This window comes from Pseudomonas putida (assembly GCF_025905425.1).
Lineage (GTDB): Bacteria > Pseudomonadota > Gammaproteobacteria > Pseudomonadales > Pseudomonadaceae > Aquipseudomonas > Aquipseudomonas putida_AF.
In genome coordinates this window covers 5,350,263-5,462,821 of the sequence record NZ_CP109603.1, presented here as the reverse complement: position 1 = coordinate 5,462,821, position 112,559 = coordinate 5,350,263, and the positions used below count along the sequence as shown (strand labels likewise).

Here is a 112,559-nt window from a genome sequence, read left to right as displayed (position 1 = left end):
CCCGAGGTCACCACCCGCACGGCGGAGCGGGTCAAGCGCCTGTACCCGCACCTGAAAGTGCTGGCCCGGGCACGTAACCGCCAGCATGTGCACAAGCTGGTGGACGTGGGTGCCGAGCCGATTCGCGAGACGTTTTACTCAAGCCTGGAACTGACCCGCCGTGCGCTGGTGGGGTTGGGGCTGAGTGACGCACAGGCGGCGGACCGTATTGCGCGGTTTACCCAGCATGACGAAGAAGTGCTGGAGGCCCAGGGGCAGGTGCGCGATGACCGGGCCAAGGTGATGCAGACGGCCAAGGAAGCGCGGGTGGAGTTGGAGCGGCTGTTTGATTCGGATGCGGATTGAGGCAGGTACGTGGAAACAACAGGAGGGCTTAGGCCCTCTTTTTTGGGCCTCGAAACGCCGAGGACTGCCCACCTCAATTGAGGAAACACCCTACACAAAGGGTCCCCCCTCGTCTGATAGCCCGCAGAAACCCTTCTCCATAGGCTCACTTGGTCGCTACCGCTTCAGCGGCTCTGATCGCAGACAACGGCAAGATGTTGTGGAATTTCATGCAGTGCGATGCAAAGGCATTACTTACCAGCAGTCAGCGCGTTATAGCTGGTCATCAAGTTCCGATAATCCGGAATGTGGTTGGAGCACAGCGCCGCCAGCCCTTCAACATCGTTGCGCCAGTCGCGGTGCAGCTCACAGGCCACGCCGAACCAGGTCATCAATTGCGCACCGGCCTGGCTCATGCGGTCATGAGCGGCATCGCGGGTCATCGCGTTGAAGGTGCCGGAAGCATCGGTCACCACGAACACCTCGAACTCTTCTTCCAGGGCCGCCAGCGCCGGGAACGCCACGCACACCTCGGTGACCACACCAGCGATGATCAGCTGCTTCTTGCCAGTCGCCTTCACCGCCTTGACGAAATCTTCGTTGTCCCAGGCGTTGATCTGGCCTGGGCGGGCGATGTAGGGCGCGTCCGGGAACAGCGCTTTCAACTCGGGTACCAACGGACCGTTGGGGCCTTGCTCGAAGCTGGTGGTAAGGATCGTCGGCAAGTTGAAGAACTTGGCAAGGTCAGCCAGGGCCAGCACGTTGTTCTTGAACTTATCCGGTTCGATGTCGCGCACCAGGGACAGCAAGCCAGCCTGGTGGTCAACCAGCAGCACAGCGGCATCGTCTTTGTTCAGGCGGTTGTAGGTGAATTTGCTCATGGTCTGTGCTCCTAAGGTTTATGAATTTTTCAGCAATTTGGGGTGTTTCGCGTTGATGAGCACAGATTAAAATCATCACCTTTGCTGCGGTAGACTGCGAAAACTGCCCTTAGCGTTCCACCTGGAGAACGATCATTGGAAGACCTCAACTCCCTCTACTACTTCACCCAAGTCGTGGAGCACGGTGGCTTCGCCCCGGCCGGGCGGGCGCTGGACATGCCCAAGTCGAAGCTCAGCCGGCGCGTCGCCGACCTTGAGGACCGCCTGGGCGTGCGCCTGCTGCACCGCACCAGCCGGCACTGCTCGCTGACCGAAATCGGCCAGGCCTACTACAACCGTTGCCTGGCCATGCGCGTAGAGGCCGAGGGCGCGGCGGAGATCATCGAACGCAACCGCAGCGAGCCTCGCGGCCTGGTGCGCATCAGTTGCCCGACCACCCTGCTCAACGCCTGGGTCGGGCCGATGCTGACCCGCTACATGCTCAAGTACCCGCAGGTGGAGCTGTTCATCGAAAGCACCAACCGCCGCGTCGATCTGCTGCATGAGGGCTTCGACTTGGCGCTGCGCGTACGCTTTCCGCCACTGGAAAACACCGACATGGTGATGAAAGTGCTGAGCAACAGCACCCAGTGCCTGGTGGGGCATCCGCAGTATCTGCAACAACTGCCCAAAGGCTTCGACCCGCAGCTGCTCGGTACGCTGCCCAGCGTGCACTGGGGCAGTGCCCAGCGTGAGTACCAGTGGGAGCTGTTCCAAGGCGAGGACATGAGCCGTAGCATCGTGATTCCGCACAAGCCACGCATGGTCACCGATGACCTGTTTGCCCTGCGGCATTTCGTGGTGGCTGGGGTGGGCATCGCGCATTTACCACGGGTCGCGGTGCGCGAGGATTTAGCCGAGGGTAGGTTGGTGGAGCTGCTACCGGAGTGGCACCCGCGTTGCGGCATCGTCCATGCCATCTTCCCGTCACGACGCGGGTTGTTGCCGTCGGTGCGGTCGCTGATCGATCACCTGGCCGAGGCGTTCGCTATCAGCGACATGGCCTGAATCAGTTGCTGTTAGTACGGGCCCTTTCGCGGGGCAAGCCTGCTCCCACACTGTGGACTGCCCCCAAGAAGTTGGACACCAATCCAACCCTTGGGGGCAGTCCACTGGGCTCAATTTAAATACATCAGTGAATCTGTGGGAGCGGGCTTGCCCCGCGAAAGGGCCAGCACAGGCACAGCAATACCTCCACCCAGCACACCCTTACAAGACCCTGCCCTATCCCCCGGATCATCCACCCCGGAGCCCCCATGATCCGCGCCACTCACGGACCAGGCCGCGCCCTGCTCGCCAGCCTCGCTCTCTGCCCTGCACTCAGCCAGGCAGAAGAGCCCGGCTGGTCGCTGCTCGCCGAATACCCACTCAACGGCAGTTTTTGAAATAGGCGGATAACCCGCTGCGCTCAAATACCGTGCTGGCGGCGCAAAAAAAGGGGCCGCTGCAGGCCCCTTTCTTCACATCAGCTTAAAACGCAAAGCACGAGCAACCCAACGCCCCCCAGAACCCTTGGAAGTCGTTCACGGGCACGCTGGAATGCCGCGCCTTCTCATGGCTGTGCGCATGCACTCCACACGGCCCGCTGCACTGGTGCACCGCTGCAGCCAGCGATGGCGTACCCACACGCCAGTGCCCAGGCACCTTGGCCACTGGCGACCACTCCGGCAGGACCGGCACCTGAGGCGGGCCGAGTTTGTCGAACTCGCCGGCGGCATACACGACCTTGCCGTCGACAACGGTCAGCACCGACTCGATGCCCTTGATCGCGTCTTCATCGACACTGAAGAAGTCCAGCGACAACGCCGCCAGGTCCGCCAACTGGCCAACCTTGATCTGGCCCTTCTTGCCCTGCTCGCTAGAGAACCAGGCGCTGCCTTGGGTGAACAACTGCAGCGCGGTGTCGCGGCTCAGGCCCTCGGGGTACAGTTCCATCCCCCCGACGGTCTTGCCGCTGACCAGCCAATACAGCGAAGTCCACGGGTTGTAGCTAGAGACGCGGGTCGCGTCGGTACCGGCCCCGACAGGCACACCCATGTCGAGCATGCGCTTGATCGGCGGGGTCTGTTCGGCCGCCTTGGCGCCGTAGCGATCGACGAAGTATTCACCCTGGAAGGCCATGCGGTCCTGGATCGCGATACCGCCGCCCAGGGCACGCACGCGCTCGATGTTTTGCGGGGTGATGGTTTCGGCGTGGTCGAAAAACCACGGCAGGCCATTGAACGGGATGTCGCGATTGACCTTCTCGAACACATCGAGCATGCGCGTGATGGATTCGTTATAGGTGGCGTGCAAGCGGAACGGCCAGCGCTGCTCGACGAGGTGGCGCACCACCGGCTCCAGCTCTTCTTCCATGGTTTGCGGCAGGTCCGGGCGCGGCTCCAGGAAGTCCTCGAAGTCGGCAGCGGAGAACACCAGCATCTCGCCAGCGCCGTTATGGCGCAGGAAATCGGTGCCGCTGTGCAGCTTGACGCTGGAGGTCCACTTCTTGAAGTCGTCCAGCTCTTCCTTGGGCTTCTGAGTGAACAGGTTGTAGGCGATGCGCACGGTCAGCTGGTTGTTGTCTGCCAGCTCCTGGATCACCGAGTAATCGTCGGGGAAGTTCTGGTAGCCACCGCCGGCATCGATAGCGCTGGTCAGGCCCAGGCGGTTGAGCTCGCGCATGAACTGGCGGGTCGAGTTGACCTGGTATTCCAGCGGCAGCTTCGGCCCTTTGGCCAGGGTGGCGTAAAGGATCATCGCGTTAGGGCGGGCGATAAGCATACCGGTCGGCTCGCCGAACTTGTTGCGCTGGATCTCGCCCCCGGGCGGGTTCGGCGTGTCCTTGGTGTAACCGACAGCTTTGAGCGCGGCGCGGTTGAGCAACGCGCGGTCGTACAGGTGCAGCAGGAACACCGGGGTATCAGGCGCGGCCTGGTTGATTTCCTCCAGGGTCGGCATGCGCTTTTCAGCGAACTGGAATTCGTTCCAGCCACCGACCACACGCACCCACTGCGGGGTTGGGGTACGGGCGGCCTGGTCCTTGAGCATGCGCAGGGCATCGGCCACCGACGGCACGCCTTCCCAGCGCAGCTCCAGGTTGTAGTTCAGGCCACCGCGGATCAGATGCAGGTGGGAGTCGTTCAGGCCTGGGATGACGGTGCGCTGCTTGAGGTCAATGATCTGCGTGGCGGCGCTTTTGTGGGCCATGGCTTCGGCGTCGCTGCCAACGGCTATGAAGCGGCCGTCCTTGATGGCGACGGCGGTGGCCGTGGGCTTCTCACGGTCGACGGTGTGCAGTTTGCCGTTGAACAGAATGAGGTCGGCGGTCATGGGGCCTCCTTGGGTGGATGCATGGGCGGAACCGGCGGTGCCGGCGAAGGGCAATGCGGACCAGAGCGCGCCGGCGGCACCGAGCACGGTGCTGGTGGCGAGGAACTGGCGACGGCTCTTGTCGTTGGGGTCCTGGGACATGGTCTTCTCCGTCTGGGTGCGGCAGCGGCAGGCGCAACTGCGGAGCATGCCGGTTCGTGCAGGGCTGAGGATTGGATGGATGTGCGGTGGGTGGGTGAAGGTTAGCCTTGATCAGCTTTTGTGCAGCCTCGGCCGACCCCCGCTTTTCATCGGCCCAAGAACGCCAACAGGTCTTCATTCAGCTGCTGCGCATGCGTCACAGCAAACCCATGCGGCGCACCTTCATACACTTTCAGCTCGGCCCCACGAATCAACTCGGCGGCCTTCTTGCCCGTGGTCTCGAACGGCACGATCTGGTCCGCGTCACCGTGGATCACCAAGGTCGGCACCTCGATCTTGGCCATGTCCGGGCGGAAGTCGGTCTGGGAGAACGCAGTGACGCAATCCAGCGTGCCCTTGATCGAGGCCAGCAGCGCGATGTTCAGGGTCTGCGTCTGCACCCCCTGGGACACCTGCTGCCCTTGGTTCAACCCATAGAACGGCGTGGCGAAATCGGCGATGAACTGCGCCCGGTCGGCACGCAGGCCCGCCTGAATACCCTCGAACACAGCTGCATCGACCCCCTCGGGGTTGTCATCCCGCTTGCCGAACACCGGCGTCACCGCACCCAACAACACAAGCCCGGCGACCCGCTCGTTACCATGGCGCGCGATATAACGGCTGACATCGCCGCCGCCCATGGAGAAGCCCACCAAGGTCACCTCACGCAGATCGAGATGCTCGATCAACTGGGCGATATCATCGGCAAAGGTGTCGTAGTCATAACCGCTCCACGGCTGGCTCGACCGGCCGAAGCCACGGCGGTCGAAGGCGATGGCGCGGTAGCCACGACTGGCCAGAAACTCCATCTGCGCATCCCACATGTCGGCATCCAGCGGCCAACCGTGGCTGAACAGCACGGGCTTGCCGCTGCCCCAGTCCTTGAAATAGATCGAAGTGCCGTCGCGGGTTACGAAAGTGCTCATGTCGGTATCTCCTTGAAAGTCTATGGGGAAGAGGCTGGATCAGCCACGCAGCCAGTTGGCACAGCGGCGGGTTACCCACGGCATGATGTAGAACACCACGGGCAGGATGACAAACAGGTTGCCGATCAGGTTGCCGGTGATCGCCCCGCCCAACTGCGGGAAACGCGCGAACAACGGTGCCAGCAATTGCGGGATGACCAGAGTCATCGGGCAGATCACCAGGTAAGTCAGCAATGCCTGCTTCCAGCGCGGCGGTGGTGCCGCGGTGGTGCTCGGCGGGGTGAACCAGAATTCCGGGTCGTCGTGCACCTGGGTGTTGTCACCCTCCTCCAGCAGTGGCAGCACCTGGCTGACCAGCGTCTGGCGCTCGGTGGAGTTGACCCAGGCCTGCAGCAGGCCGGCGTCGCTGAAACGCACCACGGTGGTGAAGTGGCGGCCGCCGTCTTCCGGGCGGATCACGTTGACGTCGAGGTGGCCGGGTTGACGGCGCGCGGCGCTGACTGTGTGCTTGAGCCACGCTTCGTAGCCTGCCAGCGACTCGGCGCGAACCTTGTGCTGGATGACCAGGGTGACCACGTTGCGGTTGTCTTGGGATGCGGTGTTCATCGGCGTTCCTTGGGATGAGCTGGCCCGCATCCACTGTGCAACGGCGAACGGGCGGAAGATTGAATGAGTGTGCTGCCCTAACCGGGCACCGACTGCCGGTGCCCGGTGCGCGGCGGGTTACTTGCCGGCGTTGAACGCGTTGTAGCTGGTCATCAGGTTGCGGTAGTCCGGGATGTGGTTGGAGCACAGCGCCGCCAGGCCTTCGATGTCGTTGCGCCAGTCGCGGTGCAGCTCACAGGCCACGCCGAACCAGGTCATCAGCTGCGCACCGGCACGGCTCATGCGGTCATGGGCAGCGTCGCGGGTCATCGCGTTGAAGGTGCCAGAAGCGTCGGTCACCACGAACACCTCGAATTCTTCTTCCAGGGCCGCCAGCGCCGGGAAGGCAACGCAGACCTCGGTGACCACACCAGCGATGATCAGCTGTTTCTTGCCAGTGGCCTTCACGGCCTTCACGAAATCTTCGTTGTCCCAGGCGTTGATCTGGCCTGGGCGGGCGATGTACGGGGCATCTGGGAACAGGGCTTTCAATTCCGGCACCAGCGGGCCGTTGGGGCCTTGCTCGAAGCTGGTGGTGAGGATGGTCGGCAGGTTGAAGAACTTGGCCAGGTCGGCCAGGGCCAGCACGTTGTTCTTGAAGGCGTCCGGCTCGATATCGCGTACCAGCGACAGCAGGCCAGCCTGGTGGTCGACCAGCAGCACGGCAGCGTCGTCTTTGTTCAGGCGGTTGTATTTGAATGGGGCCATGGTCGTTGCTCCTAAAGGGTTTTGATGTTCAGTCAGTGGGGTGTTTCGCGTTGATGGGAGAAGATTAAAACCATCACCTTTGGAGCGGTAGATAGCGGTTTTTGGCTTTACCGTTCTGTTTTGTGAACGATGGAGTGGCAAACGATTTGCTAGCCCCATTGCCTGCCTGAGCAACCTGCTCTATTACTACCCGAAGCCCTCCCCCACCCCGAGACCACCATGCTGGCCTTCATCCAGTCGTCCCCGTTGTTGCTCGGCACTTCACTGATCCTGCTCGACCTGGTTCTCTGGCAACTTATCCCCATTCAGCGCCGGGCCTGGCGTATCGGCGCGCGGCTGACGATCTTCCTGCTGTTCAGCTGGGTGCTGCTGGCCGCCGGCATGAGCCCGCTGCAACCGCCGCCGTGGCCCGACGACGTGTCGCGCAACCTGATGGCAACAGTGCTGACGATTGGCTGGTGGCTGTTCGGTGCGCGCACGGTGACCGTGGTGTTCGGGCAACTGCTGGTGGCCCGCGGCAGCCACGGCGGCCGGTTACTGCAGGATGTGCTGGGGGCGCTGATTTTCCTGGCGGCTGTGGTGGCCGCTGCGGGCTACGTAATGCAACTGCCGGTGAAGGGGCTGCTGGCCACCTCCGGGGTCATGGCTATCGTCATCGGCCTGGCATTGCAAAGCACCTTGGCCGACGTGTTCAGCGGCATCGTGCTGAACACGACGCGGCCTTATCAGATCGGTGATGCGATCTCCATCGATGGCACGGAAGGCAAGGTGCTGGACATCGACTGGCGCGCCACCCGCCTGCTGACCAGCGCAGGCAGCCTGGCGGTAATCCCCAACTCGGTGGCGGCCAAGGCCAAGCTGCTTAACCACAGCCGCCCGCCTGACGTGCATGGGGTGTCGATCAGCGTGGTGGTGCCGGCCAAAGTGCGCCCCAAGCGGGTGTTCGATGCACTGGAAAAGGCCCTGCAGGGCACGCGCGCGATACTCGCCTCGCCCAAACCGAAAGTCACAGTGAAGGCCTCGACCCTGGAGTCGGTGGAATACGAGGCCAGCGGCTTCGTTGCCGACATGGGCGGCAAGGGCGACGCACGCAATCAGCTGTTCGACCTGGCCCATCGGCACCTTGAGGCCAGTGGCGTGATGTGGAACGTCGACCTGGCCATGCCACCGCGCAGCCGCCAGCGCGAAGTGTTGGACGAAGTGCGGGTGTTCCGCTCGCTGAGCGATGAAGAGCGCGATGCGCTAAGCCAGCGCATGACGGCCGTGGAATACCTGGCCGACCAGGTGATCCTGGGGGTGGGCGAGCGTTCGGATCACTTGCTGGTGATTGGCAGCGGGGTGGTTTCGGCGTCAGTTCGCGATGGCGACAAGCTGCTGGAGGCCGGGCGCATGGGGCCAGGGGAGGTGCTGGGGATCGAGGGCATCATTGACGAGGACGATGCTTTTGCCGAGTTCCGCACGCTGACCAGTTGCGTGCTATACCGCATCGACAAGGAACAGGTGAAAAGCTGCCTGGTGCAGCGCGGCGAGGTGCAGACGGCGTTGAGCAAGTTGCAGCGGTTCCGGCGGCAGAGCCGGGAATCGTTGTTGCTGCAGAAGCCGACCCTGATCAAGAAAGGCGGCTTCCTCAGTTGGTTGCACAAGTAAACATGCACCGGCCTCTTCGCGGGCAAGCCCGCTCCCACAGGTAATCCACAGTTGCTGAAGGCTGTGAAAACCCTGTGGGCGCGGGCTTGCCCGCGAAGGGGCCAGTCATTACAACACCACCCTCAAGCACTGCCCAGCGTGGTACAGCGAGAACCCGGACTCGTAGAACGCCGTACGCAGCGACGGCGCGCTCACCCCGGTCATCGGCGAGAACGGAATCGGCAGGCTGTCCGCTTCACCCTTGAGCAAGAACTCGGCAAAGGCTCGCCCGATCACGGTTCCGGTGGTATTGCCGCGGCCGTTGTAACCGGTCACCGCCACCAGCCCCGGCGCCGGCTCGAACAGGCGCATCAGGTGATCGGGGGTGAAGTCGATGCAGCCCGTCCAGTGCATCTCCCACTCGACCTTGCCCAGCTCGGGGTAGTAATGGCTCTGGATACGGTCAGCCCAGCTGCGCACGAACCAGGCCGGCTTGTTGTCGACCCGGCCCAGGCTGCCCAGCAGCAGGCGGCCCTGGTCGTCGCGGCGAATGCTGCTGAGCACCGTGCGGGTGTCCCAGGAGCCCTGGCCATGCGGCAGCACCTTATCGGCGGCGGCGCCGTGTAGCGGTTTGGAGGCGACCTGGTAGTAGTAACCGCGGAAGAACTGCTTCTGCAGGTTGCTCCAGTCGCCTTCGGTGTAGGCGCCGGTGGAGATCACCACCTTGTCGGCGCGCACCGAGCCGCGTGCTGTCTTCACGCGCCAGCCATCGCCCTCGCGCTCCAGGCCCTCGACCGAGGACTGCTGGAACACTTTGCCACCCAGGCGCGAGACCGCAGCGGCCAGGCCTTGGGTGTATCCCATGGGGTTGATGGTGCCGGCGCGGCGGTCGAGCAGCGCAGCGGAAATCTTGTCGGTACCACAGTATTCCTGGCACTGGGCGCCGGTCAGCAGCTCTACGTCAGCGCCACGGCGGCTCCACTGTTCATGGCGTGCTTCAAGGTCGGCGATGCCAGTGGCGTTGTGCGCCATGTGCAGCGTGCCTTTGTGCTGGGCCTGGCAGTCGATGCCCAGGCGCTCGATCATGGCGAAGACCTCGCCCGGCGCCTCGCCAAGCACCTTGTTCAGGCGGCTGCCCTGCTTCTGGCCGAGGGTCGCCTCGACGTCGTCGGGGCGGATCCAGGTGCCGGCATTGACCAGGCCGACGTTACGTCCGGAGCCACCGTGGCCGATCTTCCAGGCTTCCAGCAAGATCACCGACTTGCCCTGTTCGAGCAGGTGGATCGCTGCGGACAGGCCGGTGATGCCGCCGCCGATCACACAGACATCGGCCTTGTGCTCACCGGCCAGGGCCTGGGAGGCGACGGTCGGTTTGCTGACGAATTCCCACAAGCATTGTTGACGCAGTTCGGACATGGCCGGCTCCAGCAGTGTTGTTCTTATTGCGGGTGCATCTGGTGTGTTGGGGCCGCTTTCGGCCCATTCGCAGGGCAAGCCCGCTCCCACAAGTACCTCGCTAAACTGCCGATTGCGGGGAACCTGTGGGAGCGGGCTTGCCCCGCGAACCGGGGGCGAAGCCCCCGGCCATGCAGCATCAGTCGAACACGATACCCTGCGCCAGCGGCAGCTCGCGCGAGTAGTTGACGGTGTTGGTCTGGCGACGCATGTAGCCTTTCCAGGCATCCGAACCGGACTCACGGCCACCGCCGGTTTCCTTCTCGCCGCCAAACGCCCCGCCGATCTCGGCGCCGCTGGTGCCGATGTTGACGTTGGCGATGCCGCAGTCGCTGCCCGAGGCGCTCTGGAAGCGCTCGGCTTCACGGATGTCGGTGGTGAAGATGCACGAGGACAGGCCTTGTGGCACTTCGTTGTTCAGGCGCAGGGCCTCTTCGAAGTCGTCGTAGGCCAGCACGTAGAGGATCGGCGCGAAGGTTTCGTGGCGAACCACGTCGCTTTGGGCCGGCATCTCGGCAATGGCTGGGGATACGTAGTAGGCATTCGGGTACTGGTCAGCCAGCTGACGCTCACCGCCAAACACCTGGCCACCTTCGTCGCGGGCCTTGGCCAGCGAGCCCTGCATGGCGTCGAAGGACAGCTTGTCGATCAGCGGGCCAACCAGGTTGTCTTTGCGTGGGTCACCGATACGCACCTTGGCGTAGGCAGCTTTCACGCGGGCAACCACTTCGTCCTTGATCGAGCGGTGCACGATCAGGCGACGTAGGGTGGTGCAGCGCTGGCCAGCAGTGCCGACGGCCGAGAACAGGATGCCACGCACAGCCAGGTCCAGGTCCGCGCTCGGGGCCAGGATCATGGCGTTGTTGCCGCCCAGTTCCAGGATGCTGCGGCCAAAGCGGGCAGCGACACGTGGGCCGACTTCACGGCCCATGCGGGTGCTGCCCGTGGCGCTGACCAGCGGCACACGCGGGTCATCGACCATCGCTTCGCCCGCTTCACGGCCACCGATGACCAGCTGCGCCAGGCCAGCCGGCGCATCGCCAAAGGCTTTCAGGGCTTTTTCGAACAGCGCCTGGCAAGCCAGGGCGGTCAGTGGGGTTTTTTCCGACGGCTTCCACACCACCGAGTTACCGGCCACCAGGGCCAGGGCGGTGTTCCAGGCCCAGACGGCAACCGGGAAGTTGAAGGCGCTGATCACGCCAACCACGCCCAGCGGGTGCCAGGATTCACGCATGTGGTGGCCAGGGCGCTCGGAGGCGATGGTCAGGCCGTACAGCTGACGCGACAGGCCGACGGCGAAGTCGCAGATGTCGATCATTTCCTGCACTTCGCCCAGGCCTTCCTGGGTAATCTTGCCGGCTTCGATCGAAACCAGCTCGCCGAGGTCGGCCTTGTGCTCACGCAGCACTTCGCCGAACAGACGGACCAGCTCGCCACGGCGCGGAGCCGGCACGCTGCGCCAGGCTTCGAAAGCGCTCTGGGCCTGATCGATGCGGGCGATGGTCTCGGCCTTGCCGAGCAATTTCACCGAGGCGATCTGGCTGCCGTCGATCGGCGTGTGAACAGGGTAGTCGCCCTGGGTGTAAGCCTCGGCGGCAACGCCAAGGCGCTCGAGCAATCCAGCAACCATTTGTGCATCTCCTACATCGGTGATGGGGTGGAAAAATGATGTGGATCAGTATTAATCCGATCACACCGGTGCAACAAACGACCTTTATTCCGCATATCATTCCGTCAGGTAATGATTTGAGCCACAGAGACCGCTATGTCCAAACGCCTGGTGCCCTCCATGACCGCCCTGCAGTGCTTTGAAGCCGCAGCCCGTCATTTAAGTTTCACCCGTGCCGCCGAAGAGCTGCACCTGACCCAGAGCGCCGTCAGCAAGCAAGTGGCGCAACTCGAAGACATGCTGCGCCACCACCTGTTCCTGCGCATTCGCCGCCGTCTGCAGCTGACGCCAGCGGGCAGCCTGTACCTGGCCGAGGTCAACAAGATCCTCACCCAGGTGGACATGTCCAGCCGCTACGTACTGACCTATGGCGAGCAGACCGAGATACTCAAGGTAGCCACTCAACCGAGTTTTGGCGTGCGCTGGTTGATTCCTCACCTCAAAGGGTTTGGCAAGCGCCACACCAATATCCACCTGGACATCCGCAACGAGATGGAGCCGTTCGCCTTGCTGCAAGGCTCGGCGGACGTGGTGTTCTTCTATGGGCAGGGCACCTGGCCGGGGGCGACCTGCGTGGAGCTGTTCCGCGAAGAGGTGGTGCCGGTCTGCGCGCCAGAGCTGTTGGCCGGGCGCACGCTGGCCGATGCCGGTGAGCTGGCCGAGCTGGTGCTGTTGCAGAGCACGTCGCGGCCTGAGGCGTGGCATGAGTGGTTCCTTGAGCTGGGGCTGCAGAGTGTCAGCGCCTACCATGGGCCGCGTTTCGATACCTTCTACATGGCCTTGAGCGCGGCGCAGGCCGGGTGTGGTGTGGCGCTGGTGCCGCGCTACCTGGTGGCCAAGGAGCTGAATGACGGGAGCTTGGTCATTGCCTGGAACCACGCGATGAAGAGTACCGGGGCGCATTACCTGGCGTATGCCGAGCATGCGGCGGAGGTGCCGAAGGTGCGGGCGTTGGTGGAGTGGATTCGCGAGCAGTTGCAGGCTTGAGAGTGCTGGGGCCGCTTTGCGGCCCATGGCCCTAAGGTCGATCAAAAAAGGAATGATACACTCACTTTTTTTCGCTTGTGAGCCATGTGCATTCCCAGCTTTCATGTAAGCGTCCGAACCCAACCAGGAAGCTAGCGATGCCCGCCCACGATTTCGTCAGCCCAGACAGCATCCGCGCGCAGTTCTCTGCCGCCATGTCGCTCATGTACAAACAGGAAGTGCCGCTATATGGCACGCTGCTGGAGCTGGTGAGCGAAATCAACCAGCAGGTGATGACCCAGCAACCTCAGGTGGCCGAAGCGCTACGCTGGACCGGCGAGATCGAGCGCCTGGACCAGGAACGCCACGGCGCCATCCGCGTCGGCACCGCCGAAGAATTGGCCACCATCGCCAAACTGTTCGCAGTGATGGGCATGGAGCCCGTCGGCTACTACGACCTCAGCTCGGCGGGCGTACCGGTGCATTCCACCGCCTTCCGCGCCGTGCACGAACAATCCCTGCATGTCAGCCCGTTCCGGGTATTCACCTCGCTGTTGCGCCTGGAACTGATCGACAACCCGCAGTTGCGTGAACTGGCACAGAGCATCCTGGCCAAACGCAAGATCTTCACCCCGCGCGTGCTTGAACTGATCGCCCAGTGCGAGCGGGACGGTGGCTTGAGCGCGGCCGATGCCGAGGCCTTCGTACAGGAAGCGCTGCACACCTTCCGCTGGCACCACGACGCCACGGTAACCGCCGAGCAGTACCAGCAACTGCACGACCAACACCGTTTGATCGCCGACGTGGTGGCCTTCAAAGGCCCGCACATCAACCACCTGACCCCACGCACCCTGGACATCGACGCCATCCAGGTCGGCATGCCGGCCAAGGGCATCCCGCCAAAGGCCGTGGTCGAAGGCCCGCCCACGCGTCGTCATCCGATCCTGCTGCGCCAGACCAGCTTCAAGGCGCTGCAAGAGAAAGTCGCCTTCAGCGGCCAGCAAGGCAGCGAGGGCAGCCACACCGCGCGCTTTGGCGAGATCGAACAGCGCGGTGCAGCGCTGACGCCGAAGGGCCGCCAGCTGTACGACAAACTGCTCGACGCAACCCGCGCAGCCCTCGGCGGCGCCCCGGCGGAGGCCAATGCCGAACGCTACATGAGCTTGCTCAAAGCGCAGTTTGCCGAGTTCCCCGACGACCTGGCGCAGATGCGTGAGCAGGGCCTGGCCTACTTCCGTTACTTCGCCACCGAAAAAGGCCTGGCCGCACGCGATCACAGCGACCGCCCGACCACCCTGCAAGGGCTGATCGACGCCGGGCATGTGCACTTCGAGGCATTGGTGTACGAAGACTTCCTGCCGGTGAGCGCGGCGGGGATCTTCCAGTCCAACCTGGGCGATGATGCGCAGGCGGAATACGGCAGCAACGCCAACCGTGAAGCCTTCGAGGCCGCGCTGCAGCTGAAGGTGCAGGATGAACTGGCCTTGTATGCACAGAGCGAGCGCCGTTCGCTGCAGGCGTGTGCACAGGCGTTGAACCTGGGGTCGATGTAAGGCTCAGGGGCGCATTGGGTCGCGCTGCGGCCCAATCGCCGGCAGGATCTGCACATCCGGCAGGTCCATTGCCGCCACCTCATCGTGCAAAAACGCACTCAAGCGCCGCAACCGCTCACCCCCCGGCCGGGTGCGCGGCCACACCAGGTAGTAGTCCATGCCGCTGGGCACTGCGGTCGGCCATGGCAGGCTCAAACGCCCTTGTGCCACATCCTCGGCGACCATCAGCAAGTCACCCATCGATATCCCGTAGCCACGCGCTGCCGCAATCATGCCCAACTCCAGGGTATCGAACACCTGGCCGCCCTTGAGCGATACCTTGTCGCTAAGCCCCATGCGTTCCAGCCATTCCCGCCAGTCGCGCTTGTCCACCGTCGGGTGCAGCAGTTCGATGCACGCCAGCCGGCGTTCGTCCCAGGGTGCTTCATCGAGCAGGTCCGGCGCGCCCACCGGGATCAGCAGTTCAGGAAACAACCGACGCACCTCCCAATGCGCCGGGAACACACCATCGCTGAGCAACACCGCGCAATCGAAGGGCTCCTGGTTGAAATCGACATGGTCAACGTCCATCCAGGCGCTGGTCAGCTGCACTTCGTTACCCGGCTGCAGGTGACGAAAGCGGCTCAGGCGCGCCAGCAACCAGCGCATGGTCAGGGTAGAGGGCGCTTTCATGCGCAGGATGTCATCTTCGCCGCGCAAGGTGTCGCAGGCCCGTTCCAGCGCGGTGAAACCTTCGCGCACACCCGGCAGCAACACCCTCGCCGCTTCGGTCAGTTGCAGGCTGCGGCCGCTGCGCACGAACAGGCGGCAGGCAAAGTGTTGTTCAAGGGTGCGAATATGGCGGCTGACGGCACTCTGGGTAATCGAAAGCTCTTCGCCGGCACGGGTGAACGAGCTTAGTCGCGCAGCAGCTTCGAATGCGCGCAAGGCATACAACGGGGGGAGCTGACGAGACATTGGGCACCTGCCATGCGGGCTGGGGAACGGTTCGATGACAGCATAAACACATGAGTCAAACTCATGCCAATGATCGTTTTTATCCTTTTGTGCAAAGTTGACCAAAGCCCCAGAATCGTTCTCCGCTCACGGAAACAGGAAAAAGGACCCCGCTCATGCATGTAGCGCCCACCACCGAACTCAAGGCCTTGCTGCGCCTGGCCGGGCCGCTGATCGCCTCGCAGTTGGCGCACATGCTGATGGTGCTGACCGACACCCTGATGATGGCCCGTATCAGCCCGCAGGCCTTGGCGGGCGGTGGCCTGGGCGCTGCAACCTACTCGTTCGTGTCGATTTTCTGCCTGGGCGTGATCGCCGCAGTCGGCACGCTGGTGGCCATCCGCAAGGGTGCCAATGACATCGAAGGCGTCACCCGCCTGGCGCAGAGCGGCTTGTGGCTGGCCTGGGGCCTGGCGCTGGTGGCGGCGCTGGTGTTGTGGAACCTGCAACCGGTGTTGTTGATGTTCGGCCAGCAACCCGAGAACGTCGCCTCTGCAGCCGAGTTCCTCACCCTGCTGCCGCTGGCCCTGCCCAGCTACCTGACCTTCATGGCCTTGCGCGGCTTCACCAGCGCCCTGGGCCGCTCGACGCCGGTGATGGTCATCAGCGTGATTGGCACAGTGCTCAACTACCTGCTCAACGTCGCGCTGATCGAAGGCATGTTCGGCCTACCCAAGCTGGGCCTGATGGGTATCGGCCTGGTCACCGCAGTGGTGTCGCTGGGCATGGCCATTGCCCTGGCCCTGTACATTCGCTGGCATTCGGCCTATGCCCCTTACCCGCTGCGCAAGGGCCTGTCACGCCCTTCGCTGCCGGCGTTGCGCGAGCTGTGGCGGTTGGGCCTGCCGATTGGCGGCACGTACATGGTGGAGGTCGGCCTGTTCGCCTTTGCTGCGCTGTGCATGGGCGTGCTCGGCAGTACCGAACTGGCGGCGCACCAGATCGCGCTGCAGATTGTTTCCACGGCATTCATGGTGCCCACCGGGCTGTCCTATGCCGTGACCATGCGCGTGGGCTTGTACTACGGCGGCGGCAACCTGCTCGCCGCCCGCAGCGCAGGCCGGGTGGGGATCGGTTTCGGGGGGATGATCATGTTCGCCTTCGCGGCGCTGTTCTGGCTGTTGCCGGATGCGCTGGTGGGTCTGTTCATCGACCGCAACGACCCCGCGTTCGCGGCCATCTATCTGTTGGCCGTACAGCTGGTGATGGTGGCAGCGTGGTTCGAATTGTTCGACGGCATGCAAACCATCGCCATGGGTTCGATCCGCGGGTTGAAGGATGCCAAGACCACCTTCCTGATCGGGCTTTGCTGTTATTGGTTGGTGGGCGCACCCAGCGCCTGGCTGTTCGCCTTCACCCTGGGTGGCGGTGCGGTCGGGATCTGGTGGGGGCTGGCGTTGGGGCTGGCCTGTGCGGCAGTGGCACTGACCTTTGGCTTTGAATGGCGGATGAAGCGGCTTCTGGGCAAGGCGGGGCTGGCTGGCAAAAAGGCGGTGTCGGCCTGACGGCCGGGGGGGCGCTTTGCGCCCCTGCAGTGTTACAAGCTAACCAGGTGCGGCCTGTCACTTTCCTGCAAAAACGTCATCAGTTCCCCCACCGGTAGCGGCTTGCTGACCAAAAAACCCTGTACCTGGTCACAGCCGAACTCACGCAGCAGGGCCATCTGTGCCTCGTTCTCCACGCCCTCGGCGACCACTTCGAGGTTGAGGTTGTGCGCCAGGTTGATCATGGCGTGCACCAGCTTGCGGTTCTCTTCGCGCATTTCCATCTCGGCGACAAAGCTGCGATCAACCTTGAGCAAGGCAATCGGCAGGCTGTTCAGGTGCACGAACGACGAGAACCCGGTACCAAAGTCATCGAGGGAAAAACGCACGCCCAGGCGCCCCAGGGCATCCATGGTCTGGCGCACCAGCTCGTTGCGGCGCATGACCGCCGTCTCGGTCAGCTCGAACTCCAACCAGCGGGCATCGACACCGTGCTCGATGATCAACCGGCTCAGGGTCGTCAGTAGCTGGCTGTCCTGAAACTGGCGAAAGCTAAGGTTCACCGCCATGTGCAGCGGCGCGAAGCCTTGTTCGCACAGCGCCTGCATGTCGCGCAGCGCGCGCGATATCACCCAGTAGCCCAGCGGCACGATCAACCCGCTCTGCTCGGCCAGCGGCACGAACTCGCTCGGTGGCAACAGGCCGCGCTCGGCATGGCGCCAGCGCACCAGCGCCTCAAGGCCCACGATGCGCCCGTCGGCCAGGTTCAGCCGTGGCTGGTAGTGAAGCTCCAGCTCGTCACGGCGTAGCGCCCGGCGCAGCTCGCTTTCCAGGTCGGCGAGGCTGCGTGCGTTGCGGTTGATCCGTTCATTGAACACATGAAAGGTACAGCCCTGGCTGCCCTTGGCCTGGCGCATGGCGATGTGCGCATGCCACATCAGCGGGTCAGCGCCGCTCTGCGCGCGGGCATGCGCCAGGCCCAGGCTGCAGCCGAGCAGCAGGCTTTCGCCGTCGATCCAGTAGGGTTCGGCCAAGGCCTCGATAATGCGTTCGGCCATCCACTCGGCACGGTTTGGGTCACGGCGGGTATCGATCAGCAGGGCAAACTCGTCACTGCCCAGGCGCGCCAGCTGGTCACCGGCTTCCAACTGCTGCTTGAGCCGAGCCACCACCTGCAGGATAAGGCGGTCGCCACTCTGGTGGCCGAGGGCATCGTTGACGTGGCGGAAGTTGTCCAGGTCCAGGTGGCCGAGGGCCAGGCCACGGCCGTCACTTTCGGCCAGACGCGCCGTCAGCAAGGCCTGAAAACCCTGGCGGTTGGCAATGCCGGTCAGCGGGTCCTGCTCGGCCAGGCGCTGCAAGGTGGCGACCAGCACGCCGCGCTCGCGCACATGGCGCAATGACCGGCGCAAGGCATCGACATTCAGATGGTCGCGCACCAGCCAGTCGCTGACCCCGCTGGGCGCGACCTCTGGCTCGTGGTCGAGCAGCAAGATGGTGGGCAACTCGCAGCGCCCAGGGGCCGGCTGCAAGGCCGGGGTGGCCAGGATCACGGCCTGACGCTCATGGCTGAACAGGCTGTCGACCGACTCCCAGTCAGGTGCGGTCAGCAGCACTGCGCTGCCGCCCAGTGCCTGCACGCACTCACGCAACAGCACCGCCCATTGCGGCTCATCAGCCAACAGCAGCAAACGCAAAGGTTCGACAGGCGTGGACAAGCGGGCTCCTTAGGGCTTGGGCGGGGTACAACGGCAGAAGCAAAGTATGCCACTGCATGAATGGAAATGATTTACGTTTTTATACAGGTAGGCAACGACGTATTCCGTCGTGCATCCTGCGCGAAACCAAGCAAAGCGGCAAATACGATTTTTTAAGGGAATAGCATGAGCCTGACTAATGCTTATGCGCAGACAAAAGTCTGACTCAGACGTCAGACGGTCGCGCCACAACCGGCCCATGCCTGTTAGAATGCGCGGCTATTTTCTGGCGACCCCCGGTTTCTAGCATGTCCCGACTCAATCCCAGGCAACAGGAAGCCCGTGACTACGTCGGCGGCCCTCTTTTGGTGCTCGCCGGTGCAGGTTCCGGCAAGACCAGCGTCATTACCCGCAAGATTGCCCACCTGATCCAGAACTGCGGCATCCGTGCCCAGTACATCGTGGCGATGACCTTCACCAACAAGGCCGCGCGCGAGATGAAGGAGCGGGTCGCCACCCTGCTGCGACCGGGGGAAGGCCGTGGCCTGACGGTATGCACCTTCCACAACCTGGGTTTGAACATCATCCGCAAGGAGCACGACAAGCTGGGCTACAAGCCAGGCTTCTCGATCTTCGACGAGTCCGACATCAAGGCGTTGCTGTCGGACATCATGCAGAAAGAGTATTCCGGCGACGACGGCATCGACGAGATCAAGAACATGATCGGTGCCTGGAAGAACGACCTGATCCTCCCTCCCGAGGCGCTGGAAAAGGCCCGCAACCCGCGCGAGCAGACCGCCGCCATTGTCTATACCCACTACCAGCGCACGCTCAAGGCGTTCAACGCAGTGGACTTCGACGACCTGATCTTGCAGCCGGTCAAGCTGTTCCAGGAGCACCCCGAGGTGCTGGAGCGCTGGCAGAACCGCGTGCGCTACCTGCTGGTGGACGAGTACCAGGACACCAACGCCAGCCAGTACCTGCTGGTGAAGATGCTGATCGGCATGCGCAACCAATTCACCGTGGTGGGCGACGACGACCAGTCGATCTACGCCTGGCGTGGCGCGCGCCCCGAGAACCTGATGCTGCTCAAGGAGGATTACCCCTCCCTGAAAATCGTCATGCTGGAGCAGAACTACCGCTCCACCAGCCGCATCCTGCGCTGCGCCAACGTGCTGATCGCCAACAACCCGCACGCGTTCGAAAAGCAGTTGTGGAGCGAGATGGGCGTGGGCGACGAGATCCGTGTGATTCGCTGCAAGAACGAGGAAGCCGAGGCCGAACGCGTGGCCATGGAAATCCTCACCCTGCACCTGCGCACCAACCGCCCGTACAGCGACTTTGCCATCCTCTACCGTGGCAACTACCAGGCCAAGCTGATCGAACTGAAGCTTCAGCACCACCAGGTGCCGTACCGCCTTTCGGGCGGCAACAGCTTCTTCGGCCGCCAGGAGGTCAAGGACCTCATGGCCTACCTGCGCCTGCTGGTGAACCCGGACGACGACAACGCCTACCTGCGAGTCATCAACGTGCCGCGCCGGGAAATCGGTTCCACGACCCTGGAAAAGCTCGGCAACTACTCGACCGAACGCGGTATCTCGATGTACGCCGCCAGTGAAGAACTGGGCCTGGGCGAGCACCTGGACGCCCGTTACACCGAGCGCCTGCAGCGCTTCAAACACTGGCTGGACGGGGTGCGCCACAAGGTGGCGCTGGATGACCCAATCGCCGCGCTGCACGAGATGATCCGCGACATCGACTACGAGAACTGGATCCGCCAGCAAACCGCCAGCGACAAGGCCGCGGAGTTTCGCATCAGCAACGTCTGGTTCCTGGTCGAAGCGCTGAAAAACACCCTCGAGAAGGACGAAGAGGGTGACATGACCATCGAAGACGCCATCGGCAAGTTGGTGCTGCGCGACATGCTCGAACGCCAGCAGGAAGAGGAAGAAAACGCCGAAGGTGTGCAGATGATGACCCTGCATGCCTCCAAGGGCCTGGAATTCCCTTACGTGTTCATCATGGGCATGGAAGAAGAGATCCTTCCGCACCGCTCCAGCATCGAAGCCGACACCATCGAAGAAGAACGCCGCCTGGCCTACGTGGGCATTACCCGCGCACGCCAGACCCTGGCCTTCACCTTTGCGGCCAAGCGCAAGCAGTACGGCGAGATCATCGACTGCACTCCGAGCCGGTTCCTCGACGAACTGCCGCCGGACGACCTGGCCTGGGAAGGCCTGGACGATGCGCCAGTCGAAGTCAAAGCCGCGCGTGGCAACAACGCACTGGCCGATATTCGGGCAATGCTCAAACGCTGATCAACCCTTACTCTTTAACCGTTGCCGCTGTTGCGGCCACCTTTGCTACATCGAGGAAAACCACAGTGGAAGCACTGCATCAGAAGATTCGCGAAGAAGGCATCGTGCTTTCCGATCAGGTACTTAAAGTCGACGCGTTTCTCAACCACCAGATCGACCCTGCGCTGATGCAGTTGATCGGTGACGAGTTCGCCCGCCTTTACGCCGATGCCGGCGTGACCAAGATCGTCACCATCGAAGCCTCGGGCATTGCCCCTGCGGTGATGACTGGCCTGAAGCTGGGCGTGCCGGTGATCTTCGCACGCAAGCACCAGTCGCTGACCCTGACCGAAAACCTGCTGACCGCCTCGGTGTATTCCTTCACCAAGCAGACCGAGAACACCGTGGCCATCTCGCCGCGCCATCTCAACAGCAGCGACCGCGTGCTGGTAATCGATGACTTCCTGGCCAACGGCAAGGCGTCGCAGGCACTGATCTCGATCATCAAGCAGGCCGGCGCCACTGTGGCTGGCCTGGGTATCGTCATCGAGAAGTCGTTCCAGGGCGGCCGTGCCGAGCTGGACAGCCAGGGCTACCGCGTTGAATCGCTGGCTCGGGTGAAATCGCTGGAAGGTGGTGTGGTCAGCTTCATCGAGTAAGCCTGTACCGGCCCCATCGCCGGCAAGCCAGCTCCCACAGGTACTGCACAAGGCTCGGCCTCGTGAAGTTCCTGTGGGAGCTGGCTTGCCGGCGATGGGCTGCAAAGCAGCCCCGGCTATCTTCAGGACGCCGCCAACCCTGCCAGCAAAAGCCGCTGATACAACTCTTCCTTCAATCCCTGCGGAGCGTCCAGCCCCATCCGCTTCAGGTGCCCCTCATAGCCCTCCGGCCCCGGCGCATCCAGCGCGGCCTTGCCCAGCTCCAGCACCTCGCTCAACTTGAACTTGCTCTTCAACCAGTTCAGCGCCCGCAGCAAATCCCGCTCCTCTGCCGTGAAATCAGTCCCCAGCGGATACTCCGGAAACAACCCTGCATGCCGTGCCCGGATGGCCTCAAGGCGCTCCGGCGTGTTGCCTGTAAAGCGTGCATCCAGCTCGAAATCCTTGGCCAGCTTGCCGGCCTTCTTGGCCTGCTTGATCAGCTCGCCCTGGAACCTGGCATCACTGACCGCCAGCAATCGCGCAATCACTTCGCTGTCGGTCTGCCCGCGCAAGTCGGCGATGCCGTACTCGGTCACCACGATATCGCGCAGGTGCCGGGGAATGGTGCAGTGCCCATAGGTCCAGAACAGGTTTGAGGTCACCTCCCCACCTGCCTCGCGCCAGCTGCGCAATAGCAGGATAGAGCGCCCGCCTTCCAGCGCATGGCCTTGGGCGACGAAGTTGTACTGCCCGCCCACGCCGCTGAGCACGCGGCCGTCTTCCAGCTGGTCGGCCACCCCGGCGCCGAGCAACGTCATGCCGAACGCCGTGTTGATGAAGCGCGCATCGCGGCGCTGGCGGCGCTTCAGCTCTTCCTGCCCGTACAGCTCGTTGATGAAGCTGATGCGGGTCATGGCAAAACGTGCGCGCTGTTCGAGTGGCATCTCCCTCAACCGCTGATAGAACGCCTGCGGGCCGAGGAAAAAGCCGCCATGCACGACCGGCCCATGGTCCTCGGCCGGGCGTCGCAGCAGGCCCGCTTCGGCCAGCACCAGCAGGCCATTGACGAACATCTCGCTGCAGCCATACAGGCCTTGGGCAAACGTGCCCAGCCCCCCTTCGCGCTCGATCAGGGCCTGCCAAGGGCCGACATCCAGCTCGTCGAGCAAGGCACGGAAACCCGCATTATCACCCTGGCGCGCCAGCAACGCGGCGGCGACTGCATCGCCCATGGCACCGATGCCGATCTGCAGGGTACCGCCGTCGCGTACCAGCGTGCTGGCGTGCAGGCCGATGCAGTGGTCCTGGGTGTTGACTGGCATGTTCGGCGTGGAGAACAGCCGGCGTTGCTCCACCTGGTCGATCAGCAGGTCGAAGGCGTCGATGCTCAGCTCCGAATCGCCCGGCATGTAGGGCAGTTCGGCATGAACCTGCCCGAGCATGAGAATGGTCTCACCGGCCGCACGGCGCTTGGCGATCATCGGCAACAGGTCGAGGGTGATGTCGGGGTTGCAGGCCAGGCTCAGGTGCACGGGCTTTTCTGGCGTGGCAGCCACCAGCTGGGCAATCAGGTTCAAGCCCTTGGCGTTGATGTCGCGGGCGGCATGGCTGTAGTTGCTGCTGATGTAGTCCTGTTGGGCGGCCTCGCTGTGCAGCAGGCTGCCAGGCTGCATGAAGAACTGCTCGACGCGGATGTTCGGTGGCAGCTGGTCGTGGCGCAGGTCGGCGAGGTAGGTGAGCTCTTCGTAGTCAGCGAACACACGTTCGACGAAAGGCTCGAGGAAGCGCCGCTGCAGGCCATCGCCCAAGGGAGGACGGCCAAGGGACAAGGCGGTGTAGATCGTCAGGCGCCGCTCGGGCAGTTCGCGCACTCGGGCGTACAAGGCGTTGACGAAGGCGTTGGGTTTGCCAAGGCCCAGTGGCAGGCCCATGTGGATATGGGCCGGCAGGCGCGACAGGACTTGCTCGACGGCCTGATCGATGGCGCAGAGGTGCATCTTGGCCTCCTGAGTCTTCCGTGGGTTCAGGGGTTGGACATGGGGTATGGCGGGTTGGTTGCCTGTGCGGGCCCCTTCGCGGGCAAGCCCGCTCCCACAGGTACAGCGCAGCATTCAAAGACTGTGAGGTCCGTGTGGGAGCGGGCTTGCCCGCGAAGAGGCCGGTACAGGCAGCACAAATACAAAGCCCGCCATCAACGGCGGGCCTCGTGCGATTCAGCTGTGTCTTACAGCCCGGACATTTTCTTGATCGCCCCTTTCAGGTCGTCATCCGAGCAGTCCGCGCAGGTGCCTTTGGGCGGCATGGCGTTGATGCCGGTAATGGCCTTGGCCAGGATGCCATCCAGGCCGCCCTGGTGGTCGGCGCGTTCTTTCCACGCGGCGGTGTCGCCCACTTTAGGCGCACCAAGCAGCCCGGTGCCATGGCAGGCATTGCAGTGCTTGGCGATGATCTCATCGGGCGTCTTGGCACCCCCGCCTCCTGCTGCAACAGCCACTTCCATGCCCTTGCACTCCTGGCCCTGGACGCACACCTGGCCAACCGGCTCGAGGCGCTTGGCGATATCGTCATTGGTCGCAGCGGTTGCGCTCATTGCCCAGAGGGCGAATACGGCTGCTGGTACGGCCAGCATCTTCTTGATTTGGTTCACGCGTACACCCTCATGGTGGCTAATCACGCTCGCGGCCACGGGTCGGCGAGCGTTGAAAAGTATAGCGGGAACCCAGAGACCGTGAAACGACCCCACACAGGAAAGGGGTATTGCCGAATCAATGCACTGCGCTGGATCAAAAGTTTGAAGGTGTTGCAGCGCTGATCAGCCGGGCGGGTTCATCGAAGGGGTTGCGAAAGCGGTGCGGGCGGGTGCTTTCGAAGTAGTAGCTGTCGCCTTCCTCAAGGATGAAGATCTCGTTGCCGACCACCAGCTCAAGCCGGCCTTCGAGCAGGATGCCGGTCTCTTCGCCGTCGTGGGTGAGCATCTCGGCGCCAGTGTCGGCACCCGGTGGGTAGACCTCGGTGAGAAACGCGATGGCGCGGTTGGGGTGCGACTTGCCCACCAGCTTCATGGTCACCGCACCGTCCGAGATATCGATCAGCTCGTGGGCCTTGTAGACGACCTGCGTTGGGCTTTCAGCGGCCAATTCGACCGAAAAGAATTCCACCATGGACATCGGAATGCCACTCAACACCTTGCGCAGCGAACTGATCGAAGGGCTGACGCTGTTCTTCTCGATCATCGAGATGGTGCTGTTGGTTACGCCCGCGCGCTTGGCGAGTTCACGTTGTGACAGGCCCTTGAGCTTGCGGATGGCTTGCAGTCGTTCGCCGACGTCCAAAGCTGGAGCCTCCTGAAACGGGTAGAAATGGGGGGTGGATGTGAACGATATCATGGCAATGCCGTTCAGTATTTACAACACACCACCCCTCACGCTGTCCGCTTCAGCGTCTTATTCGTCGCACTTACTCACCGCAGTAGTCCTTCGGCACCCGCTTCAGGTTGCAGAAGATCTGATAGGGAATGGTACCGGCATGCGCAGCCACTTCGCTGGCCAGCACCTGCTTGCCCCACAGCTCCACCGGGCTGCCGACGGTAGCCTCAGGGACATCGGTCAGGTCGATGCAGAGCATGTCCATCGACACCCGGCCAATCAGCTGGGTGCGCTTGCCGGCAACCATCACCGGGGTGCCGTTGGGCGCCTGGCGCGGGTAGCCATCGGCATAGCCCATGGCAACCACACCGACCCGGGTCGGCCGCGGGCTGATGAACTTGGCGCCATAGCCCACCGGCTCGCCGGCCGGCAGTTCGCGCACGCTGATGACCCGCGATTGCAGGGTCATCACCGGTTGCAGGCGTTGCGCCTCGGCCTGGGCCACTTCAAACGGCGTAGCGCCATACAGCATCAGGCCTGGGCGCACCCAGTCGCCGCCGGCCTGCGGCCATGCCAGCACTGCGGGCGAATTGCGCAGGCTGCACTCGGCGGCCAGGCCCTGGCGCGCGGCCTCGAACACCGCGATCTGCTCGGCGGTGGCGTCGGCGTCCAGTTCGTCGGCACGGGCGAAGTGGCTCATCAAGACAATGCGCGCAACCTTGCCAGTGGCCAGCAGGCGCTCATACGCCGCGTGGTAATCCTTGGGGTGCAAGCCGACGCGGTGCATGCCGCTGTCGAGTTTCAGCCAGAGGGTCAGTGGCTTGTGCACGTGGGTCTTTTCGATCGCTTCGAGTTGCCACAGCGAATGCACCACGCACCAGAGGTCGTGCTCGGCCATCAGCGCCAGCTCGCTGGCCTCGAAAAAGCCTTCGAGCAGCAGCACCGGGGCTTTGATGCCTGCGGCGCGCAGTTCCAGCGCTTCTTCGATGCAGGCCACGGCAAAGCCATCGGCTTCGGCCTCCAGCGCCAGGGCGCAACGCACCGCGCCGTGGCCGTAGGCATCGGCCTTGATCACGGCAAGGGCTTTGGCGCCGGTCAGTTCACGGGCGAGGCGGTAGTTGTGGCGCAGGGCCTGGAGGTCGATCAGGGCGCGGGCGGGACGCATAGCGGCATGCCTTATGGTGGTTCAGTTTAAGAACAGTGTTTGCTTCTTCGCGGGGCAAGCCCGCTCCCACAAGGTCAGCACAGCTATCGAACACTGTGCAGTACCTGTGGGAGCGGGCTTGCCCGCGAAGAGGCCGGTACAGGTGAACTTACTGCTGGTGGACCGGCGCGGTCTGGCCTTGCTTGGCCACTTCCCGGCTGTTGCCATACCGGGAAATATCCAGCCCTTCGGCACTGATCTGCGGCTTTTTGCGCGCAATCAGGTCGGCCAGCAGGCGACCGGAGCCGCACGCCATGGTCCAGCCCAAGGTCCCGTGACCGGTGTTGAGGAACAGGTTACGGAACGCAGTGGCACCCACGATCGGCGTACCGTCCGGGGTGGCCGGGCGCAGGCCGGTCCAGAAACTGGCTTGGCTCAGGTCACCGCCGCGAGGATAAAGGTCGTTGACGATCATCTCCAGCGTTTCGCGTCGACGTGGGTTGAGCGACAGGTCAAAACCGGCGATCTCAGCCATGCCGCCAACGCGGATGCGGTTGTCGAAACGGGTGATGGCGACCTTGTAGGTCTCGTCGAGAATGGTCGACGTCGGCGCCATCTCGGCGTTGGTGATCGGCACGGTCAGCGAGTAACCCTTGAGCGGGTAGACCGGCGCCTTGATGCCCAGTGGCTTGAGCATCTGCGGCGAGTAGCTGCCCAGGGCCAGCACGTAGCGGTCGGCGGTTTCCAGCTTGCCGTCGATCCACACGCCATTGATGCGATCGCCGGCAAAGTCCAGGCGCTGGATGTCCTGGCCGAAGCGGAACTCCACGCCCAGCTTCTGCGCCATGTCGGCAAGCTTGGTGGTGAACAGCTGGCAGTCGCCGGTCTGGTCGTTGGGCAGGCGCAGTGCACCGGCGAGAATGTCTTTCACCCCGGCCAGGGCCGGCTCGACGCGGGCAATGCCATCGCGGTCGAGCAGCTCATAGGGCACACCGGACTGCTCAAGCACGGCGATGTCCTTGGCAGCGGCATCGACCTGAGCCTGGGTGCGGAACAACTGGGTAGTGCCCAGGGTGCGGGCTTCGTAAGCGATGCCGGTTTCAGCACGCAGCTCGTCGAGGCAATCGCGGCTGTACTCGGACAGACGCACCATGCGCTCCTTGTTCACCGCATACCGGTTGGCGGTGCAGTTGCGCAGCATCTGTGCCATCCACAGGTACTGGTCGACGTCGCCGGTGAGCTTGATGGCCAGCGGCGCGTGGCGTTCGAGCAGCCACTTGATCGCTTTGAGCGGCACGCCCGGGGCAGCCCAGGGTGAGGCATAGCCGGGCGAGATCTGGCCTGCGTTGGCGAAGCTGGTTTCCATGGCTGCCGCCGGCTGGCGGTCGACCACCGTCACTTCGAAACCTTGCCGGGCCAGATAATAGGCACTGGCGGTTCCGATTACACCGCTACCAAGTACCAGAACTCGCATTGTTGATCCCTCGCACGCGGCGCACCGCAGTCTTTTGTTGAATTGGCATGGATGCGCGCAGTATAAAAATTACAGACCAGTGCAATTCACTATATAAAAGCCTATATTTGGCGAGAATTCTCGGCAATATCGCCTTTCACGGAGGGGCATCCCCTATGAGAACCCAGCACCAGAGCAAGCGTGAACTGGACAAGATCGACCGCAACATACTGCGGATCCTGCAGAATGACGGGCGTATTTCCTTCACCGAACTGGGCGAGAAAGTTGGGCTTTCCACCACCCCGTGCACCGAGCGCGTCCGCCGCCTGGAGCGCGAGGGCATCATCATGGGCTACAACGCCCGGCTCAACCCACAGCACTTGAAGGGCAGCCTGCTGGTGTTCGTCGAAATCAGCCTTGACTACAAGTCTGGCGACACCTTCGAGGAGTTTCGCCGCGCGGTGCTCAAGCTGCCCCATGTGCTGGAGTGCCACCTGGTTTCGGGCGATTTCGACTACCTGGTCAAAGCGCGTATTTCGGAAATGGCCTCGTACCGCAAGCTGCTGGGCGACATCCTGCTGAAGCTGCCGCATGTGCGCGAGTCGAAGAGCTACATCGTCATGGAAGAGGTGAAGGAGAGCCTCTGCCTGCCGATTCCGGACTGAGGCTAGACCAGCACCTGGCGGGTGGTGGCAATGAACTGGTGAACGAGCTGCTCGGCCTCGGGCTCGATCATCTGTTCCGGGCCACGACCGCGCGGGCAGGCCATGCGCGGGGTGGTACCGAACAGACGGCAGATCATCGGCCGCTCTTCATACACCGTGCAACCGTTGGGCCCCAGGTGCACGCAGTCCAGGTGCTCCAGCGCAGCGGCCTGCTCGGCCTCGGACTTGCGCGGCAGGCGGGCCATTTCTTCGGCTGACGTAGTGACCGGGCCGCAGCAGTCGTGGCAGCCGGGCTCGCACTCGAAGGCAGGGATGAGCTCACGCAGGAAGTGGATTTTGTGGCGGTTGCAGGACATGGCGGGGTACAGGGCAAGAATTCAGGTTGGATTATAGGCCTATTCACAGCTGAACCCGCAGCCCTCGCCATGTTGCCCGCCTCCCGGCCCCGGCTTATCCTCGCCCTTTCGTCTCAATGCCAGGACACAACCGATGATCCACAGCGCGCAGCACGCCGCCTCCTACTACGCCGCCAGCAGCGCGCCCCACCCCGACCACGCGTTCCTGCAAGGCGAGCACAGCGCCGACGTGTGCATCGTCGGGGGTGGCTATTCGGGCATTAACACCGCCATCGAACTGGCCGAGCGTGGCCTCTCGGTCATCCTGCTGGAAGCCCGTAAGCTCGGCTGGGGCGCCAGCGGGCGCAACGGTGGGCAACTCATCCGTGGTGTCGGCCATGGCCTGGATCAGTTCCTCCCGGTCATCGGCGAAGAAGGCGTGCGCAGCATGAAGCTGATGGGCCTGGAAGCCGTGGAGATCGTCCGCGAGCGGGTTGAGCGCCACGCCATCGCCTGCGACCTGACCTGGGGCTATTGCGACCTGGCCAATAAACCTGCTGAGCTGCTGGGCTTTGCCGAGGACGCTGAAGAACTGCGCAGCCTGGGCTACGAACATGAGCTGCGCCTGGTCGGCAAAGACGATATCCACAGCGTGGTCGGCGCCGATTGCTATGTGGGCGGCCTGATCGACATGGGCTCTGGCCATCTGCACCCGCTCAACCTGGCCCTTGGCGAGGCGGCCGTAGCCAGCCGCCTTGGCGTGCGCCTGTATGAGCAGTCGGAAGTCACCCGCATCGAGTATGGCCCTGAGGTCAAGGTGCACACCGCTCAGGGCCGGGTCCGCGCCAAGACCCTCGTGCTGTGCTGCAATGCCTACCACAACGACCTCAACCGCGAGCTGGGCGGCAAGGTGCTGCCCGCCGGCAGCTACATCATCGCCACCGAGCCACTGGGTGAAGAACGCGCGCGCTCGCTGTTGCCGCAGAACATGGCCGTGTGCGACCAGCGCGTAGCGCTGGACTACTATCGCCTGTCTGCGGACCACCGGCTGCTGTTCGGCGGTGCTTGCCACTATTCCGGCCGCGACCCGCAAGACATCGCCGCCTACATGCGGCCGAAAATGCTCAAGGTTTTCCCGCACCTGGCCGATGTGCGCATCGAATTCCAGTGGGGCGGCATGATCGGCATCGGTGCCAACCGTCTGCCACAGATTGGGCGTTTGGCCAGCCAGCCGAACGTCTATTACGCCCAGGCGTACTCTGGCCATGGGCTCAACGCTACCCACCTGGCCGGGCGCCTGCTGGGCGAGGCCATCAGCGGCCAGCAGAGCGGGCGCTTCGACCTGTTCGCCAAGGTGCCACACATCACCTTCCCCGGCGGCAAGCACCTGCGCTCGCCGCTGCTGGCATTGGGGATGCTCTGGCACCGACTCAAAGAGCTGACCTAAAAGCTTACACCGCCCTCCTTGTGGGAGCGGCGTCAGTCTTTCCAAAATGGCTTACGCCCTTCTTCACGGGCCTGCTCCCAGCTCAGTCCGACATCGCGCAACTCATCGTCTGTCAGCTGCAGCAGCGCCCTGCGGGTATGCCAGCGATGCACCATCAGCCCCCAACGGTTCAGGCCTGCCGGCGCGTTGAAGACCTTGGCCTGCTGCCCGGTTTCCAGCTCCTTGGCCATCAGTTGCAAGCGCACATCGCTCATGCCACCCATCGCTGCGTTCTCCCATTCAGTTGATACCGTGGAGAAAGCATGCGCGTCGGCAATGGTGACAATACAGATCCACTCACCGCTTATTATTCCCATACAGAATTGGCGAATCGACGGGTGAATGCTGTATTTTCAGCGCAACTGTACTGGTCGCCGCAGGCCGGCGACGCTGGAGTATGCCGTGACGCTTTACCTCAATCTTGCCGAGTTGCTCGGCGCTCGTATCGAACAAGGCCTGTATCGCCCCGGCCAGCGCCTGCCCTCGGTGCGCGCCCTGAGCGTGGAGCACGGCGTCAGCCTGAGCACCGTGCAACAGGCCTACCGCACGCTCGAAGACAGCGGCATGGTCTCGCCCCGGCCAAAATCCGGCTATTTTGTCAGCGAACACCGCCACCTCCCTGCCCTGCCCGCCGTCAGCCGCCCAGCCCAGCGCCCGGTAGACATATCCCAGTGGGAACAGGTGCTGGAACTGGTCCGCAGTACCCCGCGCCAGGATGTGATGCAGCTAGGGCGCGGCATGCCCGACGTCAACAGCCCGACCCTCAAACCGCTGCTGCGCAGCCTCGCCCAGCTAAGCCGGCGCCAGGACATGCCAGGCCTGTACTACGACAACATCCATGGCAACCTCGCCCTGCGTGAACAGATCGCCCGCTTGATGCTGGACTCCGGCTGCCGCCTGGGCCCGGCCGACCTGGTGGTGACCACCGGCTGCCATGAGGCGCTGTCCTGCAGCATCCGCGCCGTGTGCGAGCCGGGCGATATCGTCGCGGTCGATTCCCCAAGCTTTCATGGCGCCATGCAAACCCTCAAGGGCCTGGGCATGAAGGCGCTGGAAATTCCCACCGACCCGGTCACCGGCATCAGCCTCGAAGCGCTTGAGCTGGCCCTGGAGCAGTGGCCGATCAAGCTCATTCAAATCACCCCAAGCTGCAACAACCCGCTGGGCTACATCATGCCCGAGGCGCGCAAGAAGGCTTTGCTGAGCCTGGCCCAGCGCTATGACGTGGCCATACTCGAAGACGATGTGTACGGCGACCTGGCCTACACCTACCCGCGACCGCGCACCCTCAAGTCGTTCGACGACGACGGCCGCGTGTTGCTGTGCAGCTCGTTCTCCAAAACCTTGGCACCCGGCTTGCGCATCGGCTGGGTCGCGCCGGGCCGTTACCTGGAGCGGGTGCTGCACATGAAATACATCAGCACTGGCAGTACCGCCAGCCAACCCCAGCTGGCCATTGCCGACTTCATCAAAGCCGGCCATTACCAGCCCCACGTGCGGCGCATGCGCAGCCAATACCAACGCAGCCGCGACCTGATGAGTGACTGGGTGACCCGTTACTTCCCGCCGGGCACCCGCGTCAGCCGGCCCCAGGGCGGCTTCATGCTGTGGGTGGAACTGCCTGAACATTTCGACACGCTGCGGCTGAACCGCGCTTTACTGGAGCAGGGGGTGCAAGTCGCCGTGGGCAGCATTTTTTCGGCTTCGGGCAAGTTCCGACACTGCCTGCGCATGAACTTCGCCGCCCAGCCTACGCCGGCAATCGAGGCAGCCGTGCGCAACGTGGGTGAAACCGCCCTTCGTCTACTGGATCAGGACGAAGCCTGCGCGTAACTTTGCGCCGCCCCCCACGGTCCAACTCCATAGGCCTTTGCTGTACAGGACACGCTTACCTTGAGATTGCAGCGAGCTCTGCCGCTTCTGCTGACGCTACTGCTCGGCCTCGCAGGCTGTGCCAGCGTCGGCACTCCCCGAGAAGTCAGCCAGGCACTGCCGGCCAACGACTCCGCCTTCGGCCGCTCGGTGCTGCGCCAGGCAGCGCCCTACGAGGGCCGCTCGGGCTTTCGCCTGTTACCCAACAGCAACGAGGCATTTCGCGCCCGGGCCGAGCTGATCCGCAACGCCCAGGCCAGCATCGACCTGCAGTACTACATCGTCCACGACGGCCTCAGCACCCGCGCGCTGGTCCATGAGCTGTTGCGCGCCGCCGACCGTGGCGTGCGCGTGCGCATCCTGCTCGACGACACCACCAGCGATGGCCTGGACACCATCATGGGCACCCTCGATGCCCACCCGAACATCCACATCCGCGTCTTCAACCCACTGCACCTGGGCCGCAGTACCGGCGTGACGCGCGCGGTGGGCCGCCTGTTCAACCTGTCGCGCCAGCACCGGCGCATGCACAACAAGCTGTTTCTGGTGGACAACAGCATGGCCATCGTCGGCGGGCGCAACCTGGGCGACGAATACTTCGACGCGGAGCCCAACCTCAACTTCACCGACATCGACCTGCTGGGCGTGGGCCCGGTGGCCGAACAACTGGGTCACAGTTTCGACCAGTACTGGAACAGCGCCCTGAGCCGGCCCATCGGCGACTTCCTCTGGCGCCTGCCGGATGCCGCTGACCTGCGCGCCAGCCGCCATCGCCTGGAGGTGTCCCTGGCCGAGGCGCGGACGCGGCGCAAGGCCTTGTATGACCGCTTGATGGCCTATCAGTCTCAGCCGCGCCTGGATGTCTGGCGCAACGAGCTGATCTGGGCGCACAGCCAGGCCCTGTGGGATGCGCCGAGCAAAGTCCTGGCCCATGACGAGCCGGACCCTCAACTGCTGCTGACCCAGCAATTGGCCCCTGACCTGAACAACGTGCACCACGAACTGATCCTGGTGTCGGCGTACTTCGTGCCCGGCGAATCCGGCCTTGTGTACTTGACCCACAGCGCCGATGCCGGCATCTCGGTCAAACTGTTGACCAACTCGCTGGAGGCCACCGACGTGCCCGCGGTGCACGGCGGCTATGCGCCGTATCGACGGGCGCTGCTCGAACATGGCGTGCAACTGTTCGAGCTGCGCCGCCAGCCTGGCGCCCCCAGTGCCCGGCATGGGCTGAGCTTCCACGGCAGTTCGGATTCAAGCCTGCACAGCAAGGCGATCGTGTTCGACCGGCGCAAGACGTTCATTGGCTCGTTCAACTTCGACCCGCGTTCGGTGCTGTGGAATACCGAAGTCGGGGTACTAGTGGATAGCCCGGAACTGGCTGAATACACGCGCGATCTGGCGGTCCAGGGCATGGCGCCGGCGCTGAGTTACCAGCCGAAACTGGTGGGCGACAAGCTGGTGTGGGTGACCGAGGATGATGGCAAGCGGCGGATGCTGACGTCCGAGCCTGGCGGCATGTGGCGGCGGTTCAATGCCTGGGTCAGCAAAGCGGTCGGGCTGGAAAAGATGCTGTGATCTCTAGGGGCCGGCGCTGAGCGCTGTACCTGTAGGAGCGGCCTTGCGTCGCGAAAGGGCCGCAAAGCGGCCCAAACTCTCTTAGGCAGAAGCCGGCTCGAAAGCCCCGCGCCGCCTGATCAGCACCACCAGCCCCGCGGCCCCGAGAGCCATCAGCAACGGCAATGCATGCCCACTGATCCACTGGCTCCCTGCCCCGGCCAGCAGCGGCCCAAGCAGGCAACCAATGCCCCACAGCTGCGCCACGTGAGCATTGGCCCGCACCAGCGCATCATCCCGATAACGCTCGCCAATCAATACCAGCGACAGGGTGAACAACCCCCCAGCACTGGCCCCGAACAGCACCCACAGCGGCCATATCACCGGCGTGTGCAGCAACAGCGGTATCGCCAGGCTTGAACACATCAAGGTCACCGCACAGCCACTGAACAAGGTGCGCCGCGACATGTGGTCGGCCAGCGCACCGATGGGCAGTTGCAGCACCGCATCGCCCACCACCACCGTGCTGACCATGAACAGCGCAATCTCGGTGCTGAACCCTTGCTGCAAGCTGTAAACCGGCAGCAAGGTCAGGATCATCGCTTCGAACGAGGCGAACAAGGCGATCGCCCAAGCGATCACCGGCAGGCGTCGGCAGAAGGCGATCAGGTCACGGAAGGTGACACTGTAAGCTTCAGTGGTCGGCGCCCCGCCACGTCCCAACAGCACCAGCGGTGCCAGCAGCAGCAAGCCAGTCGCGGCCCAGAACCCGAAGTCGTCGTCCGAGCCGAGAAAGCCCAATACCAATGGCCCGGCCAGCTGGCTCAAGGCGTAACTGCTGCCATACAGCGCCACCAGCCGGCCACGCCATTGCTCGACCACCAGTTGGTTGATCCAGCTTTCGCCAAGGATGAACACCACGGTCAGGGACATGCCGATCAGCAGGCGCAGGGCCAGCCATAGCGGGTAGCTGGGCAGCACCGCCACCAGGCCGATCGACAGCGCGCCGCCCCAGAGGCACAGGCGCATGGCCGAAGGCACGCCGACCCAACCGGCCAGGCGGCTGGCAAGGCTGGCGCCCAGCAGCACGCCCAGGGCTGGCATCGCTGCCATTACGCCAATGGCGAAGCTGCCGTAGCCCCACCCCTCCAGGCGCAGGGACACCAGCGGCATGCTCACGCCCAGCGCCAGGCCGACACTGAGTACGGATGCCAGTACAGCGAAGTAGGTGCCCCAGCGCATGTGCTCCCCCTGTTGGATTTTCTTGGGCCCATTCGCGGGACAAGCCCGCTCCCACAGGTACTCCGCTATTCTGAAATCAGCGATGAACGTGTGGGAGCGGGCTTGTCCCGCGAATGGGCCGCAACGCGGCCCCAGCGATTTACAGCTTGATCCAGGTCGCTTTCAGCTCGGTGTACTTCTCCAGCGCATGCAGCGACTTGTCACGGCCGTTGCCCGACTGCTTGAAGCCGCCGAACGGCGCGGTCATGTCGCCGCCGTCGTACTGGTTGACCCAGACACTGCCAGCGCGCACGGCACGGGCGGTCTTGTGAGCCTTGGAAATGTCCGAGGTCCAGATGCCAGCGGCCAGGCCATACGGCGTGTCGTTGGCAATGGCGATGGCTTCTTCGGCAGTGTCGAAGGTAATCACCGACAGTACTGGGCCAAAGATCTCTTCCTGGGCGATCGTCATGGCGTTGGTCACGCCGTCGAAGATGGTTGGCTCGACATAGGTGCCGCCAGTCTCTTCGAGGATGCGCTTGCCACCGGCCAGCAGTTTGGCGCCGTCCTTGTGGCCGGCGTCGATATACGACAGCACGGTGTTCATCTGCTGGGTATCCACCAGCGCGCCGACGGTGGTCGCCGGGTCCAGCGGGTTGCCCGGCTTCCAGGCCTTGAGGGCCTCGACCACCAGCGGCAGGAATGTGTCCTTGATCGAGCGCTCGACCAGCAGGCGCGAACCCGCGGTGCAGACTTCGCCCTGGTTGAAGGCGATGGCGCTGGCAGCGGCCTCGGCAGCAGCTTGCAAGTCCGGTGCGTCGGCAAAGACGATGTTCGGGCTCTTGCCGCCGGCTTCCAGCCAGATGCGCTTCATGTTCGATTCGCCGGCGTAGATCATCAGTTGCTTGGCAATCTTGGTCGAACCTGTGAACACCAGGGTGTCGACGTCCATGTGCAGGGCCAGGGCCTTGCCAACGGTGTGGCCGTAGCCTGGCAGCACGTTCAGCACGCCAGCCGGGATGCCAGCTTCGATGGCCAGTTGGGCGATGCGGATGGCGGTCAGTGGCGATTTTTCGGACGGCTTGAGCACGACCGAGTTACCGGTGGCCAGGGCCGGGCCGAGCTTCCAGCAGGCCATCAGCAGCGGGAAGTTCCACGGCACGATGGCGCCGACGACACCCACCGGCTCGCGGGTGACCAGGCCGAGCTGGTCATGCGGGGTCGGTGCGACTTCGTCGTAGACCTTGTCGATGGCTTCGGCATTCCAGTGCAGGGCTTGTGCCGCGCCTGGGACGTCGATGCTCGAGGAGTCGCCAATCGGCTTGCCCATGTCCAAGGTTTCGAGCAGCGCCAGCTCTTCGACGTTCTTGCGCAGCAGGTCGGCGAAGCGGATCAGCTTGGCTTTGCGTTTGGCTGGAGCCAGGCGCGACCAGACGCCGGAGTCAAAGGTGGCGCGGGCGTTCTCGACAGCACGGTTGGCGTCTGCCAGGTCGCAGCTGGCGACCTTGGCCAGGAAGCGTCCGTCGACCGGGCTCAGGCACTCGAAGGTCTCACCGGATGCGGCGTCGGTGTATTCGCCGTTGATGAAGGCACGGCCTTCGATCTTCAGTTGCTGGGCACGTTGTTCCCAGTCCGCACGAGTCAGGGTGGTCATACGAAACTCCTCCTCTTGTTTAGGTGCAACGCCGCACTGAGGACTCATAGGCGTTGTCAGAATTCTGGCCGGGCGACGAGCGCACACGGGCAAGCGATACCCTAAACCAGGCCGTGTAAACTATCAATATATTTGACACGAAAGGCCTAAAAGCCTACTGATGTGCATTTTATTAAACAACAACAGGAGCCGCACCATGAGCATCGCCAGCATCATCGACTTCGCCCAGGTTCTGACCGAGGCTGAACGCTACCGCCCGGCGGCAGAGAAAATCCTCAAGGGCGAGCCAGACCAGGCCGTCTTCAACCACTACTCAAGCCCATGCGGCCAGTTCGCTGCAGGCGTCTGGGAAGGCGAAGTCGGGCAATGGACCGTGAACTATACCGAGCACGAATATTGCGAGATCGTGCTGGGCGTTTCGGTGCTGCGCGACCAGGAGGGCGGCGCCAAGACCTTGCGCGCCGGTGATCGCTTCGTCATTCCGGCCGGCTTCAAGGGCACCTGGGAGGTGCTGGAGCCGTGCCGCAAGATCTATGTGATGTTCGAGCAGAAATAAGCGCCGCCTTTACCGCAGGCAAAAAAAACCCGCGTCCTTTCGGATGCGGGTTTTTTTTCAGGTCGCCGATCAATTACTTGATCTTGGCTTCCTTGTACACCACGTGCTTGCGAACAACCGGATCATATTTCTTGATCTCGATTTTGTCCGGGGTGGTGCGCTTGTTCTTGTCGGTGGTGTAGAAGTGGCCGGTACCGGCACTCGAAACCAGACGGATCAATTCACGCATGATGTTCTCCCTTAAACCTTGGCGCCAGCTTTACGGATGTCAACCAGAACGGCGTCGATGCCGCGCTTGTCGATGATACGCATGCCCTTGGCGGAAACGCGCAGACGCACGAAACGCTTCTCGGATTCAACCCAGAAACGGTGGTGCTGCAGGTTCGGCAGGAAACGACGACGGGTTTTGTTGTTTGCGTGGGAAATGTTGTTCCCGGTTACTGGACCCTTACCAGTAACTTGACAGACTCTCGACATGACTCAGCCCTCTAAAACCACATGCCCAACCCGGCATGGGTTGGCCGCTTAATCTCTCAGTCTTTGGCGCCAGGCGCCGTGATTCTGGAGGTCTTATCGACCGGATCCGCTGATGCGACAGGCCGAGCCCCTAGAAAAGAGCGCTGCTTTATACCAGAAAGACTGCGTTGCAACAACAGATGATGAGCATCTAGCTGAGACAAATCGTGCGCGAGCAGCATAGCGACTAGCGCGGCGCGCTGTCGACCACTCGTCGCCAACCGACAGAAAAAGAGGGTGGTCATTTGCTTATGCGCACACTAGGGTAGGACGTTTCCAGACTGCACTGGCAGATGGGCCACTGACAGCCAAGGAGTCACGATGCGTGCTGCCGCCTTTTCCTTATTGTTCACCTCCCTGTTTGCCGCCGGCATCGCCCAGGCAGCCCCGCTGAGTGTCTGCAGCGAAGCCAGCCCCGAAGGCTTCGACGTGGTCCAGTACAACTCGCTGACCACCACCAATGCCTCGGCCGACGTGCTGATGAACCGCCTGGTCGAGTTCGACGCTGCTCAAGGCAAGGTTGTACCCAGCCTGGCGCAAAGCTGGACGGTGTCGGCTGACGGCCTGAACTACGACTTCAAGCTGCGTGACGGTGTCAAATTCCACAGCACGGCGTACTTCAAGCCCACCCGCGAGCTGAACGCCGACGACGTGCTGTTCAGCTTCCAGCGCATGCTTTACCCGGCCCACGCCTGGCACAAGACCGCGCCGGGCGGCTACCCACATGCACAATCGTTGCAACTGGGCAGTCTGATCAAGTCGATCGAGGCGCCGGAGCCGAACAGCGTACGTTTCACCCTGTCTCACCCGGATGCCACATTCCTGGCCACCCTGAGCATGGGCTTCGCCTCGATCTACTCCGCCGAGTATGCCGACAAGCTGCTCAAGGCGGGCACCCCGGACAAGCTCAACAGCCAGCCGATTGGCACCGGGCCGTTCGTCTTCCAGCGCTTCCAGAAGGACGCCGTGGTGCGCTACCGCGCCAACCCCGACTACTTCGCCGGCAAGCCTGCGGTGGACCCGCTGATCTTCGCCATCACCACCGACGCCAACGTGCGCCTGCAAAAACTCAAGCGCAACGAATGCCAGATCGCCCTGTCGCCCAAGCCGTTGGATATCGCGCAAGCCAGCAAGGAGGGCAACCTCAAGGTAGCCAGCACGCCGGCCTTCATGACCGCTTTTGTCGCCATCAACAGTGAACACCCGCCGCTGGACAAGCCCGAAGTACGCCAGGCCATCAACCTGGCCTTCGACAAGCAGGCCTACCTCAAGGCGGTGTTCGAAGGCACCGCGACGGCCGCCAACGGCCCCTACCCGCCCAACACCTGGAGTTACGCCAAAGACTTGCCCGGCTACCCGCTGGACGTGAAGAAGGCCAAGGCCCTGCTGACCAAGGCGGGCCTGCCAGAGGGCTTCAGCACCACGATCTGGACCCGCCCCTCGGGCAGCCTGCTCAACCCTAACCCAAGCCTTGGCGCGCAAATGCTGCAGGCCGACCTGGGCAAGATCGGCATCAAGGCCGAGATCCGCGTGATCGAGTGGGGCGAGCTGATCCGTCGTGCCAAGGCCGGCGAGCATGATTTGCTGTTCATGGGTTGGGCGGGTGACAACGGTGACCCAGACAACTTCCTCAGCCCACAGTTTGCCTGTGCCGCGGTGAAGTCGGGGACCAACTTCGCGCGGTTCTGCGACAGCCGCCTCGACCAGTTGATCAACGCAGGGCGCACCACCAATGACCAGAGCGTGCGCAGCCGGCTGTACCAACAGGCGCAAACGCTGATCCAGCAGCAGGCGCTGTGGGTGCCGCTGGCGCATCCGACGGCGGCGACCCTGCTGCGCCAAGGGGTGGAGGGGTACCAGGTGAGCCCGTTTGGGCGGCTGGATTTCAGCAAGGTTTCGGTGACTAAGTAAGCCTGTGCCGGCCTCTTCGCGGGGCAAGCCCGCTCCCACAAGGACCTCACAGCCTTTGAAAGCTGTGCGGTACCTGTGGGAGCGGGCTTGCCCCGCGAAGAGGCCGGCACAAGTACACCGCTAAGCAACGATCCACCCCTCCTCCACCATCGACAACGGCTCCCCATCACCCACGATGATGTGGTCGAGCACCCGCACATCGATCAGCCCTAGCGCATGCTTGAGCGCCAGCGTCATGTGCACATCGTCCTGGCTTGGCTCGCTGATACCCGACGGGTGGTTATGGCACAGGATCAACGCCGCCGCGTTATGCAGCAAGGCACGGCGCACCACCTCCCGCGGGTAGATACTGGCCCGGTCGATCGTCCCCCTGAACAGGATCTCGAACGCCAGCGGCCGGTGCTTGGTATCCAGAAACAGGCAACCAAATACTTCACTGGCCTCATGGCGCAGCATGGCCTTGAGGTACCTGCGAACGGCCGCTGGGTTATCCATGGCAGAATCACGCTCAATGCAGGTTGCAAGGTTCCTGCGCCCGATTTCCAATAATGCCTGCAATTGGCTGTACTTCACCGGCCCAAGCCCAAGCTCCCCCACAAAGGCCTCCCTGTCGGCTTCCAGCAGTTGGCGCAACCCGCCGAACTTCACCAGCAACCCTCGCGCCAGCTCTACGACATTGCGACCGCGCACGCCAGACCCGAGAAACACGGCCAGCAACTCAGCATCTGAAAGGCTGCTCGCCCCCCGCAACAACAACTTCTCCCTCGGCCGCTCTTCAGCCGGCCATTCCCTGATACTCATCCCCACTCCTTGGTCCTGCTGCGGCACGTTTGGGCCCTGTGTTAATCTATTTCGCCTCGTACATGCGACGTTCTGCCGCAGGCAGTTCTTGTCGCCGCCCGCTTTCACTGGAAAAAGGCAAAAGCCTATGCAGCGGCTGTATCACAAACGCATCGTTCTCGGCGTCGGTGGCGGCATTGCCGCCTACAAAAGCGCCGAGCTGATCCGCCGACTCCTGGAGCACGGCGCGCAGGTGCGCGTCGTCATGACCCGTGGCGGTGCAGAATTCATCACCCCGCTGACCCTGCAGGCGCTGTCCGGCCACCCGGTGCACATGGACCTGCTCGACCCCGCCGCCGAAGCGGCCATGGGCCATATCGAGCTGGCCAAGTGGGCCGACCTGGTGCTCATCGCCCCTGCCACTGCCGACCTCATGGCGCGCATGGCCCAAGGCATGGCCGACGACCTGCTGACCACCCTGATTCTGGCCACCGACGCCACCGTTGCCGTGGCCCCGGCCATGAACCAGGCGATGTGGCGCGACCCGGCTACCCAGGCCAACCTCGACCTGCTCAAGAGCCGCGGCATTCAGGTCTTCGGCCCGGCGTCCGGCAGCCAGGCCTGTGGCGACGTTGGCCTTGGCCGCATGCTCGAAGCCACCGACCTGGCCTGGTGCGCTGCCGAAAGCTTCAAGCGCCAGACGCTGACCGGCAAGCACGTGCTGATTACCGCCGGCCCGACCCAGGAAAACATCGACCCGGTGCGCTACATCACCAATCATAGCTCCGGGAAGATGGGCTTCGCCCTGGCCGAAGCGGCCGCCGAAGCCGGTGCTCGGGTGACCCTCGTCACCGGCCCGGTGCACCTGCCCACGCCCGACCGGGTCAACCGGATCGACGTGGTCAGCGCGCGTGACATGCTCGCGGCCTGTGAAGCGGCCATGCCCTGCGACCTGTTCATTGCCTCGGCAGCGGTCGCGGACTACCGCCCAGAGGTCGTCGCCACGCAAAAACTCAAGAAAGATCCTACGACCGGCGACGGCATGCTGCTGCAGATGGTGCGCAATCCCGATATCCTTGCGACCATTGCTGGCCGTGGCGACCGCCCGTTCAGTGTCGGCTTCGCCGCCGAGACCGAACACCTGCTCGATTACGCCACACGCAAGCTCAAGGACAAGAACCTCGACCTGATCGTCGCCAATGATGTGGCCAACCCCAGCATCGGCTTCAACAGCGAAGAGAACGCCCTGACCGTGATCGACCGCCAGCAGCACCAGACCCTCTTTGCGCAGACCAGCAAGGGCAAGATTGCCCGGCAACTGGTCGCCTTCATCGCCGAACGGCTCAACCAGGTTCAATAAGTTACATGCACGCTCTTCAAGCCAAGATCCTCGACCCACGCCTGGGCACCGAATTCCCCCTGCCGCAGTACGCCACCCCTGGCTCCGCCGGGCTGGACCTGCGCGCCCTGCTCAAGGAGGACACCGTCCTTGAGCCGGGCCAGACCCTGCTGATCCCCACCGGTCTGTCGATCTACATCGGCGACCCGGGCCTGGCGGCCATGATCCTGCCGCGCTCGGGCCTGGGCCATAAGCACGGCATCGTGCTGGGCAACCTGGTCGGCCTGATCGACTCGGACTACCAGGGCGAGCTGATGGTGTCGTGCTGGAACCGCGGCAACACCCCGTTCACCATCGCCATTGGCGAGCGCATCGCCCAATTGGTGCTGGTGCCGGTGGTACAGGCGCATTTCGACATCGTCGAAACCTTTGATGAAAGCCAGCGTGGCACTGGCGGTTTCGGCCACTCAGGCAGCCACTGAGCCGACAGCTGACCGTTCAGGCCAAGGATGGCGAACTCTCTGGCGAAACCACCGTCCAAGCGTTCAGTTTGCGCCTGCCCAGACAGCCTTTGACTAATGGAGCTTCCAGAGATGAACGAAATGGCCCAGCTGGTCCCCGCACTGCCGGACAGCATTTTCCGCGCTTATGACATCCGCGGCGTGGTCGGCAAGACCCTCCATGCCGAAACCGCCTACTGGATCGGCCGCGCCATCGGCGCCCAGACCCTCGCCCAGGGCGAGCCACAGATCTCCGTGGGCCGCGATGGCCGCCTGTCCGGCCCGATGCTGGTCGAGCAGCTGATCAAAGGCCTGGCCGACGCGGGTTGCCAGGTGAGCGACGTGGGCCTGGTGCCGACCCCGGCGCTGTATTACGCCGCCAACGTGCTGGCCGGCAAGTCGGGGGTGATGCTCACCGGCAGCCACAACCCGTCGGACTACAACGGTTTCAAGATCGTCATTGCTGGCGACACCCTGGCCAACGAACAGATCCAGGCCCTGCTGACCCGCCTCAAGACCAATGACCTGACCCGTGGCGAAGGCCGAGTGGAAAAGGTCGAGATCCTCGAGCGCTACTTCCAGCAGATCACCCGTGACGTGAAGCTTGCGAAAAAGCTCAAGGTCGTGGTGGATTGCGGCAACGGCGCTGCCGGCGTCATCGCCCCGCAGTTGATCGAAGCCCTCGGCTGCGAGGTCATCCCGCTGTTCTGCGAGGTGGATGGCAACTTCCCCAACCACCACCCGGACCCGGGCAAGCCGGAGAACCTCGAAGACCTGATCGCCAAGGTCAAGCAAACCGGTGCCGACATCGGCCTGGCCTTCGATGGCGACGGCGACCGTGTAGGTGTGGTGAGCAACACCGGCACCATCGTCTACCCCGACCGCCTGTTGATGCTGTTTGCCCAGGACGTGCTGTCGCGTAATCCGGGCGCCGAGATCATCTTCGACGTCAAATGCACCCGTCGCCTGACCCCGCTGATCGAACAGCACGGCGGCCGAGCCTTGATGTGGAAGACCGGCCATTCGTTGATCAAGAAGAAGATGAAGCAGACCGGCTCCTTGCTGGCCGGCGAGATGAGCGGGCACATCTTTATCAAGGAACGCTGGTACGGTTTCGATGACGGCATCTACAGTGCCGCGCGCCTGCTGGAGATCCTCAGCAAGGCCGACCAGGACGCCGAAAGCTTGTTCGCGGCGTTCCCGAACGATATTTCCACGCCGGAAATCAATATTGATGTGACCGACGAGGGTAAATTCAGCATCATTGATGCACTGCAACGCGACGCCGACTGGGGCGCAGCCAACCTGACCACCATCGACGGTGTGCGGGTCGACTACACCCACGGCTGGGGCCTGGTACGCGCCTCCAACACCACCCCGGTGCTGGTGCTGCGCTTCGAGGCCGACAGCGACGCCGAATTGCAACGTATCAAGGATGTTTTCCGCGCCCAGTTGCTGCGGGTTGCCCCTGAGCTGCAACTGCCGTTCTGACCGACTATCTGTTCCTTACAGGAGCCCTGCATGACCCTCGATCGCGATGCCGCTTCCCATGTAGCCGAAGTTTTGTCCGAAGCACTGCCTTACATCCGCCGCTTTGTCGGCAAGACACTGGTGATCAAGTACGGCGGCAACGCGATGGAGAGCGAGGAGCTCAAGACCGGCTTCGCCCGTGACATCGTGCTGATGAAGGCGGTGGGCATCAACCCGGTGGTGGTCCACGGTGGTGGCCCGCAGATCGGCGACCTGCTCAAACGCCTGTCGATCGAAAGCCACTTCATCGACGGCATGCGCGTCACCGACTCGGCGACCATGGATGTGGTGGAGATGGTCCTCGGTGGCCAGGTCAACAAGGACATCGTCAACCTGATCAACCGCCACGGCGGCAGCGCCATCGGCCTGACCGGCAAGGATGCGGAACTGATCCGCGCCAAGAAGCTGACCGTCAGCCGCCAGACGCCGGAGATGACCACCCCGGAAATCATCGACATCGGCCACGTTGGCGAGGTCGTGAGCGTGAACACCGACCTGTTGAACATGCTGGTCAAGGGTGACTTCATCCCGGTCATCGCGCCGATCGGCGTGGGTGCCAACGGTGAGTCGTACAACATCAACGCCGACCTGGTGGCGGGCAAGGTAGCCGAGGCCCTGAAAGCCGAGAAGCTGATGTTGCTGACCAACATCGCTGGCCTGATGGACAAGCAAGGCCAGGTCCTGACCGGCCTGACCACCGAGCAAGTCAACGAACTGATCGCCGACGGCACCATCTACGGCGGCATGCTGCCGAAGATCAAGTGCGCGCTGGATGCGGTCCAGGGTGGCGTGAACAGCTCGCACATCATCGATGGCCGCGTGCCGAATGCGGTGCTGCTGGAGATCTTCACCGATAGCGGTGTGGGTACCCTGATCACCAACCGCAAGCCGCGCTGAGTGATTGCTTAGCCTGTTCCGGCCTCTTCGCGGGGCAAGCCCGCTCCCACAGGATGCCCGCTGAATTCAGGTTCAGCGGAGGTCTTGTGGGAGCGGGCTTGCCCCGCGAAGAGGCCGGAACAGGCAGAAACAAAAAAAGGCGACCCGCAAAGGTCGCCTTTTTCATTACCGGGCCGAGATCAAATCCCGTACTGCGCCCGATACGCCTCAACGGCCGGCAGATGCTGCTTGAGCTGCGGATCATCCGCCAAAAACTCCAGCACTTGGGTCAGCGAAACGATGCTGACCACCGGAATACCGAAGTCACGCTCCACTTCCTGGATCGCCGACAGCTCGCCATTGCCGCGCTCTTCGCGGTTCAGCGCGATCAGCACGCCAGCGGCCTTGGCCTGCTGGGCATTGATGATCTGCATGACCTCGCGGATGGCCGTGCCGGCCGTGATCACGTCGTCGATGATCAGCACGTCACCGGCCAAAGGCGCGCCGACCAGGCTGCCACCTTCGCCGTGATCCTTGGCTTCTTTACGGTTGAAGCACCACGGCACGTCGAGCTGATGCTGATCGGCCAGGGCCACGGCGGTGGTCGCCGCCAGGGGGATACCCTTGTAGGCCGGGCCGAACAGCACGTCGAAGGGGATCTTGCTGTCGACGATGGCCGCCGCGTAGCAACGCCCCAGCTCTGCTAGGGCGGAACCTGTGTTGAACAGGCCGGCATTGAAGAAGTACGGGCTGGTACGCCCCGATTTCAGGGTGAATTCACCGAAGCGCAGAACGCCGCGATCGATGGCAAAACGGATAAAGTCGCGCTGATACGGCTGCATGGAAAGTCCCGGACACCACGGATTTAGCTAAATGGGTTGAGCTCGGGTATCATACACGCACGAGATTTTTGGGGCCATTTATGCGGATCATCAGTGTGAACGTAAATGGCATTCAGGCTGCGGCCGAGCGTGGATTGCTCAGCTGGTTACAAGCCCAGAATGCCGACGTCATCTGCCTTCAGGATACCCGCGCCTCGGCCTTTGAACTCGACGACCCAGCTTTCCAGCTCGATGGCTATTTCCTTTATGCCTGCGACGCGGAGGTACCCGCCCAAGGTGGCGTGGCACTGTACTCGCGCATGCAGCCCAAGGCAGTCATCACCGGCCTGGGCTTCGAGACAGCCGACCGCTACGGGCGTTATCTGCAAGCAGATTTCGACAAAGTCAGTATTGCCAGCCTGCTGCTGCCTTCGGGCATGAACGGCGACGAAGACTTGAACCAGAAATTCAAGTTGATGGACGATTTCGCCAAGTACCTGGACAAGCAGCGCCGCAAGCGCCGCGAATACATTTATTGCGGCTCGTTCTACGTGGCGCAGCAGAAGCTCGACATCAAGAACTGGCGCGACAGCCAGCAATCGCCTGGCTTCCTGGCGCCGGAACGCGCCTGGATGGATGCGATCACCGGCGAGATGGGCTACGTGGATGCCCTGCGCGAAGTCAGCCGTGAAGGCGACCAGTACAGCTGGTGGCCGGACAACGAACAGGCCGAGATGCTCAACCTGGGCTACCGGTTCGACTACCAGATCCTCACCCCAGGCCTGCGCCGCTTCGTGCGTAACGCTCGCCTGCCGCGTCAGCCGCGCTTCTCGCAGCATGCGCCGCTGATCGTGGACTATGACTGGACGTTGACCATCTGAGTGTCATCCAGATACGAAAAAGCCGACATTGATGTCGGCTTTTTCGCATCTACAGAAACGTCAGTCGGCCAGCGCGGCCTGCTGCAGTTCGAAGATCTCGTTCATGCCCTTCTGCGCCACAGCGAGCATGGCACTCAAGTCTTCAGGCTGGAACGGCGCGCCTTCGGCGGTGCCCTGCACCTCGATGAAACCACCGGCGCTGGTCATGACCACGTTCAGGTCGGTCTCGGCGGCGGAGTCTTCCAGGTAGTCCAGGTCAAGCACTGCCTCGCCCTGATACATGCCCACGGAAACCGCAGCGATCATGTGCTTGAGCGGGTTGCCGGCCTTGAGGCCGCCACGCTTCTTGATCACGGCCAGCGCGTCACACAGCGCGACCATCGCACCGGTGATCGACGCGGTACGGGTACCACCGTCGGCCTGGATCACATCGCAGTCGATGTACAGGGTGATGTCACCCAGCTTGCTCATGTCCAGCGCGGCGCGCAGCGAGCGGCCGATCAGGCGCTGGATTTCCAGGGTGCGACCACCCTGCTTGCCACGGCTGGCTTCGCGCTGGTTACGCTCACCGGTGGAGCGCGGCAGCATGCCGTACTCGGCCGTCAGCCAGCCTTGGCCCTGGCCTTTGAGGAAGCGCGGCACGCCGTTTTCAACGCTGACCGTGCAGATGACCTTGGTGTCACCGAACTCGACCAGTACCGACCCTTCGGCGTGCTTGGTGTAGTTGCGGGTGATGCGGATCGAGCGGAGCTGATCGGCGGCGCGACCACTTGGACGTTTCATCTGGGATACCTGTACTGGGACTTGAATCTGCCGAGCATTATAGAGCTCGCGGCCTCGGGAGGACATGCCTATTGTCGCGCCCCTGACAGCCTGTCGCCTTTTCCCACTGCTCATTTCGCGCTCTGTAACATGGCTGGATTGGGCGCCGAGGCGCCACTGCGCTACAATCCTGCGCCTTGCAGCCGAGAGGCTTCCCTGTTCATTCATCTACGCGAGGTACTCCCCATGGTGCACAGCATGACCGCTTTTGCTCGTGTCGAGCGCGCCGGCAGCCAAGGCACCCTGGTCTGGGAGCTGCGCTCGGTCAACCACCGCTACCTGGAGCCGCACCTGCGCCTGGCCGAGGCCCTGCGCGACCTGGAAGGCGCGGTACGTGAAGGCCTGCGCCAGGGGCTGTCGCGCGGCAAGGTCGAGTGCACCCTGCGCCTCAACGAAGACAGCACCGGCAAACCACTGAAAGTGGACCGTGAGCGCGCCGCACAGCTGGTCGCCGCCGCCGAAGAGGTGGCTGGCCTGATCAAGCAGCCGGCCCCGCTGAACCCCCTGGAAGTGCTGTCGTGGCCGGGCGTGCTGGTCGCCGACGCCAGCGACCCGCAGGCGCTGAACGCCGAGGCCTTGGCGCTGTTCGACGAAGCGCTGGCCGAGCTCAAGGCCGGGCGCCTGCGTGAAGGCCAGGAGCTGGCCCGGCTGATCAACGAGCGCCTGGACAACATGACCACCGAGGTCACCACGCTGCGCGCTCTGGTGCCGCAGATGCTGGCGGCCCAGCGGCAGAAAATCCTCGACCGCTTCGGCGACATGCAGGCCGAACTCGACCCGCAACGCCTGGAGCAGGAGATGGTGCTGCTGGCGCAAAAAAGCGACGTCGCCGAAGAGCTCGACCGCCTCGCCACCCACGTCACCGAAGTGCGCCGCGTGCTCAAGTCAGGCGGTGCCGCTGGCCGGCGCCTGGACTTCCTGATGCAGGAACTCAACCGCGAAGCGAACACCCTAGGCTCCAAGGCCTTCGACCCGCGCAGTACGCAAGCGGCGGTCAACCTCAAGGTATTGATCGAACAGATGCGTGAACAAGTACAGAACATCGAGTAAGGCCACCCCGACCATGAATCACAGCAGCGGCACCCTCTACATCGTTTCGGCACCCTCCGGTGCCGGCAAGACCAGCCTGGTCAACGCCCTGACCCAGGACGACACGCAAATCCGCGTCTCGGTCTCGCACACCACCCGCGCCATGCGCCCGGGTGAGCAGCACGGGGTGAACTACCACTTCGTCGTGCACGAGGAGTTCAAGGCACTGATCCAGCAAGGCGACTTCCTGGAGCATGCCGAAGTGTTCGGCAACTTCTACGGCACCTCGCGTAGCGCACTGCAGCAGACCCTCGACCAAGGCTTCGACCTGATCCTGGAAATCGACTGGCAAGGTGCCCAGCAGGTGCGCAAACTGATGCCGCAGGCGTTGTCGGTGTTCATCCTGCCGCCAAGCCAGGAAGCGCTTCGTCAGCGCCTGGACGGCCGTGGGCAGGACAGCGAAGAGATCATCGCCGGGCGCATGAAGGAAGCGGTCAGCGAGATGGTGCACTACGACGAGTATGACTACCTGATCATCAATGATGATTTCGACGTGGCGCTGGAAGACTTGAAGGCGGTGTTCCGCTCGAATCGCCTGGTGCTGAAGAAGCAGCAACAGCGTCATGCGGCGTTGCTGAAGCAAATGATCGGCTGAAGATCGATGGGGCCTCTTCGAGGCCCTTTCGCGGGACAAGCTCGCTCCCACAAATACTGCGCCGACATTGACGGCAGCGGTGATCCTGTGGGAACGGGCTTGGCCCGCGAATGGGCTGCAGAGCAGCCCCTTCCAATTATTCCGCCAGCGGCAGGGTCGCCTGCTGACGCAGGGTAGCCCCCAGGAAGTACGCCGGCGCACGCATGCGCGACAGCAGCATCAGCCCGATGCCAAGCACCGAAATGATCGCGGCAATCACGAACACCAGCCCCAACCCGCCCACATGCGAGCCGCTGCCGAAGTCTGGCGAGGCGCTGTCGATGGCGGTACGCGCGAAGATCACCGACAAGATCACCCCGCCTACCAGCGGGCACAGGCCGCGCATGACGAAGTGGCGCAGGCTGTCGAACAGGCTGTGGCGGAAATACCAGACGCAGGCAAACGCGGTCAGCGAGTAGTAGAAGCAGATCATCATGCCCAGCGCGGTGATGGTATCGGCCAGCACGTTCTCGCTCAGGGTACGCATGGTCACGTAGAACAGGCCTGCCGCCAGGCCGGCGCAGATGGTGGCGTAGCGCGGGGTTTGCGAACGCGGGCAGACGCTGGCGAACTTCTGCGGTACCGCACCGTAATAACCCATGGCCAACAGGGTGCGCGCCGGTGCCACGAAGGTCGACTGCAGCGACGCTGCGGTGCTGGCCAGCACGGCGATGGACATCAGGATCGCCAGCGGCCCCATGACCGGGCCGGCCAGGTGGGCAAAGACGTTCTCCTGGATGCGCGGGTTGTTCAGGCCCAGGCCCGTTTCACTGATACCGGCAAACTGCAGGGTGGCGATAGCGGTGAACAGGTACAGGCCAAGGATCAACATCACGGTCCAAGTGGCGGCCTTGCCGGGCACCTCTTCGCTGCCCACCGACTCTTCGCTCACAGTCAGGCACGTGTCCCAACCCCAGAAGATGAAGATCGACAGCGACAACCCCGCGGCAAAGGCCGAGAACGACTCGACACCGAACGGGTTGAACCAGGCAAAATCGAATTCCAGCGGTGGCGGCGCAGTGGTACCACCGAAGGCGGCGAAGGCAAAGCCGATCAGCACCAGCAACTGCAAGGCCACCAGGCCATACTGCACCGTCATGGTGGTGGCGATGCCGCGACAGCAGATCCACACCGCCAGGGCGATGAACACGCAACAGGTGGCGATGTTGATCACCAGGTTATCCGCCAAGGCCGCCAGGCCATGGTTGCCGGTGATCTGGCCGAGGAACAGGTAGAAGAAATCGACCGCCACACCGGCCAGGTTCGACAGCACGATGGTGGTGGCGACCACCAGCCCCCAGCCCCCGATCCAGCCGATCATCGGGCCGAAGGCACGCGCCGACCAGGTGAACGAGGTGCCGCTGTCCGGCTCCGCCGAATTCAGCTCGCGATAGCCAAGGGCGACCAGCAGCATCGGCAGGAAGCCGACGATAAACACCGCAGGCAGGTGGGCACCGACCTCTCGCACGGTAGGGCCAAGCGCGCCAGTCAGGGTATAGACCGGGGCGATGGTGGAAATGCCCAGCACCACGCTGGCCAGCAAACCCAGGCGGCCTTTGGCCAAGCCCTTGCTGCGCTGGGTGTTGTCCGCGTCGGCCGCCACATCGGGTGGGCGGCCGGCTTCTGTGTAATCGCTCATGAGTATTTGCCGTAAATTTTGGAATTGTTTTCGCGGGCCTTGCGTACAAGGCCCGCTTTCACTCATTGAAAGCTTGCAACAGGGGGTGCGTCATCCGAGACTTTCGGGTGACGTCAGAATGCCTTCTGGCGCGTACCCTCCCGTGCAGCATGGGCAATACAGGCCTCACGGAATGCCTGGAAAAGGCGCCGGGAGACCGGGTTTTCGGCGAAACGCCATTCTGGGTGCCACTGCACGCCAAGCACGAAGCCCGGCGCATCCGGCATCGACACCGCTTCGATCAGGCCATCCGGGGCCCGTGCTTCGACGCGCAGCCCAGGGGCCAGGCGATCGATGCCCTGGCTGTGCAACGAGTTGACCTCGAATTGCGCAGCCAGGCCCAGGCGCTCGAACAACCCGCCAGGCTCGATGCCGACAGGGTGGCGAGGGCCGTATTGCACCTCCAGGGGTGCGTCCTCAGGTTCGCGGTGGTCAAGGTAGCCAGGCAGCTCCTGCACACGCTGGTGCAAGGTGCCGCCAAGGGCCACATTCAATTCCTGAAACCCACGGCAGATGCACAACACCGGCACACCGGCGGCAATGGCCGCCTGCAGCAGCGGCAGGGTCAGGCGATCGCGCGCGCGATCATGCCGGGTACCCTCCGTGCTGGGGGCGCCATTGTAATGATGCGGTTCGATATTTGAAGGCGAGCCGGTAAAAAGAATGCCGTCGAGCTGGGCCAGCAGCGCCGGGGTATCACTGCCCCCGTCTCGCGCCGGCAAAATCAGCGGCAGCCCGGCAAAGCCGGCCGCCTCGACATACTTGTCGCCCACCGTGTGCGACGAGTTCTTCCCCACCTGCTGGCGGCAGGCGCTGATACCGATCAAGGGGACCGCATTTGCGCTCATGGGCTTACACCGTGTGCAGGTACCAGTTGTACTCAAGGTCGGAAATCGACACTTCAAACTCGGCCAGCTCGCTTTCCTTGCAGGCGACGAAGATATCGATGTAGTCCGGGCTGATGTATTGATTGAGCACTTCGCTGTCATCCAGCGCGCGCAGGGCGTCACGCAGGTTGTTCGGCAGGCTCTGTTCCAGTTGTTCGTACGAGTTGCCTTCAATGGGCTCACCCGGCTCGACCTTGCTGGTAAGGCCGTGGTGAATGCCAGCGAGAATGGCCGCGAGCATCAGGTACGGGTTGGCGTCGGCGCCGGCCACACGGTGCTCGATGCGCACGTTTTCGCTGCTGTCGGTCGGCACGCGGACCGCCACGGTACGGTTGTCCAGGCCCCAGCTCGGCGCATTGGGGACGTAGAACTGCGCACCGAAGCGGCGGTAGGAGTTGATGTTCGGGCACAGGAAGGCCATCGACGCTGGCATGGTCTCCAGCACGCCACCGATGGCGTGGCGCAGCGCGTCGCTTTGCAGCGGGTCGCTATTGGCGAAGATGTTCTTGCCAGTTTTCTTGTCCAACAGCGAGATGTGCACATGAAGGCCATTGCCCGCCTGGCCCGGGTAGGGCTTGGCCATGAACGTGGTGTCCATTTCATGGTCGTAGGCGACGTTCTTGACCAAGCGCTTGAGCAAGATCGCGTAGTCGCAGGCCTTCAGCGGGTCGGCAACGTGGTGCAGGTTGACCTCGAACTGCGCCGGGGCACTTTCTTTGACGATGGCATCGGCTGGCAGGCCCTGCTCCTTGGCCGCTTCGAGCATGTCCTGCAGGCAGTCGGCGTATTCGTCGAGGTCGTCGATCAGGTACACCTGGGTCGACTGCGGGCGCTTGCCAGAAATGGGCGAACGCGGCGGTTGCGGGCGGCCGTTGAGGTTGTCCTGGTCGATCAGGTAGAACTCGAGCTCGAATGCGGCGCAGATATCCAGGCCCAGGTCGTCGAACTTGCTCACCACCTGGCGCAGCACTTCGCGCGGGTCGGCGAAGAAGGGCTGGCCTTCGATCTCATGCATGGTCATCAGCAGCTGAGCGGTGGGGCGTTTTTGCCACGGCTCGTTGCACAGCGTGCCGGGGATTGGGTAGCAGATGCGGTCGGCATCGCCGATGTCCAGGCCCAGGCCGGTACTCTCGACGGTCGAGCCGTTGATGTCGAGGGCAAACAGTGACGCCGGCAGGTTGATGCCTTTCTCGTACACCTTGTGCAGGCTGGCCCGCTCGATGCGCTTGCCGCGTACCACGCCGTTCATGTCGGAGATCAGCAGATCGACATACTGCGTATCCGGATGGGCCTGGAGGAAGTCATTCATCTCGCTGGAAGAACTGGCGCACGGGGTGACCGACGTCATGGTGTACATCCTTTGATGTGCTGCGGCGATGTGGGGATACGGCTGGCGCCTCACGGGCGACGATGGTTGCAGCTGTTGTTTTTTTCACTTTCCCATCGTGGGGATTGGTTGCCCGACCGGGCGCATTGATTCCCAGGGGCGGTTCCACTATAAAATGGCCTCAACGCAACAGACATTGGCATTTCGGCAAGCAGAGCGTGCACCAATGCAATATCAGATTACCCACGCCGACCTCTCCCTGGTCCTGGCCCTGGAACGTGGCCGCTCGCTGGCGAAGGCTGCCGAATTGCTCAAGGTCGACGTTTCGACGGTGTTCCGTTCGATCCGTCGTCTCGAATCCGCGCTGGGCACCGCGCTGTTCGTCAAAAGCCGCAAGGGCTACCTGCCCACCGACACCGCCCAGGCCCTGGCGGAGCAGGCCGAGCGCGCCGAGCAGGCCCTGGAGGCCGCGCGCATCGCCATGACCAGCGGCGAACAGGTGGTCAGCGGCACGGTGCGGCTGACCTGTACCGAGGCCGTGATGCACAGCCTGTTGCTGCCGGCGCTGGCCGACTTCATGCCCAATTACCCGGCCTTGTCGCTGGAAATGGGCACCTCCAACACTTTCGCCAACCTCAGCCGGCGCGATGCCGACATCGCCCTGCGCCTGACCAACACGCCACCGGAGCACCTGGTGGGGCGTTGCCTGGGCTCGACCTCCTATGTGATCTGCGGCCAGCCGCAGTGGCGTGAACGGCTGGACGAGGCTGCCGGCAGCGTGCCGTGGATTGCCCCGGACGATTCAATGCAGGACCACCCCACCGTGGTCTGGCGCAACCAGCAGTACCCCGGGCTGAGCCCGCGCTACCAATGCAGCGGCATGTCGACCATCGCGCAACTGGTCAGCACCGGGCTGGGCGTGGCGGCGCTGCCCGATTACATGGTGCATGCCTTGCCCGGCGTTGATGCGCTGAGCGGCCCGCTGCCCGGTTGCGATACCCAGCTGTGGCTGCTGACCCGGCCAGATTGCCGGGCGTTGCGCTCGGTGCAGACATTGTTCGAGGAACTGACCCCACGGTTGCGCGACGCGATGTTGTGAGATACAAGAGGAGGGTGTCTGTTGCGGCCCTTTCGCGAGCAACCCCGCCCCCACAGGGAGCGGCCTGATCCGCGCGCGGCAAAACAGCGCTTCCCTATTGGCTGGTGATTTTTTAAACTATCGAGTCCGCCTGCCCATATTGGGCTGCACGCCCACCGCAATTGCTACTGAGGAAGACCATGGCCCGCGTAACTGTTGAAGACTGCCTGGAACACGTGGATAACCGCTTTGAGCTGGTCATGCTCTCGACCAAGCGCGCCCGTCAGCTGGCGACCGGCGGCAAAGAGCCACGCGTAGCGTGGGAAAACGACAAGCCGACCGTTGTTGCCCTGCGTGAAATCGCCGAAGGCATCGTCACCAACGAGTTCATCGCCGCTGAAGAGATCGTCACCGAGGATCCGGTCTTCGCCGCGTTCGAGGACGAGTCCAACGAGGCTGTCTGATTGATGCCAGGTCGACGTCGCGCGGCACAAGGCCCTCTTCCTCTGCAAGAGGTGAACCCATGCCGGGTATAGAAGCCTTAGCCGAACGGCTGTCGACCTACCTGGGCCCCGAACAGGTCAACCTGGTTCGCCGCGCCTATTTCTACGCCGAACAGGCCCACGATGGGCAGCGCCGCCGCAGCGGCGAGCCCTACGTGACCCACCCGCTGGCCGTGGCCAGCATCCTCGCCGACATGCACATGGACCATCAGAGCCTGATGGCGGCCATGCTGCACGATGTGATCGAAGACACCGGCATCGCCAAGGAAGCCCTCAGCCAGCAATTTGGCGAGACGGTCGCCGAACTGGTCGATGGGGTCAGCAAGCTGACCCAGATGAACTTCGAGACCAAGGCCGAGGCGCAGGCCGAGAACTTCCAGAAGATGGCCATGGCCATGGCCCGCGATATCCGCGTGATCCTGGTCAAGCTGGCCGACCGCCTGCACAACATGCGCACGCTGGAAGTGCTGTCTGGCGAAAAACGCCGGCGCATCGCCAAGGAAACCCTCGAAATCTACGCACCCATCGCCAACCGGCTGGGCATGCACACTGTGCGCGTCGAATTCGAAGACCTTGGCTTCAAGGCCATGCACCCGATGCGCTCGTCGCTGATTCACCGGGCGGTCAAGAGCGCCCGCGGCAACCGCAAAGAGATCGTCGCCAAGATCGAGCACTCGCTGGCCAACTGCCTGGCTGCCGATGGTATCGAGGGCGAGGTCAGCGGCCGGCAGAAACACCTCTATGGCATCTACAAGAAGATGCGCGGCAAGCGCCGTGCCTTCAACGAAATCATGGACGTGTACGCCTTCCGCATCATCGTCGACAAGGTCGACACCTGCTACCGCGTGCTCGGCGCCGTGCACAACCTGTACAAGCCGCTGCCCGGTCGCTTCAAGGATTACATCGCGATCCCCAAGGCCAACGGCTACCAGTCGTTGCACACCACGCTGTTCGGCATGCACGGCGTGCCCATCGAAATCCAGATTCGCACCCGCGAAATGGAAGAGATGGCCAACAACGGCATCGCCGCGCACTGGCTGTACAAGTCCAACGACGACGAACAGCCAAAAGGCAGCCACGCGCGTGCCCGCCAGTGGGTCAAGGGCATCCTCGAACTGCAGCAGCGTGCAGGCAACTCGCTGGAATTCATCGAGAGCGTGAAGATCGACCTGTTCCCGGACGAGGTCTACGTGTTCACGCCCAAGGGCCGGATCATGGAGCTGCCCAAAGGCTCCACGGCCGTCGACTTCGCCTACGCGGTGCACACCGACGTGGGCAATAGCTGCATCGCCTGCCGCATTAACCGCCGCCTGGCGCCGCTGTCCGAGCCGCTGCAAAGCGGCTCGACGGTCGAAATCGTCAGTGCGCCGGGCGCCCGGCCAAACCCGGCCTGGCTCAACTTCGTGGTCACCGGCAAGGCGCGCACGCACATCCGCCACGCGCTCAAGCAGCAGCGCCGTTCCGAGTCCATCAGCCTCGGCGAGCGCCTGCTGAACAAGGTACTGACCGGTTTCGACAGCAGCCTCGAAAAAATCCCCCAGGAGCGCATTCAGGCAATTCTCGCCGAGTACCGCCTGGAGCTGATCGAAGACCTGCTCGAAGACATCGGCCTGGGCAACCGCATGGCCTATGTGGTCGCCCGTCGCCTGCTGTCAGCCGAAGGTGAGCAACTGCCGGCGCCGGAAGGCCCGCTGGCGATCCGCGGCACCGAAGGCCTGGTGCTCAGCTACGCCAAGTGCTGCACCCCGATCCCCGGCGACCCGATCGTCGGCCACCTGTCGGCGGGCAAGGGCATGGTCGTGCACCTGGAGAACTGCCGCAACATCAGCGAAATTCGCCACAACCCGGAGAAGTGCGTGCAGCTCTCCTGGGCCAAGGACATCGCCGGCGAATTCAATGTCGAGCTGCGCGTCGAGCTGGAACACCAGCGCGGCCTGATCGCGCTGCTGGCCAGCAGCGTCAATGCCGCCGACGGCAACATCGAGAAGATCAGCATGGACGAACGCGACGGCCGTATCAGCGTGGTCCAACTGGTGGTCAGCGTGCACGACCGTGTGCACCTGGCGCGTGTGATCAAGAAGCTGCGTACCTTGACCGGTGTGGTCCGCATCACCCGCATGCGTACGTAGTCCGCCAACCGCAAGGAGTCATCATGAGCAAGTCCGTCATCACCAGCGACAAGGCCCCTGCCGCCATCGGCACCTACTCCCAGGCGATCAAGGCCGGCAACACCGTTTACATGTCGGGCCAGATCCCACTGGACCCCAAGACCATGGAGCTGGTCGAAGGCTTCGAGGCCCAGACCGTGCAGGTCTTCGAGAACCTCAAGGCCGTGGCTGAAGCCGCTGGTGGCTCGTTCAAGGACATCGTCAAGCTGAACATCTTCCTCACCGACCTGAGCCACTTCGCCAAGGTCAACGAGGTCATGGGCCGCTACTTCGAACAGCCTTACCCAGCACGCGCCGCCATCGGCGTTGCCGCGCTGCCGAAAGGCTCCCAGGTCGAAATGGACGCGATCCTGGTCATCGAGTGATGCCCCCGGTGGCGGGCGCTCTGCCCGCCACCTTCTCTCCCCCAAGGTTACCCACCATGCGTCAAGCACTGCCCATCGCGCTGGCAGCCCTGCTTTTGAGCGGTTGCGCCAGCCATAAACCCGAAGACTTCAACGGCACCTGGATCAACCAGGACGCCATCAAAGCCGCCGTCAAGGGTGGCAGCCTGCGTCAGGCATTGACTGAACACGGCCCTGTTTTCGAATGGAAACTCGATGTGGCCCACCAGCAGGCCAGCTTCAGCAATGGCTTCGAGGCTGCCGACGGCCAGTTGAGCGCCAACGAGAAGGACTGGCAGGCCAGCTTCCAGGACGGCCAGACCGAGCAGCTGGCGCTGGATGGCGACAAGCTGAAAACCACCACCCAGTCTGGGGTCCAGCAAACCTTCGTGCGCGTCAAGCAACCCGGCAGTTCGCCGCTGGGCGGTAGCTTCGAGAAGGCGTTGTATCAAGCCTACCTGGGCGGTGACTGGAAAATCATCGACGGCCAGGGCAAAGGCACCGCCGTACGCTTCAGCGACACCGGCAACGTAAGCGGCCTGCCTGGCCCGGACCGTTTTGCCCTGTGCCTGGCGGGCGATTGCGCGACCATGGGCGGCAGCAACGACAGCCTGTGGCTGGAGCGCAAACAGCGCGGCGCGCCGTTTATCATCAAGCGTGATGGCGACAAGCTGGAGATTTTCCAGGCCGTAAACCGCGCGCAGCCGGATGAGATGCCGGTATTGGCTGCCGGTGCACGGCAATGGGTGCTGGAGAAAGACTAAAAGCTATTGCGGCCTGTAGGAGCGGCCTTGCGGCCCTTTCGCGACGCAAGGCCGCTCCTATAAGGGCCGCGAAACCCAGCCCGTCAGCTTTTCCCTTTCAGAATCGCTGCATACCCTTCTTTGTAACTTGGGTACTCTGGCACCCAGCCCAACGCCCGCGCGCGGGCATTGCTGCAGCGCTTGCTGCCCGTACGCCGTACCCGCTGCTCATCCGACCATTCGGTAACGCCCAGATAACCGCGCAACCAGGCCACCACGTCGGCCAGCGGCGCCGGGTCGTCATCGACACCTATATAGCAATCGTCCAGCTTCACGCCGTCGGCATCGGCCTGCAGCAGATAAGCCAGCAGGCTTGCGGCATCCTCGGCATGAATCCGGTTGCCATACAGCGGCGGTTCCTCGGCCACACGATAGCCCTGGCGCACCTGGCTCAGTAGCCACTCTCGGCCCGGCCCGTAGATGCCGGTCAAACGCACCACGCTTGCCGGGATACCACTGGCCAGGGCCAAGCGCTCGGCGTCGAGCATTACCCGGCCGGAATACCCTTCAGGCTCAGTGGCCGCCGTCTCATCGATCCACTCACCTTCTTTTTGCGCAAACACGCTGCTGCTGGACACGAACAGCAGGCGCCGCGGGTGCTGGCCACGCTCACCCAGCCAGGCCAGCACATGCCGCAGGCCCTCGACATAAGCCGCCTGATACCCCGCCTCGTCGTGCTGGCTGGCCGCCACGCAATACACCAGGTAATCCGGCGCACGCTGCGGCCACGCCGCTGGAATAGCGGCTTCGGACAGGTCGGCAGCCACCGGCGCAACGCCCTCGGGCAGTTGCTCGATCGAGCGGCGCAGGCCGCTCACATGCCAGCCACGGGCGAGCAATTGCCGGGCAAGACGGCCGCCTACATCACCACAACCTACGACCATTACTGAAAGGTCTGACATCTCAAAACTCCCTAGACCAGTTGATCAAACCAGCCACGCTACACGATGGGCGGCTAGACCCTAGGCGAAAAAAGCAACAAGATTACTTTTGTTAACAAGAATTACTTGCAATAATGGCGCCCCTATCTGTTCTCGGCCTATCTCGAGGCCTTGAAGAACGTTCACTCTTTTTCTTCATCAGGTCCGGCCAGCATGACACGTACTCAACCCTCCGCTTCGCCAACCCCGTCGCGCGCCTGGCGCGCCATCGCTGCGCTGATGTTCAGCCTGGTGCTGGCCCCAGTGGCCATGGCCGATGAGCCTACCGCCAACGCCAGCACCCCTGCTGCCGCTGCTGCCGCTGCTGCCCCGGCCACACCCGTCGCCAGCCCGGCCCCAGTCGCCAATGGCTCGGCACCTGTTGCCGCCGCGCCAGCCGCAGCTCCAGCCGATGCGCCTGTCGCCGTAGACCCAGGCGTCGAAGCACTGGTCGAGGATACTACGCTGGGCATGGCCCACGACCTGTCGCCATGGGGCATGTACAAGAACGCCGACATCGTGGTGAAGATCGTCATGATCGGCCTGGCCATCGCCTCGATCATCACCTGGACCATCTGGATCGCCAAAGGCTTCGAGCTGCTGGGCGCCAAGCGCCGTCTGCGCGGCGAGATCGCACAACTGAAGAAGTCCGCCAGCCTCAAAGAAGCCAGCGATGTCTCCAACAAGGAAGGCACCCTGGCCCACACCTTGGTCCACGATGCCCTCGAAGAGATGCGCCTGTCGGCCAATGCGCGTGAAAAAGAAGGCATCAAGGAACGCGTCGCCTTCCGCCTGGAGCGTCTGGTCGCCGCCAGCGGTCGCAACATGAGCAACGGTACCGGCGTACTCGCCACCATCGGCTCCACCGCACCCTTCGTCGGCTTGTTCGGCACCGTGTGGGGCATCATGAACAGCTTCATCGGCATCGCCAAAACCCAGACCACCAACCTGGCAGTGGTTGCCCCAGGCATCGCCGAAGCCCTGCTGGCAACAGCCTTGGGCCTGGTTGCCGCAATCCCGGCCGTGGTCATCTATAACGTCTTCGCCCGCTCCATTGCTGGCTACAAGGCGCAGGTGTCCGACGCCTCCGCCCAGGTCCTGCTGCTGGTCAGCCGTGATCTGGACCACCAAGGCAGCGAGCGCGCCGCCCCGCACATGGTGAAAGTGGGGTAAGCCATGGGCCTGCATCTCAACGAAGGTGGCGACGACCTCGCCGAAAACCACGAAATCAACGTTACGCCGTTTATCGACGTGATGCTGGTACTGCTGATCATCTTCATGGTGGCTGCTCCCTTGGCAACGGTCGACATCAAGGTCGACCTGCCAGCCTCGACTGCCAAACCGGCACCGAGGCCCGAGAAACCCGTGTTCGTCAGCGTCAAGGCCGACCAGAAGCTGTATGTCGGTGACGATCAGGTGCCTGCGCCCGACCAGCTTGGCCCGATGCTCGACGCCAAGACCAAGGGCGACAAGGAAACCACCATCTTCTTCCAGGCCGACAAGGGCGTGGATTACGGTGACCTGATGGAAGTGATGAACACCATGCGCGCGGCCGGCTACCTCAAAGTCGGTCTGGTAGGTCTCGAGACGGCAGCCAAGAAATGACGAAGACGCGGCACAATCTGGCGCGTTACAGCGGCAGCCTGGCACTTGTGCTGGGTGTCCATGCCGTCGCTGTGCTGCTCACGCTCAATTGGTCGGTGCCTCAGGCCATCGAGCTGCCACCGGCAGCCATGGTGGTCGAGCTGGCACCGCTGCCGGAGCCTGCGCCACCACCTCCTCCAAAAGCCGTCCCACAGCCGCCGGCACCGGTCGAAGAACTGCCGTTGCCCAAGCTGGTGGAAGCCCCTAAACCCAAGATCGCCATCGCCAAGCCGCCCAAGCCGAAGGCCAAGCCCCAGCCGCCCAAGCCTGAGAAAAAGCCTGAGCCGCCGAAGGACGCGCCGCCGACCGAGAGCGTGGTAGACGCACCGCCAAGCAACACGCCGCCGCAGAAGTCCGCGGCACCGGCACCGAGCATCGCGTCCAACAGCAACGCCCTGCCGACCTGGCAGAGTGACCTGCTGCGCCACCTGGCCAAGTACAAGCGTTATCCGGAAGACGCACGTCGTCGCGGCCTGCAGGGCATCAACCGCCTGCGTTTCGTGGTTGATGCCGAAGGCAAGGTGGTGTCGTACGCCATGGCAGGGGGTTCGGGTAGCGCAGCACTGGACCGTGCGACTCTGGAAATGATCCGTCGGGCCGGCACGGTACCCAAGCCGCCACCGGAGTTGCTGAACAACGGCACGATCGAAGTCGTGGCGCCGTTCGTCTACTCCCTGGACCGCCGCTGAGACTTTTGTTTCTGTCACACATCGGCAAGTCTGATAACGTGCGTCTATCAATTGCAGCCGCTATGCTGGGCTCGCAACTTCATGGACGCACGTTATGACCCTCACAGAATTACGCTACATCGTCACACTCGCCCAGGAACAGCATTTCGGCCATGCGGCCGAGCGTTGCCACGTGAGCCAGCCGACCCTGTCGGTCGGTGTGAAGAAGCTCGAGGACGAGCTTGGCGTGCTGATCTTCGAGCGCAGCAAGAGCGCGGTGCGCCTGACCCCGGTCGGCGAAAGCATCGTTGCCCAGGCACAAAAGGTACTGGAACAAGCCCAGGGTATCCGCGAGCTGGCCCAGGCCGGCAAGAACCAGCTGACCGCCCCGCTCAAGGTCGGTGCCATCTATACCGTCGGCCCTTATCTGTTCCCGCACCTGATCCCGCAGCTGCACCGCGTGGCGCCGCAGATGCCGCTGTACATCGAAGAGAACTTCACCCACGTACTGCGCGAAAAACTGCGCAACGGCGAACTCGACGCAGTGATCATCGCCCTGCCGTTCAACGAAGCCGACGTGCTGACCCTGCCGCTGTACGATGAGCCATTCTGCGCCTTGATGCCCGCCGACCACCCGTGGACGGCAAAAAAGACCATCGACACCGCCATGCTCAACGACAAGAGCCTGCTGCTGCTCGGTGAAGGCCACTGTTTCCGCGACCAGGTGCTGGAAGCCTGCCCCACCCTGAACAAGGGCGGCGAAGGCTCCCGCCACACCACGGTGGAGTCCAGCTCCCTGGAGACCATCCGCCACATGGTTGCCTCGGGCCTGGGCGTTTCGATCCTGCCGCTGTCGGCGGTGCACAGCCACCACTACGCGCCAGGCGTCATCGAAGTGCGCCCGCTGACCGCGCCGGCACCGTTCCGCACCGTGGCCATTGCCTGGCGTGCCAGTTTCCCGCGGCCCAAGGCCATCGAGATCCTCGCCGACTCGATCCGCCTCTGCTCGGTCGCCAAACCCCCTGTGGAACAGCCGGCCTGAGTCATGAGTGAGCTGTCGAAGGTCCCGGTCACGGTGCTCAAAGGGGTGGGCGATGCCATGGCGGAAAAACTCGCCAAGGTTGGCCTGGAGAACCTGCAGGACATCCTGTTCCACCTGCCCCTGCGCTACCAGGACCGCACCCGCGTAGTGCCCATTGGCGAGTTGCGCCCGGGGCAGGATGCCGTGATCGAAGGGGTGGTCAGTGGTGCTGACGTGACCATGGGCAAGCGCCGCAGCCTGGTGGTGCGCCTGGGTGACGGCAGCGGGGTGTTGAGCCTGCGCTTCTATCACTTCAGCAATGCGCAAAAAGAAGGCCTCAAACGCGGCACGCACCTGCGCTGCTATGGCGAAGCCCGCCCCGGCGCCTCTGGCCTGGAGATCTACCACCCAGAGTACCGGGCGCTCAACGGCGACGAGCCAGCGCCCCCGGTAGAACAGACCCTGACGCCGATCTACCCGACCACCGAAGGCCTTACCCAGCAACGCCTGCGCCTGCTCTGCCAGCAGAGCCTGGGCATGCTCGGCCCGCGCAGCCTGCCAGACTGGCTGCCCGACGAGCTGGCTCGGGACTACCAGCTGGCGCCGCTGGACGACGCTATCCGCTATTTGCACAACCCGCCGGCCGACGCCGACCTCGACGAGCTTGCCGAAGGCCAGCATTGGGCTCAACACCGCCTGGCCTTTGAAGAGTTACTGACCCATCAGCTGTCACAACAACGGCTGCGCGAGAGCCTGCGCAGCCTGCGTGCCCCCGTCCTGCCCAAGGCCACTCGGTTGCCGGCGCAGTACCTGGGCAACCTGGGTTTCAAGCCGACCGGTGCTCAGCAGCGTGTGGCCAACGAGATCGCCTACGACCTCGCCCAGGCCGAGCCAATGATGCGCCTGGTCCAGGGCGATGTCGGCGCCGGCAAGACAGTGGTCGCCGCACTGGCGGCACTGCAAGCCCTGGAGGCTGGTTACCAGGTGGCGTTGATGGCACCCACCGAGATTCTCGCCGAACAGCACTTCATCACCTTCAAGCGCTGGCTCGAACCGCTGGGCATCGAGGTAGCATGGCTGGCTGGCAAGCTCAAGGGCAAGGCCCGGGCCAGCTCGCTGGAGCAGATCGCCAACGGTGCACCGATGGTGGTGGGTACCCATGCGCTGTTTCAGGAAGAGGTCAAATTCAAGCACCTGGCCTTGGCGATCATCGATGAACAGCACCGTTTCGGCGTGCAGCAACGCCTGGCCCTGCGCAAGAAAGGCGTAGCCGGCGAGCTGTGCCCGCACCAGCTGATCATGACGGCCACGCCGATCCCGCGGACCTTGGCGATGAGCGCCTACGCCGACCTCGACACCTCGGTCCTGGACGAGCTGCCGCCGGGGCGTACGCCCGTGAATACCGTGCTGGTGGCCGACAGCCGCCGCTTCGAGGTGGTCGAGCGGGTACGCGCGGCCTGCGCTGAAGGGCGCCAGGCCTATTGGGTGTGCACCCTGATCGAGGAATCTGAAGAACTGACCTGCCAGGCAGCCGAAAGCACCTACGAGGACCTTGGCAGCGCCCTGGGCGAGCTACGCGTCGGCCTTATCCACGGGCGCATGAAGCCTGCGGAAAAGGCCGAGATCATGGCCCAGTTCAAGGCTGGGGAGCTGCAACTGCTGGTGGCGACCACGGTCATCGAGGTGGGCGTGGACGTGCCCAATGCCAGCCTGATGATCATCGAGAACCCCGAACGCCTTGGCCTGGCCCAACTGCACCAGCTGCGTGGCCGGGTTGGCCGGGGCAGCGCGGTGAGCCATTGCGTGTTGCTGTATCACCCGCCGCTGTCGCAGATTGGCCGCGAACGCCTGGGGATCATGCGTGAAACCAACGATGGCTTCATCATCGCCGAAAAAGACCTGGAACTGCGCGGCCCCGGCGAGATGCTGGGAACACGCCAGACCGGCCTGCTACAGTTCAAAGTCGCGGACCTGATGCGTGATGCCGACCTGCTGCCGGCCGTGCGTGATGCCGCCCAAGCCCTGATCGCGCGCTGGCCGGGCCATGTCAGCCCGCTGCTCGACCGCTGGCTGCGGCATGGCCAGCAATATGGCCAAGTGTGACGCCAGTCCCAGAATGGATCCAGATTCGCGGCGGGACTGGTTATACTTCGCGTTTAAAAGAACGAGTGGATACGGACCATGACTGAAGTTGCCCTGGAAACCGCAGCCCCACACGCACCCTCTGTCATCAGGCTGTTGCTCGATAAGGTGGGCGTAGCCTACCGCGAGGTGCTCGAACATCCGCAGTTGCCTGCCGCCTCGCGGGTGCAGGCGGTCCTTCTCGACGACGAGATCGGCGCCCTGATGGTGTTGTTCCCGCACAGCCAGCTGCTTGACCTCAATCGCCTGACCGAACTGACTGGCCGCAAGCTGACAGCGGTGTCCATGCCCCGCCTCAAGCAGATGCTCGACAAGCATCACCTCAAGCGCCTGCCGGGCATTCCGGCGCTGACCAGCTCGCCGTGCCAATACGAAAAAAGCCTGCTCGACTGTGAGAAAGTGCTGATTCAGTCCGGTGAAGCCGGCCTGCTGCTGGAAATCGACCGCGCGAACTTCAAGCGCTTGCTCGCCAAGTCCAGCGCCAGCAGCTTTGGGCAAGAGGTCGAGGCCATCAGCCCAAACCTCGACCGGCCCCATGACGACTCCGACGAAATCACCCAGGCGGTCCAGGCCTTCACGGCGCGACGCATCCAGAAACGCCTGGAAGAAACCATCGAAATCCCGCCACTGGCCGACACGGCGCAGAAGATCATCAAGCTGCGGGTAGACCCCAACGCCAGCATCGATGACATTACTGGCGTGGTCGAGACCGACCCGGCACTGGCTGCCCAGGTGGTCAGTTGGGCGGCATCGCCCTACTACGCCTCGCCAGGCAAGATCCGCTCGGTGGAAGACGCCATCGTGCGCGTGCTGGGCTTCGACCTGGTCATCAACCTCGCCCTTGGGCTGGCCCTGGGCAAGACCCTGAGCCTGCCCAAAGACCACCCGCAGCAGGCCACACCGTACTGGCAGCAGTCGATCTACACCGCCGCCATCATCGAAGGCCTGACCCGCGCCATGCCACGGGCAGAGCGCCCGGAAGCCGGCCTGACCTATCTGGCCGGGCTCCTGCATAACTTCGGCTATCTGCTGCTGGCGCACGTGTTCCCACCCCACTTCTCGCTGATCTGCCGTCACCTGGAAGTCAACCCGCACCTGTGCCACACCTACGTGGAACAACACCTGCTGGGTATCAACCGCGAACAGATCGGCGCTTGGCTGATGAAGCTGTGGGATATGCCGGAAGAACTCTCGACTGCGCTGCGCTTCCAGCACGACCCGTCCTATGACGGCGACTACGCGGCGTTCGCCAACCTGGTGTGCCTGGCGACTCGCTTGCTGCGTTTACGCGGGATTGGCTCGGGGCCACAGGAAGATATCCCCGATGAGCTGCTGGAGCGGCTGGGGGTGACTCGGGAGAAGGCCGAGGATGTGGTGAACAAGGTGCTGGAGGCAGAGACCTTGCTGCGGGAACTGGCATCGCAGTTTCACGCCCCGCATTGATAGCCTGAAACGTCATGCGCAACCCTGGTAGGAGCAGCACACGGCTGCTCCTACAGTGACATATCAGCGCTTTTTCTTCGGTTTTAGGTACTTCATCAAGCCCTGGAACCACATCACCAGCGCCGGATTGCCCTTGATCTGGATGTTTTTGTCCTGGATCCCCTGCATGAAGGCCAACTGCTTGTTGCCCGCCTGCAGCGTGGCAAACCCGTAAGCGGCATCCTTGAACGCAATGGCGAAGGCGGGCTGCGGGTGTGCGCCCCCTTTGCTGCTGATGCGCTCGTCGCTGACGATGAAGTGGCGGGCGATTTTGCCGTCCAGGGTCTGCATCTGGAAAACCAGATTCTTGTCCTTGAGCTGCTGCTTGAACGCCGGGTTGTTACGGCTGGCCCTGGCCATCAACAGCCCCATGGCCCAGAGAAGAAAGCGAAACTTCATCAACGCGCCTCGAATAAAAAATGACTGAGCTGCGCAGTTTATCCTCTTCCAGAACTATTTATGCAAGTTCGCAACATATCCCTACAGAAAGCACAACGGGCGCCCTAGGGCGCCCGCTTGACTGACACTGGGGGTTGTCAGGTGTGGATCACTTGCCTTTCTTGGCAGGCTTTGCAGGCACGTTGACGCTGTCGCGCAGGTTCTTGCCTGGCTTGAAGGCCACGGTGTTGCTGGCCTTGATCTTCACCGGCTCGCCGGTCTGCGGGTTCTTGCCGGTGCGCGCACCACGATGACGTTTTTCAAAGGTACCGAAACCGACCAGGGTCACGGTGTCCTTGTCCAGGGCACCGGTGATGCTGTCGAGAATCGCGTTCAGCACCACGTTGGCCTTTTCCTTAGTCAGATCGGCCTTTTCGGCGATGACAGCGGCGAGTTCTGGTTTGCGCATAGTGAAGCCTCATTGACGGAATTTCTTGTTGTTATGCCGTGCTGCCTCTGGGAGCAGCGCTCAAGGCACCGCAGGCTCTAATCTGCGGCAGACGGGAGTGAGAATGGCACGCCCACCGAGGCCGCGCCAGTATCAGGGCGGCCATTGTGCGAGCAACAACAGGATAAATCCGACAGAACGCCCTCTATTTACGCCATTACCGGGGGTAGTTGACGATTCAGGGCCAGCTTTTCCATTACAGCCGCACCGGTCAGGGCATAGCCCAGCAGCTTGCCGTCGGCATCGTGACAGAGCACCTTGAGGTCGCTGCCCTGCCCTTCTACCTGCCAGTCGCCGTCATGCCCGTGCGGTGGCGGCGAAACAACCAGCGGGCACGCAGGCGTCTTCACGGTGATCGGCATCGGCCCGTAGCTGACGGCCGTGGGGTTGCCGGCCAGGGTCTGCGCCAAGGCCCGGGCGCAGCTCATCAGCGGCATCACATAAAGCAAGTTGATGCCATCGACCTCGGCACAGTCGCCAAGGGCGTAGATATTGCTGTGGGAGGTGCGCAACTGGCGGTCCACTGCCACGCCGCGGTTGATCTGCAGGCCGGCGGCAGCGGCCAGATCGGTGCGGGGGCGCAAGCCGATGGCTGAAACCACCAGGTCACAGGCGATCACGCTGCCGTCGGACAGGTGCGCTTCAAGGCCCTGTGCCGTACGCTGCAGACGCGTCAACACGGGGCCCAGGTGAAAGCGCACGCCCAGGCCTTCGAGCCCGGCCTGCACGGCAGCGGCGGCAGCGGGATGCAACAGGGTCGGCATGACCTGTTCGCAAGGGGCCACCACATCGACCTGGAACCCGCCCAGGCTCAGGTCATTGGCAAATTCGCAGCCGATCAGCCCGGCGCCCAGAATCAGCACGCGCTGCTTACCGGCAGCGGCGGCGCGAAAGCGCGCGTAGTCCTCCAGGTCGTTGATCGGGAAGACCTGCCCGCCAGCGTCGCCCTCGATCGGCACCTGCACGGTCTGGGCGCCCCAGGCCAGCACCAGGTCGCGATAGGCCACGGCTTCTTCGCCGATCCATAGGCGCTTGTGGCCGGGGTCGATGCCGCTGATGCGGGTGTGGGTGCGGATTTCCGCTTTGAGCTGCTCGGCCATCGCGCCTGGCTCGGCCATGCACAACCCATCGGCATCCTTGAGCTTGGCAAAACCCATGGAGAGCATGGGTTTGGAGTAGGAACGACCATCGTCGGCGGTAATCAACAGCAGCGGCGTCTCGCCATCGAGCTTGCGAAATTCACGGGCCAGGTTGTAGCCGGCCAGGCCAGTACCGATGATGACTACAGGGGACGTCATGTCGTGCTTTCCTCAGTGGGAACAGAGTTGCGATCAGCCGATGGCGATCATTTCGAAGTCGCTCTTGCCAACGCCGCAGTCAGGGCACAGCCAGTCTTCAGGCACGTCTTCCCAACGGGTGCCGGGGGTGATGCCGTCGTCGGGCCAGCCTTCGGCTTCGTCGTAGATCAGGCCACAGACAATACATTGCCATTTTTTCATGGGTGCGGATTCCTCGTTTCAGGCTCGGGCTTGATGTTGCTGCTGATGGCCCGCAAAGGGTCCGCCGCGCAATCTTTGGGGGCTTTTTACTGGCCCTGCCAGCAGTATGCAAGCAGTCGGGGCAATCATGCTAAGCTCGCCGCCTCTCTGGCTGTAACAAGCATACCGACGTGTCGTACGAATCCCCGCAAGCAGCCGCTGTCGCGTGGCTGCCGTATTCACAGCTGGCGACCGACATCGACCAGCCGACCCTGGACTGGCTGTTCGACGAGGGCTCGCTGACGCGCCGCCTGACCCACCTGTCCCATGACCACTTTTCCGTCACCCCGCTGCTGGAAGGCTGGCAGCCCCTGCGCGATGACGAGTGCCTGGCCCTGGGCATCGCGCCTGGGGCGCAAGGCTGGGTACGCGAGGTGTACCTGCGTGGCCATGGCCAACCCTGGGTGTTCGCCCGCAGCGTGGCCAGCCGCAGTGCCCTTGAGCGCGGCGGCCTGGACCTCGAAACCCTGGGCAGCCGCTCGCTGGGCGAGTTGCTGTTCTGTGATCAGGCGTTCATTCGCCACCCGCTCGAAGTGTGCCGTTATCCACAGGCCTGGTTGCCGGCAGAGGCCCAGCATGATGCGCTGTGGGGCCGACGCTCACGCTTCGAGCGGGACGGCCTGGACCTGCTGGTGGCCGAGGTATTCCTGCCAGCATTGTGGCAAGCGGCCAAGGAGGAAAACCGCTGATGTACCTGCAACTGCTCAAGTCGCTCAACCGCCTGCACCCGCGCGCCTGGGACTTTGTTCAGCTCACCCGCATGGACCGCCCCATCGGTATCTACCTGCTGCTGTGGCCGACCCTGTCGGCCGTGTGGATTGCCGGGCAAGGGTCGCCGACCGTGGCCAACGTGCTGATTTTCGGCCTTGGCGTGGTGCTGATGCGCGCCGCCGGCTGCTGCATCAATGACTTCGCCGACCGCAAGGTCGATGGCCACGTCAAACGCACCGCCGACCGCCCCTTGGCCAGCGGCCGGGTCAAACCCCGCGAGGCACTGGCGCTGTTCGCGATCCTGGTCGGGGTGAGCTTCCTGCTGGTGCTGTGCACCAACAGCCGGACTGTCTGGCTGTCGTTTGGCGCGGTCGCCCTGGCGTTCTGCTACCCCTTCATGAAGCGCTACACCTATTACCCGCAGGTGGTGCTGGGCGCCGCGTACTCCTGGGGGATTCCCATGGCCTTCACTGCTGCCGGGGGCGAACTGCCGGCCAGTGCCTGGCTGCTGTACATCGCCAACCTGCTGTGGACCGTGGGCTATGACACCTACTACGCCATGGTCGACCGGGACGATGACCTGAAGATTGGTGTTAAATCGACCGCCATCCTGTTCGGCGAGGCCGACCGGGCCATCATCCTGACCTTGCAGTTGCTGTCGTTGGGTTGCCTGCTGCTGGCGGGCAGCCGCTTCGAGCTGGGCGGCTGGTTCCATCTGGGGCTGCTGGGGGCTGCCTTGTGCTTTGCCTGGGAGTTCTGGTCGACGCGCAAGCTGGACCGGGAGTCATGCTTCAAGGCGTTTTTGCACAATCACTGGGCGGGGTTGCTGGTGTTTATTGGGGTGGTACTGGATTACGCATTGCGCTGACTCTTCTGGGGCTGCTTTGCAGCCCATCGCGGCACAAGGCCGCTCCCACATGGTCCTGCATACGCCGATCAATGTGGAAGCGGCCCCGCCTATCTCAAGGCTTGGCGACGTGCCAGACGTCTTTCATGCCGTCACCGGTCGTGTCGCCGGCCTTCTTGTCCTTGATGAAGGTGTACAGCGGCTTGCCGTCATAGGCCCACTGCATCGAGCCGTCGTCACGCTTGATCTGCGTCCACTTGCCATCGGCCTTTTCACCATCCATCACCTTCAATGGCGGCCAGTTAGTCGCACACTCGCCATTGCACATCGACTTGCCACCGGCGTCTTTGTCAAAGGTGTACAGCGTCATGCCGGCATGATCGACCCACATGCCGTTCTTCTCCATCGCATGGTGGGCTGAGGCCACCCCCGGAAGCGCCAGCGCAGCGAAAAGGGCCATCCAGCTCAGCGTATGTCGTGTCATTGGATTCACCATTGTTACGGGGGAAATGAGTTCGGATTGCCGCCGCAGCGGCCCCTTGAAGCCTAGTTCAGTCATGGAATGTCGCCAGAACAGCCAATGTCCTGTCACACAGCTGCAATAATTCCGTTATCTAATGCGGGCCAGACACGATTTTCCAGGAGAGGTTTTGAGCATGGTTGGCAGGAACATTCTGATCGTCGACGACGAAGCGCCTATTCGCGAGATGATCGCCGTTGCATTGGAAATGGCCGGCTACGACTGCCTGGAAGCGGAGAACTCCCAGCAGGCCCACGCGATCATCGTCGACCGCAAGCCTGACCTGATCCTGCTCGACTGGATGCTCCCGGGCACCTCAGGCATCGAACTGGCCCGCCGCCTCAAGCGTGACGAGTTGACCGGGGATATCCCGATCATCATGCTCACCGCCAAGGGTGAAGAGGACAACAAGATCCAGGGCCTGGAGGTGGGCGCCGATGACTACATCACCAAGCCGTTCTCGCCCCGCGAACTGGTCGCCCGCCTGAAAGCCGTGCTGCGTCGCACCGGCCCGAGCGACAGCGAGGCGCCAATCGAAGTCGGCGGCCTGCTGCTTGACCCGATCAGCCACCGCGTGACCATTGACGGCAAGCCCGCCGAGATGGGCCCCACCGAATACCGCCTGCTGCAGTTCTTCATGACCCACCAGGAGCGCGCCTACACCCGTGGCCAGCTGCTCGACCAGGTCTGGGGCGGCAACGTCTATGTCGAGGAGCGTACCGTCGACGTGCACATCCGCCGCCTGCGCAAGGCGCTGGGTGAAGCCTACGAAAATCTGGTACAAACCGTCCGGGGCACGGGCTACCGCTTCTCGACCAAGAGCTGACACGCCTGCACGCCTGGCTGCACGTCGTTGTACAAGGACCGTCAATTGAACCAGAACTGGCACGCGACCCTGATTCGCCACCTGCTGCTGCTGATCACTGTCTGCCTGGTCGGCGGGCTGGTCAGCGGTTACTACGGCTGGAGCCTGGCCATCGGCCTGGCACTGTACCTGGGTTGGACCCTCAAGCAGCTGCTGCGCCTGCATGACTGGCTGCGCAATCATCAACCCGACGAGGCCCCCCCGGACGGCTACGGCCTGTGGGGCGAAGTGTTCGACAGCATCTATCACCTGCAACGTCGCGACCAACGCGTGCGCGGTCGCCTGCAGGCGGTGATCGACCGGGTGCAGGAGTCCACCGCTGCGCTGCGCGACGCGGTGATCATGCTCGACAGCGACGGCAACCTGGAATGGTGGAACCGCGCCGCCGAAACCCTGCTGGGTTTCAAGACCCCGCAAGACGGCGGCCAGCAGGTGACCAATCTGGTACGCCACCCTCGCTTCAAGGAGTACTTCGAAGCGGAAAACTACGTCGAACCGCTGGAAATCCCCTCGCCGATCAATGACCGCCTGCGCGTGCAGTTGCACATCACCCGCTACGGCAACAACGAGCACCTGATGCTGGTGCGCGACGTTACCCGCATCCACCAGCTCGAACAGATGCGCAAAGACTTCGTCGCCAACGTTTCCCACGAGCTGCGTACGCCGCTGACGGTGATTACCGGCTACCTGGAAACCTTGCTCGACAACGTCGAGGACGTGAACCCGCGCTGGACCCGGGCCCTGCAGCAGATGAGCCAGCAAGGTTCACGCATGCAAACCCTGCTCAACGACCTGTTGCTGCTGGCCAAGCTGGAAGCCACCGACTACCCGTCCGACAACCTGCCGGTGCCCGTTGATGCCCTGCTGCAATCGATCAAGGGCGACGCCCAGGCGCTGTCCGGGCCGCGCAACCAGCGCATCAGCCTGGAAGCTGCGCCCGGCGTGTGCTTAAAGGGCAGTGAAGCAGAGCTGCGCAGTGCGTTCTCCAACCTGGTGTTCAACGCGGTCAAGTACACCCCGGACGCTGGCAGCATCCGTATCCGCTGGTGGGCCGATGCCCAGGGTGCGCACCTGAGCGTGCAGGACTCGGGTATTGGCATCGATGCCAAGCATTTGCCGCGATTGACCGAGCGGTTCTACCGGGTCGATTCCAGCCGGGCGTCCAATACCGGGGGGACGGGGTTGGGCCTGGCGATCGTCAAGCACGTGCTGCTGCGCCATCGCGGGCGCTTGGAGATCAGCAGTGTGCCGGGGCATGGGAGTACCTTCACCTGCCATTTTGCGCCGACACAATTGGCTAACGGCAAGGGTTGAGAAGGCTGCGCAGCAGCCCCTTCAAAGCCATCACCCTTTGCTTTTGCAGCTTCAACCGCTACATTGGATCCCCTGTGCCAGCCTGTGCTGGCACTTTTTTTCTCCATTTCTCAAAGACGGACCCCGTAAAAAATCCATCATGGACCCTTCCCCTGGTATCAGCCTCACCTCGTTATTCGCCGATTTCGGCATGATCATCTTTGCCTTGCTCCTGGTGCTGCTCAACGGCTTCTTCGTTGCCGCCGAGTTCGCCATGGTCAAGCTGCGCTCAACCCGCGTCGACTCCATCGCCGAACTGCACGGCTGGCGTGGCAGCATCCTGCGCAAGGTGCACAACCAGCTCGACGCCTACCTGTCCGCCTGCCAGCTGGGCATCACCCTCGCCTCCCTGGGCCTGGGCTGGGTCGGTGAGCCGGCCTTCGCCCACCTGCTGGAGCCGCTGCTGGCCTATATGGGCGTGGACACGCCGGAGCTGATCAAAGGCATTTCGTTCTTCGTCGCCTTCTTCGTCATCTCTTACCTGCACATCGTGGTCGGTGAGCTGGCACCCAAGTCGTGGGCGATCCGCAAACCCGAGCTGCTGTCGCTGTGGACCGCAGTGCCGCTGTACCTGTTCTACTGGGCGATGTACCCGGCCATCTACCTGCTCAATGCCAGCGCCAACACCATCCTGCGCATTGCCGGCCAGGGCGAGCCTGGCCCGCACCACGAGCATCACTACAGCCGCGAAGAGCTCAAGCTGATCCTGCACTCCAGCCGCGGCCAGGACCCGAGCGACCAGGGCATGCGCGTGCTGGCCTCGGCGGTGGAGATGGGCGAGCTGGAAGTGGTCGACTGGGCCAACTCCCGCGAGGACATGGTCAGCATCGACGCGCACGCCCCGCTAAAGCAGATCCTGGCACTGCTGCGCCGCCACAAGTTCAGCCGTTACCCGGTCTACGACGCCGAGCGCGAAGAGTTCACCGGCTTGCTGCACATCAAGGACTTGTTGCTGGAGCTGGCCGAACTCGACCACCTGCCCGAGACCATCGACCTCGAAGACCTGGCCCGGCCGTTGGAGCGGGTTTCCCGGCATATGCCGCTGTCGCAATTGCTTGAGCAGTTCCGCAAGGGCGGCGCGCATTTCGTGCTGGTCGAGGAAGCTGATGGCAAGGTGATCGGCTACCTGACCATGGAAGACGTGCTGGAAGTGCTGGTCGGCGACATCCAGGATGAACACCGCAAGACCGAGCGTGGCATCCTCGCCTACCAGCCGGGCAAGCTGCTGGTGCGCGGCGACACGCCGCTGTTCAAGGTCGAGCGCCTGCTGGGTATCGACCTGGACCACATCGAGGCAGAAACCCTGGCTGGGTTGGTCTATGAAACGCTCAAGCGCGTCCCTGAGGAAGAGGAAGTGCTGGAAGTCGACGGCCTGCGCATCATCATCAAGAAGATGAAAGGGCCGAAGATCGTGCTGGCCAAGGTGCTGAAGCTGGATTGACCCTGTGCCCCATCGTTCAGGGGTTGCCTGCGGTAAAGTCAGGCAGCCCGCTGATCGGCCGGTCGAATTGATACGGAATCGACTCCAGCGCCAACCCCACGTTGCGCTGCACCACAAAATGCAGGTGCGGCCCGCTGCTGTTGCCGGTGTTGCCCGACTTGGCCAACACCTGCCCCTGCTTCACGCGTTGCCCCTCGCCCACCACCACCGAACCGCGCATCAGGTGCAGATACACGCCCATGGTGCCGTCCGCGTGCAAAATCCTGACGAAATTGCCCGATGGGTTGCTGCCGCGCCCGGTCTGGTTGTTCTCTGCCCTCACCACCACGCCTTCGCGTGCCGCGATGATGGTCGTGCCTTCGGGCATGGCGATATCCATGGCGTAGCGCCCTTTGGGGCCAAAATGGCTGAAGCGGCCATTGGGCCCCTGGCTCACCCGAAACGGCCCGCCAAGCCACGGGAAGGCGTAGCGAAAACCCAGCGGCCGCTGCCCTGGATCACCCATGGCTTGCAGCAGCGTCGAGCGGTAACCAAGCATGGTGCCGGGCCTGCCCCTGAGCACGCTGAGCATTTGCGTTGAATGCGCCGGCAGCAATCTGCGCACGATACGCGGCGCATCGCCGCCCTGCGCGTTGATCAGCTTGTCCAGGTGCAACTCGACTTCCACCGCCACGTGCAGCTCATTGCGTGCAGAGAAGCTCACACCACCGTCGAAGGTCTTCGCGTTCAGGCGCACCTGGCCATCCTGCTGCTCGACCATCGGCTCGCGCAACACCAAGGGCTTGGCGCCTGGGCCTGGCCGATCGGAATAAGAGACCACCCCGGAGGCATCGGTGATCTTGTAGAGGGTCACGCCCAGGCTCGACGCCGAGGCCATGAGCAATGCACAAAACAGCAGCAGGCGGGCGGGCATGATAGTGGCTTTTTGACAGTTATGATCTGTCGAAGCCTAGCAGCCGGTTTAGCGGGAGATATGACAGTTGGTCGGATGGTGAGTACGCATCCAGTAGAAGCAGCCTTGTGCTGCTTCTACAGGAACCGCGCCTGGCTGACTATCAGGCGCCAGGTGTGAAGTGTTTCTGCGCCGTGCCGCGGGCAATCAGCCGCGACAGGTAGTCGAGCTTCTGCGCATCCTGATCGACGAACTTGAACGTCAGTTGCAGCCAGTCGCTGTCTGGCTTGGGCTCCAGCGCCGCAACGGCATGCAAGTAACCGTTCAGGCGCGCGACTTCGGCGTTTTCGCCTTGCTCCAGGTCCAGCACCGCGCCCTCCAGCACTTGCGGCAACGCCTCACTGCGACGGACCACCAGCAACGCTTCCTTCAGGCTCAACGCCTTGATCACGCAAGGCTGTGGCCCGCTGGACAGGCGCAACTGGCCTTGGCCACGGCCCGAGGGGGCGGCAGCGGGCGGTACCGGGGCATTGAGCAACGGCTTGACCGGCGCGGCAGCGGGCGCCGCGACCTTGGCGGCTTCAGGCTTGCCGCCAGTCAGCGCACTCAGCGAATCGTTGGCAAACGCCGAGTTCACCCGCGCAGGCCCAGTGGCCATCAGGCTGTCGAGCTTGCCGATCTTGGTCAGGGCCTTCTTCACCTTGGTCAACAGCTGCTCATTGGTGAACGGCTTGCCGACGAAGTCGGAAACACCGGCCTGGATGGCCTGGATCACGTTCTCCTTGTCGCCACGGCTGGTCACCATGATGAACTGCAGGCTCTTCAGCGCAGGCTGCTGACGGCACCAACTGAGCAGCTCCAGGCCCGACATCTCCGGCATTTCCCAGTCGCACAGGACCAGATCGAACGGCTCCTTGCCCAACATGGCCATGGCCTTGCGACCGTTGACCGCATCGTCGATGACCATGCCCGGAAAGGCATTGCGCAGGCACTTCCTGACCAGATCACGGATGAACGGGGCGTCATCCACGACCAGTACATTGACTTTACTCATCGATACTCCTCTTGAATCCCGACTAGCCTACCGGCAAGTAATGGCTACTTGCCATAACTGCGCGTGTAGCGGGACTTCTTCACACCGTTCGCGGGTGCCTGGTGGCTGCTCGACCGCAAACGAAAACGCCCGGCCTAGGCCGGGCGTTGATGCTCGGGAGCAGTACTATTTATCGTCCGGTTCAGCCGGAACATTAGCGGTTTCAGCATCGATGCCGGCGGTGCCCTGCACTTCTTCTTTCATGCGCTTGAGGCCCAGGTGGCGCACGTCGGTGCCGCGCACCAGGTAGATCACCAGCTCGGAAATGTTGCGCGCGTGGTCACCGATACGCTCCAGCGAACGCAGGGCCCAGATGACGCTCAACACCCGCGAGATCGAACGCGGGTCTTCCATCATGTAGGTCACCAGCTCGCGCAGGGCGGTCTTGTACTCGCGGTCGATGGTCTTGTCGTACTGCGCCACCGACAGCGCCAGGTCGGCATCGAAGCGGGCAAAGGCGTCCAGCGCATCACGGACCATGTTGCGCACCTGGTCGCCGATGTGGCGCACTTCGACATAGCCGCGTGGCGACTCGCCTTCTTCGCACAGCTGGATGGCACGGCGGGCGATCTTGGTCGACTCGTCGCCGATGCGCTCCAGGTCGATCACCGACTTGGAGATGCTGATGATCAGCCGCAGGTCGGACGCCGCTGGCTGGCGGCGGGCGAGGATGCGTACGCATTCCTCGTCGATGTTGCGCTCCATCTGGTTGATCTGCTCATCGACCTCGCGCACTTGCTGGGCCAGGCCCGAGTCGGCCTCGATCAGCGCGGTAACCGCGTCGTTGACCTGTTTCTCGACCAAACCGCCCATGGCCAGGAGGTGGCTGCGCACCTCTTCGAGCTCGGCGTTGAACTGCTGGGAGATGTGATGCGTAAGGCTTTCTTTGTTGATCATCGTTTCGCTCCGCGAAAAAGCTGCAAGCCTCAAGCCGCAAGCTTCAAGTCGTTCGTGTTATCCCTTGGCCCCGGGCCTGCGGCTGGCAGACCGACTAGCCATAGCGACCGGTGATGTAATCTTCGGTCTGCTTCTTCGCCGGGTTGGTGAACAGGGTATCGGTATCCCCGAATTCGACCAGTTTGCCCATGTACATGAACGCGGTGTAGTCCGAGACGCGCGCCGCCTGTTGCATGTTGTGGGTCACGATGACGATGGTGTACTTGGATTTCAATTCGTAGATCAGCTCTTCGACCTTCAGCGTCGAGATCGGGTCCAGTGCCGAGCACGGTTCGTCGAGCAGCAATACTTCTGGCTCCACGGCGATGGTACGGGCAATCACCAGACGCTGCTGCTGGCCACCGGACAGGCCCAGGGCCGAATCGTGCAGGCGGTCTTTGACCTCGTCCCACAGGGCCGCGCCCTTCAGTGCCCATTCGACCGCTTCGTCGAGGGTGCGCTTTTTGTTGATGCCCTGAATGCGCAGGCCGTAGACGACGTTCTCGTAAATGGTCTTGGGGAACGGGTTCGGCTTCTGGAACACCATGCCCACGCGACGGCGCAGCTCGGCCACGTCCTCGCCCTTGCGGTAGATGTTGGTGCCATACAGGTTGATGGCGCCATCGACGCGGCAACCGTCAACCAGGTCGTTCATGCGGTTGAAGGTACGCAGCAGGGTCGACTTGCCGCAGCCGGACGGGCCGATGAAGGCGGTCACGCGCTGCTTGGGGATATTCATGCTGACGTCGAACAAGGCTTGCTTGTCGCCGTAGAACAGGCTCAGGCCCGGTACTTCAATGGCGACGGTCTCTTCGGCCAGGCGCAGGCTCTGCTTGTCGCGGCCCAGGGCAGCCATGTCGATGCCGTGGGTATGGGATTCGTGCTGCATGGTCAACTCCATACGCTATCAATTCGTTTCAAAGGGCCGCCCGGCTGGCAGGCGGCACGCTTGTCATCAGGATCAGTGGTCGAGGGCCTTGTACTTCTCGCGCAGGTGGTTACGGATCCACACCGCCGAGAGGTTGAGGGTGGCGATCACCAGCACCAGCAGCAGCGCGGTGGCGTACACCAGCGGCCGCGCGGCCTCGACGTTAGGGCTCTGGAAGCCGACATCATAGATGTGGAAGCCCAGGTGCATGATCTTCTGGTCCAGGTGCAGGTACGGGTAGTTGCCATCGAGTGGCAACGACGGTGCCAGCTTCACCACACCCACCAGCATCAGCGGCGCCACTTCACCCGCGGCGCGGGCCACGGCGAGGATCATGCCGGTCATCATGGCCGGGCTGGCCATCGGCAAAACAATCTTCCACAGGGTCTCGGCCTTGGTCGCGCCCAGGGCCAGGGAGCCCTCACGCACGGTGCGTGGAATACGCGCCAGGCCTTCTTCGGTGGCCACGATCACCACCGGCACTGCCAGCAGCGCCAGGGTCAGCGAGGCCCACAGCAGGCCCGGGGTACCCAGGGTCGGTGCCGGCAGTGACTCGGGGAAGAACAACCGGTCGATCGAGCCGCCCAGTACATAAACGAAGAAGCCCAGGCCAAATACGCCGTAGACGATCGCCGGTACACCCGCCAGGTTGTTCACCGCGATGCGGATCAGGCGGGTCACCGGGCCCTGTTTGGCGTATTCGCGCAGGTAGACTGCAGCCAGCACGCCGAACGGGGTCACGATCACGGCCATGATCAGGGTCATCATCACGGTACCGAAGATAGCCGGGAAAATACCGCCCTCGGTGTTGGCTTCACGCGGGTCGTCGCTGAGGAACTCCCAGACCTTGGCGAAGTAGGTGCCCATCTTGGTCAAGCCGGACATGCCGTTCGGCTGGATGGCGTGCACCACCTTGCTCAGGTTGATCTCCACTTCGCGGCCATTGCCGTCGCGGGCCACCAGGCTGTCGCGGGAGAACGCCTGATGCAGGCCGCTGAGGCGATCTTCGATGGCTTTGTAACGGCTGTTCAACTCGGCCCGTTCGGCGTCCATGTCGGCCTGGGCGGCGGCGTCGAGCTTGCCGTTCAGTTCCAGCTTGCGGCTGTGCAGACGCAGGCGCTCAAGGCCATGGTTGATGGCGCCGATGTCTTTCTTCTCAAGTTGCTGCAGCTCTCCGTTGAGCTGGTTGGCGCGCTTGAGGCGGGCCTGCAGTTCGTTCCAGGCGGCAGGGCCTTCGGCAACCACGCGGCCTTCTTCCTTGACGCTGACCAGGTAGCCGTAGAAGTTGCCCCACTCGCGGCGCTCCAGCGCCATCAGGTCGGCCGGGCGTTGTTCGTCGACCAGCCAGTCGCCCACTACCCAGGTGAAGTCGCTGCCGTTGAGGTCGCGGTTACCGACCTTGATCAGCTCACGGGTCATGAACTCCGGGCCTTGCTCAGGTACCGGCAAGCCGGCACCTTTGAGGCGGGCACGGGGCACTTCTTCTTTTTGCACCACTTCGCCGACGACGATGTGATCAGCCTGGCCCGGCACCTTGTAGGTGGCCTGGACCAGGTCGGCCGGCCAGAAGTGGCCCAGGCCGCGAACGGCGATGACCGACAGCAGACCGATGGTCATGATCACCGCCATGGCAACCGCGCCACCGCTGATCCAGACACCTGGGGCGCCGCTCTTGAACCAGCCTTTGAGGGAATCCTTTTTCACGGATCTCTACCTTTCTATCAAAGCGACGAGTATTTCTTGCGCAGACGCTGGCGAATCAGCTCGGCCAAGGTGTTCATGATGAAGGTGAACATCAGCAGTACGAGAGCCGCCAGGAACAGCACGCGATAGTGGCTGCCACCGACTTCCGACTCCGGCATCTCCACCGCCACGTTGGCGGCCAGGGTGCGCATGCCTTCGAACAGGTTCATCTCCATCACCGGGGTGTTGCCGGTGGCCATGAGCACGATCATGGTCTCGCCCACCGCTCGGCCCATGCCGATCATCAGCGCCGAGAAGATACCGGGGCTGGCGGTGAGGATGACCACGCGGGTCAGGGTCTGCCACGGCGTTGCACCCAGGGCCAGGGAGCCCAGGGTCAGGCTGCGCGGCACGCTGAACACGGCGTCTTCGGCAATCGAGTAGATGTTCGGGATGACCGCAAAACCCATGGCGATACCGACTACCAGAGCGTTGCGCTGGTCGTAGGTGATGCCCAGGTCATTGGAGATCCACAGGCGCATGTCGCCGCCGAAGAACCAGGTTTCCAGGTAAGGGCTCATGGTCAGGGCGAACCAGCCGGTGAACAGGATCACCGGGATCAGGATCGCCGCTTCCCAGCCATCCGGCACGCGCAGGCGGATCGACTCCGGGAGGCGGCTCCAGACGAAGCCAGCCAGCAAAATGCCAAACGGCATCAGCAGGAACAGGCTGAACACACCGGGCAGGTGGCCTTCCAGGTACGGCGCCAGGAACAGGCCGGCGAAGAAGCCGAGGATCACCGTCGGCATCGCTTCCATCAATTCGATCACCGGCTTGACCTTGCGGCGCATGCCAGGGGCCATGAAGTAGGCGGTGTAGATGGCGGCGGCAATGGCCAGTGGGGCTGCCAGGATCATCGCGTAGAACGCAGCCTTGAGGGTACCGAAGGTCAGCGGCGACAGGCTCAGCTTGGGCTCGAAGTCGGTGTTGGAAGCGGTCGACTGCCAGACGTACTTGGGCTCGTCATAGTTCTCGTACCAGACCTTGCCCCACAGCGCGCTGAAGGAGACTTCCGGGTGCGGGTTCTTCAGGCTCAGCGGCAACAGCTTGCCGCCTTCTTCGATGATGATGCGGTTGGCTCGCGGCGACAGGGCCAGGATGCCAGCGCCTTCTGCAGCCGGCTCGACCAACAGGGTGCGGTGCGCGGTGCTGTGGAACACACCAAGCTTGCCTTCGGCGTCCAGGGCGATGAAGCCCTTGCGGCGCTCTTCGGCATCGATCTGGACGATCGGCGCATTGGCCATCTGGAAGCTGCGGATCAACTTGAAACGCGACTCGCCATCGGGATCACGGGCCATGAACCACTGGTTCAAGCCACCTTTGGAGTCACCGAAGATCAGCGAGATACCGCCAACCAGCTGGCCGCTGGCAGTGATCTCGGCATTGCCATCTTCCAGCAGCTTGTAGCGGCCGTTGAGGCTTTTGTCACGCAGGTTGAAGACGTCGGCGGTGGCACGGCCGTTGACCACGTACAGCCATTGCTGACGCGGGTCGACATAGATGGCCTTGACCGGCTCGGTCATCTGCGGCAGGTCGATACGGTTCTGCTCGCTGGTGACCTCGCCGGTCATCATGTTCTCTTCGCGGGTCAACTGGGTGACCTGCAGGTGCGAACCGGTGGAACCCGCCAGCAGCAGGGTTTCGCCGTTGACGTTGACACTCACGTGCTCCAGGGCGCGACCCTGGTCGTCAAGCACGAACGCGTCCTTGCCGTAGGGGTAGTCGATGCCTGGGGTGATGGTCTTCTTGTTGTCCGGGTAGGTGATCTTGTAGGTGTGGTGGAACACCAACGCCTGACCGTTGGACAGACCCAGCACAACCAGCGGGCTACCCGGCTGATCGGTGCTGATCGAACTTACCTGGGTACCGGCCGGCAGCGGCAGGTCGACGCGCTGCAGCTCGGCACCGGTCTTGGTGTCGAAGAACAGTGCCTGCCCCTTGTCGGAAACCCGCATGCCCACCAGGTTTTGCTCTTCAAGCGCGATCATCAGCGGCTTGCCGGCATCCTGTTGCAGCCAGGTTGGCTGCAGGGCCTTCTTGCTGGTCAGCTCGGCGCCCTGGAACAGCGGCACCACCACGTAGGCCAGGTAGAAGAAAATCAGGGTAATTGCCGCCAATACGGCAAGCCCGCCCACCAGTACATACCAGCGGGTCAGGCGGTCCTTGAGCGCACGTATGCGGCGCTTGCGTTGCAACTCGGGCGTATTGAAATCAATCCGCACGGGTTGGGAATTTTGGGTCATGGTGGAGTTGGCCAGATCATTCATGCGCACACCCTAGCGGTCCCGTATGACAAAAACATGACAATGCAGTGACGCAAGAAAGCCCGACGCTCAGGGCTCCTGGCTTCGGACTGAGAATTCGTGGAAGAGGCCGGGGCATCGGCACCGGCCGCTTCCTCAGTTACTTACTTCTTTGCGACGTTACCGGCGTGGGACAGGCCCAGGTCAGCCAGGGTCTTGTCGACCACTTTGGCCGGCAGCGGGATGTAGCCATCCTTCACCACGACCTGCTGGCCAGCTTGCGACAGCACCAGCTTGATGAACTCGGCGTCCAGCGGGGCCAGAGGCTTGTTCGGGGCTTTGTTGACGTAGACGTACAGGAAGCGGGACAGCGGGTACTTGCCGTTCAGGGCGTTTTCTTCGTTGTCTTCGATGAACTCGCCGCCGTCTTTCTTGGCCAGGGGTACGGTCTTGACGCTGGCGGTCTTGTAGCCGATGCCCGAGTAGCCGATGCCGTTCAGCGAGGAGCTGATCGACTGCACGACCGAAGCCGAGCCAGGCTGTTCGTTGACATTAGGCTTGAAGTCGCCTTTGCACAGGGCTTCTTCCTTGAAGTAGCCGTAGGTGCCCGATACCGAGTTACGGCCGAACAGCTGCACTGGCTTGTTGGCCAGGTCGCCGGTCACCCCCAGGTCGCCCCAGGTTTTGACATCGGCCTTGGCGCCGCACAGGCGAGTGGACGAGAAGATCGCATCGACCTGAGCCATGGTCAGGCCCTTGATCGGGTTGTCCTTGTGGACGAATACAGCCAGGGCGTCAACGGCGACCGGGATGGCAGTCGGCTTGTAGCCGTACTTCTGCTCGAAGGCCTGCAGCTCGACGTCCTTCATCTTGCGGCTCATCGGGCCCAGGTTGGCGGTGCCTTCGGTCAGCGCGGGTGGCGCGGTGGAGGAGCCGGCGGCCTGGATCTGGATGTTTACGTTCGGATATTCCTTCTTGTAGGCCTCGGCCCACAGAGTCATCAGGTTGGCGAGGGTGTCCGAACCGACGCTGGAGAGGTTGCCCGAAACACCGGTGGTCTTGGTGTAGGTCGGGATTGCTGGGTCGACAGCGGCTACCGCATTGGCGGTGGCAACGCCAGCGGCGGCAAAGGTAAGGGCCGCCATCAAACGCTTCAGTTTCATGCCTTGCTCCTAGCAGGAATATTTGGGGTGTTGGATGGATCGGGCCCAAGTATCTGCAGGCCGCATGAATACGATATGACTTCAATGTGACAATTGGATGAAAGGCCATCACCGGTCGCCCGGGATGGCCTTTTCAAGATGTTGCAGAGGCGTGGGTTAATAGGTCAGGCTCTTCGCAGGCACGCCCGCGAGGCGCCAATTGAAGCCAGCCGATCAGCGCTTCTTGGCGAACAGATAAAGGCCCACGAGCAGACCGACGGCACACAGCCCCGCCACATAATAAGCCGGCGCCATCGGGCTGACCTTCAGCAGTGCGGTCACCACCATCGGCGTCAACCCGCCGAAGATGGCGTAAGCCAGGTTGTAGGAGAACGATAGGCCGCTGAAGCGCACCACCGGCGGGAACGCCTTGACCATCACATAAGGCACGGCACCGACGATACCCACGCACAAACCGGTCAGCGCATACAGCGGAAACAGCAGGTCGGGGCGGGTCGGCAGGCTGTGGTAGAAGGTCCAGGAGCTGGCCAGCAGCAGCAGGCTGCCGACGATGAACACGCGCCCGGCGCCAAAGCGGTCGGCCAGGCTGCCCGCAACGATGCAGCCGAAGCTGAGCAGGACGATGGCGAGGCTGTTGGCCTTGAGCGAGTCGGTCGGGCTGATCTGGTAGAAGCTCTGCAACAGCGCCGGGGTCATCAGGATCACCACCACGATGCCGGCCGACAGCAGCCAGGTCAGCAGCATCGACAGGACGATCGCGCCACGGTGGTCACGCAGCACCGCACGCAGCGGCAACTCTTCGGCCAGGGCCTTGCGTTGCTGCATCTCGGCGAACACCGGGGTTTCGTGCAACCAGCGGCGCAGGTAGACCGAGAACAAGCCGAACACACCGCCCAGCAAGAACGGGATACGCCAGGCGTAATCGGCAACTTCGCCGGGGGTATAAACGCTGTTGATCAGGGTCGCCACCAGCGACCCGAGCAAAATGCCCGAGGTCAGGCCAGCAGTCAGGGTGCCGCAGGCGTAGCCCGTGTTGCGCGCCGGTACGTGCTCGGAGACGAACACCCAGGCACCCGGCACCTCACCACCAATCGCCGCGCCCTGGATCACGCGCATCAGCAACAGCAGCACAGGCGCCCACAGGCCAATCTGCGCGTAGGTCGGCAGCAGGCCCATGATCAAGGTCGGCAGCGCCATCATGAAGATGCTCAGGGTGAACATCTTCTTGCGCCCAAGCAGGTCGCCGAAGTGCGCCATGACGATGCCGCCCAGCGGCCGCGCCAGGTAGCCGGCGGCGAAGATGCCGAAGGTTTGCATCAGGCGCAGCCATTCAGGCATGTCGGCCGGGAAAAACAGCTTGCCGACCACCGTGGCGAAGAACACGAAGATGATGAAGTCGTAGAACTCCAGGGCACCGCCCAGCGCGGACAGTGAAAGAGTCTTGTAGTCGCTGCGGGTCAGCGGCCGCGAAGGCTGCTCGATACTGCTCGGCACGGAGGTCATCGGTCTTTCTCTTGTAGGTCATGCAGGCCGCTTGGCGTGCGACTTCTGGATTGGTAGACGAGCGAAGATAGCAAATTGCCGAGCCACGCCGAAAGCGATACAAAAACCATACAGATATTCATGAAAGCGCGGTCGTCGCTGGCCGTTATGCTCTATATACTGAGCATTCGTAGGAAAAGGTTGCTCCTAGCGTGGGATGTTGTGCGAAAACGCCGGTCTGCATGTCAGGCGGTTTCGCAGAGTTTCCCTACGGCCGCCCAGTGAAACGAAATCGGCGTAGTATGTTTCCAGCTGAATCGTTTACCCGGCCTTTGCGCCACACCAACGAAAGCGTCACGGGTCAGAGGCCCCATCGCATGATTGAGCTCGAACAAGAAGATCCAATCCCGCAAGGCGACCTGGCCTTGCAGATCACCGCACTCCCTCGTGAGACCAATGGTTTTGGTGACATTTTTGGCGGCTGGCTGGTCGCCCAGATGGACCTGGCCGGTACCGCCATGGCCAGCCGTGTCGCGGGCGGGCGAGTGGCCACGGTAGCCATCGATCGCATGGCCTTTCTGGTCCCGGTAGCCGTGGGCGCACAGCTTTCGTTCTATACCCAAACCCTGGAAATCGGCCGTAGCTCGATTCAGATGATGGTCGAAGTCTGGAGCGACGATCCGCTGTCCAGCGAATGGCGCAAGGTGACCGAAGCGGTCTTCGTCTTCGTTGCCATCGATGGCAGTGGCCGCACCCGCTCCGTGCCTCGTCGCTAGGCCTCGCCAGCGGTAAACTCATTGCATGTGCCCGGGTCCAAGGCCCATAGGCAATCAATGAGACGAACGCAATGGCTACCTTCAAGGTCGACACCGAGCAACACGGCGAACTCAACTGCTGGCGCATCACCAGCGAGCATGCCGAACTACTGATCGCCCAACAGGGCGCGCAGATCCTCAGCTACCAGCGTGTGGGTGAGCCGCCGCTGTTGTGGCTGAGCGATCAAGCCATTTTCCGCCAGGGTAAATCCGTGCGCGCCGGGGTACCGGTGTGCTGGCCGTGGTTTGGCAATCTGCAGCGTAACCCCGAGGCCGTGCAGGCCATGTACCACGGTGAACAAGCGCCCGCTCATGGGCTGGTGCGTGGCTGCGACTGGCAGTTGAACGGGGCCGAACAGGTTGGCGATGCCATTCAGATCGAGTTCGAGCTGCCCGCGGCTCAAGGTGACTTGCCCGGCTGGCCGCATGAGGTCGAGCTGAAGCTGCTGATCGAGTTGGGCGAACAGCTGAAGGTGACGCTGACCAGCTACAACCTGGGCAGCGACAACGTGACCATCAGCCAGGCCCTGCACAGTTATTTTGCTGTCAGCGATGTGCGCCAGGCGCGGGTCGAGGGTGTGGACGGGTTGAGCTACATCGAGACCCTGGCCGACTGGGAACAGCGCAAGCAGAAAGGGGCACTGGAATTTGCCGGGGAGACCGACCGGATCTACCTTGCTACCCCGCAAACCCTGAGCATTGTCGACCCGCATTGGGCGCGGCGGATTACCTTGACCAGCAGTGGGTCGCGCTCGGCGGTGATCTGGAACCCTTGGACCGAGCTGGCCAAGGAGTTGCCGGACATGGCGGATGACGGCTGGCAGCGGATGCTCTGCATCGAGACCGCGAATGTGTGGGATGACGTGGTGGAGCTGAGGCCTGGGGCGACTTGCTCGCTGAGTGTCAGTATCGGCAGTGAAGTGATCTGAGCCTTACGGTGACTTTGCCGGCCTCTTCGCGGGGCAAGCCCGCTCCCACAGTGACTACGCAATGCTCAGATCTGTGGGAGTATCGGCAGTGAAGTGATCTGAGCCTTGCAGTGACTTTGCCGGCCTCTTCGCGGGGCAAGCCCGCTCCCACAGGATCATCATAGGTCCCGAGCATTACAGGACCTGTGGGAGCGGGCTTGCCCCGCGAAGAGGCCGGCACAGACCCACTCAGAGGTCAGCGTCCTCCACCACCCTCACCTTCTGCGCATCCAGCGCATAAGCCGCATCCGCCAGGTCGTTGTTGACCTTCTCCACCTTCAGCGCCCCGCTGACCCACAGCGGCGTGTAGATGTCGTCGATCTTCAGCCCCTTCGGATAACGCACCAGTACCAGCTGGTTCGGTGGTGGGGGCGGCACGTGGATGCAGGCACCTGGGTACGGCACCAGGAAAAACAGTGTGCTGTTGCCCTTGGCATCACTCTCCAGCGGCACCGGGTAACCGCCCAGGCGGATCTGCTTGCCGTTCATCGCCGCCACGGTCTTGGTCGAATACATCACCGCCGGCAAGCCTTTGCTCTGCTTGAGGCCGCCCTTGTCGGTGAAGGTGCCCATGGCCTCCGGCGAGTTGTGGTCGATTTCAGGCATCTGCTCAAGGGCCTTCTGGTCCGACTTGGGCATCAGCGCCAGCCAGTCGGTTTCAGGCAGCTCGGCACGGGCCAGGGTGCTGGCCAGAAGCAAAGGGATGAGGAATAAGGCACGCATGGCAATGCTCGGCAACTCGGATGAATTGCCGGGCATTCTAACCAGTATTCAGCGTTTCTTGATGAATCCGTAGATCACCAGAAGGACGACGGCCCCCACCAGTGCACCGAAGAATCCTGCGGCCTGCCCAGCCTGATAGATCCCCAGCGCCTGTCCGCCATACGTGGCGATCAAGGAGCCGGCAATACCCAGCAGAATGGTCATGATCCAGCCCATGCTGTCGTCCCCTGGCTTGATGAAGCGCGCCAGCAGCCCGACGATAAGGCCGATGAAAATGGTCCCGATGATGCCCATGGCAATCCCTCTGCAGTGAAGATGGAACAAGCCAAAGCCTAGACAGCGCTTTGACTTGTTGCCATTTCAGAGGGCTTGCGGCACGCAGAAGTTCGATCAGCCGGCGATCAAAGCCTCTACCTCGGCGATCTTGCGCTCGAGGGTGACCATGTCATGGCAGCGCAGGGTGGCATGGCCAACCTTGCGCCCGACCTTGAAGGCCTTGCCGTAGTGATGCAAGTGGCAGTCATTGATGGCAACCACCTTGTCCACCGCCGGCACTTCGCCGATGAAGTTGAGCATGGCGCTCTCACCGACCTTGGCGGTCGAGCCCAACGGCAGGCCAGCAACCGCACGCAGGTGGTTCTCGAACTGGCTGCACTCGGCGCCTTCGATGGTCCAGTGCCCGGAGTTGTGCACACGGGGGGCAATTTCGTTGGCCTTGAGGCCACCGTCGACTTCGAAGAACTCGAAGGCCATTACACCCACATAGTCCAGCTTCTGCAGCACGCGCCCAACGTAGTCTTCGGCCAGGGCCTGCAGCGGGTGCGCTGCGCTTGCCACCGACAGACGCAGGATGCCGCTCTCGTGGGTGTTGTGCACCAACGGATAGAAGCGGGTTTCACCGTCGCGGGCACGCACGGCCACCAGCGAGACTTCGCCGGTGAACGGCACGAAGCCTTCCAGCAGGCACGGTACGCTGCCCAGCTCGGCGAAGGTATCGACCACATCTTCCGGGCTGCGCAGCACCTTCTGACCCTTGCCGTCGTAGCCCAGGGTACGGGTCTTGAGCACGGCCGGCAGGCCGATGCTGGCAACCGCCGCGTCCAGGTCAGCCTGGGAGAGAATGTCGGCGAAGGCTGGGGTGGGGATCCCCAGGTCGCGGAACATGCTCTTCTCGAACAGCCGGTCACGGGCGATGCGCAGTGCCTCGGCGCTCGGGTAGACCGGGACGAACTGCGAGAGGAACGCCACGGTCTCGGCCGGGACGCTTTCGAACTCGAAGGTTACCAGGTCGACTTCGTCAGCCAGCTGGCGCAGATGGTCCTGGTCACCGTAGTCGGCACGCAGGTGCTCGCCCAGGGGCGCGGCGCAGGCATCTGGAGCCGGGTCGAGGAAGGCGAAGTTCATGCCCAGCGGAGTACCCGCCAGGGCCAGCATGCGGCCGAGCTGGCCACCACCGATTACACCGATCTTCATGGGGTCAGCCTCAAGCCTGGCGCGGGTCTGGATTGTCCAGCACGGTGTCGGTCTGTTCCGTGCGGAACTGCTTGAGCGCCGCGTGGTACTGCGGGTACTTGGCGCCCAGGATGCTCGCCGACAGCAGTGCGGCGTTGATCGCGCCAGCCCGGCCGATGGCCAGGGTCGCGACCGGAACGCCTGCAGGCATCTGCACGATCGACAGCAGCGAATCGACGCCCGACAGCATCGACGACTGCACCGGCACGCCCAGCACCGGCAGGTGGGTCTTGGCGGCGCACATGCCTGGCAGGTGGGCTGCGCCACCGGCACCGGCGATGATCACCTCGATGCCACGGCCTTCGGCCTCTTCGGCATACTGGAACAGCAGATCCGGGGTGCGGTGGGCGGAAACCACCTTCACTTCGTAGGGAATGCCGAGTTTTTCCAGCATATCGGCGGTGTGGCTAAGGGTGGACCAATCGGACTTGGAGCCCATGATCACGCCAACCAGTGCACTCATCGTCGAGCCTCTTCGCTTGTGCGCCCTTGGGCGCGTCAAAAAACAACAAGCCACGCGGGACGACCGGCGTGGCTTGTTTGCTGATCAGGACCGGATCTATCCGGTCGAAAGGCCGCGCAGTATACCGTAACCCAAGGCGATGCTGGCACCCCCGGCGACCAACTGTCGGCCTTATTTTTCGGGGCTTTGGCTGACTTTTGGGTCAACCCCCGCCGCACCTTCGAGCTTGCGCCACAACAAGCGCACGTTGGCCTTGCGCACCAGGGCGCAGCGGTACAAGCGGATTTCCAGGGGCACATGCCATTGGCTGCCACCGCAGATCGCCAACTCGCCCCGCTCCAGCTCGCCGCGCATGGACAGGCGCGGCACCCAGGCGATGCCCATGCCTTCCAGCGCCATGCTCTTGAGGCTGTCGGCCATGGCGGTTTCATAAACGGTGGTATAGCGCAGGTTGCGTTGGCGCAGCAGCAGGTTGACCGAACGGCCGAGGAACGCACCGGCGGTGTAGGCCAACAGCGGCACACTGCCCTCGCCTTCCAGGTCGAACAAGGGTTGGCCATCGGCATCGACGGCGCACACCGGCAACATTTCGGTGTTGCCCATGTGCAGCGACGGGAAGATCTCAGCGTCCATCTGCAGCGCGGCGTCGGGGTCATAGAAGGCCAGCATGAGGTCGCACCCACCCTCACGCAGGGCATGCACCGCATCACCGACGTTGGTGGCTACCAGACGGGTCGCGATGTTCAACCCGTCGTTGCGCAACTGGGCAACCCAACGTGGGAAAAACCCCGACGCCAGGGAGTGCGCCGCCGACACCTGGATGACCTCGCCCTGGCCACCTTCAAGGTGGTGCAAATGGCGCAAAATTTCGCTCAACTGGTCGACAACGGTGCGCGCTGTGACGAGAAATAGCTGCCCGGCCTCGGTCAGCTCAATCGGTGTGCGGGAACGATTCACCAGCTGCAGGCCCAACGCTGCTTCGAGGCTGCGAATACGTCGACTGAAGGCCGGTTGCGTGACGAAACGCCGTTCTGCCGCTTGGGAAAAACTGCGAGTGGCGGCCAGGGCGCTGAAGTCTTCCAGCCATTTGCTTTCCAGGTTCACGAAGCACATCTCCCGGCGTGCACCAAAATGGAACACGCTCGAATGTCAATTGGCGTCACATGAAACACTATGCCGTTTGTGCATAGGTTAGCGTGCAACAGCATTGGCCGCAAAATCCTCTTCAGGCCTAGGATTAGCGCCATTCCGGCATGTGCCGGGTCAAATTCGAGATGATATACATCATGTCTTCCGCTGCATCGTTCCGCGTCGAAAAAGATCTGCTGGGTACCCTTGAAGTTCCTGCTGATGCCTACTACGGCATCCAGACCCTGCGCGCTGCCAACAACTTCCACCTCTCCGGTGTTCCGCTGTCGCACTACCCGAAACTGGTAGTGGGCCTGGCGATGGTCAAGCAGGCAGCTGCTGACGCCAACCGGGAGCTGGGGCACTTGAGCGATGCCAAGCACGCCGCCATCAGCGCTGCTTGCGGCCGACTGATCAAAGGCGACTACCACGAGCAGTTCGTGGTGGACATGATTCAAGGCGGTGCTGGTACTTCTACCAACATGAACGCCAACGAAGTCATCGCCAACATCGCGCTGGAGGCCATGGGCCACCAGAAGGGTGAGTACCAGTACCTGCACCCGAACAACGATGTGAACATGGCGCAGTCGACCAACGACGCCTACCCGACCGCGATCCGTCTGGGTCTGCTGCTGGGGCATGACGCCCTGCTCGCCAGCCTCGACAGCCTGATCCAGGCCTTCGCCGCCAAAGGTAAAGAGTTCGACCACGTACTGAAGATGGGCCGTACCCAGCTGCAGGACGCCGTGCCGATGACCCTGGGCCAAGAATTCCGCGCCTTCGCCACTACCATGACCGAAGACCTCAACCGTCTGCGTTCGTTGGCGCCTGAGCTGCTGACCGAAATCAACCTGGGTGGTACTGCTATCGGTACCGGCATCAACGCCGACCCAGGCTACCAGATGCTCGCCGTACAGCGCCTGGCAACCATCAGCGGCCAGCCGCTGGTACCGGCTGCCGACCTGATCGAAGCCACCTCCGACATGGGCGCCTTCGTGCTGTTCTCCGGCATGCTCAAGCGTACTGCGGTCAAGCTGTCGAAGATCTGCAACGACCTGCGCCTGCTGTCCAGCGGCCCACGCACCGGCATCAACGAGATCAACCTGCCAGCGCGTCAGCCAGGCAGCTCGATCATGCCAGGCAAGGTCAACCCGGTTATCCCGGAAGCCGTCAACCAGGTGGCCTTCGCCATCATGGGCAACGACCTGGCCCTGACCGTCGCCGCCGAAGGTGGCCAGCTGCAGCTGAACGTGATGGAGCCGCTGATCGCCTACAAGATCTTCGACTCGATCCGCCTGCTCCAGCGCGCCATGGACATGCTGCGCGAGCACTGCATCGTCGGCATCACTGCCAACGAACAGCGCTGCCGTGAACTGGTCGAGCACTCGATCGGCCTGGTCACCGCCCTGAACCCGTACATCGGCTACGAAAACGCCACCCGTATCGCCCGTGTTGCCCTGGAAACAGGCCGCGGTGTGCTGGAACTGGTGCGCGAAGAGAAGCTGCTGGACGAAGAGATGCTCAACGACATCCTGCGTCCGGAAAACATGATTGCACCGCGTCTGGTTCCGCTGAAGGCGTAACCGACCGCTTCAACCGTCTCACCAGGTCGAGGGACTAGACACCTCTCAACCTTTCAAAGGCCCGGGCGCATGCTTCGGGCCTTTTTTTTGCCTGCAAGGTCTGGCGCTGCTGCGTTGCCACAGGCTTGCGGCACACAACTTGCTCCATAATGCATCCCACCCAACGGGATACCGAGCATGCTGCACAGCCACCTCACCACCCTCAACGCGGTTTCGCTGATCCTCAACGTCTTCCAGGCAGAGGGTTGCGAGGCTTCGGCCTTGCTGGCCGGCAGTGGCATCGGCCCGGCGGACCTGGGGCATGCCGACGCACGCATCACCACCCAGCAGGAGCTGCAGGTCTGCGCCAATGCCGTTGCCCGGCGTGAAGACATCGGCCTGGAACTGGGCCAGCGCATGCATGTGTCGTGCTATGGCATGTTGGGTTACGCCCTGCTCTCCAGTGCCACTTTGGGTGACGCCTTGCGCCTTGCGTTGCGCTTTCCGGCACTGCTGGGAACAGTCTTCCAGCTGCGCCTGATCGACGATGGCCAGCGCGTCTGGCTCAGCGCCAGCGATTACCGCGACAGCCCGGCCCTGACGGCCTTCAATGCCGAGTTCTGCCTGGTCTCGCTGAAAGTCATCTGCGACGACCTGCTGGGCCGCCCACTGCCCCTGCTCGGCGCCCGTTTCGAGCATGCCCGGCCTGGTTACCACAGCCTCTATACCGGTGCCTTCCAGTGCCCAATCAGCTTCGCTGCCGAGGACAACGCGTTTGCCTTCGAACGGCGCTGGCTAGACACACCGCTACCGCTGGCCGACCCCATCACCCACAACGCCATGAGCGAGCGCTGCCGCCGCCTTAACCTTGAGTTCACAGGGCGCCAGGCCTGGCTGGGGCGGATCCGCCAGCTGCTGGCTCAACAGCTGGACGCAGCGCCCGGCCTTGAGGGTTTGGCACGGCAGATGAACTGCTCATCGCGGACCTTGCGCCGGCACCTGCAGGCGTTGGGCAGCAGTTATCAACAACTGCTCGATGAGCTGCGTTTCGAGCGGGCCAAGCAGTTGTTGGCCGATGAGCAGATGCCGATTTACCGAATTGCCGAAACCTTGGGGTTCAGCGAAACGGCCAGCTTCCGCCATGCCTTCCAACGCTGGAGTGGTGTGGCGCCCAGCCATTTTCGCGGCTGACCTGGGCCGGCCTCTTCGCGGGCAAGCCCGCTCCCACAGGTACACCACAGTATCCGAGAGTTGTGGAGATCCTGTGGGAGCGGGCTTGCCCGCGAAGAGGCCGGCACATCAAAACCTGGCCAGCGAGCTTGGCCACATCGATCCCCTTTTGGCCGTTTGCGTCGTTCTCCGGTACCAGGTCTACCCTGAAAATGGGCTCACGCCAGTCCAACCGGAGAACAACAATGCTGACGATCTATTCCGATGACCACCGCCTGCACCACGGCCGCTGCGAGCTGATCGACGGCAAGCTGATGCCCTGCTTCGAAATGCCTTCGCGCGCCGACCACGTGCTCGATCAAGTGAACAAACGCCAGCTGGGCGACGTGCAGGGCCCGACCGACTTCGGCCGCGCGCCGCTGCTGCGCATCCACAGCGCCGACTACCTGGACTTCTTTGAAGGCGCCTGGGCGCGCTGGGCCGCTTTGGGCCACGAAGGCGACCTGCTGCCTTTCACCTGGCCAGCCCGCACCCTGCGCCAGGTCAAACCCACCGGCCTGCATGGCGAGCTTGGTTACTACAGCTTCGACGCCGGCGCGCCGATTACCGCCGGTACCTGGCAGGCTGCCTACAGCGCCGCCCAAGTCGCACTCACTGCCCAAGCGGCCATCCAGCAAGGCGCCCATTCAGCTTTCGCCTTGTGCCGCCCACCAGGGCACCATGCCGCAGGCGAAGTGATGGGCGGTTACTGCTACCTGAACAACGCGGCCATCGCCGCCCAGGCCTTCCTTGACCAGGGCCGCCGCAAAGTCGCCATCCTTGACGTCGACTATCACCACGGCAACGGCACCCAAGACATCTTCTACAGCCGCAACGATGTGTTCTTCGCCTCGATTCACGGCGACCCGCAGGCCGAGTTCCCGTTCTTCCTCGGCTATGCCGACGAGACGGGCGAAGGGGCAGGTGAAGGCTGCAACATCAACTATCCGTTGCCAGCCGGCAGTGACTGGGCAGCCTGGAGCGCCGCACTGGAAGACGCCTGCCAGCGAATCGCCGACTACGACGCCGATGTGCTGGTGATCTCACTCGGCGTGGACACCTTCAAGGACGACCCAATCTCCCAGTTCAAGCTGGACAGCCCGGACTACCTGGAAATGGGCAAACGCATCGCCCAGCTCGGCAAGCCGACCCTGTTCGTGATGGAAGGCGGCTACGCTGTGGAAGAAATCGGCATCAACGCGGTCAATGTGCTGGAAGGCTTCCAGCGCGCCCAGCCAGGAGCCCGGTAATGACCCGACTCAAGCGTCTGCTCGCCCCGTTAATCGCTGCCACCCTGTGCACGGGTGCCCTGCAGGCCCAGGCCGCACAAGGTACCTTGCGGGTCTACAACTGGTTCGACTACATCACCCCACAAACCTTGGTCGACTTCCAGAAAGACAGCGGCGTAAAGCTGATCTACGACATTTTCGATACCAACGAGGCACTGGAAGCCAAACTGCTGACCGGCAACTCCGGCTATGACGTGGTGGTGCCGTCCAACGTGTTTCTTGCCAAGCAGATCGAAGCTGGCGTGTTCCAGCCACTGGACCGCAGCAAGCTGCCGAACTGGCAGCATCTGGACCCCGCCCTGATGAAGCTGATCGAGGCCAACGACCCAGGCAACAAGTTTGCCGTGCCCTACATGTACGGTACCGTGCTGATCGGCTTCAACCCCGCCAAGGTCAAGGCTGCACTGGGTGAAAACGCGCCTGTGGACAGCTGGGACCTGATCTTCAAGGAAGAGAACATCGCCAAGCTCAAGCAGTGTGGCGTCGCCCTGCTCGATTCGCCTTCCGAGATTCTGCCGCTGGCCCTGCAATACCTCGGCTTGCCGCCTAACAGCGAGAAGCCGGCCGACTACAAAAAGGCCGAGGACCTGCTGCTGAAGATCCGCCCGCACGTCACGTACTTCCATTCCTCCAAGTACATGGCCGACATCGCCAACGGTGACATCTGCGTGGCAGTGGGCTACAGCGGCAGCTTCTCGCAGGCGGCCAACCGGGCCCGCGATGCGAACAATGGCGTGGTGGTGGACATGCGCCTGCCCAAGGAAGGTGCGCCGATCTGGTTCGACATGCTGGCGATTCCGAAAAACGCCGCCAACCCGGAAGATGCCCACACCTTTATCAACTATCTGCTGCGCCCCGAGGTGATTGCGCCGATCAGCGACTTTGTCGGGTACCCAAACCCGAACAAAGACGCGACCGACAAGGTGAGCCCGGCGATTCGCAATAACCCCAACCTGTATCCGACCGCCGAGGCGATGGCCAAGCTGTATACCCTCAAGCCGTTGCCGCGCGATGCCGAACGGGTAAGGACGCGGGCCTGGACGCGGATCAAGTCCGGCACCTGAGCCAGAAGGGGGCTGCGCTGCAGCCCCGTTCATTTGCGCCAGGCATTGCGCAACCGCAGCAGTGCACTGGCAATGTCCGCCTCTGGCACCGCCGCGAAGCCCAGTACCAGCCCTGCGCGGTTATCCACAGGCACCTCGCTGTCCTCCCACCAGTAACTACTCAGCGGATTCACCTCCACCCCAACCGCTTCGGCCCTGGCGACCAGCGCTTGCTCTCGCGCAAAGTTATCCACATCGACCTTCACATGCAGCCCGGCCGCAACTTCCGGCATGCCGCCCAACCCCGGCACATCCATCGGCCAGCCCGCCTTGAGCACATTGCGTCGGCTCAACGCAGCCCGGCGCATACGCCGGATGTGGCGCTGGAAATGCCCCTGGGCCATGAACTCGGCCATCACGCACTGGCTGCTCACCTCCGAATGCCGCATGGCCAGCGCTCGCCCCTGGCTGAACGCCTGCACCAGACGCGCAGGCAGCACCAGGTAGCCCAGACGTAATGCGGGAAAGGCAATCTTGCCGAACGTGCCGACGTACAGCACCCGCCCCTGCCGATCCAGTGCCGCCAGCGGTGCCAATGGCGCACCGCTGTAGCGGTACTCGCCGTCGTAATCGTCTTCAATGATCCAGCCATCGCTGCGCTCGGCCCAGGCCAGCAATGCCAGGCGCCGTGCCAGGCTCATGGTGACCCCGGTCGGGTACTGGTGAGCCGGCGTCACGTAGGCCAGGCGGCAGTCCGCCAATTGCACGAGCCGCTGGCAGTCCATGCCCTCTTCATCCACCGGCACGCCCACCACCTTACCCCCCGCCACCGCGAAGGTATGCCCGGCAGCCCGGTAACCCGGGTTTTCCACAGCTACGCCATCGCCAGGCTGCAACAGCAACTGTGCACAAAGGCTGATGGCCTGCTGTGCACCACTGGTGATCACAATTTGTTCAGCCGTGCACGAAAGGCCCCGCGAACGACGCAGGTAGGCCGCAATCAGCTCCCGCAGCTGAAGCTCACCTGCGGGGTCACCATAACCCAGCTGTGCAGGGTCCGGGTTACGCCAGAAACCCGCTTGCAGCTTGGCCCACACGTCAAATGGGAACAAATCGAAGGCGGGGATGCCGACCCTGAATGCGCGTGGCGCGCCGCTTCTAGGTGGGGGTAAATGGTTACTTTTCAGACGCTCCAACGGTTCACTGGATCGCTCACAGCTGGATAAATCCTCAGTCTTTTCTGAAGAAAATGTGGATAACCTTGTTGATAACCCCAGGGATAACCCTGTGGATAGTTGTGTGGATAGTTTATTGAGCTGGGTGACATAGGTGCCGTCCCCCACCCGGCTTTCGATGTACCCCTCGGCATACAACTGGTCGTAGGCACGCACCACGCTGTTGCGCGACAACGCGAGTATCGCCGCCAAGTCGCGGCTGGCCGGTAAGCGCGTACCGCTGCTCAGGCGCCCATCCAGTACCCGAGCACGCAGGGCCTTATAAAGCTGCTGGCTGAGCCCGCGCCGGCGGTCAAGCACGATACCCGCAGGGTCGAAGGGCAAATTGAAGGGGCGCTTGTTCACCGTATTGGACCTATCAAATCAGTCATAAATGGATCTTACACCGAACCAATAGCCTGCCTAGGATGGAGCCATTCAACAAGGAACCCGCCATGTACAACAGCAAGCCCCACCAGGAACACGACCTTGAGCGCCTGCACCAGCACATGGCCGATACCCGCCTCGCCGTGCTGATCAGCCACGGTGAACACGGCCTGCTGGCGACCCACCTGCCCGTCCTCATCGACACTCAAGAAGGCGTGTCTGGCACGGTCTATGCGCACCTGGCCCGGGCGAACACTCAGTGGCAAGACCTGCAGCAAGGCGCTGAAGCGCTGCTGGTGTTCCCCGGTGCCGACGCCTATGTCAGCCCAAGCTACTACCCCAGCAAGGCCGAAAACCCCAAGGTGGTCCCCACCTGGAACTACCTGGCAGTGCACGCCTACGGCGCGGTCGAAGTCATCCACGAGGCCGAACCCCTGCTGCAAATCGTCAGCCGCCTGACCGACCGTCACGAGCAGGGCCGCAGTGAGCCCTGGAAAGCCTCCGACGCCCCCCGCGACTACCTTGAAGGCATGCTCCGCGCCATTGTCGGTATTCGCATGCCGATCACACGCCTGCAAGGGGCACGCAAACTCAGCCAGAACCGTTCGGCCGAAGACATCGCTGGGGTGCGTGAAGGCCTGAGCGACAGCACCGACCACCAGGACAACCAACTCGCGGCGCACATGCGCCAACTCTGAAGGAAAAGCCCCATGTCCAGCGTCACTCTGCGCCCCGTCAGCGCCAACGACCATTCAGCCTGGCTAGCCCTGTGGCAGGCTTACTTGCGCTTCTATGAGTCCGAATTGACCGAAGCCGTCAGCACCAGCACCTGGCAGCGCCTGCTGGACGCCAACGAGCCCACCCACTCCGCCCTGGCCTGGGTCGATGGCAAGGCGGTCGGCATGGTCAACTGGATCTATCATCGTTCCAACTGGAGCATCGAGAACGCGTGCTACCTGCAGGACCTCTATGTGGATAACACACAGCGCGGCCTGGGCATCGGTCGCCAACTGATTGAACATGTCTACGCCACCGCCAAGGCAGCCGGCTGCACCAAGGTGCACTGGCTGACCCACGAAACCAACGCCACCGCCATCAGCCTGTACCAGCAGGTTGCCGAGCGGTCGGGCTTCATTCAATTTCGCAAAGGGGTGTAGGCACGCCATGACTGACGCACTGAACTGGAAACCCGCCAAGGCGCCCACGCCAGGCCCTATCGAGGGCCGCTTCATTCGCCTGGAGCCACTCGACCCGGCACGGCATGGCGACAATCTCTGGGAGGTGCTACAGGGTCCGGATTCCGACCCGGTCCTGTGGGATTACCTGCCTTATGGCCCATTCCCCGAACGGGGCGCTTTCGACCGTTGGCTGCAAGGCAATGCCGCCAGCGCGGACCCCTTGTTCTATACCGTCATCGACCGCCCCACCGGCCAGGCTCAGGGCATTCTCAGCCTGATGTCGATCGTGCCCGACCATGGCCGCATCGAGATCGGCCACATCGCCTTCGGCGCCGCCATGCAGCGCACGCCAAAGGGGACCGAGGCGGTGTACTTGCTAGGCAAACTGGGTTTCGAGCTGGGCAATCGCCGCCTGGAATGGAAGTGCAACAACGCCAACGCCCGCTCCAAGCGTGCGGCAGAGCGCTTTGGCTTTGTCTACGAAGGCGTTTTCCGCAAGCACCTGGTGGTCAAGGACCACAACCGGGATACCGCGTGGTATTCGATTACCGATGATGAGTGGCCACAGGTGGCGGCGGGGTTCGAGCGCTGGTTGAGTGCCGACAACCAGCGCCCTGAGGGGCAAGTCAGGGCGCTGGAAGCCTGCCGCAGCGCCTGATCAGGCCAGGTTGGCCCTGAGCTCTGCGATATGCTCCGGGCCGATACCACAGCAACCACCGAGCAGGCTCGCGCCACGTTGCCGCCAGTTGCTGGCCCAGCTCAGGTAGCCCGGTGGGTCGAGGTCTTCGCGCAGCTCATCGAGGCCATCGTTGGCAGTGGCGTCCTTGGGCTGCGGCGGGAAGGCATTGGCATAGGCGCCGATGGCGATCTCCACGCCCAGGCGCTCGAACGTCTCACGCGCCACATCCAACGCCGCGCCGATCACCTCGGGCTGGCTGCAGTTGAACAACAGTGTACTGACACCCAGCCCGGCAATCGCTTCGGCCGCCTCGGCGACCGTTTGCCCGGAACGCAGCCGAGGCACGTCGATGGCACCTTCGTCCTGCAGTGTGAACGATACCCAGAACGGTCTACCGTCCTGCGGCAGTTGCGCGCTAATGGCCTGGACTTCCTCGATCGAGCTTTGGGTTTCTGCCAACCAAAGGTCCACGTAGGGCGACAGGCCGGCAAGCAAGGGTGTCAGCACTTCAGCGACGCGCTGCGGCTGATACAGGTCCGGGCGATAGGAGCCGAACAACGGTGGCAGCGAGCCGGCCACACGAACAGGTACGGCAGCCGCATCGGCTGCGGCACGGGCCAATTGCCCCGCCGTTGCGGCCAATGCGCGTCCTTCTTTGGCGAACCGCTCCTCCCCAATATGGAAAGGCACCACCGCGTAGCTGTTGCTGGTGATGACCTGGGCCCCGGCCTCGATGTAGGCCGCATGGACTGCCAGCACGGCTTCAGGCGCTTCGCTCAATGCCAACGCTGACCATTCGGGCTGCCGAAACGGCGCACCACGACGCTGCAGCTCTCGCCCCATACCGCCATCCAGAATTACCAGCGATTGTTCGCCCATATGACTATCACTTATATGTTTATGAATAAAATTCATTAGTACGTAACTTGTTATAACTATTAAATACCTGACACCGATTGTCCAACAACTTTTTCAGGTACCTCCATGCGCTTGCTTCCCTTGCTCGGCACCGGCCTTATCGCCCTGTGTGCCACCACTCAAGCCTTCGCAGGCGCCACGCTGGACCGAGTACAAGCGCGCAATGAAGTGGTCAACGTGCTGATGGAAAGCTACCCGCCGTTCTCGTTCCTGAACGAGCAGAACCAGCTCGATGGCTTTGACGTGGATGTGGCCAAGGCAGTCGCCGACAAGCTGGGCGTCAAGCTGCGCCTGGAGACGCCGTCCTGGGATGTGATCGCAGCGGGGCGCTGGAGCGGCCGTTACGACCTTTGTGTGTGCTCCATGACGCCGAGCAAGGCGCGCGCCGAGGTGTTTGATTTCCCGGTCGAGTACTATGCCTCGCCTGCGGTGATCGTGGTCAACGCCAAGGATGATCGTATTCACTCAGCCAAAGACCTCGACGGCCTCAAGGTCGGCTTGACCAGCGCATCGAGCTACGAGAGCTACCTGAACAAGAACCTGGTCATCGAAGGCGACGAAGACAAAAAGATCGATTACCCCTTCGAAATGGTGCAAATCGCGCCCTATGACACCGACAACGTCGCCTTCCAGGACCTGGGCCTGGGTGCAGGCGTGCGCCTGGACGCGATCCTGACCAACCTGGTCACCGCCCAACCCCGTCTGGACCAGGACAAACGTTTCAAATTGGCCGGCGCGCCGCTGTATGAAGAACCCAACTCGGTGGCCATCGAAAAAGGCGACCCTGAGTGGGATGCAAAACTGCGCCAGGTATTCGCCGAGCTCAAGGCCGACGGTACATTGGCCAAGCTGTCACAGAAATGGATCGGCGCCGATATCAGTAAATGAGTGCTCATCAACCTGCCCCTCGTCCCGCCGTCAAAACCACGGGCGCCCAGCTGTTCGGTTTCCGCACACGCCTCTACCTGACCTGGGTGGGGCTGTTTGTGCTGTTTGCCGCGTTTTTCCTCAGCTTTGACCTGAAGTTTTCGATCATTGTCGAGAAATTCCCCTACCTGGCTGGGTTCAAGCTGGGGCCGAATGGCTTTTTGCAAGGCGCGGCACTGACCTTGTTCCTGTGCCTGTGCTCAATTGTCGTTTCGGTAGCACTGGGCTTCGCCGCCGCGTTGGCACGCCTGTCGAGCAGCGCGGTGCTGCTGGGCATCGCCAGCTTCTACACGTCGTTTTTCCGTGGTACTCCGCTGCTGATCCAGATCCTGCTGATCTACCTGGGCTTGCCGCAACTGGGCGTGGTCCCTGGGGCCATCAGCGCCGGCATCATCGCCCTGTCGCTGAACTATGGCGCCTACCTCAGCGAAATCTTCCGTGCTGGCATTCTTGGCGTGGCGCCCGGGCAACGCCAGGCGGCGATGGCACTGGGCCTCGGCCCTGCGCAAATCTTCTGGCACGTCACCCTGCCGCAAGCCATGCGCACCATCATCCCGCCAAGCGCCAACCAGTTCATTTCGATGCTCAAGGACTCGTCGCTGATTTCGGTGATGGGCGTGTGGGAAGTGATGTTCCTGGCCCAGTCCTATGGCCGTTCCAGCTACCGCTATCTGGAGATGCTGACGACCGCAGCGGTGATCTACTGGGTACTGTCGATTCTGCTGGAGCTGGTACAGGCCAAGCTGGAGCGGCATTTTGGCAAGGGCTATCAACAGTGAAGCCGGGGTCAGGTGATCTGACGCTGGCGCCTGACCACACCTATCTGAAGACCAAACGGGCGCAGTACGGCATTCATTGACTTGAGGGTAGGGTTCCCCTCGCCCCGCTCGATCTGGATAAGCGTGCGTAAGGATACCTTGCACATGCGAGCAAACTGCGACTGTTGAAGGCCTGCCACGGTCACGCGCAAATGCCGTACTACCGTACCCATATCGCATGTGCCGTCAGCGATCCATTGCTGCACATCATCGATGATTTTGGCTCGTTGTTCGGGGGACAGGCTCATAGTAGGCCCCACGCATTCATCCGCTGCTCAAGCTGTCTTAGCGCGACAGCAGGATGATTCATCACCACCTCCGGCAAGCCTGATTCACGGAGCAGATCTGGAAGCGCCAGCAGCAGCACCGCATCCTGGCGCAATTGTTCGAACGCCTGCTCGGGTCTGATCAGTGGCGACAGGCTCTCACACGCCTTGCGCCAGTCGACTTCTCCAGCACGCTCAATATCGGTTGACCATTTGGTCGTGCGGGTGACACCTTCGGCATCCAACACCATGGGCGCTGCAATATAGTGCATATTCTTCATCTCGAAACTCAAAAAATATGCATTAAATTGCATATTTTCAACGCTTAGCGCTCGGAATATGCAATTTAATGCATAAAAAAGGGGAGCATCCGCTCCCCAGAGGTAAACCGTTTTTTAGATGAAGGTTTCTATCAACCTTCGATCTCGATCAGGATCTCGCCCGGCGTCACGCGATCGCCCTTGGCCACGTGGATGGCCACGACCTTGCCGGCGATATCCGCCTGCACTTCGGTCTCCATCTTCATGGCTTCGGTGATCAGCACGGCCTGGCCGGCTTTGACCATGTCGCCTTCCTTGACCAGCACATCGACGATGTTGCCTGGCATGGTGGTGCTGACATGGCCTGGGTCGGTGGCCTGCTTGCGCTTGCTGCCGCCGCCGCCAACAAACTCGTTGAGCGGTTCGAACACCACTTCTTCTGGCATGCCGTCGATCGACAGGTAGAAGTGGCGCTTGCCCTCAGCCTTCACGCCCACACCGGTGATGTCGACGCGGTAGGTTTCGCCGTGCACGTCGATGACGAACTCGGTCGGCACACCTTCGCCGCCAGGTGCGGCAATCGCGCCGGCTTCCGGGATCGGCAACAGGGCTTCCGGGGTCAGGGTGCCGGCTTCGCGCTCTTCGAGGAACTTGCGCCCGATGTCCGGGAACATGGCGAAGGTCAGCACGTCTTCTTCGCAACGAGCCAGGGCGCCGATGTCGTTACGCAGCTTGGTCATTTCTGGCTTGAGCAGGTCGGCCGGGCGCACGTCGATCACTTCTTCGCTGCCGATGGCCTGACGGCGCAGCTGTTCGTTGACCACACCCGGGGCCTTGCCGTAACCGCCTTGCAGGTACAGCTTCACCTCGTTGGTGATGGTCTTGTAACGTTCGCCTGCCAGCACGTTGAAGAACGCCTGGGTACCGACGATCTGCGAGGTCGGGGTCACCAGCGGCGGGAAGCCGAGGTCTTCACGCACACGTGGGATTTCCGCCAGCACTTCGCTCATGCGGTTGAGGGCGCCCTGCTCCTTGAGCTGGTTGGCCAAGTTGGAAATCATGCCGCCGGGTACCTGGTTGACCTGTACCCGGGTATCCACTGCGGTGAATTCGCTTTCGAACTGGTGGTACTTCTTGCGCACGGCATAGAAGTACAGGCCGATTTCCTGCAGCAGCTCCAGGTCCAGGCCGGTGTCGAACTCGCTGCCCTTGAGGGCCGCGACCATCGACTCGGTGCCTGGGTGGCTGGTGCCCCAGGCGAAGCTGGAGATCGCGGTGTCGATGTGATCGGCGCCGTTTTCCACAGCCTTGAGCTGGCACATGGCGGCCAGGCCGGCGGTGTCGTGGGAGTGGATGAACACCGGCAGCGACTGCTCGGCCTTCAGTGCCTTGACCAGCTCGCCGGTGGCATATGGGGTCAGCAGGCCGGCCATGTCCTTGATCGCCACCGAGTCGCAACCCATGGCTTCCATCTGCTTGGCCTGGTTCACGAAGGCTTCGATGGTGTGCACAGGGCTGGTGGTGTAGGCGATAGTGCCCTGAGCGTGCTTGCCGGCGGCCTTGACCGCTTCAATGGCCACGCGCAGGTTACGCACATCGTTCATGGCGTCGAAGATGCGGAACACGTCAATGCCGTTGACGGCGGCCTTGGCGACAAAGGCTTTGACCACGTCATCGCTGTAATGGCGGTAGCCCAGCAGGTTCTGCCCACGCAGCAGCATTTGCAGGCGCGTGTTGGGCAGCGCGGCGCGCAGTTTGCGCAGGCGCTCCCACGGGTCTTCCTTGAGGAAGCGCACACAGGCATCAAAGGTTGCACCGCCCCAGACTTCCAGCGACCAGTAGCCGACTTTGTCGAGCTTGTCGCAGATCGGCAGCATGTCTTCGGTACGCATGCGGGTGGCCAGCAGGGACTGGTGAGCGTCGCGCAGGATCGTGTCGGTTACGTGGATTTTCTTGGACATTATAAGTTTCCTCACAGGCCTGCGTGGGCGGCGATGGCGGCGGCGATGGCCAGGGCCAGCTCTTCGGGTTTGCGCTTGATCGAGTAGTTGGTCAGTTCTGGGTGGCTTTCGACGAAGCTGGTGTTGAACTGGCCGCTACGGAATTCCGGGTTGCGCAGGATTTCCTGGTAATACGCGGCGGTGGTCTTCACCCCCTGCACGCGCATGTCGTCCAGGGCCCGCAGGCCGCGGTCCATGGCTTCTTCCCAGGTCAATGCCCAGACCACCAGTTTCAGGCACATGGAGTCGTAGTACGGCGGAATGGTGTAGCCGGTGTAGATCGCCGTGTCGGTGCGCACGCCTGGGCCGCCGGGTGCGTAGTAACGGGTGATCTTGCCGAAGCTGGGCAGGAAGTTGTTTTTCGGGTCTTCGGCGTTGATCCGAAACTGCAGCGCGTAACCGCGGTGCTGGATGTCTTCCTGCTTGACCGACAGCGGCAGGCCCGAAGCGATGCGGATCTGCTCACGAACGATGTCGATACCGGTGATTTCTTCGGTGATGGTGTGTTCTACCTGCACCCGGGTGTTCATTTCCATGAAGTACACCTCGCCATCGGCGAGCAGGAACTCCACGGTACCGGCGTTCTCGTAATCCACAGCCTTGGCTGCACGCACCGCGAGGTCGCCGATGTAGGCGCGCTGCTCGGGGGTCAGCTGAGGGCTCGGGGCGATTTCGATGAGCTTCTGGTTGCGGCGCTGGATCGAGCAATCGCGCTCGAACAGGTGCACCACGTTGCCGAAGCTGTCACCGAGGATCTGCGCCTCGATGTGCTTGGGGTTGACGATGCACTTTTCCAGAAACACTTCTGCCGAGCCGAAGGCCTTGGTGGCCTCGGAGATCACGCGGGGGAAATTCTGTTCCAGTTCTTCACGGCTGTTGCAACGGCGAATGCCGCGGCCGCCACCGCCGGAGGTCGCCTTGAGCATGACCGGATAACCGATGCGGTCACCTTCACTCAGGGCTTCATGGATATCGGCAACGTTGCCTTCGGTGCCCGGCGTCACCGGGACGCCGGCCTTGATCATGGTGCGGCGTGCTTCGGTCTTGTCGCCCATGCGACGAATGACTTCGGCAGCCGGGCCGATGAACTTGATCCCGCGCTCGGCGCAGATCTCTGCCAGTTCAGCGTTTTCCGACAAGAAACCGTAACCCGGGTGCAGGGCATCACAACCGGTTTCGACAGCGAGGTTCACCAGCTTGCGCGGGTTCAGGTACCCGGCCAGCGGCTCGGCACCGATGCTGTGGGCCTCGTCAGCGCGCTTTACGTGCAGCGCATGACGGTCGGCGTCGGAATAGATCGCTACCGAGCGAATGCCCATCTCGGCGCAGGCACGCACGATCCGAACTGCGATTTCACCTCGGTTGGCGATCAGGATTTTTTTTATCACTGGAGTCTTCCCAAAGCCGTAGGAACAGTCGAGCCGGTTCTACCGGTCGGCGCGTGACCAGACGTTGCTGGCCAGTCGCACATTCACCCTAGCGCTGTAGGACGATAAACAAAAATCAATATTTGTTAGGGGCAGTATTAGCAAAAGCTTATAGTGCCGTAACAAGGTTTTGCCGGAGCCTGGATAAAAATGCGTAAGTCCTTGATGCGTATGACATTGCGCCAATTGCAGATCTTCAACGAGGTGTGCGATTTGCGCTCGTACAGCCGTGCGGCCGAGGAAATGGCGCTTACGCAACCCGCCGTTAGTCTACAGATCCGTCAGCTCGAAGAACTGATCGGCCAGCCATTGTTCGAGTACGTCGGCAAGAAGCTCTACCTGACCGAAGCGGCCGAAGCGCTGCAACGCGCCAGCCGCGATATCTTCGGTCGGCTGGAAAGCCTCGACATGCAGCTGTCGGACCTGCAGGGTTCACTGCAAGGGCAGCTGAAGCTGGCGATCGAATCCAGTGCCAAGTACTTCGTGCCACACCTGTTCGCCGCCTTCAAACAGCGACACCCGGAGGTCAACCTGACGCTCACGGTGGTCAACCGCGCCCAGGCGATCCGGCGCCTTTCGGACAACCGTGACGACCTGATCATCATGTCCATGGTGCCGCAGGACATGGGCCTGGAGTTTCTGCCGTTTCTGAACAACCCGATCGTCGCCGTGGCCCCGCCGGACCACCCACTGTGCAAGCTGGAGCACCTGCGCCTGCAGGACCTTGAGCCTCATACCCTGCTGGTCCGCGAACAAGGCTCGGGCACACGCAAGGCGTGCGAGGAGTACTTCAAGGACAAACGCGTGCACTTCACCCAGACCCTTGAGGTGGCCTCGGCCGATGCCCAGCGCGAGTGCGTGATCGCGGGCCTGGGCATCGCCCTGCTGACCCGCCATGCCTTGAACATGGAGCTGGCCACGGGCGTGCTGAAAGAGTTGCCGGTGGAGGAACTGCCGCTGTACCGCAGCTGGTGTGTGGTACAGGCCAAGGCCAAGCGGCAGTCACCGGTGGCCCTGGCATTTTTAGCGTTCATCCGCAGCGAACGTGTGCTTATCAGCGCAATTGTGGAGCGTTTTTCGGGGAAGTCGCTGCCGAGGCCTGCCACACCGTGAGTTCTTGTAGCTCAGGGTAGTCAACCAAATCACGGAGCAATTGGCGCTGGTCGCAGTAGCTTTCGATAGCGCGGCGGTACTCCATCCGGCGCTGATCCTTTTCCTGCTGCTTGCGAGCCTTGGCGTTGGGTTGGTACGTACCGTCGAAGTCACGAGCCATTGCCTGTCTCCCAGTTAGGATGCGGGAGTTTCAGACTGGCTTCGAGGGTTTACGGTTTTGCGTTGGGGCGGTTACAAAATCATGAATTTTGGCCGCTTGGAGCCGCCCAATCGCCGACAGGACGCTTCAGTCGTCGGTAGCCTTGATCGATTTCGGCGACAAACGCAGGCTACGCAAGCTGCGTTTCACGCTCTTGAGGTGGTTGACCAGGCTCGGCCCACGCGCCATGGCAACGCCCATGGCCAGCACATCGATCACCACCAGGTGCGCGATACGGGAGGTCAGCGGGGTATAGATCTCGGTATCTTCATGCACATCGATCGCCAGGTTGACGGTCGAAAGCTCCGCCAACGGGGTGGCGCTCGGGCACAGGGTGATGAGGTTGGCACCACTCTCACGCACCAGGTTGGCGGTGATCAGCAGGTCTTTGGAACGGCCCGATTGGGAAATACAGACCGCAACATCGCCCGGCTTCAACGTGACCGCCGACATGGCTTGCATGTGCGGGTCGGAATAAGCCGCCGCGCTGAGCAACAGCCGGAAGAACTTGTGCTGGGCATCGGCAGCCACTGCGCCGGACGCGCCAAAGCCATAGAACTCCACGCGCTGCGCCTGGGCCATCGCGCTCACCGCCTGCTGCAGCGCGTGAGGATCGAGGTGCTCGCGCACTTCCATCAGCGTGTGCAACGTGGTGTCGAAGATCTTCAGGCTGTAATCGGCTACCGAATCGTCTTCATGGATCGCGAACTGGCCAAAACTGGCCCCGGCGGCCAGGCTCTGTGCCAGTTTCAGCTTGAGGTCCTGGAAGCCTGAACAGCCGATCGCCCGGCAAAAACGCACGATGGTCGGTTCACTGATACCCACGTTGTGCGCCAGGTCCGCCATCGAGCTGTGCATGACGGCAGCCGGGTCTAGCAGCACGTGGTCGGCCACTTTCAGTTCCGATTTGCGCAGCAGGTGGCGCGATTGGGCGATATGTTGCAACAGATTCACGGGCTGGACTCGGTTATGATCGGCTTGCCGGGATGTAGCTTTCTTGTAGTTATACTACATGGGCGCCAACCCGCCCAGTTAAACGAACGTGGAGCGTGGTGGTTTGACTATTCCTTGCGACATTCTGGTCTTCGGTGGCACCGGCGATCTGGCCCTGCACAAATTGCTTCCGGCGCTCTACCACCTGTTTCGCGAGGGTCGTCTGAACAACGCCGTGCGGATCATTGCCCTGGCGCGGCGCAACCTGCCACGTAACGACTACCTGAAGCTTGCCGAGCGCCACTGTCGGGCGCAGATCGCGCGTAACGACTTCGACGAAGAGGTCTGGCAGCGGTTCTCCGCCCGGCTCGACTACTTCGCCATGGACGCCGCGCAGAGTGCCGATTTCGGCCGCCTGGCGCGCTACCTGGGCGAGCCCGGTGGGCTGACCCGGGTCTTCTACCTGGCCACCGCCCCCAACCTGTTCGTGCCCATCGCCAACCACCTGCGCATCGCAGGCCTGGCCGACCCCGAAGCCCGCATCGTGCTGGAAAAGCCCATCGGCCATTCACTGGCATCCGCCACCGCCATCAACGAGGCAATTGGTGCGGTGTTCGAGGAAGCCCAGGTGTTCCGTATCGACCACTACCTGGGCAAGGAGACCGTGCAGAACCTGATGGCCCTGCGCTTCGCCAACGCCCTGCTGGAGCCGGTATGGCGCAACAGCCAGGTCGACCACGTGCAGATCAGCGTCTGCGAAACCCTGGGTGTAGAGAACCGCGGTGGCTACTATGACCGCGCCGGCGCGACCCGCGACATGTTGCAGAACCACCTGCTGCAGCTGCTGTGCCTGGTGGCCATGGAGCCGCCGGCGCAGTTCGAGGCCGAAGCCGTGCGGGACGAGAAAGTGAAGATTCTGCGTGCCCTCAAGCCCATTGCCGGCCAGGACGTGCAGGACAAGACCGTGCGCGGCCAGTATGGCGCCGGACGCATCGGTGGTCAGGAAGTGCCGGCGTACTACTTCGAAAAAGACGTGGACAACGACAGCGACACCGAGACCTTCGTCGCCGTGCAGGCCCAGATCGACAATTGGCGCTGGGCCGGCGTGCCCTTTTACCTGCGCACCGGCAAACGCATGGCGCGACGCTCGTCGCAGATCGTCATCCAGTTCAAGCCGGTGCCCCACGAGCTGTTCAACGGCGGCCAGGTCAACCAGTTGCTGATCCAGTTGCAGCCTGAAGAACGCATCAGCCTGCGCATGATGACCAAAAGCCCAGGCAAGGGCATGCGCCTGGAGCCGGTCGACCTGGACTTGAACCTGGCTCAGGTATTCGGCCAGGCCCGCCGCTGGGAAGCCTATGAGCGCCTGCTGCTGGACGTGCTGGAGGGCGACTCGACGCTGTTCATGCGCCGCGATGAGGTCGAAGCGGCCTGGGCCTGGATCGACCCGATCATCAAGGGCTGGGAAGAGCACTTCCAGGCGCCGCGCCCCTACGCTGCCGGCAGCAACGGGCCGGAGCAGGCCAACAGCCTGCTGGCTCACCAAGGCAGGCATTGGCACAGTTGAACCGTTTCTAGCTGCGATGTTTTTCGTTGGCGCATGACCCTGTGCGTACGCGGCACTTCGTCGCGCTACTTCGGAGAACAGAAACATGACCCTCGAAACCCAAGGCTGGGTTGCACAAATGGACCACATGCCTGGCGCTACCGCTTTTCGCGTATCCGGCAAGGTCAGGGTTGGCCACCCCGGTATCCAACCGACCCTGAGCCTGCGCAAGATGCAAGACAAGTCCTTCGCGCTGGCACTTGAATTGACGCTCGAAACCGGCGAAGGCATCTTCCCCCAAGTGGTCACGCAAAAGCCTGTGAGCTTCAGGATGCCAGGCGACCATAGCAACATCCCAAAGGTGGACATCTTTCATGATGGCGCCTTGATCACTAGCATTACCGAGATCATGGTGACGCATTGAGCATCAGGCCTGCCCGTAAGGCAGGCCATCGCTCGGGCACTCGGATGAACGGTGGGCGTGCAGGGTGAACATTTATACAGTAGACGTTTGCCCCATCCCTTGCCTCGCCCTAGAATGGCCCGATGCGCACAGACGACCTCTCCCTCCTGCTGAACTCTCTCAATGACGCCCAACGCCAGGCCGTAGCCGCCTCGCGCGGGCGCCAACTGGTGCTTGCCGGCGCCGGTTCCGGTAAAACCCGCGTGCTGGTGCACCGCATCGCCTGGCTGATCCAGGTCGAGCAGGCATCGCCGCACTCGATCTTGTCGGTGACCTTCACCAACAAGGCCGCCGCAGAAATGCGCCAGCGGATCGAGCAGCTGCTGGAGATAAACCCGGCGGGCATGTGGGTGGGCACGTTCCACGGCCTGGCCCACCGCCTGCTGCGCGCGCACTGGCAGGAAGCCCGGCTGGTGCAGAACTTCCAGATTCTCGACAGCGACGACCAGCAGCGCCTGATCAAGCGGGTGATGCGCGAGCTCGGCCTGGATGAGCAGAAGTGGCCGGCACGCCAGGCACAATGGTTCATCAACGGCCAGAAAGACGAAGGCTTGCGCCCTCAGCATATCCAGGCCGGGGGTGACCTGTTCCTGGCGACCATGCGCGACGTCTATACCGCTTACGAACAGGCCTGTGAGCGCGCCGGGGTCATCGACTTCTCCGAACTGCTGCTGCGCGCCCTCGACCTGTGGCGCGATCACCCTGGCCTGCTGGAGCATTACCAGCGGCGCTTCCGCCACGTGCTGGTGGACGAGTTCCAGGACACCAACGCCGTGCAGTACGCCTGGTTGCGCCTGCTCGCACGCGGCGGCGACAGCCTGATGGCGGTGGGTGATGACGACCAGTCGATCTACGGCTGGCGCGGCGCCAAGATCGAGAACATCCACCAGTACACAGCCGACTTCCCCGACGCCGAGATGATCCGCCTGGAGCAGAACTACCGCTCCACCGGTGGCATCCTCAAGGCGGCCAACGCCCTTATCGCCAACAACAGCGGGCGCCTGGGCAAAGAATTGTGGACCGACATGGGCGAAGGCGAGCCCCTGACCCTGTACGCGGCCTACAACGAACACGATGAAGCGCGCTACGTGGTGGAAACCATCGAGAGCCTGATCAAGCAAGGCAATGCGCGCAACGAAATCGCCATCCTGTACCGCTCCAACGCCCAATCGCGGGTACTGGAAGAGGCCCTGCTGCGCGAACGCATTCCGTACCGCATCTATGGCGGCCAGCGCTTCTTCGAACGTGCCGAAATCAAGAACGCCATGGCTTACCTGCGCCTGCTCGAAGGCCGTGGCAACGATGCGGCGCTGGAGCGGGTAATCAATGTACCGCCGCGCGGTATCGGCGAAAAAACCGTCGAAGCCATTCGCGATCACGCCCGCCACAGCCAGCTGTCGATGTGGGAAGCCATGTGCCAGCTGCTCGCCGCCAAAGCCCTCAAGGGCCGTGCCGCCAGCGCGCTGGGTGCCTTCATCGAACTGATTGAGGGCTTGGCCGCCAAGGTTGTGGACATGCCGCTGCATACCATGACCCAGACCACCATCGAGCAGTCCGGCCTGATCATTTATCACCAGGAAGAAAAGGGTGAAAAGGGCCAGGCACGGGTGGAAAACCTTGAGGAACTGGTCAGCGCAGCGCGCAACTTCGAGGCCAGCGACGAAGACGCCGAACTCTCGCCGCTCTCGGCCTTCCTTGGCCACGCCTCGCTTGAGGCGGGCGACACCCAGGCCGACGAGCATGAAGACAGCATTCAGCTGATGACCTTGCACAGCGCCAAAGGCCTGGAGTTCCCCTATGTGTTCCTGGTGGGCATGGAAGAAGGGCTGTTCCCGCACAAGATGAGCCTGGAAGAGCCTGGCCGCCTTGAAGAGGAACGTCGCCTGGCTTACGTGGGCATTACCCGTGCCATGCGCCAGCTGGTCATGACCTATGCCGAGACACGTCGCCTGTATGGCAGCGAAACCTACAATAAAGTGTCACGTTTCGTACGCGAGATTCCGGCAGGCCTGGTTCAGGAAGTGCGCTTGTCCAACAGCGTCAGCCGCCCGTTCGGCGGGGCGAAGGCCACCACCAGCAACCTGTTCGCCAATGCCAATATTCCGCAGACCGCCTTCAACCTCGGCCAGCGGGTGCAGCATGCGGTGTTCGGCGAGGGGGTGATCCTCAACTTCGAGGGCTCTGGTGCCCAGGCACGGGTGCAGGTGAACTTTGCCGAAGGCAGCAAGTGGCTGATGCTGGGGTATGCCAAGCTCGAAGCCCTATAGGCATAGGCTTGTAACATTCAGGCAAAAGCTCGAAACATTATGTCGCTGGTCATGTGCCCGGGAACCTGTGCACCATGGCGCGCGTGCAATCCACAACAGGGGATATCCCACTTATGCAACGTTTTCTTAGCATCGCACTGGCGCTCTGCGTCGGCTTGACGCTGAGCCTGGACGCCAGCGCCAAGCGTTTCGGCGGCGGCAAGAGCTCGGGCTCCGCGCCTATTCACCAGACCCGCCAGGCCACGCCAGCCACGCCTGCCGCCGCGCCAACCGCGCCTGGCCGCGCGCCGGCCGCCGCCAGCGGTGCTTCGCGCTGGCTGGGCCCACTGGCCGGCCTCGCCGCCGGTGGCCTGCTGGCCTCCATGTTCATGGGTGATGGCTTCCAGGGCATGCAGATCATGGACTTCCTGATCATGGGCCTGATCGCGTTCCTGGTGTTCCGCTTCATCGCCGCGCGTCGCCGCCAACAGCAGCCGCAAATGGCCGCACCTGGCCACGCGCCGTTCCAGCGCGAAGCTCACGGCCAGCCTGCCCAGCCGTCGGTATTCGGTGGCTCGGCCGCGCCTGCCGCCGCTGCCGCTCCGGTGATCAACGCACCGGCCTGGTTCAACGAGAAGAGCTTCCTGGCCGCCGCGCAAAGCCACTTCCAGTCGCTGCAGCAGCACTGGGATGCCAACGAGATGGACAAGATCGCCGAGTTCGTCACGCCGCAAATGCTCGAGTTCCTCAAGCGCGAGCGCGCCGAGTTGGGTGATGGCTTCCAGGCCACCTACATCGACAACCTCGAAGTGCAGCTGGACGGCGTCGATGATCGCGCCGACCGCACCGACGCCACCCTGACCTTCCGTGGCGTGTCGAAGACTTCGCGCTTCGACCAGGGCGAAGTGTTCAGCGAAAGCTGGCACATGGTTCGCGCCCAGGGCGAGAATCAGCCTTGGCTGGTCGCCGGTATCCGTCAAAACGGTTAACCAACACGCGCTGCACAAAAAACCCCGGGCTCTGTCCCGGGGTTTTTGCTTTTGCCACAGTGCCCTACTAGGGTATAACGCGCAGCGTTGTCATCAAGGTCAGAGGAAGTGAACCGTGGAAGAAGTGATCGAACAACTCCGTGAAGCCAATGAGCCGGTACCGGTACCCTTGGAGCTTCCCGATGAAGATCAGCTGGTAGAAGTCGAAGAACAGCTGTTCATCAACATTCCCTTCGTGTTCAAGGAGTTCCTGCTGACCGTCAGTGATGTGGTCTACGGCTCCCTGGAACCTGTCACGATCACCGACCCGCAATCGCATACCTACCTGCCGGACGTAGCATCCAATGCCTGGGATGCCGGCGTGCCACGCGACCTCATCCCGATTTGCCAGGACGGTGATAATTATTACTGCGTCGAGGAAGACGGCACGGTAGTGCTGTGGGATGCCGAAGATGAAATCGTCGGTGAAGACAGCTGGGAATCGGTATGGCACTGGGCGCGGGACGTCTGGCTGGAAAGCTGATCGTTCCTAC

Annotated in this window: 105 protein-coding genes and 3 pseudogenes (1 of these 108 only partly in view); 55 read left to right on the top strand and 53 right to left on the bottom strand. The window is 62.8% G+C overall.

The genetic code is table 11. The features are described from left to right. Positions 1 to 345: the 3' portion of a monovalent cation:proton antiporter-2 (CPA2) family protein gene (locus OGV19_RS24635; RefSeq protein WP_264311046.1), read on the top strand. It extends 1,443 nt beyond the left edge of the window; the window shows 345 of its 1,788 coding nt (coding positions 1,444-1,788); its start codon lies off the left edge, out of view; its stop codon occupies positions 343 to 345. A 230-nt stretch (positions 346 to 575) separates the two neighbouring features. Here OGV19_RS24635 and ycaC (OGV19_RS24630) read toward each other — a convergent pair whose 3' ends face one another. Beyond that, positions 576 to 1,205 carry an isochorismate family cysteine hydrolase YcaC gene (ycaC, locus tag OGV19_RS24630; RefSeq protein ID WP_264311045.1) on the bottom strand — a complete coding sequence of 210 codons (630 nt, stop codon included), beginning with the start codon at positions 1,203 to 1,205 and terminating at the stop codon, positions 576 to 578. A 135-nt stretch (positions 1,206 to 1,340) separates the two neighbouring features. On the opposite strand from ycaC (OGV19_RS24630), the gene OGV19_RS24625 reads away from it, so the two are divergent. Both OGV19_RS24625 and OGV19_RS24620 read left to right on the top strand, forming a co-directional pair. Then, the gene (locus tag OGV19_RS24625; protein WP_264311044.1) at positions 1,341 to 2,252 is read left to right on the top strand and encodes a LysR substrate-binding domain-containing protein; all 912 of its coding nucleotides are present in this window, start codon (positions 1,341 to 1,343) and stop codon (positions 2,250 to 2,252) included. Between the two features lie 248 nt (positions 2,253 to 2,500). Continuing rightward, positions 2,501 to 2,626, top strand: a pseudogene (locus OGV19_RS24620) (porin); the annotation flags it as partial. Between the two features lie 88 nt (positions 2,627 to 2,714). Here the strand turns inward: OGV19_RS24620 and OGV19_RS24615 are convergent. The 4 genes from OGV19_RS24615 to ycaC (OGV19_RS24600) all read right to left on the bottom strand — a co-directional run bounded on the left by OGV19_RS24615 (position 2,715) and on the right by ycaC (OGV19_RS24600) (position 7,015). Then, positions 2,715 to 4,556 (bottom strand): amidohydrolase, encoded by a 1,842-nt coding sequence (locus OGV19_RS24615; protein ID WP_264313998.1) that lies wholly within the window; start codon positions 4,554 to 4,556, stop codon positions 2,715 to 2,717. 287 nt (positions 4,557 to 4,843) lie between these two features. Further along, on the bottom strand, positions 4,844 to 5,662 hold the full coding sequence (locus tag OGV19_RS24610; protein ID WP_264311043.1) for an alpha/beta fold hydrolase: 819 nt from the start codon (positions 5,660 to 5,662) through the stop codon (positions 4,844 to 4,846). A gap of 39 nt (positions 5,663 to 5,701) precedes the next feature. Next, positions 5,702 to 6,268: an antibiotic biosynthesis monooxygenase gene (locus OGV19_RS24605; RefSeq protein ID WP_264311042.1), complete on the bottom strand. Its 567-nt coding sequence runs from the start codon at positions 6,266 to 6,268 to the stop codon at positions 5,702 to 5,704. A gap of 117 nt (positions 6,269 to 6,385) precedes the next feature. Then, on the bottom strand, positions 6,386 to 7,015 hold the full coding sequence (gene ycaC / locus OGV19_RS24600) for an isochorismate family cysteine hydrolase YcaC (RefSeq protein WP_264311041.1): 630 nt from the start codon (positions 7,013 to 7,015) through the stop codon (positions 6,386 to 6,388). A 219-nt stretch (positions 7,016 to 7,234) separates the two neighbouring features. On the opposite strand from ycaC (OGV19_RS24600), the gene OGV19_RS24595 reads away from it, so the two are divergent. Then, entirely contained in the window at positions 7,235 to 8,662 is a 1,428-nt protein-coding gene (locus tag OGV19_RS24595) for a mechanosensitive ion channel family protein (protein WP_264311040.1), read from the top strand. 108 nt (positions 8,663 to 8,770) lie between these two features. Here the strand turns inward: OGV19_RS24595 and OGV19_RS24590 are convergent, their stop codons facing one another. Continuing rightward, complete coding sequence (locus OGV19_RS24590; RefSeq protein WP_264311039.1) at positions 8,771 to 10,057, bottom strand: L-pipecolate oxidase; 1,287 nt, start codon at positions 10,055 to 10,057, stop codon at positions 8,771 to 8,773. Positions 10,058 to 10,235: 178 nt separating this feature from the next. Next, on the bottom strand, positions 10,236 to 11,726 hold the full coding sequence (locus tag OGV19_RS24585) for an L-piperidine-6-carboxylate dehydrogenase (protein WP_319026009.1): 1,491 nt from the start codon (positions 11,724 to 11,726) through the stop codon (positions 10,236 to 10,238). A 135-nt stretch (positions 11,727 to 11,861) separates the two neighbouring features. On the opposite strand from OGV19_RS24585, the gene OGV19_RS24580 reads away from it, so the two are divergent. Together OGV19_RS24580 and OGV19_RS24575 are read left to right on the top strand one after the other, a co-directional pair. Next, positions 11,862 to 12,752, top strand: a complete 891-nt coding sequence (locus tag OGV19_RS24580; RefSeq protein ID WP_264311038.1) for a LysR family transcriptional regulator — start codon at positions 11,862 to 11,864, stop codon at positions 12,750 to 12,752. Between the two features lie 137 nt (positions 12,753 to 12,889). Further along, on the top strand, positions 12,890 to 14,284 hold the full coding sequence (locus OGV19_RS24575; RefSeq protein ID WP_264311037.1) for a 2-oxoadipate dioxygenase/decarboxylase HglS: 1,395 nt from the start codon (positions 12,890 to 12,892) through the stop codon (positions 14,282 to 14,284). Positions 14,285 to 14,287: 3 nt separating this feature from the next. Here OGV19_RS24575 and OGV19_RS24570 read toward each other — a convergent pair whose 3' ends face one another. Then, on the bottom strand, positions 14,288 to 15,241 hold the full coding sequence (locus OGV19_RS24570; RefSeq protein WP_264311036.1) for a LysR substrate-binding domain-containing protein: 954 nt from the start codon (positions 15,239 to 15,241) through the stop codon (positions 14,288 to 14,290). A gap of 155 nt (positions 15,242 to 15,396) precedes the next feature. Between OGV19_RS24570 and OGV19_RS24565 the strand changes: the two genes are divergently transcribed. Next, on the top strand, positions 15,397 to 16,785 hold the full coding sequence (locus tag OGV19_RS24565; RefSeq protein ID WP_264311035.1) for a NorM family multidrug efflux MATE transporter: 1,389 nt from the start codon (positions 15,397 to 15,399) through the stop codon (positions 16,783 to 16,785). A gap of 32 nt (positions 16,786 to 16,817) precedes the next feature. Here OGV19_RS24565 and OGV19_RS24560 read toward each other — a convergent pair whose 3' ends face one another. After that, on the bottom strand, positions 16,818 to 18,482 hold the full coding sequence (locus tag OGV19_RS24560) for a putative bifunctional diguanylate cyclase/phosphodiesterase (protein ID WP_264311034.1): 1,665 nt from the start codon (positions 18,480 to 18,482) through the stop codon (positions 16,818 to 16,820). Positions 18,483 to 18,769: 287 nt separating this feature from the next. On the opposite strand from OGV19_RS24560, the gene rep reads away from it, so the two are divergent. Together rep and OGV19_RS24550 are read left to right on the top strand one after the other, a co-directional pair. Continuing rightward, a complete protein-coding gene (rep, locus tag OGV19_RS24555) occupies positions 18,770 to 20,779 on the top strand; it encodes a DNA helicase Rep (RefSeq protein WP_099430788.1) in 2,010 nt (669 codons plus the stop codon). Positions 20,780 to 20,844: 65 nt separating this feature from the next. Continuing rightward, the gene (locus tag OGV19_RS24550; protein ID WP_264311033.1) at positions 20,845 to 21,417 is read left to right on the top strand and encodes a xanthine phosphoribosyltransferase; all 573 of its coding nucleotides are present in this window, start codon (positions 20,845 to 20,847) and stop codon (positions 21,415 to 21,417) included. A gap of 122 nt (positions 21,418 to 21,539) precedes the next feature. Here the strand turns inward: OGV19_RS24550 and OGV19_RS24545 are convergent, their stop codons facing one another. From OGV19_RS24545 to dadA, 5 genes are all read right to left on the bottom strand, one after another. Beyond that, positions 21,540 to 23,396, bottom strand: coding sequence for an acetyl-CoA hydrolase/transferase C-terminal domain-containing protein (locus tag OGV19_RS24545; RefSeq protein ID WP_264311032.1), 1,857 nt, complete (start codon positions 23,394 to 23,396; stop codon positions 21,540 to 21,542). Between the two features lie 227 nt (positions 23,397 to 23,623). Beyond that, on the bottom strand, positions 23,624 to 24,028 hold the full coding sequence (locus OGV19_RS24540) for a c-type cytochrome (RefSeq protein WP_033692624.1): 405 nt from the start codon (positions 24,026 to 24,028) through the stop codon (positions 23,624 to 23,626). Between the two features lie 154 nt (positions 24,029 to 24,182). Further along, positions 24,183 to 24,731 carry a type II toxin-antitoxin system RelB family anti-toxin gene (locus tag OGV19_RS24535; RefSeq protein ID WP_264311031.1) on the bottom strand — a complete coding sequence of 183 codons (549 nt, stop codon included), beginning with the start codon at positions 24,729 to 24,731 and terminating at the stop codon, positions 24,183 to 24,185. Between the two features lie 124 nt (positions 24,732 to 24,855). After that, the gene (gene alr, locus OGV19_RS24530) at positions 24,856 to 25,929 is read right to left on the bottom strand and encodes an alanine racemase (protein ID WP_264311030.1); all 1,074 of its coding nucleotides are present in this window, start codon (positions 25,927 to 25,929) and stop codon (positions 24,856 to 24,858) included. 148 nt (positions 25,930 to 26,077) lie between these two features. After that, positions 26,078 to 27,382, bottom strand: a complete 1,305-nt coding sequence (gene dadA / locus OGV19_RS24525) for a D-amino acid dehydrogenase (RefSeq protein ID WP_264311029.1) — start codon at positions 27,380 to 27,382, stop codon at positions 26,078 to 26,080. A gap of 155 nt (positions 27,383 to 27,537) precedes the next feature. Between dadA and dadR the strand changes: the two genes are divergently transcribed. Then, positions 27,538 to 28,026, top strand: coding sequence for a transcriptional regulator DadR (gene dadR, locus OGV19_RS24520; RefSeq protein WP_003258963.1), 489 nt, complete (start codon positions 27,538 to 27,540; stop codon positions 28,024 to 28,026). A gap of 2 nt (positions 28,027 to 28,028) precedes the next feature. Here dadR and OGV19_RS24515 read toward each other — a convergent pair whose 3' ends face one another. Next, a complete protein-coding gene (locus tag OGV19_RS24515; protein WP_264311028.1) occupies positions 28,029 to 28,382 on the bottom strand; it encodes a YkgJ family cysteine cluster protein in 354 nt (117 codons plus the stop codon). Positions 28,383 to 28,515: 133 nt separating this feature from the next. Between OGV19_RS24515 and OGV19_RS24510 the strand changes: the two genes are divergently transcribed. Continuing rightward, the gene (locus OGV19_RS24510; protein ID WP_264311027.1) at positions 28,516 to 29,808 is read left to right on the top strand and encodes an NAD(P)/FAD-dependent oxidoreductase; all 1,293 of its coding nucleotides are present in this window, start codon (positions 28,516 to 28,518) and stop codon (positions 29,806 to 29,808) included. A 32-nt stretch (positions 29,809 to 29,840) separates the two neighbouring features. On the opposite strand, the gene OGV19_RS24505 is transcribed toward OGV19_RS24510, so the two are convergent. Then, positions 29,841 to 30,071 carry a DUF1127 domain-containing protein gene (locus tag OGV19_RS24505; RefSeq protein ID WP_264311026.1) on the bottom strand — a complete coding sequence of 77 codons (231 nt, stop codon included), beginning with the start codon at positions 30,069 to 30,071 and terminating at the stop codon, positions 29,841 to 29,843. Positions 30,072 to 30,249: 178 nt separating this feature from the next. On the opposite strand from OGV19_RS24505, the gene OGV19_RS24500 reads away from it, so the two are divergent. Both OGV19_RS24500 and OGV19_RS24495 read left to right on the top strand, forming a co-directional pair. Continuing rightward, positions 30,250 to 31,680: an aminotransferase-like domain-containing protein gene (locus OGV19_RS24500; RefSeq protein WP_264311025.1), complete on the top strand. Its 1,431-nt coding sequence runs from the start codon at positions 30,250 to 30,252 to the stop codon at positions 31,678 to 31,680. Between the two features lie 60 nt (positions 31,681 to 31,740). Further along, positions 31,741 to 33,297, top strand: a complete 1,557-nt coding sequence (locus tag OGV19_RS24495; protein ID WP_264311024.1) for a phospholipase D family protein — start codon at positions 31,741 to 31,743, stop codon at positions 33,295 to 33,297. Positions 33,298 to 33,378: 81 nt separating this feature from the next. Here the strand turns inward: OGV19_RS24495 and OGV19_RS24490 are convergent, their stop codons facing one another. Both OGV19_RS24490 and OGV19_RS24485 read right to left on the bottom strand, forming a co-directional pair. Next, positions 33,379 to 34,518 carry an MFS transporter gene (locus tag OGV19_RS24490; RefSeq protein WP_264311023.1) on the bottom strand — a complete coding sequence of 380 codons (1,140 nt, stop codon included), beginning with the start codon at positions 34,516 to 34,518 and terminating at the stop codon, positions 33,379 to 33,381. Positions 34,519 to 34,657: 139 nt separating this feature from the next. Continuing rightward, complete coding sequence (locus OGV19_RS24485) at positions 34,658 to 36,151, bottom strand: aldehyde dehydrogenase (protein WP_264311022.1); 1,494 nt, start codon at positions 36,149 to 36,151, stop codon at positions 34,658 to 34,660. A gap of 196 nt (positions 36,152 to 36,347) precedes the next feature. Between OGV19_RS24485 and OGV19_RS24480 the strand changes: the two genes are divergently transcribed. After that, a complete protein-coding gene (locus OGV19_RS24480; protein WP_264311021.1) occupies positions 36,348 to 36,707 on the top strand; it encodes a cupin domain-containing protein in 360 nt (119 codons plus the stop codon). 73 nt (positions 36,708 to 36,780) lie between these two features. Here OGV19_RS24480 and rpmG read toward each other — a convergent pair whose 3' ends face one another. Both rpmG and rpmB read right to left on the bottom strand, forming a co-directional pair. Next, positions 36,781 to 36,936, bottom strand: a complete 156-nt coding sequence (rpmG, locus tag OGV19_RS24475) for a 50S ribosomal protein L33 (protein WP_003253507.1) — start codon at positions 36,934 to 36,936, stop codon at positions 36,781 to 36,783. 11 nt (positions 36,937 to 36,947) lie between these two features. Further along, entirely contained in the window at positions 36,948 to 37,184 is a 237-nt protein-coding gene (rpmB, locus tag OGV19_RS24470; protein ID WP_003253504.1) for a 50S ribosomal protein L28, read from the bottom strand. Positions 37,185 to 37,544: 360 nt separating this feature from the next. On the opposite strand from rpmB, the gene OGV19_RS24465 reads away from it, so the two are divergent. Next, a complete protein-coding gene (locus tag OGV19_RS24465) occupies positions 37,545 to 39,134 on the top strand; it encodes an ABC transporter substrate-binding protein (protein WP_264311020.1) in 1,590 nt (529 codons plus the stop codon). 120 nt (positions 39,135 to 39,254) lie between these two features. Here OGV19_RS24465 and radC read toward each other — a convergent pair whose 3' ends face one another. Then, positions 39,255 to 39,935, bottom strand: coding sequence for a RadC family protein (gene radC, locus OGV19_RS24460; protein WP_264311019.1), 681 nt, complete (start codon positions 39,933 to 39,935; stop codon positions 39,255 to 39,257). A gap of 127 nt (positions 39,936 to 40,062) precedes the next feature. Here radC and coaBC point away from each other — a divergent pair, with 127 nt between their 5' ends. The 4 genes and pseudogenes from coaBC to argB all read left to right on the top strand — a co-directional run bounded on the left by coaBC (position 40,063) and on the right by argB (position 44,180). Continuing rightward, entirely contained in the window at positions 40,063 to 41,274 is a 1,212-nt protein-coding gene (coaBC, locus tag OGV19_RS24455; protein ID WP_027592161.1) for a bifunctional phosphopantothenoylcysteine decarboxylase/phosphopantothenate--cysteine ligase CoaBC, read from the top strand. Between the two features lie 5 nt (positions 41,275 to 41,279). Then, on the top strand, positions 41,280 to 41,735 hold the full coding sequence (gene dut, locus OGV19_RS24450) for a dUTP diphosphatase (RefSeq protein WP_264311018.1): 456 nt from the start codon (positions 41,280 to 41,282) through the stop codon (positions 41,733 to 41,735). A 135-nt stretch (positions 41,736 to 41,870) separates the two neighbouring features. Continuing rightward, positions 41,871 to 43,244, top strand: a pseudogene (locus OGV19_RS24445) (phosphomannomutase/phosphoglucomutase); the annotation flags it as partial. A gap of 30 nt (positions 43,245 to 43,274) precedes the next feature. Next, positions 43,275 to 44,180 (top strand): acetylglutamate kinase, encoded by a 906-nt coding sequence (gene argB, locus OGV19_RS24440; protein ID WP_027592158.1) that lies wholly within the window; start codon positions 43,275 to 43,277, stop codon positions 44,178 to 44,180. Between the two features lie 179 nt (positions 44,181 to 44,359). Here the strand turns inward: argB and pyrE are convergent, their stop codons facing one another. Beyond that, positions 44,360 to 45,001 (bottom strand): orotate phosphoribosyltransferase, encoded by a 642-nt coding sequence (pyrE, locus tag OGV19_RS24435; RefSeq protein ID WP_003253405.1) that lies wholly within the window; start codon positions 44,999 to 45,001, stop codon positions 44,360 to 44,362. An 80-nt stretch (positions 45,002 to 45,081) separates the two neighbouring features. Between pyrE and OGV19_RS24430 the strand changes: the two genes are divergently transcribed. Then, positions 45,082 to 45,861 (top strand): catabolite repression control protein Crc, encoded by a 780-nt coding sequence (locus OGV19_RS24430; protein ID WP_003253401.1) that lies wholly within the window; start codon positions 45,082 to 45,084, stop codon positions 45,859 to 45,861. A 60-nt stretch (positions 45,862 to 45,921) separates the two neighbouring features. Here the strand turns inward: OGV19_RS24430 and rph are convergent, their stop codons facing one another. Beyond that, complete coding sequence (gene rph / locus OGV19_RS24425) at positions 45,922 to 46,644, bottom strand: ribonuclease PH (RefSeq protein WP_264311017.1); 723 nt, start codon at positions 46,642 to 46,644, stop codon at positions 45,922 to 45,924. 225 nt (positions 46,645 to 46,869) lie between these two features. On the opposite strand from rph, the gene OGV19_RS24420 reads away from it, so the two are divergent. Both OGV19_RS24420 and gmk read left to right on the top strand, forming a co-directional pair. Continuing rightward, positions 46,870 to 47,733 carry a YicC/YloC family endoribonuclease gene (locus OGV19_RS24420; protein WP_264311016.1) on the top strand — a complete coding sequence of 288 codons (864 nt, stop codon included), beginning with the start codon at positions 46,870 to 46,872 and terminating at the stop codon, positions 47,731 to 47,733. Between the two features lie 13 nt (positions 47,734 to 47,746). Further along, positions 47,747 to 48,367 (top strand): guanylate kinase, encoded by a 621-nt coding sequence (gene gmk, locus OGV19_RS24415; RefSeq protein ID WP_264311015.1) that lies wholly within the window; start codon positions 47,747 to 47,749, stop codon positions 48,365 to 48,367. Between the two features lie 136 nt (positions 48,368 to 48,503). Here gmk and OGV19_RS24410 read toward each other — a convergent pair whose 3' ends face one another. From OGV19_RS24410 to OGV19_RS24400, 3 genes are all read right to left on the bottom strand, one after another. After that, complete coding sequence (locus tag OGV19_RS24410) at positions 48,504 to 50,045, bottom strand: APC family permease (RefSeq protein WP_264311014.1); 1,542 nt, start codon at positions 50,043 to 50,045, stop codon at positions 48,504 to 48,506. 113 nt (positions 50,046 to 50,158) lie between these two features. Continuing rightward, positions 50,159 to 50,932: a gamma-glutamyl-gamma-aminobutyrate hydrolase family protein gene (locus OGV19_RS24405; protein WP_264311013.1), complete on the bottom strand. Its 774-nt coding sequence runs from the start codon at positions 50,930 to 50,932 to the stop codon at positions 50,159 to 50,161. 4 nt (positions 50,933 to 50,936) lie between these two features. Continuing rightward, positions 50,937 to 52,319, bottom strand: a complete 1,383-nt coding sequence (locus OGV19_RS24400; RefSeq protein WP_264311012.1) for a glutamine synthetase family protein — start codon at positions 52,317 to 52,319, stop codon at positions 50,937 to 50,939. 205 nt (positions 52,320 to 52,524) lie between these two features. On the opposite strand from OGV19_RS24400, the gene OGV19_RS24395 reads away from it, so the two are divergent. The 5 genes from OGV19_RS24395 to OGV19_RS24375 all read left to right on the top strand — a co-directional run bounded on the left by OGV19_RS24395 (position 52,525) and on the right by OGV19_RS24375 (position 57,194). Next, positions 52,525 to 53,397, top strand: coding sequence for a LysR family transcriptional regulator (locus tag OGV19_RS24395; protein ID WP_264311011.1), 873 nt, complete (start codon positions 52,525 to 52,527; stop codon positions 53,395 to 53,397). Positions 53,398 to 53,576: 179 nt separating this feature from the next. Then, positions 53,577 to 53,840 carry a DNA-directed RNA polymerase subunit omega gene (gene rpoZ, locus OGV19_RS24390; RefSeq protein WP_012312123.1) on the top strand — a complete coding sequence of 88 codons (264 nt, stop codon included), beginning with the start codon at positions 53,577 to 53,579 and terminating at the stop codon, positions 53,838 to 53,840. A gap of 59 nt (positions 53,841 to 53,899) precedes the next feature. Next, positions 53,900 to 56,008 carry a bifunctional GTP diphosphokinase/guanosine-3',5'-bis pyrophosphate 3'-pyrophosphohydrolase gene (gene spoT / locus OGV19_RS24385; RefSeq protein ID WP_264311010.1) on the top strand — a complete coding sequence of 703 codons (2,109 nt, stop codon included), beginning with the start codon at positions 53,900 to 53,902 and terminating at the stop codon, positions 56,006 to 56,008. A 23-nt stretch (positions 56,009 to 56,031) separates the two neighbouring features. Then, positions 56,032 to 56,412 (top strand): deaminase RidA, encoded by a 381-nt coding sequence (locus OGV19_RS24380; protein ID WP_033702322.1) that lies wholly within the window; start codon positions 56,032 to 56,034, stop codon positions 56,410 to 56,412. Between the two features lie 56 nt (positions 56,413 to 56,468). Then, on the top strand, positions 56,469 to 57,194 hold the full coding sequence (locus tag OGV19_RS24375) for a hypothetical protein (RefSeq protein WP_264311009.1): 726 nt from the start codon (positions 56,469 to 56,471) through the stop codon (positions 57,192 to 57,194). Between the two features lie 83 nt (positions 57,195 to 57,277). Here OGV19_RS24375 and OGV19_RS24370 read toward each other — a convergent pair whose 3' ends face one another. After that, positions 57,278 to 58,135 carry an SDR family oxidoreductase gene (locus tag OGV19_RS24370; protein WP_264311008.1) on the bottom strand — a complete coding sequence of 286 codons (858 nt, stop codon included), beginning with the start codon at positions 58,133 to 58,135 and terminating at the stop codon, positions 57,278 to 57,280. Positions 58,136 to 58,327: 192 nt separating this feature from the next. On the opposite strand from OGV19_RS24370, the gene exbB reads away from it, so the two are divergent. From exbB to OGV19_RS24340, 6 genes are all read left to right on the top strand, one after another. Further along, complete coding sequence (exbB, locus tag OGV19_RS24365) at positions 58,328 to 59,326, top strand: tonB-system energizer ExbB (RefSeq protein ID WP_264311007.1); 999 nt, start codon at positions 58,328 to 58,330, stop codon at positions 59,324 to 59,326. A gap of 3 nt (positions 59,327 to 59,329) precedes the next feature. Next, a complete protein-coding gene (exbD, locus tag OGV19_RS24360; RefSeq protein ID WP_264311006.1) occupies positions 59,330 to 59,758 on the top strand; it encodes a TonB system transport protein ExbD in 429 nt (142 codons plus the stop codon). Continuing rightward, on the top strand, positions 59,755 to 60,486 hold the full coding sequence (locus OGV19_RS24355; protein WP_264311005.1) for an energy transducer TonB: 732 nt from the start codon (positions 59,755 to 59,757) through the stop codon (positions 60,484 to 60,486). Before exbD ends, OGV19_RS24355 begins: the two co-directional genes overlap by 4 nt. Before the next feature lie 94 nt (positions 60,487 to 60,580). Next, positions 60,581 to 61,507: a hydrogen peroxide-inducible genes activator gene (locus OGV19_RS24350; protein ID WP_264311004.1), complete on the top strand. Its 927-nt coding sequence runs from the start codon at positions 60,581 to 60,583 to the stop codon at positions 61,505 to 61,507. A gap of 3 nt (positions 61,508 to 61,510) precedes the next feature. Then, on the top strand, positions 61,511 to 63,589 hold the full coding sequence (gene recG / locus OGV19_RS24345) for an ATP-dependent DNA helicase RecG (RefSeq protein ID WP_264311003.1): 2,079 nt from the start codon (positions 61,511 to 61,513) through the stop codon (positions 63,587 to 63,589). Positions 63,590 to 63,667: 78 nt separating this feature from the next. Beyond that, positions 63,668 to 65,071, top strand: a complete 1,404-nt coding sequence (locus tag OGV19_RS24340) for an aminoacyl-tRNA deacylase and HDOD domain-containing protein (RefSeq protein WP_264311002.1) — start codon at positions 63,668 to 63,670, stop codon at positions 65,069 to 65,071. Positions 65,072 to 65,134: 63 nt separating this feature from the next. Here OGV19_RS24340 and OGV19_RS24335 read toward each other — a convergent pair whose 3' ends face one another. The 4 genes from OGV19_RS24335 to OGV19_RS24320 form a co-directional block, all read right to left on the bottom strand. Then, positions 65,135 to 65,509, bottom strand: a complete 375-nt coding sequence (locus OGV19_RS24335) for a helicase (protein ID WP_264311001.1) — start codon at positions 65,507 to 65,509, stop codon at positions 65,135 to 65,137. A gap of 148 nt (positions 65,510 to 65,657) precedes the next feature. Continuing rightward, complete coding sequence (locus OGV19_RS24330) at positions 65,658 to 65,957, bottom strand: HU family DNA-binding protein (RefSeq protein WP_027592139.1); 300 nt, start codon at positions 65,955 to 65,957, stop codon at positions 65,658 to 65,660. Between the two features lie 188 nt (positions 65,958 to 66,145). After that, on the bottom strand, positions 66,146 to 67,294 hold the full coding sequence (locus OGV19_RS24325) for an NAD(P)/FAD-dependent oxidoreductase (protein ID WP_264311000.1): 1,149 nt from the start codon (positions 67,292 to 67,294) through the stop codon (positions 66,146 to 66,148). A 33-nt stretch (positions 67,295 to 67,327) separates the two neighbouring features. Beyond that, complete coding sequence (locus OGV19_RS24320) at positions 67,328 to 67,495, bottom strand: rubredoxin (RefSeq protein WP_264310999.1); 168 nt, start codon at positions 67,493 to 67,495, stop codon at positions 67,328 to 67,330. A gap of 170 nt (positions 67,496 to 67,665) precedes the next feature. Between OGV19_RS24320 and OGV19_RS24315 the strand changes: the two genes are divergently transcribed. Together OGV19_RS24315 and ubiA are read left to right on the top strand one after the other, a co-directional pair. Continuing rightward, positions 67,666 to 68,223 (top strand): chorismate--pyruvate lyase family protein, encoded by a 558-nt coding sequence (locus OGV19_RS24315; protein WP_264310998.1) that lies wholly within the window; start codon positions 67,666 to 67,668, stop codon positions 68,221 to 68,223. Beyond that, a complete protein-coding gene (gene ubiA, locus OGV19_RS24310) occupies positions 68,223 to 69,113 on the top strand; it encodes a 4-hydroxybenzoate octaprenyltransferase (RefSeq protein WP_264310997.1) in 891 nt (296 codons plus the stop codon). The genes OGV19_RS24315 and ubiA overlap by 1 nt, the downstream gene beginning before the upstream one ends. Positions 69,114 to 69,207: 94 nt before the next feature. Here ubiA and OGV19_RS24305 read toward each other — a convergent pair whose 3' ends face one another. Then, positions 69,208 to 69,576 (bottom strand): COG4315 family predicted lipoprotein, encoded by a 369-nt coding sequence (locus OGV19_RS24305; protein WP_264310996.1) that lies wholly within the window; start codon positions 69,574 to 69,576, stop codon positions 69,208 to 69,210. A 172-nt stretch (positions 69,577 to 69,748) separates the two neighbouring features. On the opposite strand from OGV19_RS24305, the gene phoB reads away from it, so the two are divergent. The 3 genes from phoB to OGV19_RS24290 all read left to right on the top strand — a co-directional run bounded on the left by phoB (position 69,749) and on the right by OGV19_RS24290 (position 73,271). Beyond that, positions 69,749 to 70,438, top strand: coding sequence for a phosphate regulon transcriptional regulator PhoB (gene phoB, locus OGV19_RS24300; RefSeq protein ID WP_003253341.1), 690 nt, complete (start codon positions 69,749 to 69,751; stop codon positions 70,436 to 70,438). Between the two features lie 45 nt (positions 70,439 to 70,483). Continuing rightward, positions 70,484 to 71,791 (top strand): phosphate regulon sensor histidine kinase PhoR, encoded by a 1,308-nt coding sequence (phoR, locus tag OGV19_RS24295; RefSeq protein WP_264310995.1) that lies wholly within the window; start codon positions 70,484 to 70,486, stop codon positions 71,789 to 71,791. Between the two features lie 139 nt (positions 71,792 to 71,930). After that, positions 71,931 to 73,271, top strand: a complete 1,341-nt coding sequence (locus OGV19_RS24290) for a hemolysin family protein (protein ID WP_264310994.1) — start codon at positions 71,931 to 71,933, stop codon at positions 73,269 to 73,271. Between the two features lie 16 nt (positions 73,272 to 73,287). On the opposite strand, the gene OGV19_RS24285 is transcribed toward OGV19_RS24290, so the two are convergent. The 8 genes from OGV19_RS24285 to OGV19_RS24250 all read right to left on the bottom strand — a co-directional run bounded on the left by OGV19_RS24285 (position 73,288) and on the right by OGV19_RS24250 (position 83,772). Next, positions 73,288 to 74,184, bottom strand: coding sequence for a M23 family metallopeptidase (locus OGV19_RS24285; protein ID WP_264310993.1), 897 nt, complete (start codon positions 74,182 to 74,184; stop codon positions 73,288 to 73,290). Between the two features lie 142 nt (positions 74,185 to 74,326). Beyond that, on the bottom strand, positions 74,327 to 75,217 hold the full coding sequence (locus OGV19_RS24280) for a response regulator (RefSeq protein WP_264310992.1): 891 nt from the start codon (positions 75,215 to 75,217) through the stop codon (positions 74,327 to 74,329). A gap of 165 nt (positions 75,218 to 75,382) precedes the next feature. Further along, a complete protein-coding gene (gene phoU / locus OGV19_RS24275) occupies positions 75,383 to 76,153 on the bottom strand; it encodes a phosphate signaling complex protein PhoU (RefSeq protein WP_264310991.1) in 771 nt (256 codons plus the stop codon). Between the two features lie 94 nt (positions 76,154 to 76,247). After that, positions 76,248 to 77,081, bottom strand: coding sequence for a phosphate ABC transporter ATP-binding protein PstB (gene pstB / locus OGV19_RS24270; protein ID WP_264310990.1), 834 nt, complete (start codon positions 77,079 to 77,081; stop codon positions 76,248 to 76,250). Between the two features lie 72 nt (positions 77,082 to 77,153). Next, positions 77,154 to 78,824, bottom strand: a complete 1,671-nt coding sequence (pstA, locus tag OGV19_RS24265; RefSeq protein ID WP_264310989.1) for a phosphate ABC transporter permease PstA — start codon at positions 78,822 to 78,824, stop codon at positions 77,154 to 77,156. Between the two features lie 17 nt (positions 78,825 to 78,841). Beyond that, complete coding sequence (locus tag OGV19_RS24260; RefSeq protein ID WP_264310988.1) at positions 78,842 to 81,130, bottom strand: ABC transporter permease family protein; 2,289 nt, start codon at positions 81,128 to 81,130, stop codon at positions 78,842 to 78,844. A 140-nt stretch (positions 81,131 to 81,270) separates the two neighbouring features. Beyond that, positions 81,271 to 82,269, bottom strand: coding sequence for a phosphate ABC transporter substrate-binding protein PstS (locus OGV19_RS24255; RefSeq protein WP_264310987.1), 999 nt, complete (start codon positions 82,267 to 82,269; stop codon positions 81,271 to 81,273). A 213-nt stretch (positions 82,270 to 82,482) separates the two neighbouring features. Further along, positions 82,483 to 83,772 carry an MFS transporter gene (locus OGV19_RS24250; protein WP_264310986.1) on the bottom strand — a complete coding sequence of 430 codons (1,290 nt, stop codon included), beginning with the start codon at positions 83,770 to 83,772 and terminating at the stop codon, positions 82,483 to 82,485. Positions 83,773 to 84,128: 356 nt separating this feature from the next. Here OGV19_RS24250 and OGV19_RS24245 point away from each other — a divergent pair, with 356 nt between their 5' ends. Together OGV19_RS24245 and OGV19_RS24240 are read left to right on the top strand one after the other, a co-directional pair. Further along, positions 84,129 to 84,527, top strand: a complete 399-nt coding sequence (locus OGV19_RS24245) for an acyl-CoA thioesterase (RefSeq protein ID WP_003253317.1) — start codon at positions 84,129 to 84,131, stop codon at positions 84,525 to 84,527. A gap of 71 nt (positions 84,528 to 84,598) precedes the next feature. Further along, positions 84,599 to 85,495: a D-hexose-6-phosphate mutarotase gene (locus tag OGV19_RS24240; protein WP_264310985.1), complete on the top strand. Its 897-nt coding sequence runs from the start codon at positions 84,599 to 84,601 to the stop codon at positions 85,493 to 85,495. Between the two features lie 228 nt (positions 85,496 to 85,723). Here OGV19_RS24240 and OGV19_RS24235 read toward each other — a convergent pair whose 3' ends face one another. The 5 genes from OGV19_RS24235 to OGV19_RS24215 form a co-directional block, all read right to left on the bottom strand. Then, positions 85,724 to 86,293, bottom strand: coding sequence for a DUF3299 domain-containing protein (locus OGV19_RS24235; RefSeq protein WP_264310984.1), 570 nt, complete (start codon positions 86,291 to 86,293; stop codon positions 85,724 to 85,726). Positions 86,294 to 86,305: 12 nt separating this feature from the next. Next, entirely contained in the window at positions 86,306 to 86,551 is a 246-nt protein-coding gene (locus OGV19_RS24230; RefSeq protein WP_264310983.1) for a GlsB/YeaQ/YmgE family stress response membrane protein, read from the bottom strand. 96 nt (positions 86,552 to 86,647) lie between these two features. Continuing rightward, positions 86,648 to 87,730 carry a 5-(carboxyamino)imidazole ribonucleotide synthase gene (locus OGV19_RS24225; RefSeq protein ID WP_264310982.1) on the bottom strand — a complete coding sequence of 361 codons (1,083 nt, stop codon included), beginning with the start codon at positions 87,728 to 87,730 and terminating at the stop codon, positions 86,648 to 86,650. A gap of 10 nt (positions 87,731 to 87,740) precedes the next feature. Beyond that, positions 87,741 to 88,232: a 5-(carboxyamino)imidazole ribonucleotide mutase gene (purE, locus tag OGV19_RS24220; RefSeq protein ID WP_016489856.1), complete on the bottom strand. Its 492-nt coding sequence runs from the start codon at positions 88,230 to 88,232 to the stop codon at positions 87,741 to 87,743. Between the two features lie 171 nt (positions 88,233 to 88,403). Beyond that, positions 88,404 to 89,336, bottom strand: a complete 933-nt coding sequence (locus tag OGV19_RS24215; RefSeq protein ID WP_264310981.1) for a LysR substrate-binding domain-containing protein — start codon at positions 89,334 to 89,336, stop codon at positions 88,404 to 88,406. Between the two features lie 182 nt (positions 89,337 to 89,518). Between OGV19_RS24215 and aspA the strand changes: the two genes are divergently transcribed. From aspA to OGV19_RS24195, 4 genes are all read left to right on the top strand, one after another. After that, positions 89,519 to 90,943, top strand: coding sequence for an aspartate ammonia-lyase (gene aspA, locus OGV19_RS24210; protein ID WP_033702596.1), 1,425 nt, complete (start codon positions 89,519 to 89,521; stop codon positions 90,941 to 90,943). Positions 90,944 to 91,120: 177 nt separating this feature from the next. Beyond that, entirely contained in the window at positions 91,121 to 92,113 is a 993-nt protein-coding gene (locus tag OGV19_RS24205) for an AraC family transcriptional regulator (protein WP_264310980.1), read from the top strand. A 224-nt stretch (positions 92,114 to 92,337) separates the two neighbouring features. Beyond that, the gene (locus OGV19_RS24200) at positions 92,338 to 93,381 is read left to right on the top strand and encodes a histone deacetylase family protein (protein ID WP_264310979.1); all 1,044 of its coding nucleotides are present in this window, start codon (positions 92,338 to 92,340) and stop codon (positions 93,379 to 93,381) included. Then, a complete protein-coding gene (locus tag OGV19_RS24195; protein WP_264310978.1) occupies positions 93,381 to 94,484 on the top strand; it encodes a polyamine ABC transporter substrate-binding protein in 1,104 nt (367 codons plus the stop codon). Before OGV19_RS24200 ends, OGV19_RS24195 begins: the two co-directional genes overlap by 1 nt. A gap of 29 nt (positions 94,485 to 94,513) precedes the next feature. Here the strand turns inward: OGV19_RS24195 and OGV19_RS24190 are convergent, their stop codons facing one another. Further along, positions 94,514 to 96,043, bottom strand: a complete 1,530-nt coding sequence (locus tag OGV19_RS24190; protein ID WP_264310977.1) for a MocR-like pyridoxine biosynthesis transcription factor PdxR — start codon at positions 96,041 to 96,043, stop codon at positions 94,514 to 94,516. An 89-nt stretch (positions 96,044 to 96,132) separates the two neighbouring features. Between OGV19_RS24190 and OGV19_RS24185 the strand changes: the two genes are divergently transcribed. The 3 genes from OGV19_RS24185 to OGV19_RS24175 are packed head-to-tail and all read left to right on the top strand — an operon-like array spanning position 96,133 to position 97,900. Then, positions 96,133 to 96,762 (top strand): FMN-binding negative transcriptional regulator, encoded by a 630-nt coding sequence (locus OGV19_RS24185; protein ID WP_264310976.1) that lies wholly within the window; start codon positions 96,133 to 96,135, stop codon positions 96,760 to 96,762. A 12-nt stretch (positions 96,763 to 96,774) separates the two neighbouring features. Then, the gene (locus OGV19_RS24180; RefSeq protein ID WP_264310975.1) at positions 96,775 to 97,221 is read left to right on the top strand and encodes a GNAT family N-acetyltransferase; all 447 of its coding nucleotides are present in this window, start codon (positions 96,775 to 96,777) and stop codon (positions 97,219 to 97,221) included. A gap of 7 nt (positions 97,222 to 97,228) precedes the next feature. Further along, entirely contained in the window at positions 97,229 to 97,900 is a 672-nt protein-coding gene (locus OGV19_RS24175) for a GNAT family N-acetyltransferase (RefSeq protein ID WP_264310974.1), read from the top strand. Here OGV19_RS24175 and OGV19_RS24170 read toward each other — a convergent pair whose 3' ends face one another. Continuing rightward, positions 97,901 to 98,800: a homocysteine S-methyltransferase family protein gene (locus OGV19_RS24170; protein ID WP_264310973.1), complete on the bottom strand. Its 900-nt coding sequence runs from the start codon at positions 98,798 to 98,800 to the stop codon at positions 97,901 to 97,903. 105 nt (positions 98,801 to 98,905) lie between these two features. Between OGV19_RS24170 and OGV19_RS24165 the strand changes: the two genes are divergently transcribed. After that, a complete protein-coding gene (locus tag OGV19_RS24165) occupies positions 98,906 to 99,727 on the top strand; it encodes an ABC transporter substrate-binding protein (RefSeq protein ID WP_264310972.1) in 822 nt (273 codons plus the stop codon). After that, the gene (locus OGV19_RS24160) at positions 99,724 to 100,545 is read left to right on the top strand and encodes an amino acid ABC transporter permease (RefSeq protein WP_264310971.1); all 822 of its coding nucleotides are present in this window, start codon (positions 99,724 to 99,726) and stop codon (positions 100,543 to 100,545) included. Before OGV19_RS24165 ends, OGV19_RS24160 begins: the two co-directional genes overlap by 4 nt. A gap of 8 nt (positions 100,546 to 100,553) precedes the next feature. On the opposite strand, the gene OGV19_RS24155 is transcribed toward OGV19_RS24160, so the two are convergent. From OGV19_RS24155 to OGV19_RS24140, 4 genes and pseudogenes are all read right to left on the bottom strand, one after another. Then, a complete protein-coding gene (locus OGV19_RS24155; protein ID WP_264310970.1) occupies positions 100,554 to 100,832 on the bottom strand; it encodes a helix-turn-helix transcriptional regulator in 279 nt (92 codons plus the stop codon). Further along, positions 100,829 to 101,116: pseudogene (locus OGV19_RS24150) on the bottom strand (type II toxin-antitoxin system HipA family toxin); the annotation flags it as partial. The pseudogene OGV19_RS24150 and the gene OGV19_RS24155, both read right to left, overlap by 4 nt. A gap of 146 nt (positions 101,117 to 101,262) precedes the next feature. Beyond that, a complete protein-coding gene (oadA, locus tag OGV19_RS24145) occupies positions 101,263 to 103,071 on the bottom strand; it encodes a sodium-extruding oxaloacetate decarboxylase subunit alpha (protein WP_264310968.1) in 1,809 nt (602 codons plus the stop codon). An 11-nt stretch (positions 103,072 to 103,082) separates the two neighbouring features. Next, positions 103,083 to 104,498: an acetyl-CoA carboxylase biotin carboxylase subunit gene (locus OGV19_RS24140; RefSeq protein WP_264310967.1), complete on the bottom strand. Its 1,416-nt coding sequence runs from the start codon at positions 104,496 to 104,498 to the stop codon at positions 103,083 to 103,085. 189 nt (positions 104,499 to 104,687) lie between these two features. Between OGV19_RS24140 and OGV19_RS24135 the strand changes: the two genes are divergently transcribed. Further along, complete coding sequence (locus OGV19_RS24135) at positions 104,688 to 105,650, top strand: LysR family transcriptional regulator (protein WP_319026005.1); 963 nt, start codon at positions 104,688 to 104,690, stop codon at positions 105,648 to 105,650. Here OGV19_RS24135 and OGV19_RS24130 read toward each other — a convergent pair. Beyond that, the gene (locus OGV19_RS24130; protein ID WP_264310966.1) at positions 105,592 to 105,810 is read right to left on the bottom strand and encodes a PA3496 family putative envelope integrity protein; all 219 of its coding nucleotides are present in this window, start codon (positions 105,808 to 105,810) and stop codon (positions 105,592 to 105,594) included. The two genes, OGV19_RS24135 and OGV19_RS24130, sit on opposite strands and share 59 nt — an antisense overlap. Positions 105,811 to 105,936: 126 nt before the next feature. After that, positions 105,937 to 106,803 (bottom strand): transcriptional regulator HexR, encoded by an 867-nt coding sequence (gene hexR / locus OGV19_RS24125; RefSeq protein ID WP_264310965.1) that lies wholly within the window; start codon positions 106,801 to 106,803, stop codon positions 105,937 to 105,939. 103 nt (positions 106,804 to 106,906) lie between these two features. On the opposite strand from hexR, the gene zwf reads away from it, so the two are divergent. From zwf to OGV19_RS24100, 5 genes are all read left to right on the top strand, one after another. Further along, positions 106,907 to 108,349, top strand: coding sequence for a glucose-6-phosphate dehydrogenase (zwf, locus tag OGV19_RS24120; protein ID WP_264310964.1), 1,443 nt, complete (start codon positions 106,907 to 106,909; stop codon positions 108,347 to 108,349). A gap of 85 nt (positions 108,350 to 108,434) precedes the next feature. After that, the gene (locus OGV19_RS24115) at positions 108,435 to 108,752 is read left to right on the top strand and encodes a hypothetical protein (RefSeq protein WP_264310963.1); all 318 of its coding nucleotides are present in this window, start codon (positions 108,435 to 108,437) and stop codon (positions 108,750 to 108,752) included. 122 nt (positions 108,753 to 108,874) lie between these two features. Then, positions 108,875 to 111,058 carry a DNA helicase II gene (gene uvrD / locus OGV19_RS24110; RefSeq protein ID WP_264310962.1) on the top strand — a complete coding sequence of 728 codons (2,184 nt, stop codon included), beginning with the start codon at positions 108,875 to 108,877 and terminating at the stop codon, positions 111,056 to 111,058. A gap of 113 nt (positions 111,059 to 111,171) precedes the next feature. Continuing rightward, complete coding sequence (locus OGV19_RS24105) at positions 111,172 to 112,026, top strand: Tim44 domain-containing protein (RefSeq protein ID WP_264310961.1); 855 nt, start codon at positions 111,172 to 111,174, stop codon at positions 112,024 to 112,026. 115 nt (positions 112,027 to 112,141) lie between these two features. Then, a complete protein-coding gene (locus tag OGV19_RS24100) occupies positions 112,142 to 112,549 on the top strand; it encodes an SMI1/KNR4 family protein (protein ID WP_033702408.1) in 408 nt (135 codons plus the stop codon). The last annotated feature ends 10 nt before the right edge of the window (positions 112,550 to 112,559 follow it).

Excerpts from the sequence above, each read along its gene's own strand:
- ycaC (WP_264311045.1), bottom strand. The coding sequence starts at position 1,205 with ATGAGCAAATTCACCTACAACCGCCTGAACAAAGACGATGCCGCTGTG.
- OGV19_RS24615 (WP_264313998.1), bottom strand. The coding sequence starts at position 4,556 with ATGACCGCCGACCTCATTCTGTTCAACGGCAAACTGCACACCGTCGAC.
- OGV19_RS24610 (WP_264311043.1), bottom strand. The coding sequence starts at position 5,662 with ATGAGCACTTTCGTAACCCGCGACGGCACTTCGATCTATTTCAAGGAC.
- OGV19_RS24605 (WP_264311042.1), bottom strand. The coding sequence starts at position 6,268 with ATGAACACCGCATCCCAAGACAACCGCAACGTGGTCACCCTGGTCATC.
- ycaC (WP_264311041.1), bottom strand. The coding sequence starts at position 7,015 with ATGGCCCCATTCAAATACAACCGCCTGAACAAAGACGACGCTGCCGTG.
- OGV19_RS24595 (WP_264311040.1), top strand. The coding sequence starts at position 7,235 with ATGCTGGCCTTCATCCAGTCGTCCCCGTTGTTGCTCGGCACTTCACTG.
- OGV19_RS24590 (WP_264311039.1), bottom strand. The coding sequence starts at position 10,057 with ATGTCCGAACTGCGTCAACAATGCTTGTGGGAATTCGTCAGCAAACCG.
- OGV19_RS24585 (WP_319026009.1), bottom strand. The coding sequence starts at position 11,726 with ATGGTTGCTGGATTGCTCGAGCGCCTTGGCGTTGCCGCCGAGGCTTAC.
- OGV19_RS24580 (WP_264311038.1), top strand. The coding sequence starts at position 11,862 with ATGTCCAAACGCCTGGTGCCCTCCATGACCGCCCTGCAGTGCTTTGAA.
- OGV19_RS24575 (WP_264311037.1), top strand. The coding sequence starts at position 12,890 with ATGCCCGCCCACGATTTCGTCAGCCCAGACAGCATCCGCGCGCAGTTC.
- OGV19_RS24570 (WP_264311036.1), bottom strand. The coding sequence starts at position 15,241 with ATGTCTCGTCAGCTCCCCCCGTTGTATGCCTTGCGCGCATTCGAAGCT.
- OGV19_RS24565 (WP_264311035.1), top strand. The coding sequence starts at position 15,397 with ATGCATGTAGCGCCCACCACCGAACTCAAGGCCTTGCTGCGCCTGGCC.
- rep (WP_099430788.1), top strand. The coding sequence starts at position 18,770 with ATGTCCCGACTCAATCCCAGGCAACAGGAAGCCCGTGACTACGTCGGC.
- OGV19_RS24545 (WP_264311032.1), bottom strand. The coding sequence starts at position 23,396 with ATGCACCTCTGCGCCATCGATCAGGCCGTCGAGCAAGTCCTGTCGCGC.
- OGV19_RS24540 (WP_033692624.1), bottom strand. The coding sequence starts at position 24,028 with ATGCTGGCCGTACCAGCAGCCGTATTCGCCCTCTGGGCAATGAGCGCA.
- alr (WP_264311030.1), bottom strand. The coding sequence starts at position 25,929 with ATGCGTCCCGCCCGCGCCCTGATCGACCTCCAGGCCCTGCGCCACAAC.
- dadA (WP_264311029.1), bottom strand. The coding sequence starts at position 27,382 with ATGCGAGTTCTGGTACTTGGTAGCGGTGTAATCGGAACCGCCAGTGCC.
- dadR (WP_003258963.1), top strand. The coding sequence starts at position 27,538 with ATGAGAACCCAGCACCAGAGCAAGCGTGAACTGGACAAGATCGACCGC.
- OGV19_RS24515 (WP_264311028.1), bottom strand. The coding sequence starts at position 28,382 with ATGTCCTGCAACCGCCACAAAATCCACTTCCTGCGTGAGCTCATCCCT.
- OGV19_RS24510 (WP_264311027.1), top strand. The coding sequence starts at position 28,516 with ATGATCCACAGCGCGCAGCACGCCGCCTCCTACTACGCCGCCAGCAGC.
- OGV19_RS24505 (WP_264311026.1), bottom strand. The coding sequence starts at position 30,071 with ATGGGTGGCATGAGCGATGTGCGCTTGCAACTGATGGCCAAGGAGCTG.
- OGV19_RS24490 (WP_264311023.1), bottom strand. The coding sequence starts at position 34,518 with ATGCGCTGGGGCACCTACTTCGCTGTACTGGCATCCGTACTCAGTGTC.
- OGV19_RS24485 (WP_264311022.1), bottom strand. The coding sequence starts at position 36,151 with ATGACCACCCTGACTCGTGCGGACTGGGAACAACGTGCCCAGCAACTG.
- OGV19_RS24480 (WP_264311021.1), top strand. The coding sequence starts at position 36,348 with ATGAGCATCGCCAGCATCATCGACTTCGCCCAGGTTCTGACCGAGGCT.
- rpmG (WP_003253507.1), bottom strand. The coding sequence starts at position 36,936 with ATGCGTGAATTGATCCGTCTGGTTTCGAGTGCCGGTACCGGCCACTTC.
- rpmB (WP_003253504.1), bottom strand. The coding sequence starts at position 37,184 with ATGTCGAGAGTCTGTCAAGTTACTGGTAAGGGTCCAGTAACCGGGAAC.
- OGV19_RS24465 (WP_264311020.1), top strand. The coding sequence starts at position 37,545 with ATGCGTGCTGCCGCCTTTTCCTTATTGTTCACCTCCCTGTTTGCCGCC.
- radC (WP_264311019.1), bottom strand. The coding sequence starts at position 39,935 with ATGAGTATCAGGGAATGGCCGGCTGAAGAGCGGCCGAGGGAGAAGTTG.
- coaBC (WP_027592161.1), top strand. The coding sequence starts at position 40,063 with ATGCAGCGGCTGTATCACAAACGCATCGTTCTCGGCGTCGGTGGCGGC.
- dut (WP_264311018.1), top strand. The coding sequence starts at position 41,280 with ATGCACGCTCTTCAAGCCAAGATCCTCGACCCACGCCTGGGCACCGAA.
- argB (WP_027592158.1), top strand. The coding sequence starts at position 43,275 with ATGACCCTCGATCGCGATGCCGCTTCCCATGTAGCCGAAGTTTTGTCC.
- pyrE (WP_003253405.1), bottom strand. The coding sequence starts at position 45,001 with ATGCAGCCGTATCAGCGCGACTTTATCCGTTTTGCCATCGATCGCGGC.
- OGV19_RS24430 (WP_003253401.1), top strand. The coding sequence starts at position 45,082 with ATGCGGATCATCAGTGTGAACGTAAATGGCATTCAGGCTGCGGCCGAG.
- rph (WP_264311017.1), bottom strand. The coding sequence starts at position 46,644 with ATGAAACGTCCAAGTGGTCGCGCCGCCGATCAGCTCCGCTCGATCCGC.
- OGV19_RS24420 (WP_264311016.1), top strand. The coding sequence starts at position 46,870 with ATGGTGCACAGCATGACCGCTTTTGCTCGTGTCGAGCGCGCCGGCAGC.
- gmk (WP_264311015.1), top strand. The coding sequence starts at position 47,747 with ATGAATCACAGCAGCGGCACCCTCTACATCGTTTCGGCACCCTCCGGT.
- OGV19_RS24410 (WP_264311014.1), bottom strand. The coding sequence starts at position 50,045 with ATGAGCGATTACACAGAAGCCGGCCGCCCACCCGATGTGGCGGCCGAC.
- OGV19_RS24405 (WP_264311013.1), bottom strand. The coding sequence starts at position 50,932 with ATGAGCGCAAATGCGGTCCCCTTGATCGGTATCAGCGCCTGCCGCCAG.
- OGV19_RS24400 (WP_264311012.1), bottom strand. The coding sequence starts at position 52,319 with ATGACGTCGGTCACCCCGTGCGCCAGTTCTTCCAGCGAGATGAATGAC.
- OGV19_RS24395 (WP_264311011.1), top strand. The coding sequence starts at position 52,525 with ATGCAATATCAGATTACCCACGCCGACCTCTCCCTGGTCCTGGCCCTG.
- rpoZ (WP_012312123.1), top strand. The coding sequence starts at position 53,577 with ATGGCCCGCGTAACTGTTGAAGACTGCCTGGAACACGTGGATAACCGC.
- spoT (WP_264311010.1), top strand. The coding sequence starts at position 53,900 with ATGCCGGGTATAGAAGCCTTAGCCGAACGGCTGTCGACCTACCTGGGC.
- OGV19_RS24380 (WP_033702322.1), top strand. The coding sequence starts at position 56,032 with ATGAGCAAGTCCGTCATCACCAGCGACAAGGCCCCTGCCGCCATCGGC.
- OGV19_RS24375 (WP_264311009.1), top strand. The coding sequence starts at position 56,469 with ATGCGTCAAGCACTGCCCATCGCGCTGGCAGCCCTGCTTTTGAGCGGT.
- OGV19_RS24370 (WP_264311008.1), bottom strand. The coding sequence starts at position 58,135 with ATGTCAGACCTTTCAGTAATGGTCGTAGGTTGTGGTGATGTAGGCGGC.
- exbB (WP_264311007.1), top strand. The coding sequence starts at position 58,328 with ATGACACGTACTCAACCCTCCGCTTCGCCAACCCCGTCGCGCGCCTGG.
- exbD (WP_264311006.1), top strand. The coding sequence starts at position 59,330 with ATGGGCCTGCATCTCAACGAAGGTGGCGACGACCTCGCCGAAAACCAC.
- OGV19_RS24355 (WP_264311005.1), top strand. The coding sequence starts at position 59,755 with ATGACGAAGACGCGGCACAATCTGGCGCGTTACAGCGGCAGCCTGGCA.
- OGV19_RS24350 (WP_264311004.1), top strand. The coding sequence starts at position 60,581 with ATGACCCTCACAGAATTACGCTACATCGTCACACTCGCCCAGGAACAG.
- recG (WP_264311003.1), top strand. The coding sequence starts at position 61,511 with ATGAGTGAGCTGTCGAAGGTCCCGGTCACGGTGCTCAAAGGGGTGGGC.
- OGV19_RS24340 (WP_264311002.1), top strand. The coding sequence starts at position 63,668 with ATGACTGAAGTTGCCCTGGAAACCGCAGCCCCACACGCACCCTCTGTC.
- OGV19_RS24335 (WP_264311001.1), bottom strand. The coding sequence starts at position 65,509 with ATGAAGTTTCGCTTTCTTCTCTGGGCCATGGGGCTGTTGATGGCCAGG.
- OGV19_RS24330 (WP_027592139.1), bottom strand. The coding sequence starts at position 65,957 with ATGCGCAAACCAGAACTCGCCGCTGTCATCGCCGAAAAGGCCGATCTG.
- OGV19_RS24325 (WP_264311000.1), bottom strand. The coding sequence starts at position 67,294 with ATGACGTCCCCTGTAGTCATCATCGGTACTGGCCTGGCCGGCTACAAC.
- OGV19_RS24320 (WP_264310999.1), bottom strand. The coding sequence starts at position 67,495 with ATGAAAAAATGGCAATGTATTGTCTGTGGCCTGATCTACGACGAAGCC.
- ubiA (WP_264310997.1), top strand. The coding sequence starts at position 68,223 with ATGTACCTGCAACTGCTCAAGTCGCTCAACCGCCTGCACCCGCGCGCC.
- OGV19_RS24305 (WP_264310996.1), bottom strand. The coding sequence starts at position 69,576 with ATGACACGACATACGCTGAGCTGGATGGCCCTTTTCGCTGCGCTGGCG.
- phoB (WP_003253341.1), top strand. The coding sequence starts at position 69,749 with ATGGTTGGCAGGAACATTCTGATCGTCGACGACGAAGCGCCTATTCGC.
- OGV19_RS24290 (WP_264310994.1), top strand. The coding sequence starts at position 71,931 with ATGGACCCTTCCCCTGGTATCAGCCTCACCTCGTTATTCGCCGATTTC.
- OGV19_RS24285 (WP_264310993.1), bottom strand. The coding sequence starts at position 74,184 with ATGCCCGCCCGCCTGCTGCTGTTTTGTGCATTGCTCATGGCCTCGGCG.
- OGV19_RS24280 (WP_264310992.1), bottom strand. The coding sequence starts at position 75,217 with ATGAGTAAAGTCAATGTACTGGTCGTGGATGACGCCCCGTTCATCCGT.
- phoU (WP_264310991.1), bottom strand. The coding sequence starts at position 76,153 with ATGATCAACAAAGAAAGCCTTACGCATCACATCTCCCAGCAGTTCAAC.
- pstB (WP_264310990.1), bottom strand. The coding sequence starts at position 77,081 with ATGCAGCACGAATCCCATACCCACGGCATCGACATGGCTGCCCTGGGC.
- OGV19_RS24260 (WP_264310988.1), bottom strand. The coding sequence starts at position 81,130 with ATGAATGATCTGGCCAACTCCACCATGACCCAAAATTCCCAACCCGTG.
- OGV19_RS24255 (WP_264310987.1), bottom strand. The coding sequence starts at position 82,269 with ATGAAACTGAAGCGTTTGATGGCGGCCCTTACCTTTGCCGCCGCTGGC.
- OGV19_RS24250 (WP_264310986.1), bottom strand. The coding sequence starts at position 83,772 with ATGACCTCCGTGCCGAGCAGTATCGAGCAGCCTTCGCGGCCGCTGACC.
- OGV19_RS24245 (WP_003253317.1), top strand. The coding sequence starts at position 84,129 with ATGATTGAGCTCGAACAAGAAGATCCAATCCCGCAAGGCGACCTGGCC.
- OGV19_RS24240 (WP_264310985.1), top strand. The coding sequence starts at position 84,599 with ATGGCTACCTTCAAGGTCGACACCGAGCAACACGGCGAACTCAACTGC.
- OGV19_RS24235 (WP_264310984.1), bottom strand. The coding sequence starts at position 86,293 with ATGCCCGGCAATTCATCCGAGTTGCCGAGCATTGCCATGCGTGCCTTA.
- OGV19_RS24230 (WP_264310983.1), bottom strand. The coding sequence starts at position 86,551 with ATGGGCATCATCGGGACCATTTTCATCGGCCTTATCGTCGGGCTGCTG.
- OGV19_RS24225 (WP_264310982.1), bottom strand. The coding sequence starts at position 87,730 with ATGAAGATCGGTGTAATCGGTGGTGGCCAGCTCGGCCGCATGCTGGCC.
- purE (WP_016489856.1), bottom strand. The coding sequence starts at position 88,232 with ATGAGTGCACTGGTTGGCGTGATCATGGGCTCCAAGTCCGATTGGTCC.
- aspA (WP_033702596.1), top strand. The coding sequence starts at position 89,519 with ATGTCTTCCGCTGCATCGTTCCGCGTCGAAAAAGATCTGCTGGGTACC.
- OGV19_RS24205 (WP_264310980.1), top strand. The coding sequence starts at position 91,121 with ATGCTGCACAGCCACCTCACCACCCTCAACGCGGTTTCGCTGATCCTC.
- OGV19_RS24200 (WP_264310979.1), top strand. The coding sequence starts at position 92,338 with ATGCTGACGATCTATTCCGATGACCACCGCCTGCACCACGGCCGCTGC.
- OGV19_RS24195 (WP_264310978.1), top strand. The coding sequence starts at position 93,381 with ATGACCCGACTCAAGCGTCTGCTCGCCCCGTTAATCGCTGCCACCCTG.
- OGV19_RS24185 (WP_264310976.1), top strand. The coding sequence starts at position 96,133 with ATGTACAACAGCAAGCCCCACCAGGAACACGACCTTGAGCGCCTGCAC.
- OGV19_RS24180 (WP_264310975.1), top strand. The coding sequence starts at position 96,775 with ATGTCCAGCGTCACTCTGCGCCCCGTCAGCGCCAACGACCATTCAGCC.
- OGV19_RS24175 (WP_264310974.1), top strand. The coding sequence starts at position 97,229 with ATGACTGACGCACTGAACTGGAAACCCGCCAAGGCGCCCACGCCAGGC.
- OGV19_RS24170 (WP_264310973.1), bottom strand. The coding sequence starts at position 98,800 with ATGGGCGAACAATCGCTGGTAATTCTGGATGGCGGTATGGGGCGAGAG.
- OGV19_RS24165 (WP_264310972.1), top strand. The coding sequence starts at position 98,906 with ATGCGCTTGCTTCCCTTGCTCGGCACCGGCCTTATCGCCCTGTGTGCC.
- OGV19_RS24160 (WP_264310971.1), top strand. The coding sequence starts at position 99,724 with ATGAGTGCTCATCAACCTGCCCCTCGTCCCGCCGTCAAAACCACGGGC.
- OGV19_RS24155 (WP_264310970.1), bottom strand. The coding sequence starts at position 100,832 with ATGAGCCTGTCCCCCGAACAACGAGCCAAAATCATCGATGATGTGCAG.
- oadA (WP_264310968.1), bottom strand. The coding sequence starts at position 103,071 with ATGTCCAAGAAAATCCACGTAACCGACACGATCCTGCGCGACGCTCAC.
- OGV19_RS24135 (WP_319026005.1), top strand. The coding sequence starts at position 104,688 with ATGCGTAAGTCCTTGATGCGTATGACATTGCGCCAATTGCAGATCTTC.
- OGV19_RS24130 (WP_264310966.1), bottom strand. The coding sequence starts at position 105,810 with ATGGCTCGTGACTTCGACGGTACGTACCAACCCAACGCCAAGGCTCGC.
- OGV19_RS24115 (WP_264310963.1), top strand. The coding sequence starts at position 108,435 with ATGACCCTCGAAACCCAAGGCTGGGTTGCACAAATGGACCACATGCCT.
- uvrD (WP_264310962.1), top strand. The coding sequence starts at position 108,875 with ATGCGCACAGACGACCTCTCCCTCCTGCTGAACTCTCTCAATGACGCC.
- OGV19_RS24105 (WP_264310961.1), top strand. The coding sequence starts at position 111,172 with ATGCAACGTTTTCTTAGCATCGCACTGGCGCTCTGCGTCGGCTTGACG.